We start from the raw sequence: 108,073 nt of genomic DNA on the forward strand, positions 1-108,073 counted from the left end.
CTCAGTGACTGGCGAACCAGTACTTCATTGGGGCAGGTTTTCTACCTTAACCGGCCAGTGGCTCAGAGTCAAACTCCGCATCTTCAGCCGATCTGCCAGGCGCTCCTCGTACAACCTCGTTGTCCCTGGTCCCTCCGGCTCGGCGTTTCCGCCTCGCTCCGGGCCCCTGGTCGGTGTCCGTGTCGCTCTGACTTGGATAAAGTTACGCGGCGGATAACGCTACGTCAAATCGCCACTTCGGCATCATATTTTCGCTGGTCAGAGGCTTGCGATCGGGCGATACGGTGGGCCGGATCGCGAAATTGTGACCCAGCCCACCAAGATCAATTTCCGGTGTCTCGCCGGACGCCTGCGAAATGACGCTTTCCGCGACGGAGCACGAGCCACTTGCCATGCAGGTAGTCACCGGTTTCCGGCATCCACTCCGGGTCCTTCACGCGCTCGTTGTTCACCGATGCCCCACCTTCGTTCACCGCGCGGCGAGCGGCGCCTCGGCTCTCACACAGGCCCGAGGCCACCAGGAGGTCCACGATCGTGTCCTGGCCGGGCACCACCTGCGCGACCTCCCCCTCGCCGGCTGCCTCGCGTAGCGCAGCCGCCAGTGTCGGCTCGTCGAGATCCCGGAGTTCGGCGCGGCCGAAAAGCGCCTGGCTGGCAAGTTGCGCGGCGCGGGTGTTGTCCGCACCGTGCACGAGTGTGGTCATCTCGGCCGCCAGCCGGCGCTGGGCTTCACGGGCGTGCGGGCGTTCGGCCGTCGCCACCTCCAGTTCGGCCAGCTCCTCCTGTTCCAGGAAGGTGAACCAGCGTAGGTAGCGAACGACGTCGGCGTCGGCGGTGTTCACGAAGTACTGGAACCAGGCGTAGGGGCTGGTGAGCTCCGGGTCGAGCCACAGGCTGCCCCCGCCTGTGGACTTACCGAATTTCTTGCCGTCGGCCGAGGTCACCAGCGGAACGGTCAGGGCATGGACCGCTACCCCATCGACGCGCCGGTTCAGTTCGACACCGGCGATGATGTTGCCCCACTGATCCGAGCCGCCCACCTGAAGCACGCAGTCGTGTTGGCGGCGCAACTGCAAGTAGTCGTTGGCCTGCAGCAACATGTAGCTGAACTCGGTGTAAGAGATGCCCTCGCCTTCGAGCCGCCGCTTGACGGTGTCGCGAGCGAGCATCACGTTCACCGAGAAGTGTTTGCCGATATCCCGGAGGAAGTCGACGGCACTCAGCGCGCCGGTCCAGTCCATGTTGTTCACGATGAGGGCGCCGGTCGGTGAATCGTCCAGGTCGACGAACCGTTCGAGCTGGGATCGAATCCGGTCTGCCCAGGCGGCGACGGTATCCGCCGAGTTCATCGTGCGCTCGCCGACGTCGCGGGGGTCGCCGATCAGTCCGGTCGCGCCACCGGCCAGGACGATCGGCCGGTGTCCCGCGCGCTGGAACCGTTTGAGGGCGAGCAGAGGAACGAGATGCCCGGCGTGCAGGCTGGCCGCGGTGGGATCGAAACCGGCATAGAGATTGCGCGGGCCGGCGGCCAGCGCCTCCCGGAGCGCGTCGAGGTCGGTGGACTGCGCGATGAGACCGCGCCAGGTCAATTCGTCGATGATGTCGCTGCTCACGGGGTCCATCTTCGCGTACCAGCGCAAGCCCGTTGCGAGCGGTGCGATCGGATGCCCGGCCTGCCTCAGGCCGATCCCCCGCGACGTGGCGCCCGCGGGCTGCGCCGGTAAGCGGATACCGCGCGGGAGTCGTGCAGCCATAGCCGCCACGGGCGGTCGGCCTCCGTGCTGACCCCTACCCGCGGGCCGGCGGCGATCCGGGACGGATCGGCGAGCGGGCCGAGTTCCAGCCGGATCACCGAATCCGGATCGAAGACATCGGTGCCGTAGTCGTCCATCCGGATTCCGAGAGCACTGCCCAGGTTGCCGGGGCCGCGGGCCAGGTCGTCGGCACCGCGAGCAGCCGGGCGGCGGTCGCGGGCGATGTCGTGACCGGCGATGATCTCCGCGGACCGCAAGAGCACACCGGAGGCCACTCCGTCCGGTCCGCTGACGATATTCGCGCAGGTATGCATTCCGTAGCTGCGATAGACGTACAGCCTGCCCGGCGGGCCGAACATCGCCGCGTTCCGCGGGGTGCGGCCGCGACCGGAGTGGGCCGCCGGATCATGCCAAGGGCCTGCCGGATCACCACCGTAGGCCTCGACTTCGACCAGGTAGGCACCCACCGAGCCCGACCACAGGGTCGCGCCGAGCAGGCGCCGGGCGGCGGTCGATGGATCAACAGCCAGTTCCTCGGCACTCACCCGAGAATTGTCGCAACCGATGTGCGCCGGGCCGGGTACCAGGTCTCATTTCCTTCACACCCGGAAGCAGGCCATCCGGTTCGTCGGCGCCCGGTCGGCGGCCCGCCGCGTCCGTCGCCGGAATCATCACCACCGTGCCCGGTGTATCGGCGGGCGAACGGCCCCGCCTTCGGTGCCGGGCCGAAAGAAGCGCGCTATCGGCACGGCACCGGAGGCCCGGCGTACCGGGCATTCGGCTGCGCCACACCGGGGTGTGTTGACCGGTTGACACGCTTTCCGGCGTCCAGGTCTTGCAACAAGGACCGCGAAGGCGAAGAATTCAACACATGATGAATTCTCGATCGATGAACAGGGGCGGCTCATGTCCGTGACCGGCGAGCGGGACGCGGTGGAGGTCCGCAACCTCACGGTGCGTCGCGGTAGACGAGAAGTACTGCACGATATTTCGCTGACCATTCCCCGCGGCTCGATCACCGGGCTACTGGGGCCCTCGGGCTGCGGGAAGACCACTCTCATGCGCAGCATCGTGGGCACCCAGATCGTGACCGCCGGGCAGATCACGGCCCTCGGGTTGCCGGCGGGCAGTGCGCGGCTGCGGCGGCAGATCGGCTACGTGACCCAGGCACCGAGCATCTACTCCGATATCAGCGTCCACGAGAACGTCGCGTATTTCGCCGCGCTCTACGGTGCCGCCCGCGGGTCGGTCGACGCCGCGCTCGACGCTGTAGGACTGTCCGATCATCGCCACCAGCGTGGCGACGAACTCTCCGGCGGGCAGAGCACCCGGGCGTCGTTGGCGTGCGCGCTGGTGGCCGCACCGGAGCTGCTGGTCCTGGACGAGCCGACAGTCGGGCTGGACCCAGTTCTGCGAGTCGAACTGTGGAAGCAGTTCCGGGAATTGGCTGCCGGCGGTACGACGCTGCTGGTGTCGAGCCATGTGATGGACGAGGCCGAACACTGCGACCGGTTGCTGCTCATGCGAGAAGGCCGGTTGCTGGCGCAGCAGAGCCCCGACGAATTGCGCGAACGCACCGGCGAGCAGAACCTCGAACAGGCTTTCTTGACCCTCATCACGTTGGGAGAACCGGTATGAGCGGATCGAGCCCGGGGGACGCAGGAAAACGTCGCCGAACGGTCCCTTCGACCACAAGCCGTACGGACACCGCACCGGGGCACCCCGGCCCCGCCGCACACATCGTGGACCGCGGCGCCGGGCCGCGGCCGTTCGCGGCCTACACGGCGACCACGACCCGGATCCTGCGGCAACTGCGCAACGATCACCGCACGATCGCGATGATCCTGGTGGTGCCGGCGCTGCTGATGGCCCTGCTGTACTTCATCTATCAGGATGTGCCGGCCACACCGCAGCAGGTGAGCCTGTTCGACCGTGTCGGGATCAGCATGCTCGGGATCCTGCCGTTCATCGTGATGTTCCTGATCACCGCCATCGCCATGCAGCGCGAACGCAGCTCCGGCACACTCGAACGGCTGCTCACCACACCGTTGAGCAAACTCGATCTGCTCGGCGGGTACGGAACGGCGTTCTCGGTGGCCGCGGCCGCGCAGGCGGCCGTGGCGTGCCTGGTCTCGTTCGGCTTGCTGGGTCTGAACGCGGCCGGTAATCCCGGGTGGGTGGTGCTCATCGCGATGATCGATGCGGTGCTGGGGGTCGCACTGGGGTTGCTGTGCAGCGCCTTCGCACGGACCGAGTTCCAGGCGGTGCAGTTCATGCCGGTCGTGGCGGCGCCGCAGATCTTCCTGTGCGGGCTGCTGGTGCCACGCGAACAGCTGCCCGGTTGGCTGGAGGCGATCAGCAACGTGCTACCGCTGAGCTACGCCGTCGACGCGCTGCACGAGGTGTCGGTGCACAGCCAGCCCACCGGGTTGATGTGGCGGGACCTGGCGATCGTTGCCGGATTCGCGGCGGTGGCCCTGTGCCTGGGCGCCGCGACCCTACGCCGGCGCACAGTATGAGTACCGACCCCGAACGCCCGCCCGCCAGACCAGGACGCAGGCCGGGCACCTCCGGCACGCGCGCAGCGATCCTGGATGCGGCCGGGCAGCGATTCGCGAAAAACGGGTTCGACAAGACCTCGATCCGCGCGGTGGCGGCGGACGCCGGCGTCGACCCGGCTCTGATCCACCACTACTTCGGGACGAAGCAGCAGCTGTTCGCGGCTGTCGTGGAACTACCGGTCGACCCGGAGGTTGTGCTCGCGCGAGTGGATACAACCCCGCTGGATCAACTGGGCGAAACCCTGGTGGGCGCGGTGACAGCAGTCTGGGATTCGCCCGCGGGTACCGGTGCTGTTGCCCTGTTCCGCAGCCTCGTCGCAGGTGGTGACACCTCGCCGGCGCGGGACTTCCTGCTCTCGGTGATCTTCGAACGGATCCGCCGGCGTATCGCCACGGATACCGACGACGGCCGGCTCCGGGTGGCGCTGGCCGCGTCCCAGATCATGGGCGTGATCATGTCGCGCAAGATCGTGAAACTGGATCCGGTCACCGAGCTGCCGATCGACCGGCTCGTCGCCGCTGTCGGCCCCACGGTGCAGCGCTACCTCACCGGCGATATCGGTGAAGTAGCGGCGGCGGACGGCGCGGAATGAACGCCCGGTGCTATTCGCCGAACTGCCGCGCGAAATCGGCGTGCTCGGCCTCGTCGACCGCGTGGGCCTCATCGGCGAGCAGTACCGGGATCCCGTTGTCGATCGGATAGGCCACGCGCAACCGAGGGTTGTACAGCACGTCTGCGCCGGCGCCGGTGCGGACCAGGTGCAATTGTCCCTTGTCCTGCGGGCAGGCCAGCAGGCTCAGCAATGTGGGATCCAGAATGGTGTGCTCGGACATGGAATGGAAGCGTACCCGGCCACAGATCGGACCTCGGCGCCCTCCGATATCGCGCTCAGACCGCCGGGCGGCGGAACGAGATGTACTGATGGCCGAAGAAGGTGCCGGCGGCGACCACACCCATGACCACCACCGCGGACAGCGCGCGCGGGAATCCGAACAGGCTCACGGCGACCTCGAGCAGCACCGCGTTGACGGCCAGCCCCCCGCAGTTCACGGCGGCGAACCCGAAAAAATCGCGGAGGACCCGTCCGTGGACCCGGAACACCAGTCGGCGGTGCAGGACGAACGCGACACCGATACCGGTCACATAGGCCGCAACAACCCCCACCGACGGCGGCACCGAATCCCCCAGTAGCGCGAGCCAGGCGACGGTGAGCCCGATACCCATCGCGGTATTCACGCCGCCGACGATCGCGAACGCGATTTCCCGGCGCCTCACCAAGCGAAGAAGTGCGACCGGCCCGTTGCCACGAATCCGTGCCGCGCCACGATCCGCGTGTGCGGGATCCACCGCTTCCCCGGCGGGTTCGCCGCCCGGCGGGTTTCCGCCCCGGCCGTTCGCGACGGCCGGCCCGGCCGGATCACCCGGTCCGAGGGGGCCCGGGAGATCTCCGGATTCGGCGGCGAGCACGGCGCCCCGAACATCTTCGGTCTCGCGCCGACTCTCGGAACGGGTTGTGTCCGATACCGCGTCGGACAGCGATGCGGGGGACGGTTTACGCGAGCGCGGTGCGGCGCCGACCCGTGCATCTGCACACTCGACGGCGTCCCGCGCCGGGAGCTGCTCGCGCGTCATGCCGTTGTGGCCGGCGCCGTGATGCGGCGACGCCGGGTCCGGGGATTCGGTGGGCTCGTTCGTCATGGTCGCGCGGCTACGAGTGCGGGTTGATCGGTATCCGATGCGGCGGGCGGCGGTGGAGGCGGCGGGCCGGTGCGCCTACGGCTGCGCAGGTGGGCGATCTGGAGAAGTACCAGCCCGAGCAGACCGGCGGCGGCCGCCGCGCCGCCGATCTTCCAACCCGGCGGGCGCCAGGTGAGTTCGAGTTCGGCATCGTGGGTGCCCGGTGGGATATCCACCGCGACGAAACTGTTCGCGACCACATCGATCGGCAGCGGACGGCTGTCGAGATGTGCGCGGTAGCCCGGCCAGCCGAGGCGGGCGAAGACGATTCGGCCACCGGTGGCCGAATCGACCCGGACCCGGCTGGTCGTCTCGGACTCCTCCGGTTGTTCGACGGTCACCCCGTCGATATGCGCGATCCGGCCGGTGCGGCCGGATACATCGCCGTCCACCCGCTCGAGGACGGCGATGTAGTCCTCATGGCCCGGATAGTCGACCCATTTCCAGCCCTCGGGTACGGGATGTTCGCGGGCGTCGGGGTAGAGCGCGCGCTGGAGGACGACCCTGTCGACGAGCATCAGATCCACCGGCGGACGGCCGGTTTCGGGTTCAGGGGTGAAGGCCCGGCGGTAGGCATCGGGGCAGACGCTGGTGTCCCAGCGCATACAGATCAGGTGACCGAAGTGGAAGTGGCCGTTCGGGGTGTATCCACCGACGTAGTCCAGTTCGAGGTTCTTGGCGTAGTTGCCGAAAGCGAGGGAACCATAGGCGCCGTCCAGTGTGTGTTCCCCGGCGCCGATCAACGCCCGGTCACCCAATTGCAGGGTGGTCCCGGGGAAATCGGGGAACGCGGCCTTCATCTCCGATCGCTTCTCGGGCAGGTTCCAGCTCATGGGTGTCGGCGCGGCGGCATGCACCTGCAGGTAAGCGATGGGTGCGACCGCGATCAGGGTGAGCAGGCACGCCGCGGCCCGGCCCTGCGACCTCGCCAGTCCGAGAACACCCGCGCCGAGCAGCGCGACACCCGCCGCGGCGACCATATGCCACACCGCCGATTCCGGTGCCGCGCCCAGTGACCGCCCCAGCAGCAGGGCAATCAACAGCCCGGCCGCGATGCCGCGCCGGCGCAGCCCGGAAACCGTGCCGTAGCGGCCGAGCAGCACACATACCAGCACCAGCACGGCCAGTGCCAGCATCGGCAGTACCCGGGCCGGCCAGCGCAGCGGACCCATCGTCCCGGGTCCGGCAGTCCACAACAGCGTCACGACCGCGAACAGCACCGGTCCGCTCAGTTCCCGGGCCGCGCCGACGGCGCGTTTCCAGTCGACGAAGGCCAGCGCCGGGATCACGAACCAGGCGATGTAGACCATCGGTAGCGGTTGCACATAACCCCACCAGGAGGTGAAGGCCGGAAGAGTACTGGGCAGGCTCGCGTTGAGTGACTCCGACCAGGGCACGGTCAGGAACTGGTCGTTGCGGATCTCCGAGGCGCCGCGCCAGGTGACACCCGCCGTCAGCAGACTCGGCAGATAGGTGGCCAGACCGGCCAGCCCGGCACAGCCCGTGACCAGCGCGAGCCGGATCACCGGCCACAGCTGCCGCCGGTAGACGAATTCGCCGATCAGCACCGTGGCGAACAGCACGGCCGCCTCTACTGCGGGAAACACGTACTGCACCGAAATCGTCAGATACAGGAACACGAAAACCGGTATCGGCCCGCCACGTCCCCGCGCGTAACGCACCCCCGACGCCCAAGCGTGCACCAGCCAGGCGGTCCCGGTGAACGCCGTCATCCAGCTGGCGGCGTCGAAGAACAGCAGAAAACCGCTGAACGGCATGGCCACCCCGGCCACCGCCGACCAGGCCGGGCGACCCCCGTAGGCGAGGCAGACCCGGTAGACGCCCAACCCCAGAATCACGGCGAACACCAGTTTGACCACTGTGGCGTACAGCGCGAGATCGTCGACCACGGCCGCCCCCAGGTCGATCAGCAGCTGCGGCGGATTGAGCAGTCCGGCTTCCTCGATCGCGTAATTACCGGCCAGCCAGTGCTCGGGCATCAGCACCGGGAACTTCCCTTCCCACAGGGAACGTCCGGTCATCACCCACAACGGCGCGTACTGGGCCTCGGTGTCATCGGTGTAGAAATGCCGGGGATTCGCCAGCAGCACTGCCAGGTAGGCCGACACCACCCCCGCCGCGCACACCAGACCCCACCGCAACACATCCCGCCGATCATCTGCTCGACCATCCGCCACGGGTCCCAGACCATACCGGCCGAACCCCGGCGATCGACCGTAACGACGCATATCGAATCTGCCCGCGCGGCGGCGGGTACACCTGCTAGAGTTCGCATTTCTCGGGCTCACCAGCGTCATCGAGACCCGGCACGCGTTATCCTCCGTCGAAAGTCGATCTCGCCAATGCCGTTTTCGCCCAGGTCCGTTTCCGCACCGGACACTCGCCGGCCGGCGACAGCCGGCGCCACCACCCGCCCGGCTCCGGGGTCGCCGTGGCCCCCACCGGGCGCGACGTGTACCGGGCCGGATCCCGATTCGCCCGGAGTGTGCGGGGTTTCGGTGGTCGTACCGGTCTATCGTGGTGAACAGACCGTCGCCGGGCTCGTCCGGGAACTGGACGTATTCGCCACGCCCACCGCCACGCCGGGCGGTCTCCGCTTCCGGGTGGCCGAGATCGTGCTGGTGCACGACTGCGGGCCGGACGGGTCGGATCTGGTTCTGCAGCGGCTGGCCCGGGAGAACCCGCTGGTCCGCGTGATCTGGTTGAGCCGCAACTACGGTCAGGACGCCGCCACCATCGCCGGGATGGCCGCAGCGCGCGGCAGCTGGATCGTCACCATGGACGAGGACGGTCAGCACGATCCGGCCTGTATCACCGAATTCCTCGACACCGCCTATCGGCAGCGCGCGGATCTGGTGTATTCCCGGCCCACCAACACACGCCCGCACGGGCTGCTGCGCAACCTCACCTCGCGCGGCGCCAAACTCGTTCTCGCCACCCTTTTCGCGTTCCCCGACTCGACGCGGTTCGAGAGCTTCCGGCTGATCCGGGGCGATATCGGGCGCCGGCTCGCCGAGGTCGCCGCCAACGGCGCCTATCTCGATGTCGCACTGACGTGGGTGGTCGGCCGGGTCGCGACTACGCCGGTGCGGTTACGCAGCGAGGGTCGCCCGGAATCCGGGTACAACTACCGGCGCTTGTTCTCGTTGTTCTGGAAGATGGTGCTGTGCACCGGAACTCGCGGACTTCGCGTGGTGAGCCTGCTCGGCGTCACGCTGGCGGTGGCCGGCGCGATACTGGCCGCGGTGATCATCTGGTCCGCGGTGACCGGCGGCGACAGCAATCCCGAGGGCTGGGCATCGATCATCGTCGTGCTCCTCCTGTGTTCGGGCGCGCTGCTTTTCTCGCTCGGGCTCATCGCCGAATACCTCGGTGTAGTGCTGCACATCCTGGTGGGTAAACCGCTGTACCTCACCATCGACTCCCCGGCACCGAGGCCGCCGGCCGATACCGCACCGGCCCTCGCCCGGCCGCGAGCCGAGGCGGCGGCCGGATGAGCGGGTCGGCCACGGCGACGGCAGCGCCACGTAACCACGCCGCATCCCCGCCGCTGCGCGAAGAACGCAGCGATCGGATCATCTTCAGCCGGCCCTACCGCGCGGCCGCGGAACTGGCCAATGTCACCACGGTGCTCGGATCCGACCACTGCCACGGTGACGGCCCGTTCACCGCAGCCGCCACCGCGAAACTCGCCGAAATCACCGGCGCACCGCATGTTCTGCTCACCACCTCGTGCACGCATGCGCTGGAACTGGGCGCGCTGCTGCTCGAACTGGGTCCCGGCGATGAAGTGATCGTGCCCAGCTTCGCGTTCACCTCCGCCGCCACCGCCTTCGCCGTACACGGCGCGACCTGCGTGTTCGTCGATATCGATGAGACGACCGGCAATATCGACCCCGCGGCCGCCGCGGCAGCGATCACCGAGCACACCAAGGCGATCGTGGTGATGCACTACGGCGGGGTGGCGGCCGATATGGCCGCGCTGGGTGATCTGGCGCGCGGGCACGGGCTGGCGCTCATCGAGGACAATGCGCACGGACTCGGCGGCACCTGGCGAGGTAAGGCCCTCGGCACGCTGGGCACCCTCGGCACGCAGAGTTTTCACGACACCAAGAATGTGCACTGCGGCGAGGGCGGCGCCCTGCTGCTCGCCGACGACATCCTGATGGGTCGCGCCGAGATCATCCGGGAGAAGGGCACCGACCGGGCGCGTTTCCTGCGCGGACAGGTGGACAAGTACTCGTGGCAGGACATCGGGTCCAGCTATCTGCCCAGCGAACTGAATGCCGCGGTGCTCGACGCGCAACTGGCCGAGTTCCAATCGATCCAGCGCGCCCGGCACCGTGTATGGCATACCTACGCGGCCGAGCTGGCATCGTGGGCAGCAAGCCAGGGCGTCGCGCCGATGACCGTGCCGCCGGACCGGCGCCACACTGCCCACCTGTTCTATCTCCGGCTGCCCAGCGAGGACACGCGCGACGCATTCATCCGGCATCTTGCCGCGCGCGCCATCGTCGCTCCGTTCCACTACGTACCGCTCGACTCCAGCGCCGCAGGACTCAAATACGGTCGGGCGCCGGTGCCCTGCACCCGCAGCGCGCGTTTCGCGGCGACGATCGTCCGGCTGCCGTTGTGGCCCATGCTCACCCGCGGCCAACTCGACCGGGTCCTCACCGCCGTTACCGAGTTCCGTTGCTGAGCGACGCGGTCTCGGCCGGAATCAGGTGAGCAGCCCCAGCGACCCCATATCGGTGAGATCCTCGTAGGCCTCGGAATCCGGGTTGTACCACCAGGTGTGGGCGCCGGGCCGGGGCGCGTAGGTTTCCTGCACCGCGTGGGCCGAGGGCCGGAAGGACGGGCTCCGCGGAATATCGGCGACGATGTAGATCAGGTCCGGACGCTGCCTGGGCGGTAGCGACCGCAGCGCTTCGGTCACATCGGCGGCACCGAGTTCGTAACCCGGCCGCACGCTCACCGCGGCCACCGCCAGCACCCGGTCCCGCGCCGGCAGCGCGTAGGCGACCTCCATATCGACCGCGGCGATATCGTTGAGCACATCCACGATCGGCTGGGTGAAAACGGGACCGCGGCGGGTCCGGATCACCGTATCGATCCGGTCGGCCAGCCAGTAATCGCCCTCGCTGTCGCGGCGGAACAGGTTCTCGGTGGGCAGCCAGGAATCCTCCTGTTCGAAAACTCCGCGCAGTCCGCCGCGAGAGAGATCGACATTCGCCCCGGCCGACCCGATCAGCAGCCCCACCTCGTTATCCGCGCAACGCCGGGCGTACCCGTTGTCGTCCACCATGACCTGGCCGGACACCGGGTCGAAGGCCACCAGTTCGACCCGCGCGGTGCCCGGCACCGGGCGGCCCTTACAACCGAATTTCACTCCGGGCACATTCGCCAGCACCACATCGCCCTCGATAGAGGCGTAGAACTCGAGGACCCGGGCCGGCGCGAATTGTTCCGTCGTCCGCCGCCACAAACCGGCGGGCATACCGGAACCGATGAACAACCGGATCGGATGCGGATACCCGGCCGGGAAGACATCGGAGTCGAGGATATCGCGCAGCATCGTCCAGGTGTAGGTGACGACCGTGACCCCGTACCGGTGCACTTCCTCGGCGAACCGCGCCGGATCCAGAGATCTGGCCAGCGCGATCCGGCTCCCGCCGGCGATGGCGCCGCCCAGGCTCACCAGCAGGCCGGACGAATGGTGCAGCGGAGCCAGGCAGTACACCGTGTCCTTGTGGTCCAGATCGGCGGCCGAGGCGGTGCCGAACGCCGACAATGCCCATCGGTGATTGGTGATGTACTTGATATCCAGGCGTTCGGCGGTGCCCGAGACCAGGATGAACGCGAGTTCACGCGCCCGGCCCGGATCGGGCCGGTACCAGCCCGGTATCTGGACCCGCTGCGGGTCGATCTGTTCCAGATCCACGAGATCGGTGCCGGCCGGGACCGCCAGGCCCCGCGAATCACCGCCGCCGAGCACGAGCACCCGCGCCCCGGTCGCCACGGCGTGACGCACATTCTCCGGATCCGATACCAGGATCACCGTCCCGGTCTGTTCCAGTGCGCTGATCAGATCGCTTTCGGGCGCCAGCAGCACCGCGACCGCGCCGATCCGGGACAGTGCCGCCAGGGTCACCAGCGCGCTGGGCCGGGTCTCCATCACCACCCCGACGCGGGTCGCCGGACGGATACCCACTGAGATCAACCCGCGCACGACGTTCTCGATCCGGGCATCGACCGCTGCATGGGTGTGCACCCGGTCGTCGAACAGGAAACACTCCCCGCCGGGTGTCCGCCGAGCCTGTTCGGCCATCAGCCGGCCCACCGAGATGCGGGTGCCGGATTGGATCGTGCCGAGCCGGGTCAGCCGGGGCAGCGTCCGCGCCGCGCCTTCGGCCAGCCCCATCGAGCCGCGGACCGTGTTCGCGGCCACCTGTTCCAGTGCCCGGCCGACCCCCGCGCCGGCCTCCGCCAGCGCCGTAGCGGTGTGCACGGCACGTATCAGCGCGGTCCGCGGGGCGTTCCCGGGAGGCTGGTCGGCCATCGGCACGATCTCCTCCGGCAGCGCCTCGCCGCCCTCGACCCAGCCCACCCAGTCCCGCACCCGCGGCCACGTGCAGCGGGTCGCCATGGACCCCGCGACCAGGCCGAAATGCCCGGACACCACCGACGATTCATAGACTTCGGCGCGTGGCGCCGCACGGACGATCCCGCGCACCGCAGCGGGCTGACCGATGTCGTCGACCTCGCCGACGAACGCCAGGATCGGGCATTTCAGGTCGGCCAGCGAAATCGGCTGATCGCGGATCACGAAACCACCGAGCATCATCCGGTTGTGCACGACGAACTGTTTCAGCAGATCCGCCGCCGCGGGCCCGGCGTAGCCGACCCAGCCCTCGTTGCTCAGGAAACGCCGCTGGCGTTCCTTGGGCAGCAGGGCCTCGCGGTCGTGCAGCTGACGTAGGAAGTCGATCCGTGCCTTCGTAGTTTTCACCGGGTCCAGCAGCTGGAATCCGATCCGCACCATCCGGTCGGTGATCGGCAGCCGGGGCACCACGTGGTCGGCGGCGAAATCCACCAGGTCGGTCACCGCGGCGTGGGGCAACCCCAGTGGCATCCCGGCGACGATATCGACCGGGCTGCCGAAGGTCACGATGCTCGCGATCCCCTTTCCCGAACGGAACGCGGCAGCCTGGTAGGCGAACATCCCACCCTGCGAGTACCCCATGAGGTGCACGGTGCGGCCGGTTTCCGCGCAGACGGTGTCGATGGCGCTGTGCACGGCCAGGACGTGATCGGCCAGATCCCGCTTCCAGCCGCCCTCCTCCGTCGAGGGGGAACCGAAATCGACCACCCAGCAATCGATTCCGCCGCGGTGCAGAATCCCGACGGCACCGTCGTCACCGTTGACATCCCAGATATCGGCGCTCACCATCAGCGGCGGTACGAGCAGCACCACCGGACCGCCGCCGGTTTCCGCGGGGAAGTAGTGCCGCAACCGGTACATGGGCCGGCGCTCGACGATCTCGAACGGTGAGGAGTCGGTATCGCGGCCGAGACCGCCGAAGCGGATCACTTCGAGACCGTTCTGCGCGGTGGCCATCACCCGCTGCGCCGATCCCACCAAACCTCGCACACTCAACTTCACGTTCCACTCCCAGCCCTGCCCGTGGCGTGGTCTACCTCACAAACCACAAGGTATGCACCAAAGCCTGCCATATCGCACTCCGGACCGGCCGTCCGTTGTGACATCTACATCATGTACCCGTCACCTCGGCGGACCTACCTGCCCCGCGCCGATAGGGTGGGAACGTGACCGATACGACCCAGCTGCCGACCGCCCCCACCGACCGGGAATCGCTACCCGTGGAATTGGTGGACACAGCCGGCAACACCGTCGGATCGTGCGCAGTATCGGAGGCCCATCGGGCACCGGGCGCGCCGCATCGGGCCTTCTCGGTGCTCGTTTTCGACAACAGCGGGCGGTTACTGCTGCAACAGCGGGCACTCGGCAAGACCCGGTTCCCCGCGCGATGGTCCAACACGTGCTGCGGTCACCCCGCGCCCGGCCAAGCGGTCGCCGAGGCCGCAGGTATCCGGCTTGGCGAGGAGATGGGATTGCGGGTCCGGCTCACCGAGGTCGGGGTCTACCGGTACCGCGCCGAAGACCCGCGCACCGGGTACGTCGAGCACGAATGGGATCACGTGTTGACCGGAATGCTGGACGGCGCCGCCCCCCACCCCGACCCGGCAGAGGTCGCCGCATACCGCTGGATGACTCCGGACGATCTGCGTCGGCAGATGCAGGAGCAGCCGCACGAGTTCAGCCCATGGTTCGCCGGGGTACTCGAGGTCGCAACCGCCCGGCCACTCACTCCCTGAGATCCCTGCGGTTTTACGGTTTCACGGAACACTTCCGAGATCAATGGTTTGATGCGCATATCTACGTATGGGCAAATAATGGATGGCTCTCAGTGTCCTGACACTGGTCGGCGGCCTCGGTGAGCACGCTCGCGCACCGTCGGAAGGCGCTGAAACTCCGCGCCGGTCAGCTCAGCCAGGCACGAATATCGCCGGCGGCCTGCCGGACCTCGGCGAGCTGTTCACGCACCCGCTCCCCCGCCGTGCCGCCGCGGGCATTCCGGGAAGCCACGGAACCCTCGACGGTCAGAACCGCGCGGACCTCCGGAGTCAGGGCGGGATCGATCGCCGCGAATTCGGCGTCGGTCAGCTCGTCGAGCCCGACCCCCCGCGACTCGGCGGCGCGGACACAGGCGCCTGCCGCTTCGTGCGCGACCCGGAACGGCACACCGCCCCGGACCATCCACTCCGCGATATCGGTCGCGAGGGTGAACCCGGCAGGAGCGAGCTCGGCCATTCGCCCGGTGTGGAAGGTGAGCGTGGCGACCAGTCCGGCGATGGCGGGCAACAAGAGTTCCAGCTGGGCCACCGAATCGAACAGGGGTTCTTTGTCTTCCTGCAGATCACGGTTGTAGGCGAGGGGTTGCGCCTTCAGGGTGGCGAGCAAACCCGTGAGATTACCGATCAGGCGCCCGGCTTTGCCGCGGGTCAGCTCCGAGACATCGGGGTTCTTCTTCTGCGGCATGATCGACGACCCGGTCGACCAGGCATCGGCGAGGGTGACGTAGCCGAACTCGGGTGTGCTCCAGATGATGACCTCTTCGGCCATCCGGCTCAGATCCACGCCGATCATCGCGAGCACGAACGCCGCCTCGGCGGCGAAATCGCGCGACGATGTGGCATCGATGGAATTGGCGGCGGCGGCATCGAAATCCAGATCGGCGGCGATCGCTTCCGGGTCGAGACCGAGCGAGGAACCGGCCAGCGCACCCGACCCGTACGGGGACACGGCAGCCCGTTTGTCGAAATCACGCAACCGGTCGATATCGCGGAGCAGCGGGTGAGCGTGCGCCAGGAGATGGTGTGCCAGCAGTACGGGTTGCGCTGCCTGCAGATGCGTTTTCCCGGGCATCACCGCGTCGGGATGGGCGCCGGCCTGCTCGACCAATGCGTCCACCACGGCGACCAGCCCGGCGGCGATCCGGCGTACAGCGTCGCGCAGCCACATCCGGAAAAGCGTGGCGACCTGGTCGTTACGGGACCGTCCGGCCCGCAACCGGCCGCCGAGTTCGGTGCCGACACGTTCGATGAGCCCGCGTTCGAGCGCTCCGTGGACATCCTCGTCCGATTCGGCCGCCACGAAGACACCCGATTCGACATCCGCAGCCAGCCGATCGAGGCCGGCGAGCATCGAAGTGAGATCGGTTTCCGACAGCAGGCCGGCCTTGTTCAGCACCCGGGCATGCGCCTTGGAGGCCCGGATGTCGTAGGGCGCGAGCGCCCAGTCGAACTGGGTCGATTTACTCAGCGCCGCCATTGCCTCGGCAGGACCGGATGCGAACCGCCCGCCCCACAACGCGCCCTCGTTCGTGCCCACTGTCTCTCCCACGTTTCGGTGTACCGGCCGGGTGGCCGCGGCCTTACGGTATCGGTTCTGCACGCCGTCGTTCGCCGTGCCCGGTGGCTGTAGAGCATGCAGCACACGAGCCCCCGGCGACCCACCCTGCGACCGATCGCGAAGACCGCCCGGCCGCCGCTACCGGCGACCGGGCACGGTTTCTTCCTACTTCTGGTTCAGATCGCGTTTGGCCGCGACCTTCGAAGACAGGCCGTGGAGCTGCACGAACCCCTTGGCCAGCGACTGGTCGAAGGTATCGCCCTCGTCGTAGGTCGCGAGGTTGAAGTCGTAGAGCGACTGTTCGCTGCGCCGGCCGTTGACGGTCACATTGCCACCGTGCAGGACCATGCGGATATCGCCGCTGACATGCTGCTGGGTTTCGGCGACGAACGCGTCGAGGGCGCGTTTGAGCGGGGAGAACCACAGACCGTCGTAGGCCAGCTCGCCCCACCGCTGCTCGACCTGGCGCTTGTACCGGCCCAGTTCCCGCTCGAGGGTGACGCTTTCGAGGGCCCGGTGCGCGGTGATCAGCGCGATGGCGCCCGGCGCCTCGTAGATTTCCCGGCTCTTGATGCCGACGAGCCGGTCTTCCACCATGTCCAGCCGGCCGACGCCCTGGCGGCCCGCCCGGCTGTTCAGTTCCACGATCGCTTCGAGAACGCTGACCTGGCGGCCGTCGATGGCCACCGGGACACCGCGGTCGAAGGTGACGATCAGTTCGTCGGGTGCTTCGAAATTGACGGTGGGGTCGGTGGTGTAGTCGTAGACGTCCTTGGTGGGGGCGTTCCACAGATCCTCGAGGAACCCGGTTTCGACGGCCCGGCCCCAGACGTTCTGGTCGATGGAGAACGGCGATTTCTTGGTGACGTTGATCGGGAGCTTGTTCTCCTCGGCGAAGGCGATGGCCTTCTCCCGGGTCCAGGCGTAGTCGCGAACCGGGGCGATCACGTTCAGGTCGGGGGCCAGCGCGCCGATACCGACCTCGAACCGGACCTGGTCGTTGCCTTTACCGGTGCAGCCGTGCGCGACGGTCGAGGCGCCGTGGAATTTCGCGGCCTCGACCAGATGCTTGACGATGAGCGGCCGGCTGATCGCCGATACCAGCGGGTACTCGTCCTGGTAGAGGGCGTTGGCCTGGATGGTGGGCAGGCAGTACTCGTCGGCGAACTCGTCACGGGCGTCGACCACTACGGCTTCGACGGCGCCGCAGTCCAGGGCGCGCTGGCGCACCACGTTCATATCCTCGCCGCCCTGCCCCAGGTCGATGGCGACGGCCACGACCTCGGCGCCGGTCTCCTTGCCGATCCAGCTGATGGCCACGGAGGTGTCCAGCCCACCGGAGTAGGCGAGTACGACGCGATCGGACATGTTCTGGTGCTCCCTAGGATGTGTTCGTTGGTCTGCTGTTCGTTCTCGGGTGCGCGGCCTCCGAGTTCCGGCGACCACTGTCCAGCAGTATGCTGGTCCGTTGCCGGTCCGGCTCGCGCCGCCGTTGCAAATGATTATGCACGATGGTGCAATCTCATTCATAACTGGGGGCAGCACAGCCGCCTACCTGCAACAACCGCACCACACCCCGCCTCCCAACTCGATAACAGCCCTTGGCCACCCACCCCACAGGTGAGACGCTGGTCACAGCCTGAAGGCGCAACGGCAAGGGAGGTGAAGACCATGCAGACACTGCAACAGTGGGCACAGGACAACTACGAGACCATCGGCTTCGTCGTCGTCACACTGGGAAATGCCGCCCTGGCGCTGAGCGTGATGGGCATCGAACTCGCCACACCGTTCCTGCAGGAACTGGTGAACAACCACTGATCGCGGCTCAGGCCAGGTTCTCGATTTTCGCGGCGAGTTCGGCGCCGGTGAGCGGTTCGCGGGCGATCACGGCAATGGTGTCGTCGCCGGCGATGGTGCCGACGATATAGGGCAGTGCCGCACGGTCGAGGGCGCTGGCCAGGAAGTGGGCCGCGCCCGGTGGGGTCCGCAGAACCGCGATATTTCCGCTGGCATCGGTGGAGACCAGCAGATCGCCGAGGAGTTTCGCCAACCGGCCGGTACCGCCGGTGACCCCGCGGACCGGACTGCCGTCCTCAGGGACCACGTACACACCCGCGCCACCATCGGCCGCGCGGAGTTTCACCGCCCCCAGTTCGTCGAGATCGCGGGAAAGCGTGGCCTGGGTGGTTTCGATGCCCTCGGCGGCGAGCAAGTTGGCCAGTTCGGTCTGGCTGCGGACCGGGTGCGCGGCCAGCAGCGCGATGATTCGCGATTGCCGGCCGGCCCGGGTGGCGGCCGTGATGGGACCGGTGAGATGCGTACGGGCCTCGGTCATCGTCGCTGTGCACCCTCATATTCCAGCAACCAGACGAGCAGGGCCTTCTGCGCGTGCAGGCGGTTCTCCGCCTCATCCCACACCGCGCTCTGCCGGCCGTCGAGCACCTCGCCGGTGACCTCTTCCCCGCGATGCGCGGGCAGGCAGTGCAGGACGATGGCGTCGGCCGCGGCGTAGGCGAGTAGCCCGGCGTTGATCTGGTAGGGACGGAACGGCGCGACCCGATCCAGGCCGTCACTTTCCTGCCCCATCGAGGTCCAGGTGTCGGTCACCAGGACATCTGCCTCGTCTGCCGCGGTATACGGGTCGTCGGTGAGGGTGACGCTGCCACCGGTTTCCGCGGCACGGACGCGGGCCGCGGCGAGTACCTCGGCCGCCGGCTGAAAACCCGCGGGAGCGGCGATCCGCACATGCATTCCGGCGGTCACACCACCGAGCAGCAGCGAATGCGCCATATTGTTCGCACCGTCCCCGAAGTAGGACAGCACCAGCCCGTTCACCTCACCCTTGCGTTCGGTGATGGTCTGCAGATCCGCCAGTACCTGGCACGGGTGGAAATCATCGGACAGCGCGTTGACCACCGGAACAGTCGCCGTTGCGGCCATCTCCTCGAGACGCCGCTGGCCGAAGGTGCGCCAGACTATGGCGTCGACGTAGCGGGAAAGCACCCGGCCGGTGTCGCCGAGGGTTTCGTCGCGGCCGAGCTGGGTGGTCTGCCCGTCGACCACCACCGCGTGCCCGCCGAGTTGAGCAATCCCGAGTTCGAAGGAGAAGCGGGTGCGGGTGGAGTTCTTGTCGAAGATCACCCCGACCCCGCGCGGTCCCTCCAGCGGCCGGCGGGCGAACGGGTTCTTCTTCAATTCGGCGGCCAGGGCGAGGACCTCGGCCTGCTCGGCGGGAGTCAGGTCGTCGTCGCGCAGGAAATGCCGGACGGCGGACGGAGTCATCGGCAAAGTCCTTTCGGCATGATCGGAGGCGCTACGTGGTTGTGCTGCGCTACCTGCTCCGCGCTCGACCCGATCATGCCGGGGCTCCTTTCGTCTCGGCCAGGACCTCGTCGAGGATCACCGGCAGATCCAGCACCAGATTGTCGGCCTGTGTTTCGGTGAGCACCAGTGGCGGCGCCAGCCGGATGACATCGGGTTTGGCGGGGTTCACCAGATACCCGGCGGCGCGGGCACGGGCCTCCACCCGAGGCGCGACCGGATGGGTGAGGCCGATACCGATGAGCAGGCCGGCGCCGCGCACATCGGCGATCAGCGGATGTTCGAGGACCGCGATTCCGTCGCTGAGCCGTTTGCCGACCGATTCGACATGGTCGAGCAGGCCGTCCTCGGCGATGGTGCGCAGGACCGCCAGCGCCGCAGCGGCACTGACCGGGTTACCACCGAAGGTGGTGCCGTGCAATCCGGGGGTGAACAGATCGGCGGCAGGCCCGGTGGCCAGGACCGCACCGATCGGCAGACCCGCGCCCAGCCCTTTGGCCAGGGTCATCACATCGGGGGTGATTCCGAATGCCTGGTGCGCATACATCTTCCCGGTCCGGCCGATACCGGTCTGCACTTCGTCCAGAATCAGCAGGGCACCGTGGCGGGCCGTGATCTCCCGGGCCCGCACCAGGTAGTCCATCGGCGGCACCACCACACCGCTCTCCCCCAGCATCGGTTCCAGGAACACCGCGGCGGTATCGGCATCCACCGCGCGTTCCAGGATCGCCGCATCGCCGTAGGGCACATGCACCACGCCGGGGGGCATCGGTTCGAACGGTGCGCGCTTCGACGGCTGGCCGGTGAGCGCGAGCGCCCCCATGGTGCGGCCGTGGAACGCCTCGTCGCAGGCGATGATCTTGCGGCGACCGGTGAGCCGGGCCAGTTTGAACGCGGCCTCGTTGGCTTCCGCCCCGGAGTTGCAGAAAAACGCGCGACCGTCCCCGTCACCGAAATGGGCCAGCAGCGATTCGGCGAGTTCGATCACCGGCTCGCTGCCGTACAGGTTCGAGACATGGCCGAGCGTCCCGAGCTGGTCCATCACCGCACTCAGAATCGCCTGATGCGCGTGCCCGAGGCTGTTGACCGCGATCCCGCCCACGAAATCGACATAGCGGTTGCCGTCCGCGTCGTACACCACTGCGCCGTTTCCCCTGGTCAGCACGACCTCCGGGGTGGCGTAGTTGCGCATCATCACATTCGACCACCGTTGCCGCAGTTGCGCAGTGTTCATGCTCTGACTCCGTTTTCCTCGTCCGCCGCCGGTGTGACCATCGTGCCTATACCTTCCCCGGTGAACAGTTCCAGCAGTACCGAATGGGGTATACGTCCGTCGATGACATGCGCGCCCGGGACACCGCCGCGCACCGCGCGCAGGCACGCCTCCATTTTGGGGACCATCCCGGAATCCAGCGACGGCAGCAGGGCGGCGAGCGCGTCGGTGTCGATCACGCTGGTCAGTGAGGAACGATCGGGCCAGTCGGTGTAGAGACCCTCGACGTCGGTGAGGACGACCAGTTTCTCCGCGCCGATCCCCTCGGCCAGTGCCGCCGCGGCGGTATCCGCGTTGATGTTGTGCACCACACCGTCGGCGTCGGGTGCGATGGTCGAGACCACCGGGATCCGGCCGGCGCCGATGAGATCCAGCACGGCGTCCGGGTGGACATCGGTGACATCGCCGACCAGGCCGATATCGGTGGCCGCACCGTCGATATCGACGGTGCGGCGGGTCGCGGTGAACAGCCTGGCGTCTTCACCGGAGATACCGACGGCGTACGGCCCGTGCGCGTTGATCAACCCGACCAGTTCCCGCCCGACCTGACCGAACAGCACCATCCGCACCACCTCCATCACCTCGGGTGTGGTGACACGGAAACCACCGCGGAATTCCCCGGCCATCCCGAGCTTTTTCAGCATGGCCGAGATCTGCGGCCCACCGCCGTGCACGACCACCGGGTGCACACCGACGGTGCGCAGGAAGGCCATATCGGCGGCAAACGCGCGTTTGAGGTCATCGTCGATCATGGCGTTACCGCCGTATTTGACCACGACGATCTTGTCGCGGAACTTCTGCAGCCAGGGCAGGGCACCGGCCAGGATATGCGCTTTGTCCAGCGCGGACAGCTGGTGGATCGCTTCGGTCATGAGCTGTAGGCCGAGTTCTCTTCGACGTAGGCGTAGGACAAATCGGTGGTGCGGACGGTCGCAGATCCGTCACCGAGCCGCAGATCGACCACCACGTGGATATCGGCGCCGGACAAGTCGACGTCACGGGCGCCCGGCGCGCCGGTGCCGTCGATACAGACGGGGTAGCCGTTGAACGACACCCGGATCAGGTCCGGATCCAGTTCGAAGGGCACGGTACCGACCGCGGCCAGCACCCGGCCCCAGTTCGGGTCGGAACCGAACAGTGCCGTTTTGACCAGGCTGTCACGGGCGATGATGCGGGCCGCGGTGAGCGCGTCGTCCTCGCTGCGCGAGCCCTGCACGGTGACCAGCACGCGTTTGGTGATGCCCTCCGCGTCGGCCATCAACTGACCGGCCAGATCGTCGCAGACCGTCAGGACCGCCGCATCCAGTTCCTCCTGGCTCGGCGCGACCTCGCTGGCCCCGCTGGCCAGCAGCAGCACGGTGTCGTTGGTGGACACCGAACCGTCCACGTCCAGCCGCTCGAAGGTGCGCCGGGCTGCTTTGCGCAGGGCAGTGTCGAGCTGTTCCGGGGTGGCGACGGCGTCGGTGGTGAGGACCACCAGCATGGTCGCCAGCGACGGCGCGAGCATGCCCGCACCCTTGGCCATTCCGCCCACGTTCCATTTGCCCGGATGGTGCAGGGAGGCTTCCTTGGGCACGGTGTCGGTGGTCATGATGGCGTGTGCGGCGTCGGTACCGCCGGACATGCCGCCGCCCATCTCGTGCACGATCTCCGTGACGGCAGGGATCAGCTTGTCCATCGGCAACCGGTCACCGATCAGGCCGGTGGAGCACACCGCGATCTCCCCCGCCCCGGTTTCGGTGCCCCAATTACTGAGCGCGGTGGCGAGTTCCTCGGCAGTGCGGTGGGTGTCCTGGAAACCCAGCGGGCCGGTGCAGGCGTTGGCGCCGCCGGAGTTCAGGATCACCGCGCGCAGCCGGCCGGATTTCAGCACCTGCTGCGACCACTGCACGGGAGCGGCCTTCACCTGGTTGCTGGTGAAGACACCCGCGGCGGCGTAATCGGGGCCTTCGTTGAAGACGAGGGCAAGGTCGGGTTTACCGCTGGTCTTGAGTCCCGCGGCGATTCCGGCCGCCCGGAAACCCAGCGGCGCGGTGACACCCTGGTTGTGGACGAGGTGTGCGTCGGTGGTCACGGTGCCACTCCTACAGTGGGCAGCCCGGCGGTCTCGTCGAGGCCGAGTGCGATGTTCATGGACTGCACCGCGGCGCCCGCGGTGCCCTTGGTCAGATTGTCGATCGCGCCGATCACCACCAGCCGGCCGGCATCGGGGTCCACGGTCACCTGCAGGGTGACCGTATTCGCGCCGAGCACGGCACCGGTCTGCGGGAGAACACCTTCGGGCAGCAGGTGCACGAAAGGTTCGTCGGCGTAGGCCTTTTCGTAGACAGTGCGGGCCTGTGCCGCGTCGACTCGCACCGGGGCGGTGCAGGTGGCCAGAATGCCGCGCGGCATGGGCGCGAGGATCGGCGTGAAGGACACCCGCACCGGGTTTCCCGCGACGGCCGTCAGGTTCTGGGCGATCTCCGGCGTGTGCCGGTGCGCACCGGCGATCCCGTACGCGCGGGCCGAGCCCATGACTTCGGAGCCGAGCAAGCCCACATCGAGTTTGCGGCCGGCCCCCGAGGTACCGGTGACGGCCACGATATTCACATCCGGGTCGACGATGCCCGCCGCCACTGCGGGTGCCAGCGCGAGGCTGGCAACGGTCGGATAGCACCCCGGCACCGCGATGCGGGTGGCGCCACGCAGCGCCGCCCGCCCGCCCGGTAGCTCCGGGAGACCGTAGGGCCAGCTTCCCGCGTGCGGCCCGCCGTAGTAGCGGTCCCAGGCGGCGGGGTCGGTGAGCCGGAAATCGGCGCCACAGTCGATGATCACCGTGGATTCGGGCAGTTCGGTGGCCAATGCGGCCGACTGGCCGTGCGGCAGGCCGAGGAAGACGATATCGTGCCCGGCCAGTTCGGCCGCCGTGGTCGGGGCGAGGACACGGTCGGCGAGCGGCAGCAGATGTGGCTGGTGCGCGCCGAGCGCGGTTCCGGCGTTGCTGCCCGCGGTGAGCGCCCCGATTTCGAGGCGCCCGGCTCGGTACTCCGGATGCCCCAGCAGCAGGCGCAGCACTTCCCCGCCCGCGTAACCACTGGCACCGGCGACGGCCACCCGCAGGGGTGCGGTCCGGTCGGGCATATCCGTGTGATCAGCCATGTGATGATTATGCACGATCATGCAAGCTCATTCATCGACGGGTTCGGACACTTCTACCATCATCCACAACAACCGCGCGCGCCCCACAAGCACCGAGCTCAGGTGGCGTCGACTACATCAGCAACGCCCCTCGGCCACCCAGGTCTCGGTTGCGATCTTCGCGACCTCGGCCGTCGATTCGGGGAGCCGGTCGGGGAAAACGGTCAGGCAGACCGGATGGTCACCGTCGGCGTTGGTGATCTCGAAGGTGGTGAGTGAGTACTTCAGGCCGTCTTGCACAAAGATCCCGGCCCCCTCCACGAACTCGGCCCGATCTCCGGCCGCGCCACCCACCGACTCGCGGGCCCGCTCCAAGATGGCCAGCTCGTTGTCCTGAATGGGGCCGTCCAGCCCGGCGGCGGCTTGCAGGGCGACGGCCCACACTTCCCGCTGGTCGTAGGCAGAGGCGGCGCGGACCGGGCCGTTCACAACGAATATCCCCGCGACCAGGACGGCTGCCGCGGCCAGCTTCACGACCCGCCATGCGACCAGAGCAGCGTCGGACGGCTCGCACGCCTGCGGGTCCCGATACCGCCAGGCATGCCTCTTCCACCACCGCTTGCGCTGGTCACCGCACGCCGCGACCGCCAGCAGTGCCGCCGACAGCCCGAAGACCACGACCAGAGACGTGAGCAAACGACACCTCCGCAGACGACCTCGGGGTGTCAGATGCCGACCGGCACACGCTTTTTCACCACCCACTCGACCGATATAGAACCTACACGCCATGGGCGAACCCCGACGGCCGACGATGGCAATACGTCAGGCCGCCAGAAGAGGGACTACCCCCGAAAGTTCGACGCGCTAGAATTAGAACATGTGTTCGACCGATGCGTTCCGATCCCAGGTCCGCGCCTTGGAACACGCCGTCGACGCGCTGCTCGATATCGATCTCGGGTCCGTGGCCGCTGCCGAACTGGCCGACGCCCTGCCCCGGATCGCCGCACGCACCCGCAACCTGACCGGATACACGGCCAGGGTCAATTTCCAGTACGAGAACCGGCAGGCCACGGGTGCACATCCGCCGACCGGCACCGAACTACCTTTCCCACCCGAGGACACGGCCACCCCCACCCGATCGCCGGCCGGTGAACCCACCGCAGCGGGACGGCGCCGGCCTCGATCGGGCATTGTTGCCGGAGACAACCGCAGCATCGTGGCCCGAGGAGCAACCGTGACCGCACCCCTGCGCGTGCAGCGCACCGGCGATATCGTCGTCTGGACCATCGACAACCCCGAACAGCGCAACCCGATCTCCGACGAGGCCACCATCGAAGCCCTGGAGGCCGCAGTCGGCGAGGCCAACCGGGATCATTCCCTGCGCGTCGCGATCCTGACCGGCGCAGGCACGGCGTTCAGCGCGGGCGGCAACGTGAAGCACATGCGCGACAAAGCCGGAATGTTCGGCGGTACCCCCGCCGAACTGCGTCAGGGCTACCGGCACGGGATCCAGCGCATTCCGAAGGCGCTGTACCACTGCGAAATCCCCACGATCGCCGCGGTGAACGGGCCCGCGATCGGCGCCGGCTGCGATCTGGCCCTGATGTGCGATATGCGCATCGCCGCCACCACCGCAACCTTCGCCGAAAGTTTCGTCCGCCTCGGCCTCATCCCCGGCGACGGCGGCGCCTGGCTGCTGCCCCGCGCTGTCGGCATGGCGCGTGCCAGCCAGCTGGCGTTCACCGGCGCAGCGATCGATGCGGCCACTGCTCTCGACTGGGGCATGGTCAACGAGGTCGTCGAACCCGATCGATTGATGGAAGCCGCCCACTGCCTGGCCGCCGATATCGCGGTGAATCCGCCGCACGCTCTTCGCATGACCAAACGCCTGCTCCGCGAGGGGCAGCATCAGAGCCTGGAAACCCTGCTCGAGCTTTCCGCGGCCATGCAGGCGATCACGCACCATACTGCCGATCACGACGAGGCCGTCGCGGCGATGCTGGAGCGCCGTACGCCCGGATTCACCGGAAACCGACGTTCACCGTAGCGCTCGCCCGATGCCGTGCCGAGCAGCGTAATCCGTTCTCCGCCGAGACAACTATGGCGGCACTCACGCACCGCTGTGCCCGTCCGGATCGACCGGCGAGTATCGGAATGCCCGGCGAGGCCGCTCGAGCCGGGATCACGCTGCCCCGGGCGGTATTCGAGTGCCGGACCGCATCGGGCCTGGTGCAGACGCATCAGATCGACTGCCGGTAGCCGTAATATTCATGATCCTCGTTGTATCCGCCGTGCCCGCCGCCCACATCGGAGAAGTGGTGGACGAACTCGATCGACGCGACCCATTTCACGTGTTTGAAACCGTGCTGCAGTTCGTTGCGCAGGCGCAGCGGTGCCCCGTGCCCGTAGGTGAGAGGTGCGTCGTTCATATCGTAGGCAAGCATCGAAAGATGGTGGCTCATCTGCTCGATCGCATGGGCGTCGTAGTAGGTTCCGCCGTCGGACCCCTCGGCGAGGGAATAGAAGACCACCCATTTCGCCTCGGGCAGTGGCCGCACGAGGTCGAGGATCGTCTGCATCGACACCCCGCCCCATTTCGCGACCCCCGACCAGCCCTGGATACAGAAGTGCTGGGTCGTCTGCTCGTGGTACGGCATGCTGCGCAGATCATCGAGGGACAGTTCGACGGGGTCGGCCACGAGCCCGAAGATCCGCAGCCGGTAGTCACGGAACCCGCTCTCCGACATCTGCTCGTATTCGGCGCTGTCCGGGAAGGTTCCGTTGTGCCACAGGTACGGCGAGATGTCGCTGTCCGTGTAGGCGCCGGGCCGCGCGTCCGTGTACTCGAACAAGCGCTGGAAGGGCCCGATCAACGCGTAGCCGACCCGCTGCACGATCCGCGGATGACGGAAGGTGAACGGGGTCGCGGCAACCCAGGCGACTACTACGACAATCAACGCGAGGGAGAAGACACCGAAGCCGATCCAGCTGTCGTCGTCCCGGGCGGCGAACATGTGATCGAGGTTCCGCAGGAATTCGGTGGTCACCACGAAGGTCACATGGATCAGGATGAACTGCAGGAACCACAGCATCACCAGGAAATGGATCGAACGCGCCAGCTGGATGTTCAGCGGTTTGCTGATCCAGGAGAACCGCGTCGACAGGGCCGGTGACATACCCAGGCCCGAGAGGATCGCGAGGGGCGCGGCGACGAAGACGGTCACGAAGTAGGTCAGCAGTTGCAGGCTGTTGTAGGCCACCCAGCCGTTCGTGGTGGGCCAGTCCAACGACAGATACCGGATCAGCACCGTAATCGCGTTGGGAAACACATCCCAGCTGGTGGGGACGATATGGCGCCACTGGCCCGTGCTGAAGAGCAGGACGTAGAAAACCGCACCGTTGACCAGCCACAGCACATCGGCACCGAGGTGCCACCAGCGTGCGAGACCGATCGAGTGCCGGATGCCGGGCAGCCCCACCTGACGAGGAAGGCCGACGGAATCTTGCTTCGCGGTCCACAGCGGGTCGGACGGCACCCGATGCTGGACGCGCAGCCATTCCTTGCCCGGAGTGCAGTCCCGACGGAAGTACAGGCGCGGATGATCGACGAAGATCTGAATCCCCGACCTGAAGATGAACATCATCAAGAACAGGTTGAAGAAGTGCTGCCAGCCCACCCAGGCCGGGATACCCGGGTGCGCCTCGACTTCGGGCGACACATGCGTGCCCGGATGCCGGGCCATGAACTCCTGGATCGCAGGCATGTCGTGCAGGCCCTTTGCGACCGCCACCGCCGTGATCAGGAGCACGAAGCCGATCGGCAGCAACCACAGGACGTTGAACCATCTGTCCCGGCCGACACGTAGGCGCGGTGCGATCCCACCCCTATGCGGAATGCGGCCGGCCCAGGTGCCGGGGTCGAGGATATCGTCGCCCGGCTGGAGCCGCGGGCGATGGTCGGACAGTAGCCGGCTACCTGCCCCGGGGTTGTCCGGTCCGGAACCGGTGGGCCGATCAGGGGCAGGGCGATCGACGTTCCCCATGCCGTCGACGTTACGCGCATCGCGGCTTGCTCGCCGGAGGCGAAAGTCCTCACCCGGCAACCGGTTCGCTATCTGCTGCCCCAGCGCCGCCTTGTCCGGTATGCGCGCTCCGGCCGGAGCGGATGTGCGCCCGCCGGAGCCACCGGCCCAGGTCTCGCGCACCGGTTCACGGCGCGCGCAACCGGTGGACGGCGGCGGTGATGGCGGCGGTCGCGCTCTCGGCGGCGAATTCCGGGGTGCCCTCGGCATCGAGGAGTACTGCCTGGGTGAACAGCGGGCTGAGATGTGCGGCAACTGTCCGCCGGAGCCGGTCCGGAGGTGCGCCGGGGCCGCCGGCCGCGTGCCACAGGGTGGCCGTGGTGGTGGCGAACAGGGAATGCAGGGCATGCAGGTGGTCGCGGTAGGCGGCGGCGAGGCGAGGCGGTAGGCGGCGGGCGCGCAGATGCCAGATGACCAGGCCCGCTTCGGCCGCGCGGCGGTGCACGCGGTGGGCGAGATCGTCGAGCCAGCGTTCCCAGTCGGTTCCGTCGTAGGCCGGTATCGCGTCGAAGTAGGCGGCGAAGTTCGCCGCGATGGCGGCTCGGATCAGATCGTCGCGGGTGGCGAAATGGCGGAAAACCGTGCGGCGGCCGACCTGCGCGAGGTCGGCGATTTCCTCGACGGTGACATCGAGACCGTGTTCGCGCATGGCGTGCCGGGCGGCGCCGAGGATGGCGTCGGTGGTGACCCGCACCCGTCGTACCCGTACCGGATCGGCCGGTTCGATGGTCCCGGTCACATCCCTCACCTCTCCCTTGACACGTATGAGTGCCTCTTCGACACTTGAGAGTGTCAAATGACACTCTAGGGTGCCGTCGGAAAAAGCCCGAGGTGAGCACGATGTCAGTTGATATTTCCGAGTCCGATGTCCGGGAATCCCGGCTCGAACGCCGCATCGCGCGCCTGTACGCCACCGATGCACAGTTCTGCGCTGCCCGGCCCGACCCACGTGTCACCGCGAGAACCGAAGATCTGGCTCTCGGGACCGCCGCCGTCGCACACACTGTGATGACGGCCTACGCGACACGGCCGGCGCTCGGGCAGCGCGGGGTCCGATTCGTCACCGACGAACAGACCGGCCGCACCTCGATGCAGGTGCAGCCAGAATTCACGACGATCACCTACCGCGAGTTGTGGAATCGTGCCGAAGCCCTCGCGGCATCCTTGACCGGCACTGTCCTGAACTCCGGCGACCGGGCCTGCATCCTGGGGTTCACCAGCATCGACTACACCACGATCGATCTGGCGCTGACCCGGTTGGCCGCCGTGGCGGTACCGCTGCAGACCAGCGCCACGGCCGCCCAGCTGCGGCCGATCGTCGCCGAAACCGAACCGGCGCTGATCGCGGCGAGTATCGACCGGCTCGCCGATGCTGTGGAACTCGCGCTCACCGGTCACCCGCCCAAGCGACTGCTGGTATTCGATTACCATTCACGCGCCGACGACCAGCGTGCGGCGTTCGAGGCCGCGACCGGGAAATTGGCGGCGGCGGGCAGCGCGGTGATCGTCGAATCCTTGGCCCACGTGATCAACCACGGGGACACGCAACCACCGCTGCCCGCCCCTCCCGGCAACGACCCGGACCGGCCGGCATTGCTGATCTACACCTCCGGCAGCACCGGCGCCCCCAAAGGTGCCGTGATCACCGACCGGCTGCAGGCCGACTACTGGCGGGCATCCACCGCCGAACGATGGGGCCAGCGCGTCACGGAACCGGCGATCGTGCTCAGTTTCATGCCGATGAGCCACATCATGGGGCGGGCCATCCTTTTCATGACACTCGGCCGGGGCGGCACCGTGTTTTTCACCGCCAAGAGTGACCTGTCGACTTTGCTGGAGGACCTGGCCCTGGTCCGGCCCACCCAGCTGACCTTCGTACCCAGAATCTGGGAACTGCTGTACCAGCGGTTCCGCAGCGAAACCCAGCGCCGGCTCACCTCCGGCGCAGACCGGGCCGCGGTCGAGGAACAGGTGCGGTCCGAGCTGCGCGGGCCGCTGCTCGGGGGGCGTTTCCTGGCAGCGGTCACCGGTTCCGCACCGATTTCGGCAGAGTTGCGGGACTGGGTCGAAGATCTGCTCGACCTGCATCTGGTGGACGGGTACGGCGCCACCGAAACCGGCATTATCACCGTGGACGGCCGAGTGCGCCGCCCGCCCGTAACCGGCTACCGGCTCGTCGACGTCCCGGAACTCGGTTATTTCCACACCGACCGGCCGTACCCGCGCGGCGAGCTGGTGGTCGCCTCCGAGACCTTGATCCCCGGTTACTACCGCCGGCCGGATATCACCGCCGAGGTCTTCGACCCCGATGGTAGCTATCGCACCGGCGATATCGTCGCCGAGACCGGCCCGGACCACCTCGTCTACATCGACCGCCGCAGCTTTGTCCTGAAACTGTCCCAGGGCGAATTCGTCACGGTGTCGAAACTCGAGGCGGCGTTTACCGAAAGCCCGCTCGTGCACCAGATCTACGTGTACGGCAACAGCCTTCGCTCGTACCTGCTGGCAGTGGTGGTTCCCACCGAAGCGGCCGTCACCGGAACCGGCGGCGACGCTACAGCGCTGAAACGCCGCATCGGTGCATCGCTGCGGCAGGTCGCGAAATCAGCGGGACTGCAATCGTATGAGATCCCCCGCGACTTCCTGGTCGAAACAACGTCGTTCACGGCCGAGAACGGGCTGCTCACCGGTATTCGCAAATTGGCCCGGCCGAAGCTCGAACAGTATTACGGCCCCCGGCTCGAACAGCTTTACACGGAGCTGTCGGAAGGCGAGGCCGATGAACTACGGGCACTGCGCCGGGACGGCGCACACCACCCGGTACTGGAAACGGTCGGCCGCGCAGCGAGTGCCCTGCTCGGCACCAGCGCCGCGGACCAGCGGCCGGACGTGCATTTCACCGATCTCGGCGGTGATTCGCTTTCGGCACTGACCTTCGCGAACCTGCTGGGCGAGATCTTCGCCGTGGAGGTGCCGGTCGGCGTCATCGTCGGCCCGGCCACCGATCTGCGCGCCCTCGCCGAATACATCGAGACGCGGCAGCGCGGCACGACCCGCCCGTCCTTCGCCACCGTGCACGACGCGGCGAGCGCCGAGATATCGGCCGCCGACCTGACACTGGACAAGTTCCTCGATCCACGAACCCTGGCAGCCGCACCACACCTGCCCGAGCCGGGCAGAGATATCCGCACCGTCCTACTGACCGGCGCGACCGGTTTCCTGGGCCGATACCTCACCCTGGAATGGCTGGAGCGGATGGCCGCGGCCGGCGGCACCCTGATCTGCCTGGTCCGCGCCGACAACGATGCGGCGGCCCGCGAGCGGCTGGACCGCACCTTCGCCGGCGGCGACCCCCGACTGCTCGCCCGATATCGAGCGCCGGCCGCACGGCATCTCCGAGTGCTCGCCGGAGACAAGGCGGAGGCGGACCTGGGACTGGATCGCCCGGTCTGGCAGGACCTGGCCGATACCGTCGATCTGATCGTCGACCCCGCAGCGCTGGTCAACCACGTCCTGCCCTACAGCCAGCTGTTCGGGCCCAACGTGGCGGGCACCGCCGAACTGATCCGGCTCGCACTCACCACGAAACAGAAGCCCTACACGTATGTCTCGACCATCGGGGTCGGCGATCAGATCGCCCCGGCTGCATTCACCGAAGACGCCGATATCCGGGAAATCAGCCCGGTGCGCCGGCTCGGCGACGGCTACGCCAACGGGTACGGAAACAGCAAATGGGCGGGCGAGGTGCTGTTACGCGAGGCCAACGACCTTGCCGGACTCCCGGTTTCGGTATTCCGCTGCGATATGATCCTGGCCGATACCGAGTACTCCGGGCAGCTCAACCTCCCCGATATGTTCACCCGGTTGATTCTCAGCCTGATCGCCACCGGGATGGCACCCGGCTCTTTCTACCGGCTCGACACCGACGACCGGCCCCAGCGCGCGCACTACGACGGGCTACCGGTCGGTTTCATCGCCACCGCGATCGCCACACTGGGCGCGCAGGCGGGTGGCGGGTTCCGGACCTACCACGTCATGAACCCGTACGACGACGGCATCTCCCTGGACACCTACGTCGACTGGCTGAACGACGCCGGTGACCATATCGAACGTATCCCGGACTACGACACCTGGTTACGGCGCTTCGAAACCGCCGTCCGCGCCCTGCCGGAGCGGCAGCGCCGGCACTCACTGCTCCCGCTCCTGCACAGCTACCGGCAGCCGCAGACGCCGATCCGGGGGGCGATCGCACCCACCGAACGGTTCCGCACCGCGGTCCGGAACGCGAAAATCGGTTCGGACGAAGATATTCCACACGTGACCCGGGAGGTTATCGTCAAATACCCCAGCGACCTCCATCTGCTGGGCCTGCTGTAGGGCTCCGGCCTGCATCACCGCGGCACCGCTCTGCCTCCGATGCCGAGAACCACGCCCTGGCCGCCGGAAGCACGGCCCATCGCGGTCGCCGTCGAGGGCGGGCGGCGGGCCTTGCGACAGGAGCACCGCCTGCCCGTTGTGCACTCGGATGGTCGGCGCGGCCCGCAGAAGCGCGGTCAGAAGTTGGGGCGGTTCTGCACCCACCGGAACGGCGCGCTTCGCTGCGGGAAGCTGTCCGGGTCGATCCGGTCGAGTGTGACGTCGACCCGGTGGCCGTCCAGTTCGCCGGTCAGTACGGCAATATCCGGGGCCGGTTGCCGGAAGGTGAGCGTGCCCGAGGGATGCCGAGCGTTCTCCGCTTTCATCATCGGCCTGGGTCGCGGCGCCCCCTCGATCAGCCGGATCAGGTGTGCCGCGGGGTCCACGTCGGTGGGGACTGTCACCAGAGTGTCGTCCATCAGCTGAAAAGTGACGGTATCCGGATAGTCGAACACTACTGTCTTCCATCGGGTTTCGTCAGTTGTCAGCGGTGGCACCGGCAATCCGTCGCGGGTGTACTCCGACACCGACCAGATGCCGTACAGCGCAGGCTTGGGGCGGTCGGGCCCGCTGGAACTCCAGGCATGCAAACCACCTTGCACGAGCGCCACCACAATCCAGATACCGAGCGCGACCTGCATCAACGCCGCGATACGGCGAGATCTCCTGGTGTGAAACGGATACGGCACGGCGGATGGGCCGGAGGCGCGGTTGAGCAGCAGCACCCGCACCAGCCGCCGTGCCTCGGGCGCCAGTAGCAGCAACGACATGAGCAGAAGATGGATGGACGAGATCTTCTCCGGCACATCGAAGGTCATGTTCAGGACGACGATCTGCAGGGTGTCGATCAGGGCAAGCAACGCGCCGAGGAGCGCCGTCCGGGGTATCAACAGCAGGATCGCCGCCGTGACTTCTGCCGTGCCGAGCAGCATTTCGTACGGTCTCGACACACCGACCTGCGACCACAGCACCGCCATCGGCGTGAAATCGCCGTACTCGGTCAGGAGTGTGGTCAGGGACGGCTCGGGCATCTGCGTCGGAATCACCTTGGCGAAGCCGAAACTCAGCAATTGACCGGCCAGCAGTACCCGGATGACGAGAAGATACCAGCCGGCGAGTGTCAGATATTGCGTACACTGCCGGTCCCATACCGACCACACCGCTGTGCCCGCCACAGACACGACCAGGATGCAGAACAACAGCACCCAGAAGATCGCCTGGTCACCGACTCCGGTCGGATACAGCTGTACGGGGGTACCGAATATTTCCCGGCCCACCCAGTTCAGCACCGGTTGCAGTTTCCGGATATGCCAGAACTGTGCGTCGTAGCCCAACTGCCGGCCGAGCGGGCCACTCAGGTCGAACATGATCGGCGGAGTCAATACACAGAACAAGCCGAAGTACAGAAAACAGAACCGGAACGCGATACGGGTGAATGGATTCCACCGCGCCTGTCGCGCAGACTCCGATCGTTCGGTCGCGATGGTTGCGACTGTCGTCACTGCTGCATCCCCTGACCGTGTGCCGGGTCGGGATACATGGCGAAGCAGCCGTACTCGTTCGCCGCGGCGCGCAGCGTTGCGACCAGGTCGGGTGCGAGGTCGGCCACGCCGGGACACTCCTCGGCGAACACTGTGCCGCCGTTCGGCAGGCCACCACCGTCCGGGACGGCCCGACTGCCGCGGTGACCGCGCGAGACATCTCCGACCGGGCGAACCGGCGACCGTACCGACCGATAAACCAGGGTGCCGGTGAGCGCGGCGGGGGGAACCAGCAGGCCGGTCGCCGCCGCCCCGCGGGTCACCGTTGGTCCAGTTCTTCGACGCATGCCGCCAGTCAAGGCACAGCGGTGTTGCCGGACCGTACGCGATTTTCGATATGCCGGCGAAATATTGCAGCTCGTAACATCGAGACCATGCGTGTTCTGGTGGTAGAGGACGAGCCCTACCTGGCAGAAGCCATTCGCGATGGGCTGCGCCTGGAAGCGATCGCGGCCGATACGGCCGGCGACGGCGAGACGGCCATGGAGTTGCTGAGCGTCAACACATACGACATAGCGGTCCTCGACCGCGACATCCCCGGGCCCTCGGGTGACGAGATCGCCGAGCGAATCGTCGCGGCCGGGAGCGGCATGCCGATCCTGATGCTGACCGCTGCCGACCGGCTCGACGACAAGGCCTCCGGTTTCGAGCTCGGCGCCGACGACTACCTCACCAAACCGTTCGCACTCCGTGAACTCGTGCTCAGGCTCCGGGCGCTCGACCGCAGGCGCGCCCACAACCGGCCACCCGTACGGGAGATCGCGGGCCTGCGAGTGGACCCGTTCCGCCGCGAGGTCTACCGCGACGGCCGCTATGTGGCGCTCACCCGCAAGCAGTTCGCCGTGCTCGAAGTTCTCGTCGCCGCCGAAGGTGGTGTCATCAGTGCCGAAGAACTACTGGACCGGGCCTGGGACGAGAACGCCGACCCCTTCACCAACGCCGTGCGCATCACCGTCTCGGCGCTGCGCAAACGACTCGGCGAACCGTGGCTCATCGCCACCGTATCCGGCGTCGGCTACCGCATCGACGTCGGAACGTGAAGGAATCGGCCGTGGACAGGGCGCCGGGGTTGAGCGTTCGCCTCAAACTGACCCTCAGCTACGTCGGGTTCCTCATGCTCGCGGGCGCCTTGCTGCTGGCCGCTGTATGGGTGTTCCTCCTGAGAGGAAGGTCGAACGCCCTCTTCGTTCCCGATCTGTCCGACTTCCGACGCGCCTTCGACCCACGCAGCTTCGGTGCGGCCGTCTTCGTCCCGGCGGCGATCATGATACTGGTGTTCGGTCTCGTGGGCGGGTGGATTCTCGCCGGGCGGATGCTCGCTCCACTCACGCGAATCACCGAGGCCACCCGGACGGCCGCGAGCGGGTCGCTCTCCCAGCGGATCCGGCTGCCGGGCCGCAGCGACGAATTCCGCGAACTCGCCGACAGCTTCGACACCATGCTCGCCCGGCTGGAAGACCATGTAGCCGAACAGCAGCGATTCGCAGCCAACGCCTCCCACGAACTCCGCACGCCGCTGGCGATCACGCAAGCACTTCTCGACGTGGCCCGCAACGACCCGGACGGCCACACCGGTGAGCTCGTCGAACGACTTCATACCGTCAACACCCGAGCGATCGACCTCACCGAGGCGTTACTCCTGCTCGGCCGCGCCGATCAGCGATCCTTCACCCGAGCACACGTCGACCTGTCCCTCCTGGCCGAAGAAGCCGCCGAAACACTTCTCCCCCTCGCCGAAAAACGCGGTATCACCATCGAAACCTCCGGCGACATCACCCCGGCCATCGGCTCACCTGCCCTCCTGCTGCAGTTGACCACGAACCTGGTTCACAACGCGATCGTGCACAACCTGCCCGGCAACGGCACCGTATGGGTCACGACCGGCGCGCACCCCGGCGCGGTGGTGCTCACTGTCGAGAACACCGGCGAGGAACTCTCGCCGGAGTTGGTATCCACGCTGGTGGAACCGTTTCGCCGCGGCACCGAACGCCTCCACGCCGATCACGCAGGCGCCGGGCTCGGCCTGGCAATCGTCCACAGCATCACCCGAGCCCACGACGGAACCCTCGCCCTCGCTCCCCGGCCCTCCGGCGGGCTCCGGTGCACCGTGCAGCTGCCGGTTGCAGCTTGTCACAGGTTGCCGCCGGCGTAGCTGGACGCGGTCTGCAGCAGCGTCACCAGCTGGTTCGCGGATCCGGTGGCACCTCCGGTCCTCGAGTCGGTATCGGTAACCGGTGCCGCTGGGTCAACTGCGCCGGCCGGTGTGTGTACTATCGCCACATGCGTTCCTGACGAGCATCGGTCCCCGCGTGCGCGGCATGCAGCCCCGCGGGTGAAAACTGTCTCTGATCAGGGCGTTGATGTTCGTTTTCTGCTTCCCCACTTCTCGCGCGCGATCATTGCCGCCTCGTCTCCGGTATGCGCTGCCGGTTCCTGCCCGTGGACCTCCTCCAGCGTTCGTGCTCGCCGTCCACGAAACCGGCAGACCCGAACCACTACCGAGGAGACTCGATGATCAACACTCGCCTGGCCGGCAGGACCGTCCTGGTCACCGGCGGTTCCGGCAATATCGGTGCAGCGATCAGCCGCGCGTTCGCCGCCCAAGGGGCACGCGTAGCGATCCACCATCTCGACCAGGATCCGCCGGCCCCGCCCGGCGCCGAATGGGCGCACATCACTCCCGCCGCGGAGGAAGCGGACAAACTCGCGAAGGAACTGGGCAACGACTCCTTCGTCATCAGCGCCGACCTGTCCGAACCGGACGGCGCAACCCGGCTGGTGCATGCGGTCGCCGCCCGCACCGGCACGATCAATGTCCTGGTCAACAACGCCGCCCACTGCGAAACCCCGGACACCGTCGACACGTTGACCCATGCATCGATGGAGCGCCACTACCGGGTAAACGCCGTCGCCCCCGCAGTCCTCACCGCCGAGGCGGCCCGACTCCACCACGGAGACGACCCGCTGAGCATCGTCAACATCACCACCGACGCCGCACGCGCTTTCCCCGGCCAGACCGGCTACGGAACATCCAAGGCGGCGCTGGAAGCAATCACCCGCTCCACGGCACTGGACCTGGCACCGCGCGGAATCCGCGTGAACGCCGTCGCCCCGGGCCCTGTCCAGACCGGCTGGATGGACGAGGACATCCTCGCGCAAGCGAGGAAAATAGTGCCGATGGGCCGGGTGGGCGAACCGGAAGATATCGCCGACGCCGTGGTGTACCTCGCCTCCCACCAGGCCCGCTGGGTCACCGGACAGGTACTACAGGTCGCCGGCGGACACGCTCTCTGACAGCGTCGGCCACCGCCCCCGCCATCGCACCCTGCGCCGCGTCTGTGCCGCCACTGACTCCGCCGACGTCGCCGAGGAACCAGACTCCCGCGGCCGCCGACCGCAACCTGGCCCGCCGGCGCCCACGGCGATATCGAAACCGGCTGGCGACAGCGACCATCAACAGCAGCACGGACACCCCGAGCAGGCCCAGGCTCGCGGTGTGTCCGAAGGTATCTCGTACCGCGAGCCCCAGCAGCGCAGCGGCCCCGGCCATCAGGCCGAGCACGGTACCTCCCCGAATTCACGGCGTATTGCAGTCGATTCTACGGAAAAGGTCGGTCGCCAGGCTGTGCTGTGCGGAGGCTGTGGGATGGCTGGAACATCAACGAATCGGCGGACGGGTGCCGCGGCTGTCAGAAAGATCTCCACCACGGGATCCGGGTTTGGCGCTCGAAGGACGAAAGGGGAAAGGTCCACGTCGAACGGGTTGAAGCGCGGCCAAACGGGATGAAAACGGGACGCGGATTCGATCTGGTCTTTCGGCAGACGCCCGAGTGGGTTCCGGATCGCCGCGAGACAGCCCGAGTTGAACTCTTTCAGCTGCTGCTGAACCCGTTCGACGTCAACACCTTCAACTTGCACGTCGACAATGCTCACACCCATCGTCGACAGCACGTACCGCCAAGTCAGTTGTCTCATCACCAAGGTTTCGAGACACTCGGCTCGCTATGCCGGTGAAAGGCCCGCCCAGAATTCGGTCGCCAGCGCCGCGAACTCGTCGGCGCGTTCGATCTGTGGCATATGCCCGGTATCGCGGAACAGGTGGATGTGGGCGTGCGGAAGGCGCTTCCGAGCAGCGTCGAGGTGCGCAAAGGGCAGAATACGGTCTTTGTCGCCCCAGACGATAAGCGTCGGCACCCCGCTGGCGGCCATAACTTCGAGTAGGGCCGTGCGCCACCCCTCGTGGACACCTCTCGGGCCACCCAGTGCGGTCAGGGTCTCGATGAGAACCCGCGCCCCGTCCGGTCGGCGGGCCAGGCGGTACCCGAGTTGGATCCGTTCGTCGGTCACCATCGTGACGTTGCAGAACAGTGACTTTTCCATGCGCCTCGAGGTCTTCGGACTCCACGTGCGTACCGCCAGGCGGCCCACCGGGGGGATCGACAGGATCCGTAGTGAAAGGGCGACTTCTCGGCCGAATCCGGCTGGGGCGAGGAGGATCAGCGAGCGAACCCGACCGGGGGCCTGCGCGGCCAGCTGCATGGCAACGGCCCCGCCCAGTGAGTTGCCCACCACGTGGGCCGGCTCCGCGATTCCCAAGGCGCCGAGGAAGTCTTCGAGGAACGTCGCCAGCGCGGGCAGGCTGTATCGCTCGCTCAGTGGCTCGGATTCGCCATAGCCGGCCAGATCCACGCTGATGACCCGCAGCCCGCGGTCGGCGAGTAACCGATGCTGTTCGATCCAGTCTTCGAGGCTGCGCGCCGTCCCGTGGATCAGCAACGTGGGGACCCCAGTCCCTTCATCGAGATAGCGAGCCCGCCGGCCGCGCACGGTGATCTCCCGTGTCCCGGTCGCCCGCATGCCTCCGTACGGAACGGAGTCGGGTCCCATCAGACCCGCACCTCTGCACCTCCGACTTCGTTCACAATTACCATTATCCCAGGTAAGGCAAGGGCAACCTTCGGCTGAGCGCAGCTTCGTACGCATCCGGCCGCTGTTCGAAAGTGGACCTCGGGGGTCCCTACCGCTCGGGAGGTTGCGGCGTGCAGGCGAAGAGTTTGTCGAGGTAGTAATCGATGGCGGTCAGCGCGGCATCGGGATCGATGACGTCGAAGTCGAGAAGCGGGGTGAAGCCGGTCAGCGCAAGCAGGAGGTTTGTCTCGATGGCCGGTTCACGATCCGCGGGGATATGGCCATCGGTGATTGCTTGCCTGATCAGGCGTTCGGTCAGTGCTCTGCCGTCGTGTAGTCCGAGGCGGGCCTGTTCGTGTAACTGCGGGTCGTGCAAGGCCTCGAGGGTGTAGGCGGCGCTCATACGGCTGGTGGCGCGGGCGTCCGGGTGGAGAGGGAGCATCTCCATGAGCGTCACTCGCAGTACGTCGCGCGGGTGTGGAGGTGAGCCGAGGCGGTCGAGGTTCCGGGTGACGCGCTGTGAGGTCTGTTCGGAAGCGAACTCCATAGCGAATACGAGCATCGCTGTCCGGGAGCTGAAATAGTGCTGGACCTGCCCGAGGGAGGCGTCCGCCTCGCGGGCGATCTCACGCATCGTCGCTCGGGTCCAACCTTGTTGTTCCACTACCCGCCACAGGGCGCGCGCGATGGTTTCGCGACGTTCTCGGTGATCGACCTGTTTGGGCACGCGACCCCCTTCCATCCGACTCCATACGCCTGACACAATACAGCTGACTTGAAAAAGGGAGTGGTGAGGATGACTGACCGAAGTCCCCGGCCGAGGACGGTTGAAGCACCCATGGCGGACCGTTACCAGTCGAGTACAGGGATTTACGCTGCACCGTATCCCCTGCTCCTACTGGGTGAGCACCGGCGATTCGAGTTGGAGAGTGCGCGATGAGCGCATTCGCCGCACCCGAGCTGGAGGCAGCATATTTCGGGGCCTACGACGCGGTGATGGCACATTGGCCGGTACCGGTCGAGACGACAGATCTTCCGGGGCGGTACGGAACGACACGGGTCACTTCCGCCGGCCCGTCCGCAGCACAGTCGCTGGTCCTGCTCCACGGATACAGTGGCACATCCGGGATGTGGTATCCGGTTGTCGGTTCACTGGCCGAGGAGCATCGTGTGCGGGCCGTGGACATCATGGGTGAGCCGGGCCGCAGTCGACACACCGGCGCAGCCTTGACCAGCATGGACGATCTCGTGGACTGGCTGGCGGAAACGTTCGACCTGCTCGGGCTATCCAGGGCCGACCTGTGCGGCCAGTCCCTGGGCGGTCACCTCGCGCTCCGGTTCACGCTCGCCCATCCCGAACGGGTGCGACGGCTGGTCCTGCTCGATCCGCCCCTGGTCTTCGCCGGACTCAGTCCCGAATTCGAGGAGCTGGGCCGGAACCGCGACCCACACCCGACATTCGAGAACGCCCGCGCGGCGCTGGCACCGGGCACGCCCGGCAGCGGGCCGGCACACCTGGAGGCCTACTTCGACCTGCTCGCTCACGGAGCCGCGCACTTCCCGGCCTCGCCGATCGTCTATCCCCACCTGCCGGACGGGCTGACCCGCCTGCCGGTCTCGACCCTCGTCGCACTGGCCGGGGCGAGCGAGGTGCACGATTCGGAGGCGGCCGCGGAGGTCGCGCGGCGCGCCGGGGCCCACACGGTGATCCTCCCTGGTGCCGGACACAGCCTCCTGGCCGACATCGAACCCGTCCGCAGCCTCGTCCTCGAACACCTCCGGCGAACGGATTCGCCGGCCTGACGCCGCATCAGCGAATTTCGAGAAGGCCCCTTGCCGTGGACGTACTCTCACGCTCATTCCGACCGGCTCGCCACGGCCGATGTTGTCCGAGCCGGCTGGGCTGGACACCGCGGGGCGGCTCTGCGATCGACCGGTCCTCGATCGCCACGACAAGCGATCAGGGGTCACGAACGCGGCTTCGCCTGCTTGAACAGCTCGTAGACGGCGAGGTAGTTCCGTCCGCCGTAACCTTCCGCGATGGCGTGTTCGGCTATCTCTTTCATCAGCCGCGGCGAGCCGGAGTGGACGCCCTGCTCTTCGCTGGTGCGGGTGATGTGTTCCAGCGCATTCAGATTCATTTCCAGAGTGCCCAGGGCGCCCGGGTAGTCGCCGGCGTCCAGGGCCGGCGCCAGCTCGGCCAGTGACGCGTAGTCGACCACGCTCGGCATGAACCAGCCGAGAGCCAATTCGGCGAACTTCTCCGCCGGCACATTCGCGGAATCGAGCAGAGCGGTCGCGTGCAGCCAGCCGTTCATGGTCGCGTACATCATGTCGAGCAAAGCGGTGTTGTACAGCACCGCCAGTCCTACATCGGCTCCGAGGTAGCGCGGGTCTCCCACGCTCGCCAACGTGGCGCGGTGCCGATCGAAAACGCCTTGGTCACCGCTGTACAGAAATACCGCGTCGGGTTGGCCCACCATCGGCGGCGGCACCATGATCGCACCGTCGAGGTAGTCGATCCCGTGCTCGGCGGACCACGTGAGAGCCGCGCGCGCCTCGCTCGGCGTCCCGGAGCTGAGGTTGACAAGGACATGGCCGTCGAGTTCCGCGGTAGCGGGTTCGAAGACCCGATACATGGTCTCGTAGTCGTTCAGGCACACGATCGTGATCGGGCTCGCGGCGACCACCTCGGACACGGTCTGCGCGCGCCCGGCGCCCTGTGCGACCAGGCCGTCGGCTTTGCCCGGGGTGCGGTTCCAGACGGTGAGGGAATGTCCCTGATTCAACAGTGCGTCGGCCAGCGCCAGGCCCATGGGCCCGAGGCCCACGAGGCCGACCTGGTTGTCATGCTGTTCGATTGCGTGCTTCGGTGTCATGCGGGCTACGCTAAACTCTCACATCAATGTGAGAGTCAACTCGAATCCGTATGGGGGTCGGCACATGCGCATAGGAGCCCTGTCTCAGCGAACCGGCGTCAGCGTGCGCCTTCTGCGCTACTACGAGGAGCAAGGCCTATTACGGCCTGTGCGGCGCCCCAGTGGATATCGCGAGTACCGCGAAGACGATGTCCGGACAGTGCAGAACATCCGTACGCTACTGGCGGCCGGACTCAACACCCAGACGATCGCCACGCTGTTGCCCTGCATGATCGACGACGACCAAGGCTTGGCGCCCGCGTGCCCCGAGATGCTTTCCGACCTGCACCGGGAGCAGGAGCGAATCGACAAGGCGGTGGCCGATCTGCTGGCCGCGCGTTCCGTCCTGGACGTCATCGTGGCCGCAACGCCGTCTCCCGCAGCCGCCGAGAGTGTTGCCTGCCACGCGGTCGACGGCACCGCTTCGGCCGGCATCGACGCATCGCTGAACAACGCACTCCCCAGCCCCACCCGCCGACGATGACCACACCAGGTTCGGTGGTCGGTGGCTCGTTCATCAAGTGATCGCTTTTTGAACAGCCGGGCCGAAACGCGCTCCGGCAAACGAAAGCCCCGGTGTGACTCGCAGCGTTTGTGGCGGTGTTCTCGCACCGTCGGGTGGCGCCGATGAGACCGGATATGGGCGGGAATCGCAGGGGTTTGCACTTCCCATCATGCCGACTATCGAGCGGAATTCGCTGATCGAACTCGGTATCGTGAAGCACTCGGTGGTGAGTGCCCAAAAGGAGGAGGGCGTGCATGCCCACGGTGCGACGGTTCTGGATCGAATTCGATCCAGACCACGGATCAGTTCTCTGGTGGACCAGGCCGTACGCCGGTGTGACCGGCTTCGATGAGCGGGATTGCCTGGCGATGGTGGCCGATCTTCTCCCCTCCTACGAGGAGCTGCCACCTGTGCGTCGCATCACGGCCGACATCTCACTGGCCCAGGAGCTTCCGGTGAACCCGCTGGCTCTTGGAGTTCCGGTGTGGCGAGGCGTTTGGTACCCGCCGGTGCACCTGAGGATCGGGCCGACGTGGCACCCCAGTGGCGCCGGCCGAGCGATCACCCCTTCCTACGAGCCGACGACGGCCAGCGAGCTCCTGCACACGAACGGGTCGAACCATTCGGTCGGCGTCGGGTGCCGCGCGATCATGTAGTCGAGAACTTCGCGCATCATGTCCCCGTAGGCCGAATCCGTGGCGACGCATCCGCGTACTATCGGGCAAGTCGCCGCATCTGGTCGGCCAAGCCCGCGAGCGCAGGGTCACCGGCCTTGATCCCTCCGCAGTAGGAGCAGATTGTCCATCAACCGATGCATTCCTGGACACTGTCGGGGTTCATCATCGCTGTTCAACGATGATTCGGGCTCCGGAATGCCCGCAAATACCACTTTGATGAACAGCGGCTGTGGCACTCGGGTGCAGCCGCAGCACCGGTGGCTGCCGGTCCGGCACTCGAGGATGCGAACGGGCCGCTGATTTCGGTCTACTTAGTGCACTCGCTCCAGCACGACTACCGGAATCTGCCGGCCGGCGGCTGCTTCGAACTCGGCGAACTTCGGGACGAGCGCTATCTGTTCGGCCCAGATCAGCGCGCGCTCCGTGCCTTCCGCGAGCCGGGCTACGGCCGGCACTGTTTCCGTGCCCGCCTCGACGGTGACCCTCGGGTTCGCCATGAGATTGCGATACCACGCCGGATGGTGCGGGCTGCCGCCATGGGTGCCGAAGACGGCCCAGTTGTCGCCGACCGGTAGGTAGAACAAGGGGCTGATCCGTGCACGACCGGTCTTGGCCCCGATGTGGTGTACCAGGATGAGCGGCATGCCCTCGCCCGAGCCAGGGACGCGGGGCGGGACGGGTCGGCCTGCAGCGAATTCCGCCTCGCTGCTCCATGCCGCATATCCGGCGTTCGCCCGGACCTCGGCGATGATCCGGGCGTTCCAGCTGTTGATGTCGGGGTTCTCGGCCTCGTAGGCGGCGGTCATGGACGGATCGGACACGGCATCCCTCTTCACTATCCGGAGCATTTGCTCCTCTAAGTTAGCACGAAACGGAGCGCATGCTCCGCATAATGGCCTATGCTGGGCCGCATGGCAGTAGCCGAACCGGAAAGCGTCAGTCGGCGCCGTGCGCCCCGGGCGGATGCGATCCGCAACCGCGCAGCGATCATCGAGGCCGCCTCGACCGTGCTGGCCGAGCAGGGCACCGCGGTCGATGTCCGTGAGATCGCCCGCCGCAGCGGTGTGGGCATGGGCACGCTGTACCGGCATTTTCCGGCGAAGGAAGATCTCGTGCAGACGGTCCTGCGCAGGGACTTCACTGAGTGGGCGGAATCCGCGCGTGCGGCGGCTGCCGACGCCGAGGATCCCTGGGCCGCATTGATCGACTTCTATCAGCAGGCCCTGACCGGCTACGCACACCACCGCGCGATCATGGAGCACTTCGCGTTGACCTTGCCGACGCCCGACCCCGACGGTCTCGGGCAGCTTCGCCTGGTCCTCGCGGAACTGTGCGATCGGGCCACGAGCCTGCTGCGCCCCGGAGTGACCGCTGACGACTTGCTGCTCCTGCTGGTCTCGCTGGGCCACGCTGTCCAGGTCACCGACGAGTGTCGCCCGCACATGTGGCACCGGCTGCTGCGGATCTCCCTCGACGGCCTGCGCGCCGACCACCGCGAACCACTTCCCGCCGATGCCACACCGGACATCGCCCGACCTCAGGCCGGAACCTCCGAGAAAAGCAAGCCGTCGCACCCTGCGCCCAGTGCATGACACCGGAGACAGGCTGATCCCATATCGCACCTCCGAGCCCACAGTCGAATCCCCAGAACTGCACCTCGATTCAGTGGTGTAGATGCAGCGGCGATTCACCGAGATCGGTGATAAATTCAAACCCGGCCCAACTCGGCACTGGGCGCAGCGAGCACGGGGACGACGCCGGCTACCGCATCTGTTCATGAAATCATCGTTTCTTGAACACTCGACTCGAAACGGACTCCGGCGACCGATTGCCCAGGTCGGCCGAAAACGGCAACTGTCCAAAAAACATGTCGTAAAGTCCCGCCCAGGGCCAGATCAATACCGACACTCTCGACACCATCCTCGCGATGCCCATCGACCTCCTCTTCGACTACACCGGCGTCCACGTGATCGGTGAAGCCGCCGCACAATCCGACATCTCCATCGACTTCACGTTCACCGACTCCGGCGGCGACTGGGCCATGTGGATCCGCCACGGCGTCCTCAACGCCCGCCCACCCACGCCGACCACGCCCAGCTGGCCATAGCCGGACCCAAACCCCTACTCGCCGGCCTCATCCTGGAACCGAACCGGGCAGAAGATACCCCGTCCGGATAGCTACTCGGATTCGCCGGACAGCAAGGAGAACTGTCCGGATTTCAAGAGACCGGCAACGGCGTTCACTTTCGTGTCGGGGCAGGCATAGTCCGGATGAACGCGGAGCACCGCCGCAGCGTCGTGTAGCGCGATCATCTGCTGTTCGGCTTCCGCGGCACTACGGCCTCCGTCGGCGATGGGGTGGGTAGCCAGTTCCGGCCGCTGCTGATCTATCCGCCCGGTCGACACAGCATGGGCGATACGCCGCGAACACCGACACCGGGCCTGCTCGTTCGCGTGGCCACAGGTCGAGGTCAAGGAGGCGCGTAGCCGCTTCCTGGCCCGCTCGAGGCGTTTTCGGTAGGTGGCGGGGGTGAGGTCCAGAATCCATGCGGCATCGGCGGATCCGACACCGAACACGTCGTCGAGAACGAACGCGATCCGTTCCTCACGGGTCAGGCACTGCAACATCGCTTGGCTGCATTGGAGGCGGACTTCGGTGGCGAGTAACTCCGCATCGGGTCCCCGGCGGTCAGCTGCCAATCCCTCGGCCAGCGCGTCACCGAAGGCGTCGAGACTGAGCTGCGCCGCCTCCTGTATCGACTGCCTTCGTCGATTGAGCAGGTGGTTGACGCCGATGCGGTAGGCCCAGGTGAGCAGTTTCGCCTCGCCTCGCCACGTGGCGAGGCGGGTGAACGCCCGCAGCAGGATCTCCTGTGTGGCGTCCTCGGCGTCGGCGGGCCGCCCTGTCATCCGAAGCGCCAGCCGGTAGATCGGATCCTGCAGTCTGCGCATCACCTCGGCGGCCGCGACGGCGTCGCCGTCGATGGCTTCGGCCACGAGCGCGACCTCGCTCGGGTCGACTGAGCTGAGGCCGGTTGGCGCGTCGTCGGTCATCAATAGATCGTCTACCTGCGGCGGAGTAGGCGCAATGATGTTCACCGGTTCTGCGTTCCGGTGAGGGCGTGACGCTGTAGCCATTGGGCGATTGCGGTGCCGATCTCGTCGGGGCGGTCCTCGGCGGCGTGATGTCCGGCCCGGCCACAAGCGACGACATCCAGTGCCGCGATGTGGTGTCGGCACCAGTCGGCCACCGCTTCGTCGATGAGCAGCGTGGGGGACCCTTCGAATGTCATCAGCAGCTTCGGCGTGCCGGTGCTGGTCGCCAGCCACCGGTCGTAGGCCTCGATGCGAGCGACGAGCTCGGCGGGATCACCGCCGAGCGGTATCTGGCGCGCCCAGGCGAGGATGGGCCGGCGACTGTCCCGGGTCGGATAGGGCGCGAGGTATGCCTGTAGATCCGCCTCGTCAACGGGCTCGAGGACACCCCCGGTGAAGGCTTGGCGAATGAACAGGTCCTGCTCGAGCACCATCTCCTCGCCGATACCCGGGGTCCGGATGGATTCGGACCGGGTGCGTGCTTGCGGGGAAAGTTCTGCCCATGCCATCGGTTTGATAATGCTTTCGAAGAAGGCCAGTCCGCTCACCCTTTCCGGGTGACGGGCGGCCCAGTCGCAGGCGAGCGCGCCACCCCAGTCGTGGCCGACGAGGACGACACGGTCCAGGTCGAGAGCGTCGAACCAGGCGTCGAGATAGCGGGCGTGGTCGGCGAAGGTGTAGCCGATATCGGGTTTGCCGGATGTGCCCATGCCGACAAGGTCCGGCGCCAGCAGCCTCCCGCCAGCGATGTGGGGCAAGATTTTGCGCCACATATGCGAGGAGCTCGGGTTGCCGTGCAGGAACACGAACGGGTTGCCGGCGCCGATTTCGGTGTAGGACATGTGCGAGTCGAGAACTTCTGCGGTATCCACTCTTTGGCCTTTGTTATCGGGCGATCCGCATCCGCAGGAGGCGATGGCGATCCCTGCAGCGATACCCCGGAGCAGTGCCCGTCGAGATACCGGCCGACCGGGATGGGGTGTGGCCGAGCGAAGGTGCCTGCGCATACTGATCCCCTTCGCGCCCTTTGCGGTGGGCGGGTGTCGATGACTGATACACCTCTCTCGACACCGGAAGTCGACGGCCGTGACACAACCAGATAGTGATCTGCCTCACCTAGCTTGGACAGCATGGGGCGGCTCTGCGTTCGACCGGTCCTCGATCGCCACGACAAGCGATAAGCGGGTCACGAACGCGACCTCGCCTTCTTGACCGTTCGCCTGCCGAGGCCGTTCTTGGGGGCCGGTCAAGATAGCATCGGGGCCGGTACTAGGTCAGGACTGGAGATGCCTCGCAACAGACGTCCGCAGGATCGGGAAGAAAAGCGCGCGGAGATCGTGGTGGCTGCCCGGCGGTTGTTCGTCGAGCAGGGATACGACGCGGCGTCGATGACGCGGATCGCCCGCGACGCCGGAGTGGTGTCGAACACGCTGTACTGGTACTTCCAAGACAAGGACGCGGTATTGATCGCGGTCCTGGATGCGGTCCTGGCCGACTCGATGGCCTCCTATAGCGAAGTGCTGGGCTCGGGGCTGGCTGATCGACTGTTGTGGCTGGTCGAGGAATTGGAGCAACTCGGTCGATTGGTGAGCACGGTGCACACGCGCGCCGAGGAGTCCGCGTCCATCAAGGAATGGCACGAGCAGTTCCATGCACTGGCCGAGGGATTGTTCCGGGCAGAGCTGATCGAGCTCGCCGTGCCCGCTGACGATGTGGATCCGCTGGTCACGATCGGCGTTTTCGTTGTCGAGGGCTTGCTGACGCATCCGACGGACCAGGCTCAGCGGCGCGCGGTGATCGAGACGTTGCTGAACAGCGCTCGCGGTCTTGCCGCGGCCGCCGACTGAGTGCGTGGTCCACGCACGTCCACGAGCCAGGGCGACCTACTGCGTGGCGCGTTCGGTGTAGTCGAATTGTGTTGCCAGGAAACGGAGTTGGTCACGCACGGCGCGTTCGAAGTGCTCGCCCAGGTAGATGCCGAAGTGGTCACACGGGTAGTTCTGGACGTGCACGTGCGCCAGGCCCTGCGCGCGACGCTTCGTGGTTTTCGCGGGCGCGGCCGCGTCGTTGTCGCAGACACACAGCAGCGTCGGGGTGCGCGAGCGAGCCAGCGCGCGACCGGGCCGATCGAGCGGAAGGCGCAGCACCAGCCGTGCGGCCAGGGCGTTGGCGGCATCGAATTCACCGTCCGGGCCGCGCAGTACACCCCACATGCTGTCGCGACCGACACCGGTCACAGGTTCTTCTCCACCGCCGATCTCGGTGAGCTCGATGTTCTTCGACACCTGAGCCCGCACCGAGGGCAGCTGTTTCAACAACGCGCTGGTGCGCCGCGAGAGCCGGGTCCCCGCAGGCAGGAGTGCGGAAGCGCCGGCGAGGGCGTCGGGCGAGGCGACGAACGCGGGCATCCAGGACGTCCCCGCCATCGGCAACAAGATCGGCTTCGCGCCGATCCAGGAACCTATCGTGTCGAGGATGCCGGCCACTGTCAGCGCTACTGCGCTCAGCGGGCCGGTCCGGATGCGCGAGCGCAACGACGCCGGTCCGTCTGTGAAGGGGCACTGAGCCACGACCGCCGCGATTCGGGCGTCTTCGGAGGCGACCTGAAGGACATGCCCGCCGCCGAACGAGCTGCCCCACACAGCGATCCGGTCGATATCGACCTCCGGCAGTGTGCGTACGAAGGCCAGGGCGGCATGCCAATCGGCGCGTTGGCGGCCGATATCGAGGAGCTGGCGGGGCACTCCGCCGCTGGCCCCGAGGTGACGGTAGTCGAACACCAGCACCGACCACCCCGCGTCGGCGAACCGTTCCGCGTAGGCATCCAGGCGCATCTCCCGCACCGCCCCGAGCCCGTGCCCCATGATCACCATCGGACGCGGGCCGTTCAGCTCGGGTGCGGTGTACAGCCATGCCACGCACTCGTCCCGGCCCGAGGTGAACGAGACCTCACGCCGTTGCACCGCTACCGCCTCGCGCCGATCGGCAGGCCCATTGATTTCCATGCCTCGCGTCCTCCTGCTCCACCACCACTCTTCTTGGACGTCGCCCAAGAAGCAGGTCGCGGTTACGGTAAACGCTTCTTGAACGTCAGTCAAGAAGGTGGCGGCGGGGTCACGGGTCTGCGTTGTCCGCGGTTGCGGCCACGTTTGCCTACGTCGACGAGCACGGTTTTCGGGCTATCCCACAGGGTTCGGTATCGGTCGATCGGCTGTCGGGTGGACGTCCCGATCTCCGCCGGCTCGAAACACGGGCGAGTGGGAAGGAGTGGGACGAACTAGGCTCGGCGAGATCACCTCCCCGGCCTTCGTCATCCGAATCCATGATGAGGTGGTCGCTGCCGCCGGATACCGCACCTGGCCGAGCCGGTGTCCAACTACTGATGCATTATTGAACGCGGGAGCGTGCATTAATCGCTGGTCAGCGATGTAGTCAGCCGGTTATTTGTCCAATAACAGCCCTCTTGCGGACGCCCGTTGAGTGCCCGTTGTCGGTGTCGGCGATGGCCGTTTTGAACCGGGGGCATTCGACCAAGGGTTCATGGGTGCAGATCGCCGCGTGGTGCAGACTGTCGCGCATGCGGGTCAGCCGGGCGATGTCGTGGTCGAGTTGGCTCGCCCGTTGCGCGAGGTGTGCGCGTAATTCTGTGTCGTCCGGTGTCGCGGTCAGGAACCGCTGGATCTGGGCCAAGGTGAAACCTGCTCCACGCGCACAGTCTATGAGCGTCAGCCGATCGAGTACATCCGGCTCGTAGGTGCGGCGCAGTCCGTTGCGGCCGGCCGAGTCGATGAGGCCGCGCCGTTCGTAGAACCGCAGGGCCGACGGCGCCAACCCGGACCGGTCGGCCACCTCGGCGATATCGAGTAGTTCCACGCCTGTTCTCCTTGACTTGAACCGTGCTTCAAGTTGAAGGATAGCTGCATGAGCACAGCGAACACGCCCACCTCGGGATTGCATCCTCAGGTGCAGGCATATCTGGAACGGATCTCGCGCGCGGGCTTCGCGGAACTACACACCTTCACACCCGAGCAGGCACGCGAGGGACTGCGACGCCAGATCCCGATGCTCGGTGAACCGGAACCGGTCGCCGCGATCGAGGACCGTCTCATCTCGCTGGCGGGCCACCAGGTCCCGATTCGGATCTACACACCGGCCGGTGTGGCGCCCCGGCCCGTGGTGGTGTTCTTCCATGGGGGCGGGTTCGTTGTCGGTGACCTCGATACCCATGACGGCCTGTGCCGGAACCTCGCCAACGGCGCCGCCGCCGTCGTCGTCTCGGTCGGCTATCCCTTGGCGCCGGAACACAAATTTCCCGCAGCACCGAATGTGTGTTTCGCCGCTACGCAGTGGGTCGCGGCACACGCCGATAGTTTCGGCGCCGACAGCCGCAGGATCGCGGTCGCCGGTGACAGTGCCGGGGGCAATCTCGCCGCGGTCGTTACGCATATGGCACGCGATCTCGGGGGCCCGCCGCTGGCCTTCCAGTTGCTCATCTATCCCGATACCGATTTCCGGCGCAGCAATGTCAGTATCCGGGAGTTCGCCGGGAGGTACGGAAACATCACGCGCGCGGGTCAGCACTGGTTCATGGACAACTATCTGCGCGGCGACGAGGAACAGCTCGATCCCGGTGTCTCACCGCTGCTGGCGACCGACCATTCCGGCTTGCCGCCGGCGCTGGTCATCACCGCCGAATACGACGCGCTACGGGACGAGGGCGAAGAGTACGCCGCCGCGCTGGCCCGCGCCGGGGTGCCGGTCGAGGTCAGCCGCTACCCGGGAATGATCCACGAGTTCGCGCGCCATCCGTTCGAAGTCAGCGCCACGGCGCGATCCGAAGCCGCCGCCGCACTACGCCGGGCGTTCGCCGAGGCTTCCGAAAAGTAGGGCCATATCATCGCTGGTCAACGATGGTTCTCTCGGACTGATTGTCCATCGACCATCCATTTGTGGACACCGCGCGGGTCGGTGGTTCAGCGCATCGTGGTGGTGAGGTAGTCGTGCCCGCCGACGAGGAAGGTGTGCCCGTTGACGGCGGGGGCGTCGATTGCAGCGACGATGGCCGCAGCGAAATCGTCGACAGTGGGCAAGGGTCCATGAGTTCGGCGGGCCGCGACCGCGCCGGGATCCCGGCGTTCCAGCAGCCGGATGACGATCGTCCCGTCGACCATGTCACCGGAGACCACGACGAACCCGACACCGCGGTCGGTGAATTCGGGGATGAGGGCGCGCAAGGCGTCCTCGCCGGCACGTTTGCTCGCGGCGATCGGCTCGTACCCGTCGGGCAACGGGCCACCGTCGGCATGAAAGTGTGCCTGGTGGCTGGTGACGAACACAATCCGCCCGCCGGGCGGTATGAGCGGCAGGACGAGGGTGGCGAGCCGGACCTGGGCGTCGCGGTTGAGGCGCAGGGCGTAGCCGGGGTCGGCGCCACGTTCGAGTCCGCCCGAAGCATTGAGCACGAGCGCATCGAGCCGGCCGTACCGGTCTCGGATGTGGTCGATCATCTCGGTGACCGCGGTGTCGTCGGACAGGTCCGCCCCGACCACCGAGGCGCTGCCGCCGGCACGAGTGATCGCATCGACCACCGCCTGTGCTCGTTTGAGCTTCTCGCGGTAGTTGACCAGGACGTGGGTGTCCGGGCCGGCCAGCTGCTGGGCGGTGGTGGCGCCGATACCGCGTGAGGCGCCTGTCACCAGCACGATTCGTCGCGGGTATGGGTCCGCTCGGTCCATCGGGTGTTCTCCTCACTCGGCCCGGATGCTTCTGATCGAGAAGCAACTATGGTGCTTCGAAATGAGAAGCGCAAATGATCGCGAGCCTGCCGAATCGGCCGATGAGTCCAGCAATGCACCGGTTCTGGCGGCGATCGACCTGCTGGGTCAGCGATGGATGCTCCGGGTCGTGTGGGAGCTCGAACCCGGGCCGCTGGGGTTCCTGGAACTGCGCCGGCGGATGGGCAACTGTTCGTCGAGCATGTTGTCGAACCGGCTCCAGCAACTTCAGGCAGCCGGGCTGCTGGAGAAGCTCGGCCCGAAAGGTTCGTACGAACTGACCATCGCCGGGATCCGCCTCGGGGAAGCCCTGCAACCGCTGTGGGATTGGTCGGAAATCTGGACCGATCGGCCTCACGATTTCCGCTGGCCCTGAACCACCTCGGCACGGCCGGTTGTTGCGGTCAGAGACCTGGCCCGACCGCGTAAACGGTTGGGCCGCCGATCTCGATCCGGTAGATCGCAAGCATCGGCATAGCCTGTTGAAAAGCCCAGCTCACGCCAGAGCATCCGAGCCCGATCAGCGCTCGTGCGATGAACGTGCCGTGGCTGCCCACGATGGCGGGTCGCCTCTGAAGACCGGCAACGATATCGGTCAGGGTGTGCACCGCCCGCTCGGTCGGTTCGCACAGACTTTCGGCACCCGGGCGCGCCCACTGCGGGTGGGCCCAGCTCTGCGCATAATGGCGCACATAATCGGGAGTTGGTTCGATTCCCGAATTCCACTCTCGTAGCCGCGGGTCGGTGTGGATCGGTAGGTTCCATTGCCGGGCAGCAGGTTCGAGGGTTTGGACCGCGCGCAGGTCAGGGCTCGATACGATCGCGCTGGGGTCGAGATCGGCGAGGAAATCAGCGAGCTGGTTCGCTTGGGCCCTGCCTGTCTCGGTCAGCGGCCGCTGATACTCGTTGGGTCCATTCAGCGTGGGCGGGACGGACCGAGCGCGCCGCACCAGGAAGATCGAGGACCTCATAGGTGAAATGTTGCAGCATTCTGCGTGCGGCGTATAAGTCGAGCGCTCCGTCGAATCTCACCCTTGGCGCTCGTTGCAGGCCGCCGACACTGTCCAGCAACTGATGCATTCTTGAACGCTTTTGCTGACCATCATCGCTGGTCGGTGATAATTAGAGCGTGGGCATGTTCAGAAATGCACCTTTGATGAACAGGTGCGATCCTGGGCACCCGGGGCTCCGGCGGCCAGGGGCGCAGTAGACCAGGACGGGGCAGGCCCCGGGGGAACTTCGACGGCGGACAGCGCTTTCGGCGTCAGCGGACAGTCCCCACGACGAGTCCGGCCGACATCGGAATCTGTTTGGTGGCAGTCTGTTCCGTGTGGGTGATATGAGTGGCGGCATCTTCCGTCTGCTGGGGGCGCTGGCCAATCCGCTGATGGTGCTGTATCGGTGGTGGCGGCCGGTGACGGACAGGGCGTCGATCGCGATCCTGTCCGATGAGTTGAGTGCCGCAGTACAGCGGAGTGAGAAGCGTTTGCAACAAGAATTGCGGGCGATTGCTCACGAGTTCATGCCGGTCGAGTTCACCACTACGGCCCGGCGGTCCCGGGGTGCAGGGCCGGTCAAGGTAAAGCACATCGCTACCTTCCTCGAACAGCTGGGACATCCGGACCTCCACCGGCAACGTGTTGTCGTGCTCGGTGCCCCAGGAAGCGGAAAGACGGTGGCCGCGACGTATTTGGTGCTGGGTTTGCTGAAAACTCGGCAGGAGCTCGATGACTCGCCCCGCGCGAACGAACCGGTCCCAGTGCGTATCAATGCCGCGGGATGGGATGGGCAGCAGGACTTCACTCGCTGGTTGATCGTCCGGCTCGGCTATGACTACCAGGTACGTCCCAACGTGGCCCGAGAGGTGGTGGAACGCGGACTGATCCTGCCCGTGATCGACGGCCTCGACGAAATGGACACCGACAGTGCAGGAACCCGGGCTTGCGCGTTGCTGGACCGGCTCAACCGAGCCCCGTGGCGTGGCCGTCCGGTCATCGTGATGTGCCGCACCACCGAATTTACCGAACTCACCCGCCAGCGCGGCGACAACGGCCTCCACGGTGGCACTACCCTCACCCTGCAACCACTGGCCGTTGGCACGGTCACCGAATATCTCAAGGCGCAGCGAGGCGAGACCAGTCCCAGCGGCCCCGGCCATCCTGGCTGGACACAGGTCATCACCCACATCACCGACCATCCCGATGGGACCTTGGCCACCTGTGTGCACAACCCGTGGATGCTCGGACTCACCGCCTCTACCCTGGGCCGCACACCCCATATCGCAGAACAACTGATCTCCTGCTCCACCGAAACCGCTGTCCGTGACCTGCTGTTCGCCGCTCAGATCCCCGCCGCTGTCGCCGCCACCGACGAGGGCGACGAAACATATCGCGACTACACCGCCGCCAACGTCGAGAAGTGGATGCGTTCACTGGCGGTCTGCCTGCAGCGACGCCGCGACGGCGGACGCAACGGCACCGCGATACGACTCGACGAGATATGGGAGATCGCCGGCACTCACCGCATCCGCATCCTTCACGCGCTCATACTCGCAGTCATCTTCGGTGCCGCGGTCGGAGTCGGGTCTGGGGTCGTGTTCGTGGCCATGGTCGGAGTCGGAGCTGGGGTCGTATTCGGGGCCATAGTCGGAGTCGCGGTCGGGCTCATCCGGTTTCCCCTGCCTCAACGGATGGTATGGAATGCGCCTGGGCCCTCCCGGTGGAGACGCGGGATCAAGGCCGGGGCATTGGCCGGGTCCCTAGTCGGGGTCGTGTTCGGGGCCGCAGCCATGGTCGTACTCGTCGTCGAGGATGTGATCGGGACCGCAATCGAGGTCGGGCTCAATGTCGGCGACGCTGTCGGGGAGGACAGGTTGCACTTAGTCGTGTTCGATGCTCTGATCCTGGCCGGAGTCGCGTTCGTGATCTTGATCGGGGTCGTGACCGGGGTCGTGGTCGGACTCCAGGTGGATCCGAACCAGGAACTAGCTCTTGTAACTGACGAGCGGCGGATCATTCACGACAACATCCAAGCCACGGCAGGTATGACCGTCGTTGTCTGGCTCGTTTCCGGGATGGCGGGAGGTCTCGGGTTCGGGCTTCTGGGCGGTTTCGAGGACACCCGAATCAATGTCGCTATAGTAACTACTTACCTGCTCATACCCGGTAGTGCAGTCGGAGCCATGACCGGAGCTGTAGCCGGGCTCGCGGCCGAGCGGTTCGGCCTCGCGACACTCGTTTTCCGATTCACGAAGGTGATGCCCAGCCATCCCGCCGTATTTCTCGACTGGGCTCGCCGCAGCGGCCTGCTCCGCGTGAACGGCACCGCCTATCAGTTCCGCCACGACACCTACCAGCAATGGATCCAGCAACCACGTTCCAGCGTTCCAGGCCAATCCCTGCTCACCGGCCATAACGAGCAAGTGGAGGAGCCGGTGTCGTAAAGCGATCGTTTTACGACACTGCCGTTACCGTGCCCAGCGGCGCCTCACCGGCCGCTACCCAGCGCCACTTTTCGCCGAGCTCATCCCAGTCGGCATCCATCTTTTTGTTGAGCTCTCCGTCGCCATCGGGCTTAAAATCGAACCTCTAGCGCTTCCCACGGTCGCTCATGGCGTTTATCTGCTTCCAAAGCGTGTTGGCGATATCGGCGTACAGATCCGGATCGAGCTCGGTGTTGAACGCGATAGCGAGATTCTTCGTCACTGCGGCAACGCCTTTCGTGGTTGAGAGCGAGGTCACGGGGATGATCCGCAGCTGTGCAGACTGCGGTGCAGGTCCGCAGCTAGCAGGCAGGGCATTGGAAACCTTGGTTACGGCAGGAGGGGGCCAACGCCCCCGATTCTCGCGGTAAACCCGCTACCGCAGATAATTCGCGGAGTCGGCACCACCTGGCGGAAACGTTTGCCCAGGTCGGCACAAGTTCCATAGCGCCGGATCCTGTTTGTATGTGCACTCCAGTGCCGATACCCCCAGCTCGCCGAGGCTCGCCGGGACATCACAATATTAGCGCCGGATCCCGGCCGGGCTATACCACTACCCCCGGTTACGGCATCTGACGGCCAGTCCGGTGGCTGCCGCCGAGTTCTGCCCTGGCGCTTTCGGGATGACCGATCACCATGTGGAGTTCGACGGGTTCGACAACGAAAACACCATGACGGGCTGGAACTTGATCGTCACCGTCGACTCCGGCGCGAGGTTGGACGACGGGCTGCCGGGTTGTCCAGCGGAAGTTGCCGAGTGCATGCTACGGACGGTCGGAGCGTAGTCGCTGAGCTCACTGGACCAGATGGCCTCACCTTCTCCGTCGAGAGGCCCTCTCGCTTTCCCTGATGGTCCAGAGTTCCTGGGACCGAGCCGACGGCTGTGCCCGGCAATCCAGCTGCCAGGCCGCCCAATCTCAGACTCAGCCGTGAACTGCCCGCTGACCGGGCGTTTACGCGGACAGGTCGAATTCTTTCAATTGCAGCGTCTCGTCATAGCTTCCCGTGACTCGGATTTGCCGACCGTCGGGAGTAAAGGACACCGAGGCTGTCGTGTCGCCGGTGAGGCCTGTGGCAATCTGCTGAATTAGACGGTGGGATGCAGGATCCCACACATCGACCGCTCCGGCACCCACTGCGGCTAGCCGAGTACCGTCTGGACCGAAGGCAATCGCCGACAACCGGATCTGCTCCGAGAGCAACGGTTCGCCGATTGGTCTTCTCGACCTCACATCCCAGAGCTGAATGGTGTCGTCAGCAGACAGGGTTGCCAGAGTTCGTCCGTTGGGGCTGTAGGACAGCGACCAAATCGCATCCGTGTGATCCACAAGATCATATGCTCTTTCGAGAGTGGCGACGTCCCAGACTCGGACGAGTCCGTCAACGGAGGCGGATGCCACAGTCGTGCCATCTGGGCTGAAAGCCAGAGAGGTCAACTCGCTGGGATACGGAGCGTCGTCCAGCATTCTTATTGTTTGCGCATCCCATAGCTGCAATCCCTCAGCGGTGGAAATCGCGATTATCCTCCCATCAGGGCTCAGGGCCACCGCGCCCACAGAACGGGCACCGGTGCTGATGATGTAGCTTGCTTCGTGCCCGCCCATGTCCCAGAGCCGGGCCCTGCCCTCAGGGCCGATACCAACAACCAACCCGTGGCCAAACGCTGCGTGCGTCGTCTCCGCGGCGGGCCCCAGGGCGACCGCCTTCGGCATCTGGGCCTGGCTCGACAGCAGCAGGAGAATGGCAGCAACCGTAATTGCTGTGACGGCAGCGCCCCCCGCGGCGAGGACTCCTACCCCTCTGCCGAACGCGGATCCCATCGTCGACCAGATCTTCCCGGCAATGGCCCATACGCATTGCCGAGTAGTCCAACCGCCGTGTGAAGTCCTGGTGAAGTCTTGAGCTACTGCCTGCCCCGGCCTGAGCATGCGCAGCCGAGTCCGCCATGTCAGGGCCTGGTCCTCGGTGGTCACCAAGCCGCCGCCACTGCGGTATTCATCGGCGGAATACAATCCAGGTGTGAACGCCGGGGTGGAGCCGGCCAATGCCGACAAATACCGGTGGGCCCCACCATCTTGAGGCTCCTTACCCGCAGCGATGAACGCAGGGGTGGTGCCGGACAGAGCCGAGAGATACCGGCGGAGACAGCGGTGGCGGCTCATGATTCCGGCCCTTTGACCTGATCGGCGTCTCCGGGCAGCACCGACTGGACATAGGTGCTGAGCTTTTTCACCACTACCGGAGTTGCTGTACCGATTACGAATGCCACCAGCACGTTCCCCGCAATCACATCACTGCCGACCACCGCTGCCGCCGTTGCCGCCCCCACTCCGAGCTGGGTCAGCACCGCCGCAGCGTATGGTCCGCCGCCAGGACCATACGGGCACGTCCATGGCCATCCCTTGACTCTGGTGGTGGCCTCAACAAATATCAAGCCGCAGTTCACGGCTGCGCCGATGCAACCCCATACGGCATACAGCCACATAGTGTCACTATAGGCCGCGGTCGGCGACCCTTCAGCGCCAAACAGGAAAAATACCAACATGTTTGACCGAACTGCCGAAAGTGCATCGTTGCCGCCCGCGGCAAAGGCCCTCATCGCGCCAAGTTCTCGCCGTCTCAACACCTGGCTTGCCCAGCTCAGTACAACCCTGCCGCGCCGCCCGCTTAGCGTGACTTTCCTCCCGGCTGAGCCTCACGCCCTGAGACCGGCCTGGAGCAAGGGGGCGGGCGTGTTCACAAATAGGTGATTGTTTGACGAAATTGACCCCGATAATCATCGTTTCACAGCGATAATTGCCACATTCACTGTTCAGGGATGCATGGCGATCTCAAAGAGTCAGTGCATGAGCATCCCATGGCCAGACCCCGCGAGATCTCCTCGCGCTCGGTGAGTGTCAAATGCCGATTTTGCAGAGCTCGGGGTGGTCTTCGGACTCCTCCGGTCTGCGCCAGGAACCGGCGCACGTGCTGCAGCGGAATCTCTAGCGACCGCGACATCGAACTGAGCGACTCACCTGCACACCACCGTCTCCACAACTCATCCTGACCAGCAGGTGACAACCCGTAATCCAGCACCGAACCCTCCACGCCGACATGATTATCCACGCGTTGATGCACTAACCGATTGAGCCCAAGATCGTTTCTTGAACAGTCGGGCCGAAACGGACCCCGGCGGACGAACGCCCAGGTCAGCGAAAGCGGGGCCCGTTCAAACAAACGTCTCGTGCGGCGGCGTATGGGCAAGTGTTCGTTCGAGCATGTTGTGGAGCCGGCTCCAGCAGCTCCAGGCAGCCGGTCTACCTGGAGAAGCACGGCTCGAAAGGCTCCTACGAACTGACCATCGCCGGAGTCCGTCTCGGGGAAGCCCTGCAACCGTCTGAGATCTGGATCGATCAGCCCGACGACTTCCGCTGGCCCTGAACCAACGCGCGAGCTCATTCGCCAGGGCCGAAGCGCAGTAGTTCATGTGCCGATGCGTGACCGCTCGCGCCGCTGGTCATGAGGGCAAGGCCGGCGATCTTGTAGGGTTTCCGACCAACAGTCTGATGTGTGGCATGGGGGTTGCGTTGAAGCGCATGAAGTTACGACGGACCGGGCTCGTATTGGCTGCTGTCCTGGCTGCCTTCACCGGTAGTGCCGGTGTGGCGCATACCGATCCGGCGGCGCCCGCTACAGCGGTGGCACTCACCCTTCCAGCTCCCACCGGGCCGCATTCAGTGGGAGTCACCGAAGTACATCTGATCGATTCCGGCCGAACTGATCCGTGGCATCCGGATCAGCGCCGGGAGTTGATGGTCGAAGTTTGGTACCCCGCCACCGTGGACCGCGGGGCGACGGCGGCACCGTGGATGCCGCCCGGCGGCCGACAGGCGCAGAACACCTATCTCGACGAACTCGGCGCGCCGCCGGGAAGCTGGGCTCTGGCGCCCAGCCACAGCCACCAGGACGCACCCGCCCTGCCCGATCACGGCCGGTTTCCGGTCGTGCTGAATTCCCCGGGGATGACCGACACCACCGGTTGGAGCACCGCCCAAGCCGAGGACCTCGCCAGCCACGGCTACGCGGTGGTGGCCATCAACCACACCCACGAAGCGTTCTCCGTCCACTTCCCCGACGGACGGGAAACAGTGACCGAGGTGCCGCTGGACTCTCCGCAGGAAGTGCTGCGCGACCTGCTGCTGCCGACCCGGGTAGCCGATGCCCGGTTCGTACTGGACCGGCTCGCCGAGATCGCCGGCGGGCCTGACCCGCAACAGGTGCTTCCGCCTGCCCTGGCCGCGCACCTGGATCTGTCGAAGGTCGGAATGTTCGGCCATTCACTCGGTGGATCGACCACCGCCCAAGCGATCCACGACGACCCCAGGATCCGCGCCGGAGTCAACCTCGATGGCCCGATCCTCGGCTCGGTCGCTACCGACGGGCTCGACCGCCCGCTGCTGATGCTGGCCAGCGGCAACTATCCGTGGTCCGAGGATCCGGGCTGGCAGCCGGGTTGGCCGAACAACACCGGGCTGAAGGTCCCGCTGCGGGTGGAAGGCACCGAGCACATGTCCTTCTGTGACCAGCAAGTGATCCTGCCGCAACTCGCCGCGGCCGGCCTCATACCCGCGGGCACCACGACCCGGACCGTGGGCAGTATCGACCCGATCCGCTCGATCGATCTGCAACGCGACTACCTGCGTGCCTACTTCGACGCCGTATTCGGGCGAATCGGAACAGGCATCATCGAAACCATCACAAGCCTGGCTCGACCCGAAATGCTTCCCCGCCCGTGACCTGATCGGTCGCGCAGCGAACTGCACTCGCATCAGGTGGTCCGGCCGAACGTTGAGGTTGGAGGGTGCCTATTCGTACCTCTGGGTCAGCAGTCGAGCCAGCCGTGGTTTGCCCGGCCCGCTCAGATCGTCAAGGGCTGCCGGCCGTCCGGCCATAGCCATCAACAGGGATTCGCCGGGGCCAGTGACGATCGGCCCGGTCCCGTGGGCCCATGCGAGATCGGATGCCTCCAAGCGCACTCCGCGTGTGCCCCATGCACCGCGGATCAGCGGCGCGTACCGGGTGAAACTCAAAGCCACGTGCAACCGCCGCGGAGGAATAGACCGCGGAAGCCCGAGCGGCCGCCGAATATCTTGCTGGTGGATCATCGCCTCCACCAGCGCCACCCGCCCGCCGAATCCAGCTGTCAATCCGATCGGCTGGAGATTCAGGCGTATGAGGCCGGCCAGCCGTTCGGGGGTGCTGCTCGAGTACTTGGCAACCCCCGTCGCATTGATCGCTTCGAGGAATTGCCCTTGGGCGAGCTGCGCGGCAGCACGCCTCGGCGTCAGCTGCCCGTACGCGAGCACATGTGCCACAACCTCGCGCACTCTCCAGGATGCACACAAGCTCGGTTGGTTCCACTCCCCTACGGACAGGGTTGCGACCAAGTCAGCGAGCTCTTCCCGCTCGTCCCTCGCCAGCGCTCTGACATCCACTACCCGAGTGAAACACTACGGTCGGCCGTCGACAATGATCTGGAACGGGTCGTCGTAGACGATGCGGCCGGGCCTGTCCGAGGCAAGCCGGATCCATTCGATGCCGTGCGCGTCCAGAATCGCGAGGTAGCCCTCCACGCGGGAGAGGAATTGAACGGCCGAGGATTTGAACCATGCTTCGGCCCGCGGGTAACGGGTCCTGTCGTAGGGCGAGGGATCCAGTTGTCCCGGATCGACGAGGTTTTCTTGGAACCAGTTGTTCTCCCGATGCCGGAACCGCTGCTGCTCGTCGGTGAGAGAGCCCGACCACGCCAATCCGTTGACCAGAGCGAACACGCCCGGGTAGCGGCCGTGCCGGTTCGGTGCCGCTGCTCGATATCGGACGAACAGCGTCTCGGCCCCTCGGGTTCGGTGGTTCCACCGAACCCGGAGGTCGTGGTTTGCGGGGTCAGGGGCGGTCGAAGTCGCCGCCCTTGGCACCGGCGAGGAAAGCGTCCCATTCACCAGGGGTGAAGACCAGTGCCGGACCGGAAGAGTTCTTGGAGTCGCGGACGCCGACATGCCCGCCGTCCAGGTGAGAAGCCTCGACGCAATCATTACCACCCGCACTACGGCTGCTCTTGAACCACTTCGCTCGAGACAGGTCGACCATTTGTCACTCCTCCGAAATCCGCAGCATCAAGTCCTTGGATGCCGACGGCGACAACGCTACATGCCGGATACGCTCTGCTTCGCGCGAGTATTCGGCAACCTCGATGTCACGTTCCACGAACAGGTTGCCCGTGAATCCCTCCATGTAGGCCACGGGCGGCTCCTGCAGTTTGGACGCGTGCAGTGGCGGGAAGCTGAAGAGCACGAAAGACCTGGATAGGAGCCCAACCGGGCTGGTCTCAGTGTTCGGCACAATCCGAACCTCCACTCCTGGCATGTCCGATCGATCCAGGAGGTGTTTTACCTGATCGGCCATCACGGATGAGCTACCGACGTTGTATCGGAGAACCGCCTCGGTGAGCATGGCCTCGAACTTGAAATCCGGACGGTCCAGCAGATTTTGACGCCGCTGCGCAAGGTCCAACGTCCGGTTGACATCGTCTGACGATTGATTCGGATTCAGCGCCCAAGTGAGTGCCTGGCGGTAGTCACGGGTCTGAAGCAAGCCCGGAACCACGGTCGTCTGCCATGAGGTCACCCAGTTCGCCGCCTCCTCCAAAGCAAGGTAGTGATCGAATCCAGACACCATCGCATCGGCGTAGGCTCGCCACCATCCTCCACCGGAGGCCGTTGCCTCTCGGATCTCACGTGCCAGATCGAGTAGGAGCCGCCGCTCCCCGTCGGTGGCCTCGTAAGCGTTGGCGAGCGCATTGAGTCCCAAATCGGTGACTTTTGTCTGCCAGCCGTCTTCGATGCGCCCATATGACTGGGGAGAAATCTCGGCTACTCGCGAGGCCGCCGACTGCGTGTAACCGGCCCGTTCGCGGAGTTTGCGTAGTTGCCGGCCCAGTGCCCGCCTCGGCAGCGTGGACGCGTTCGTGCGTGTCGATCCTTTTACCATGTCGTTGCCTTTGCTAACAGGAAGTGTGAATTCTGGAAGGCCGCACAGGGAAGCCGGTACATGGAAACCTCAGCCCCGCAACAATCATGGAGGAATTCCGGAGATTTGTCTTGGAATTTCCGGTTTCCGGCTTCCCAATACGACTGGGCCAGAGCTCTACTGAGGACGCGCCCGGTGCGGGCCACCTCGAATCGCAGTCGAGGACACCGGTTCGACGCCAGGAGAGCCGAGAATCGGTGGTCTGTCACGAACACAACCAGGGGAGCCGAAACAGGCCGCTGGCGCCACGTGCCCGACCCCGCACCGGGTGCACGCCAAAGACTATGTCATGAGCGGGGTTTCATCATGTGCGCAAAAGAGTCATTGCCGGTGCGGGTCCGCGGCGAAGCCGTGCATCGTCTACCCACCGCGTGGGCGTTGCCCACTCTCGCCCATCTGGAACTGATCCGCGACGCCATGCGGCAATGGGCCGAGGACGGTGAGCATGCCTGACCGGGCACCGGCAGCGGTCGGCCTCATCCGGCTGGATATCCCCACCCCCGATATCGACCTGCGAGCCGTCGCCGAACGCAACGGATGCCGGCTGCTGCACACGGTGCGAACGAACGCCCGGCCGTTCGTCACCGCGCACGCACTGGCCCGGTACGCCGCCGAGTACGACGCGCGGGCTGTGATCGTTCCCGGGCTCGCGCACGCCGCCGATATCCGCCGGATCATCACCGAGAACGCCGCGCTCATCACGCCGAGCCGGGTCTATCCGCGCGGTTACCGCTGGCGCAGCGTGGACACCGCATGAGGTGGGGAGAGGTAGCGCTCAGCGTGGTGACCCTCGGCATGCTCGGCTCGATCGGATACACGATCCTCCTCGCCCGATCGATCGAACGGGACGAGCGTCTGCGCCGGATACCGTCCGTGTTCGAACGGCTGTTACAGCACTTCCCCGTGCGGTCAACGGAATCGAGGACTCGCAGGTGATCGCCCCGGCAGGCCAGTGCTGAACCGGCGAACTCGGATGATCGCGCGGAATGATCCACAGTGTCGCCGGCCACCGCAGGCCGGAGTGCGGCTCGTTCGTCGATTACTGCGAGGCCTACTCCGAGCGCCGGTGGTCTGCCCCGTCCACCGGGTCCGGGCGGCGGGGCGTCGCGGCAGGGCTGCCATCCCCCAATGCCGCGCACGCCGCGTCCACCGCCGCGGTGCGCAGTTCGTCCACCGGAACGTCGGCCAGCAGGACAAGGCAGTCGCCGAGACCACCGAGCGCGACGATGGCGCGGGCCCGGTCCGCGACCCCGGCATCCGGACCCACCAGCAGGGTGGTGAGCCGACGGCGCCAGTTCACCACATTCTGCAGAAAGCCCAGTTCGCCCAGGGGCGCGATATCCCGGAGCAGCAACGCGGTGACCGCACGGTGCTCGTATGAGACATCGAAATAGCGGGTGAGCAATTCGCGTGCGTCCACCGGTTCGTCGGCGGACCGCGCTTCGTCCGCGGCTATCACGGCGTCGATCTCGTCCACGAGCGGCTGCACCAAGCTGCGCAGTAGGTCCTCGCGCGAGGCGAAGTGGTAGTAGAGCGCGGGTTTTGTGATTCCCAGGCGTTCCGCGATCTGCCGCAGGCTGGTCTCCCGGATCCCGTGGGCGGCGAACAGTTCCAGCGCGGCGGCCTGGATGCGGTCACGCGTCTCGGTGGATCGGGCTCTGGGCATCGATCCACCCTAGCGCGTTGACCGCCCGGTAAGTAAACTTGTTTACCGACCGTTAAGTAAACGAATGAGGTGCAGTGGTGGACATCTTGATCTCCGGCGGCAGCGTCGCCGGCCCCGTGCTCGCGTACTGGCTCCAGCGCTACGGCTTCAGTCCGGTGGTGGTGGAACGCACCCCCCGGCCCCGGCTCGGGCTGGGCGGGCACGCGGTGGACCTCTTCGCACCCGCGAGCGAGGTGATGGACCGGATGGGCCTACTCCCCCGGCTCCGGGCGGCCCGCGTCGAGACCTCCGCGTTGCGCTACGAACTCCCGGACGGCTCTTCTGTCGATATCGACCTGCGCGATATCTCGGACGCCTTCGCCGACGACCGCCACCTGGAGATCATGCGCGGCGAACTGGCGGCAATCCTGCAAGAGGCCACCGCGGACCGCGTCGAATACCGGTTCGGCGATTCGATCACCACGCTCGCCGAGGACGACACCGGTATCGATGTCACCTTCGACAGCGGGCGCACCGGCCGGTTCGATCTCGTCATCGGCGCCGACGGCCTCCACTCCGCGGTTCGCCGGCTGGTATTCGGCCCGGAAGCCGAAGTGAGCCACCACCTCGGTGGATACCTCGCAGTGGGCACCCTGCCCAACTATCGCGAGCTCTCGACACACACCGTCCTCTACAACGCGGTGGACCGGATCGCCGCCATGTACCCCGTGGCGCAGACAGCGCAGGCCCGCGCAGTGTTCCTGTTCCGCGCCACCGAACTGGACTTCGACCACCGCGATATCGAAGCCCAGCGCCGGCTGCTCCGCGCCGAGTATCGAAACGAAGGCCGGGAAATCCCCCGCCTGCTCGACGAGATGGACCGCGCGGACGATTTCTACCTCGACGCGATCAGCCAGATCCGGCTGGACTCGTGGTCGCGGGGCCGGGTAACCCTGGTCGGCGACGCCGGATATGCGCCCGGACCCGCAGTAGGTGGCGGCACCACCTTGGCAGTCGTCGGCGGCTACCTCTTGGCTCGGGCCCTCGCCGAAGCCGGCGGCGCGCACGCACAGGCGTTCTCCGCCTACGAACGCCAACTGGGCGACTACGTACGACGCTGCCGGGAGGCGGCGCCCGGCGTACTGCGCCGCGGCATTCCCCGCTCCCGGGCACAGCTGCACGTCAACGCCATGGCCACGCGTCTGCTGACCCGGCTGCCGGCGGCACTGAGCAAACGGCTTCTCGCCGGTGGCGCGAGCAGCGCCCTTTCGTCGTTCGACCTCCCGGACGAGGCGGCTCCACCGGATATCGAAGCGCTGGGATACGCCCGGTGATCACCGGTTGGCGAGCGGCTACCGCTTCTCGACCACCTGCTCCCCCTCACCCGGCTTCCAGATCGTGATCTTCAGGGTGTCGTCACCGACCTCCACCGACGATGCGGAGGTGAGGTCGGCGACGAAGAAATGGTCGAACGCCCGGCCGCGCAGGTCCATCCCGCTGTCCTCGTACAGGTACTGGGCGAAACGGGCGTGCAGCGCGGTATCCGGATCGTCGACCACGACGCCGAAGAGTTTCGCATCGCCGTCGGAAACCATGGTGTCGACGGTGGCCGTGTGCAGGCAGAACCGTGGATCACGCGTGAGATCCCGGAATTTGGTGGTGCGCGGCATGCCGGCGATCACCAGTTTCTCCTCGAAGATCATCGGTTCCACCGGACTGATACGGGGGAATCCGTCCGATCGCAGAGTGGCGAGCATGCACAGGTTGCCCGTCGCGAGATGGCGGCGGCGGAAAATCTCACTGATATGCGGCGCTTCCGCAGTGAATTCGCTCCATGTCGTCATACCGCCGACGGTACGACGCGGAGACGGCATACCGGGGCACGACGGGCCGTCCACCGGCCGCCGCGCTCACCCGGAGTTCCGCAGCGCTGTCGCCAGGCCGTTCATGGTGAGCAGAATCCCCCGCTTGACCAGTTCGGAATCGTCCCCGCCGCGCCACCGGCGCAGCAGTTCGACCTGCATCTGGTTCAACGGCTCCAGGTAGGGGAACCGGTTGTGGATGGATTCCGACAGTGACGGGTTGTCGGCCAGGAGGTGATCGTTCCCGGTGATCGCCGCGTGCATGGCGACCGTCCGGGCATGCTCGCGTTCGATCATCCCGAAGATCCGCTCACGCAGTTCGCTGTCCTCGACGAGTTCGGCATAGCGGGCAGCGATCGCGAGATCGCTTTTGGCCATCACCTGGGCGAGGTTCGACAGCACGGTGCGGAAGAACGGCCACCTCCGGTACAGGTCCGCCAGACGGGTGAGCCGCTCCGGGTCGCCGCCCACCCATTCCTCGAGCGCGGTCCCGGTTCCGTACCAGCCGGGCAGCATCACCCGGGCCTGGCTCCAGGACATCACCCACGGAATGGCGCGGAGATCGCCCACGGATTTCGTGGGTTTACGGGACGACGGGCGGCTACCGATATTGAGATCGCCGACCTCGGCGACAGGTGTCGATTGCCGGAAGTAGTCGACGAAACCGGGGGTGTCGTGCACGAGCCGGGCGTAGGCGGCGCGGGCGCGGGCGGCGAGATCGTCCATGAGGGCGTAGGCCGATTCGGCGTCGGGCCCCAGACCCTCGACGTCGAGCAGCGTCGATTCGAGCGTGCCCGCGATCAGCGATTCCAGGTTGCGATACGCCGAACCGGGTTCAGCGTACTTCGCCGCGATCACCTCCCCTTGTTCGGTGAGTCGCAGCGCCCCGCGCACCGCTCCGGCGGGCTGGGCCAGGATCGCGTCGTAGCTGCGCCCGCCGCCCCGGCCCACGGTGCCACCACGACCGTGGAATAGCCGCAACCGGATTCCCTGCTCGCGGGCCAGTTCCACCAGATCCAGCTCGGCGCGGTACAGCGCCCAGTTGGCGGCCAGATATCCGCCGTCCTTGTTCGAATCGGAGTACCCCAGCATCACCTCCTGCCGCATACCGCGCGCGACCAGCAGTTCCCGATACTCCGGAACCCGCAGCGCCGCAGCGAGTGTGGCGGCACCGGCCGCGAGATCCTCGATGGTTTCGAACAGCGGCACGATCCCGGTCGGGCAGAACGGGGCGCCACCGGCCGCACCGGGATCGAGCAGGCCCCCCTCCTTCAGCAGCAGGGCCGCCTCGAGCAGATCGCTGACCGAGGTGCACATGGAGATGATGTAGTTGGGGACCGCTTCGGGCCCGAGCGCACCCACCACTTCGGCTGCGGCCCGGATGATGCCCAGTTCCTTGGCTGCCAGCTCGCTCAGCCGCGCATGCGGGCCCAGCAGCGGACGACGGGTACGCAGTTCGCGGGTGAGCAGGTCCACCCGATCGGCCTCGGGCAGGCTCGCGTAGTCCTGGTGTACGCCCGCCCAGGCCAGCAGTTCGGCGACAACCTCTTCGTGGGTTTCGGAGTTCTGCCGCATATCCAGGCCCTGCAGATGGAACCCGAAGGTTTCCACGGTATGCCGCAGGGTGCCCAGTCGGTCGTCGGCGAGCAAACCGTCACCACTCGCCCGCAGAGAGGCATCCACGGCGTCCAGATCGTCCAGCAGTTCCTGCGGTGACGCATAGGGGCGGATACCGGACACCACCGAACCCCGGCCGGTGAAGTCCCGCAGTGGGCTGTCACTCGCGGCGACCGAATCCGGAAGGGTCGCCGCGGCATCGGTATCGCCTGCTCCCACGGTGCGCAGCGCCTCCCGTGCGGTTACTGTAAGCCGCGCCCGGATACCGTAGAGCGCCCGGCGATACGGTTCGTCGGCATGGATGTCCGGGTCCGGATAGCCCGCATCCGACAGCGTCCGCACGGCGGGGGTCACCGGCACCAGCCGCGCCGACAATGCCAGCGTTTTCTCCAGCTGCACCAGGTCGCGCAGGTACCGGCCGAAGGCGACCCCCGCAGCGTGCGCCGCGGCGGTCCGCACCACCTCGGCGGTCACATACGGGTTACCGTCCCGGTCGCCCCCGATCCACGACCCGGTGCGCAGGATCGGTTTCGGCAGCAGCCGCTGCTCGGGCCAGCGCGCCCACAGCGCCGCCCGGACATCGGCGTTGATCGCCGGGATCACATCGAGCAGCGTCAGCTCGTAATACCGCAGTCCGACCGCGATCTCGTCCTGGATTCGCAACCGGGACAACCGGATCAGCGCCGTCCGCCACAGGGTGAGCACCTGGCGGCGGATCTCGCGATCGAGGGCGGGCTGTTCGGCCGCCGCGGCGCGCAACCGCTGCCGCATGAGATCGGTGATCCGGGTCTGGGTGTCGAATACGGTGCGCCGGCGGGTCTCGGTGGGATGAGCGGTGATCACCGGCGACACCAGGGCATCGGCGAGCAATTCGGCCACCCGCTCCCCACGCACCCCCGCCGCGTCCAGCTTCCGGTAGGTGGCGGCCAGCGAAGAGTCCTGGGGCGGCTCCCCCGCCGCCTCGTGCACGGCGCGACGGCGGTCACGCTGGATATCCTCGGCCAGATTCGCCAGCAGCACGAAATAACTGAACGCCCGGATCAACGGCAGCGCCACGGCGGTATCCACGCCGGTCAGCATCTCGGCGACCGCGCTGCGCCGCACCTCCTCCCGGCGCACCCGGAATGCCTCCACCCGGACCTTCTCCACGAGGTCGAATACCTCCGGCCCCTCGTGATCGCGGATGGTATCCCCGAGTACTCCACCGAGGAACCGGATATCCTCGCGGAGCGGCCGGGTCGCGTCGTTTCCACTGCCGGTCTGCGCGTCTCCCATGGTCGGACAGTATGGTCGCCCGACCCGCCCCGGTCTGTGACGACGCACACGGCCGCGCCGAAACCGTCAATCGATCGCCCGGCGCTGCCCCGGCGGCACCGGTACCCGCCCGGGACCCGACAACCACATCGCGGTTGCGACGAATCCCCATGCGAAGACGAGTTCGGCGACGTTGGTCAGCAGCATCGGCAGCATGGCCGCGGAGACCACCGCCATCGTCGCGGTTGTCACCGTCCACAGCCGGTATCCGCGCACCCGCCAGACCGCCACGGCCGCGACCAGCACCACCAGCACCGTGATCACCGGCGGCAGGATCCCTGCCAGGGACGAGTGTTCAGTTGTATAGCGGATCGTCCCGGCCCATTCGGCCGGTCGCAGGCTCAGCCGGGTCAGTTCGCCGAACACACCCAGCGCTGTCACCGACAGCATCCCGGCGTAGACGGCCGCCCGAACCCACAGCCGGCGCATCCACACCACACCCGCCAGACCGGCCGCGGCGCACGCCCACGGCATCAGCAGCGGAGTGAGCACGATATGCGCGACGAACCGGAAGACCGACAACGTCTCCAGAAATGCGCCGACGCCGATCCAGCGGCCCGCCGCCAGAATGGCGTTGTCGTACACCAGAGCCGCACACACCAGAGCGGGCACAACAAGCATGCGGTCACCGGTACGGCGGTACCGCATACCGCACCAGCCGACCAACGCCAGTTGCCCAGCGGCGAGTATCGCGAAAAGAATCGATGCCGGCACGGCTACCCTTTCCGGCCCGCTCGACCGCCGACCCGCGGCCCACCCTACTTCCGGGGCCGCGGCCGGCCGGGACGGTCCGCTGTCGAACAGTGTGGCTCACCGGCAAACAGCGAACGAGCCCTTACCAACACGGTCGCTACACCCGCCCCGCCGGCCGGTCGTCACGCTGTCACGGCCGACCGGTCGTCACGCTGTCAGGGCCGCCTCGGCTGGACGCCCGCCGAGGACGGCGCGGCAACACGAGGCCACCAGCAGCGCGATCGCAACGAGTACACCGCTGCTCACGACCGGCCCCAGCGACCCCAACCGCGTTCCCAGGGCGATTGCGGCCACAACCGGTCCCACCGCGGCCCCGATATTGAGCGCGGTGGTCGCATAGGACCCGGCCATGGCCGGCGCCGCCGCGGCCTCGTACAGGACGCGGGTGATCAAGGTGCCACCGATCGCGAAGGACAGCGCGCCCTGGACGAAGACGAGGACGAGCAACACCGTGGGCCGGTCCGCGCAGACCGCCGTTGCGAACCATCCCGCGCACAGCAGCGGACCCCCGACCGCAACCACGGCCCCGGGACGGGCGTCGGACAGCCGGCCTGCGACGGTGACTCCGGCGAAGGACCCGATACCGAAGAGCACCAGCGCCGCCGGCACCCACAGCTCGCCCAGTCCGGCCCGGTCCGTCACCAGCGGAGCAAGAAAGGTGAACGCGGCGAAGGTCGCGGCATTCACCAGGGCGCCGAGCAGCATGACGGCCATCAGCCGGGGCCGGGCCAGCACTGCGAGTTCGGCAGCCAGGCCCGGTCCACGGTTCTCCGCTTCCCGCACCCGCGCGGGGATACCGGTGAGCACGCCGATCGCGGCGGGCACGCAGAGCAGCGCGACCGCCCAGAAGGTGACGCGCCAGCCGAATACCGCACCCAGCAGCGCGCCACCGGGCACACCCGCGATAGTGGCCATGGTGGTTCCCGACAGCAGTACCGCCAGTGCGCGACCTCGCCGATCCGCCGGGACCAGTCCGGTGGCGGCGGTCAGGGCGACGGCGAGAAATCCGGCGTTGGCGAGGGCGGCGACCACCCGGGTCGCCACGAGCACAGTGAACTCGCCGGTGACGGCGCCGGCGATATGCGCCGCCAGGAACACGGCCACGAAGACCAGCAGGCTCGACCGCACCGGCCGATTCCGCGCCAGCACCGCCATCACCGGTGCGCCGACGGCCATGCCGATAGCGAACGCCGAGGTCAGCAGTCCCGTACTGGCCAGATCGACGCCGAGATCGGCAGCGATGTCCGGGACGAGCCCGGCGAGCATGAATTCCGAGGTACCCATGGCGAAAACCGCCATGGCGAGCAGATAGAGGGCAAAAGGCATCGCAAGCTCCGAGGTGGGAGAGACAGGGCATAACGTCTCGCCACCCCGGTCAGCTACCCGGAGGTCGACTGCGGGCGGTTACCGCCGACCGGACGGCACCGCTGTGGAACGAGGGATCAGGGGCTGACGGGGGTGACCGGCAGCCCTGCTCTGGATGCCTCTGGACTCGACATGCCAGGCAGGTTACCCAGTGACCCGCCCGCGGCGCATCGCCTTTTCCGTCACCGGTTATCGGTCAGGCGGTGGAATCCGGCCGGACCCGCACCGTCACCCGGCCTTTCTCGTCGCGCCGTGCCGTCGCATGCCCGCGCAGCTGCCCCTCCCGGAAATGCAGCAGTATCGGGCTGCCCTCGCCGAGAAAATTGCGCCACCACTTTTTCTTATCGGGCATCGCCACGCGGATGACGTATTCGTCACCTTTCTTCACGAAGTTGACCGGAGTACGGAAAACCCGACCCGACCGCCGGCCCACATACTCGACCTCCGCGAAAGTCTTGCCCATCAGCGGCCCCAGCACCGGAACGCCCAGCAAGGCCACCATTGCGCTGTTGAACCCTCGCACCGCACGGCCCATCGGTGTTGATGCCACGGAATCCTCCTGGTAGATAGCGATATGCCCGGTAATTCCCGACCCTAGCGGCTCCCCGGGGCCTGTGCCGGTCGCGACCAGCGGCCGGGCCCGCCCCTCGAGCACCGAGATCGCCGGGTTCCGAGGTGCCGGGCACCCGTGCGGCGTGGAACGGACCGTCCGCCCGCACCGGGAGGACGGTTTGCGCGCCGTCTGCTGGGCTGCCACTATCACCTGCCGTATGGTGCCGGACCTGGGACGGTCACCGCGATCGATCTGCCGGCCGGGGCCCCGCCCGGCGGTGTACAGCAGCGTTTCGATACGGAGTTGGGTGGATGTTCAAGGGTTTCAAAGACTTTCTGATGCGCGGCAACGTCATCGACCTCGCCGTCGCGGTGGTGATGGGCACCGCGTTCACCGCGATCGTCACCTCGGTGACCAAAGGTGTGCTGGAACCCCTGCTGGCCGTGCTGGGTGGCAGCAGCCAGCTCGGTTTCGGCGTCACCCTGGTCGCGGGTAAACCCGCGACCTTCATCGCGCTGGGCCCGATCATCAGCGCCGCCATCAATTTCGTCATGGTCGCGGCGGTGCTGTACTTCGCGTTGATCCTGCCGATGAAAACCGTGCAGAAGCGGTACCTGGCGCGCAAGGGCGCCGATACGGAGAAGCCGGTCCCGACCGATACCGAACTGCTGATCGAGATCCGCGATCTATTGGCCGAACGCGCCGCCGCGGAACGAACCGGGTCCGAGGGCAACGGTTCGGGGAAAGAGCCGGCGCGGATGTAGTCGCCGGCGTCCCGGGTAGACCGAACCGGGAAGGGCACGGCGCCGATGCCTGTTCGGTCCGCAGTGGCGAGGTGGTCGGCCGATCCGGCGTTATACCGCGGGCGTGAGGATCGTCAAGACCTCATCCGAGTAGTAGAACGGCGCCAAGCGTTCCCTGAGGAGCCGTGCCAGTATGCCGTCGCGATTCGCGGCCTCCACCACGGCGGGGCCGTAGCGCAGGATCTCGGTGACGATGTCGTCACCGGTCAAACCCAGCTCCCCGAGTACGGCGGCCAGGGTGTGGTCGCGATATTTCTCGTGGAACACCTGCACGCATTCGCCGACCAGCAGGCCGAAGTACTCCTTCTCCCGGGTGGTCACAGCAATCCGGTAGCACAGCCGGACCAGATCGTTCAGGTCCTGTTTGGTGAGGTATTCGCGCAGGCCGCTGATCGGTTCGTCGGCGTGCAGATCCCAGAACTCCATCGTGGCGTCGTGTACGGGGGCGTCGCGCAGCATCTCGCGGATCGCGTTGTTGGTGCGTTTGAGCGCATACATGGCGCCCTTACCTGCGATATCCCCCAGGATGGTGTTGCTCTCGGCGGCCTTACGGGCACGGTCGGCGGCGGACTGGCCGAGCGACATCAACGTGCCCATACCGGGGATCTTCTCGGCACGCTGCCGGTTGACCTCCACGAAGTCGCCGACCAATTTGTCCACGAATTTGGAGGCGACGGTGGCCACGAGCGGGCTGTCGGTGAGCCGTTCCAGTACCCGTTCCTGGGTCTGGTGCATATCGACGATCTTCTGCAGCAATGCCTCGACCGGTTCGCGTTCGACGAGTTCGCCGAGGGTGTGGTCTTCATTTGCGGCGATGCTGTCGTAGATCGCGTCGGCGAACACACCGACCGTATCGGCGAGCACGGCACTACCGCCCACCTTGTCGACGACCGTGGCGACCGTGGTTTCGAGCTGCTCCACCCCGACCACGTCACCGGCGGGCACGGCGGCCGCCACCTCCAGGACGGCCGCCACATCGCGGGCGACGACCTCGGCGAACCGGTCGCCGCTCACCTCGTCGAGCAGCCACCGCACCTGCGCGTCGAGAAGCCGGTCGGCAAGCGCACGAGCGGTCGGGTCGGCGGTTTCGGTCATCGGATCATCCCTTTTCGACGGTGGTACCGGCCCGCCGCGAGCCGGAAATGGCCGTGGGGGCGCTGTAGCCAGACGACCCTATACCGGGTCCGGCACCGGCGGCACGCTTGTCTGAGACAGACCCCGCGGCTCGCGGAGCTCGCCCCGAGCCACCCCGGAGACACACTGTCGCGCAGGAGACGACTTGCGGAAACCACTGGGCCGACCGGTCCGGCGATAGCCCACCGGCGCTCGGGTGCGCAGGATCACAGCCCGCCCGTACCTACCGGCGGTCGCCCTCGTGCAGGGAGGTCCTGATCTGTTCGAGGCGCTCGCGCGCCGCCTGTTCCCGTGCTTCCCACTGTTCTTCGACACCGCGCCCGGCCGCGGAGTTCCGATCGAGCTCCCGGTGGCCGAACGCTGTTCCGATCCGCCGCTGCACCTTGTCACGGACAGAGTCGAATGTCGGCATTCCAGCACCGGTATAACCGGCCGTAGCGGTGCCACTTCCGGCCAGGGTGCCGATACCTCCGGGCTGCGACACCGACCCCACCTCACCGCCGGTGGGAATCCCCGCCGGCGCGGGCGGCGCGATCACGGCCGGATCAGCGCGGCCGGTTTCCGATAGCAACCGGGTCGCGACCTCGTACAGAGAAGCCAGTTCTTCCCGGCCCGCCGTGGCGACGACCAGCACGGCCAGCAACTGCTCGTCGGGCAGGGCCGCCAACCGCGCGGCGAGCGCGCCCGGATCGCCTGCGTTCGGTTCACTCATGCGACCACCCTACGACTTCCGGCCCGCCCGTTCGGACGGACCGGAAGCCTGGTGCACAGTGAGCACAGCCGCGTGTTGCCCGGCGGCAGACCGCGCACGGCCGGAGCGTAGGTGGAGTTACCGCTCAGGAACGGATCACGGCGCCCACCGCGTCCGTGGCGGCGGCCACCGCGGCATCGCGGGCGGCACTGGCTTCGTCCTCGGTGAGAGTGCGGTCGGCGGCGCGGAACCGCAGCGCGTAGGTGAACGATTTACGGCCTTCACCGGCCTGCGCGCCCTCGTAGACATCGAACAACGCGATATCTTCGAGCAGTTCTCCGCCGCCGGACCGCAACGCCGTCTCGACCGCCGCCGCCGGAACTTCTGCCGGCACACTCACCGAAACATCCTGCAGCACAGCCGGGAACGGTGAAATGGCCGGCGCCGGCCGGGATTCGATCAGCGGCAGTGCATCCAGGTCGAGTTCCACGGCGCAGGTACGCGGCGGCAGACCCGACCGTTCCAGCACACCGGGATGCAATTCACCCGCATACCCGACGACCGTATCGCCGACCACGAGTTCGGCGCAGCGACCGGGATGCCAGGGCAGGTGCCTGCCGGGCCGCCGCTCGATCCGGACACCGGCGGCCTCGGCGATCACATCGGCGAGAGCGAAGGCATCGGCGGCCTCGGCGGCCCGGCCCGGCCCCCAGGGGCCGCGCGGTTCGCGGCGGCCGGTCAGGACCAGCGCCACATGTTGCGGCTGCGCGGGCAGCGAGTCCAGTAGTTCGGTGAGCTGCGCATCGGTGGGACGGCGGTCCACCGGCAGCGGTGCCACCGGTTTGGTCTCCGGACCCGGCAACACCACCTGCGCGATCCCGTAGAGCGCGAGATCGCGGGCGCCGCGCGAGATATTGCGGGTGGCGATCTCGAGCAGGCCCGGCAACAGGGTCGTCGCCAGTTCGGCGCGTTCGACGTCGAGCGGGTTCAGCACTCGGGTGGTCGTGCGGCGCGGATCATCGGCCGCCAGGCCCCAGGTGTCGAAAACACCTGCGGGCAGGAACACCGGCGGCGGCACCTCGACGCAGCCGGCGAAGGCCAGCGCGCGGCTCACCGCCCGGCGGCGCCGCTGCACCGCGGTCAGGCCGCGACCGGCCGGCGCCTGCGGCAGCACCAGCGGAATCTGCTCGAGACCCTCCAGCCGCAGGACCTCTTCCACCAGATCGGCGGGCTGGACCAGATCCGGCCGCCAGGACGGCGGGGTCACCACCAGCTGGCCGTGGCCGCTGCTCTCGTCCACGGCGACTTCCACATGGCAGCCGATCTGAGTGAGCCGCCGCGCGGAGGTCCCCGGGGGGTAGTGGACACCGGCCACCCGGTCGGGCAGATCGATATCGATCCGGATCGGGTCCACCGGATCGAGCTGGGTGCGGATATCGGTGAGTGTGGGTTCGACCGTGCCGCCGGCGATTTCGGCGAGCAGTGTCGCGGCGCGGTCCAGCGCGGCCAGATTCAGTTCCGGATCCACCACCCGCTCGTAGCGTTTACTCGCCTCGGACACCAGTTTGTGCCGGCGCGCGGTGCGGTAGATGAGCAGCGGATCCCAGGTGGCGGCCTCCAGCACCACATCGGTGGTGTCGGCGTTCACCTCGGTGGACGCCCCACCCATCACACCGGCCAGCGACACCACTCCGGTGCTGTCGGCGATCACCACGTCCTCGGCGTCGAGTTCGCGTTCGGCGTCGTCGAGGGTGCGCAGGGTTTCGCCGGTCCGGGCGCGCCGGACCACCAGGCCACCGCTGAGTTTCGCGGCGTCGAACGCATGCAGCGGCTGCCCCAGTTCGAGCATCACGTAATTGGTCACATCGACCGCGGGCGAGATCGGCCGCACACCGGACAGCAGCAGCCGCCGCTGCAACCACCACGGACTCACCGCCTGCGGGTCGATCCCGGTCACCCGGCGGACCCCGAACCGGGTGCAGCGCGATTCCGGTTCCACCCGCACCGGCCACGCCTCCGGTCCCTCGGGCAGGGTACGAACGGCAGGGTCGGCGTACTCGAGATCGAAACCGCAGGCCAGCTCCCGTGCCAGGCCACGCACCGAGAAACAGTAGCCGCGGTCGGGAGTGATATTCAGTTCGATCACGGTATCGCCGAGGCCGAGTAGATCGTTGGCGTCGGTACCGGGCTCGGCGGTACCGGGTTCCAGTACGAGGATCCCGGAGTGGTCCTTACCGATACCGAGCTCGGCGACCGAGCAGATCATGCCGTTGGAGGTGTGCCCGTAGGTTTTGCGCGAGGAGATGGCGAACCCGCCCGGCAGCACACCGCCCGGCAATACCACGACCACCAGATCGCCGACCGCGAAGTTGGTCGCTCCGCAGACGATCTCCTGGAGCTCGGGCGCCCCGATATCGACCTTGCAGAAACGGATGGGTTTCTTGAACTCGGTGAGTTCGGTGATCTCGGCCACCCGCCCGACCACCAGCGGATGCTCGATCTCGCCGCCCACCGGTTCGAGCCGGTCGACCTCTTCGACCTCGAGCCCGACCCGGACGAAACCGGCGTCGAGTTCCGCCGGTGTGACCTCCCAGCCGGGGACGGTGCGGCGGATCGTTTCGGTCAGCCAGGACTGCGCTACTCGCACTGTGGGTGTTCGCTCTCTCGCTCGGGAATCAGGACCGGATACCGAAGGGCAGGGTGAACCGCACATCCCCCTCGACGATGTCGCGCATATCGGGGATGCCGTTGCGGAATTGCAGCGTGCGTTCCAAGCCCATTCCGAACGCGAAACCGCTGTACTCGTCGGGATCGATACCGCTGGCGATCAGCACCTTGGGGTTGACCATCCCGCAGCCGCCCCATTCGACCCAGCCCGCGCCGCCCTTCTTGTCCGGGAACCACACATCCACCTCGGCGGACGGCTCGGTGAACGGGAAGTAGTTGGGCCGGATCCTGGTGGTGGTGTCCGGACCGAACAGCGCCCGCGCGAACGCGTCCAGCGTGCCGCGCAGATGCGCCATCGTCAGGCCCTTGTCGATGGCCAGACCTTCGATCTGGGAGAACACCGGTGTGTGGGTGGCGTCCAGTTCGTCGGTGCGGAAGGTCCGGCCCGGGCACACCACATAGATCGGCAGATCGCGTTCGAGCATCGAACGCACCTGTACCGGCGATGTATGGGTGCGCAGCACCTGTCGCGACCCGGCGGGCGCGATATGGAAGGTGTCCTGCATGGTGCGCGCGGGATGGTCCGGGAGGAAGTTCAGCGCATCGAAGTTGAAATGTTCGGTTTCCACCTCGGGGCCTTCGGCGATCTCCCAGCCCATCCCGACGAATACATCGGCGACCTGTTCGGAGATGACTGTGATCGGATGCCGGGCACCGACCGGCCCCCGGTTCGCCGGGAGGGTGACATCGATCGCCTCGGCCACCAGCACCGCCGCGTCGCGCTCGGCCACCAGCACCTGCTGACGCTCCTCGAACGCCCGCGAAACCCGTCCGCGCGCGACGTTGACCCGCTTGCCGGCGTCGGCCTTCTCGGTCTTCGGCAGGCTGCCCAGCGACCGCTGCGCCAGCGAGATCGGCGATTTACCACCCATATGCTCGGTTTTCGCGGCAGCGAGGGCGTCCAGGTCGGCGGCGGCCGCGAAGGCTTTTTCGGCGGCCGCGGCCGCTGCGGCCAGGGCTTCCTCGGTGAGCGCGGATTGCTGCCCGCCGGTCGCTGCGCCTGCGTCGGTGTCGTCGGCCACGGTCTACTCGTCTCTCCCCTAGGCTTCTGTGAGCGGACCCCGGTAGGCTCCGGCGCCCGTATTGCTGCTGGTGGAATCGTATTCGATGACCGGTGGCCGGTTCACGCCGATATCCCCCGGCGATCACTGCCCGAGTGCGACGACACCTCGAACCGGTAAAGTCCCTCACGATGACGAACGCCCCGACCCGCACCGAGACGCTCGCCGGACGTGCCCGCCAGCAGGCGATCTGGCTGCTACCGCTACTGGCGATGGCCGTGACATGGGTACTGATGTCGCGATCGGTCCATCCGTTCCGCGCGATCAGCGGCGAGTACATCGATCTCGAGGTGTACCGGCTGGGGGTCGAGGAGTGGCGTTCCGGCGGTGATCTCTACGGGCAGTTGCCGGAGACGGCCGCCGATATCAGCCTGCCGTTCATCTACCCGCCGTTCGCCGCGCTGGCGCTGGGGATCTATGCCCTGCTGCCGTGGGTGGCCGCGGTGGTCGCCTATCTCGCGGTTTCGGTGGGTGCGCTGGCGATCACGCTCTACCTGGTGGCCCGGCAGCTGTGGCCCACTCAGGACCAGCGCAAGCTCGCCCTGCTGGTGTGCGCGACGGCAACGCCGCTGGCGCTGCTGCTGGAACCCATCTGGTCGACGCTGGACTTCGGCCAGGTCAATCTGATCCTGATGGGCCTGGTGGCGGCCGATTGCCTGACCCGCGCCCCCCGCTGGCCGCGCGGCATGCTGCTGGGCCTTGCCGCCGCGATCAAACTCACTCCGGCCGCGTTCGTGTTGTTCTTCCTGATCCGCAAGGATTACAAGGCCGCAGCGACGGCCGCGGCGAGCGGTGCGGTGGCCACGGTGATCGGTTTCGCGGTCATGCCGGACGAATCGGTGCGGTACTGGTTCGGTGGGTTCGGCAATGTCGGCGGGCTGAGCGGGTCGGAGTATCAAACCAATCAGTCCGTTCAGGCTGTACTGGCCCGTTTCGGAATCACCGGCACACCGGCCACGGCGCTGTGGCTGCTGGCCGCCGCCGCCCTGGTCGCCCTGGCCGTGGTCGCCATCCGGCGGGCCGGGGCACCGCCGATGATCGCGCTCGCCGTGAACGCGGTGGTCGCGCTGCTCGTCTCACCGATCTCCTGGTCACACCACTGGGTGTGGGTGGCGCCGGCCCTGCTCGCGATGGCCGGTTTCGCGACCACGCTGCCGTGGCCGCGGGCCGGCGGCTGGTATGCCGCAGTGGTGGCCACCGCCGTGGTGTTCATCCTCGCCGAGCACAGCGCCCTGCCCGGCAACGACGGCCGAGAGCTGGACTGGTCGGTGTGGGAGCAGGTGATCGGCAACGGCTACGTCTGGTTCAGCGTGCTGCTCGTCGTGCTGTACGCCACCGCCGCCGGGCGCCGCTCGCACAGCCCACCCCTGCCCACCCCGACTGCTTCCGCCGACGGATCCCTGGTCACGGTCCACAAAGGCTGATCGGCCGCCGTTCCGGCGCATTGTCGCCGATACCCCGGCCGCGATCGTGGCCGCCGACGCGGAAGCCCACGCCGGCGACTCACCTGTCACGCCTTCATTCGGCCCGAATCCGCCCGGTGAGCAAGGTCGCGGCCATCACGAAGGTGGGGGAAGTAAGCACTTCGGCCATGTCGAACCCTAGTTGTAATCGACTGATACCTGTCGGCTACAGCGGTATGCATCGACTGATAACCTGTCACCGGCCCGAGCGACCCGAGGAGGACCATGCCGGAATCGAGCAGGACCAGGATGACCGCCGAAGAACGCGGCGCCCAGGTCTTGGACGCCGCGGTGGCCGCCTTCGCCGAAAGCGGCTATGCGGCCACCCGCACCGACGAGATCGCACGGCGCGCGGGCGTCTCCCAGCCCTATGTCATCCGCCTTTTCGGCTCCAAACAGCGCCTGTTCCTCGCCGCGGTGGGCCAGGTCTGCGACCGTATCGAGCAAGTTTTCACCGAAGCCGCCACGGCCGCCGGCCCGGGCGCACCCCTCGACGCGCTCTCCGAGGCCTACGACCGGTTCCTTGCCGACCGCAGCCTGCTGCTGGTCCTCCTGCACGCCTTCGCCGCGGCGGGCGACCCCGATATCGGCCCGGTCATCCGTGATCGCTATGGCCGCATCTACCACCTGATCCGCGAACTCGCCGGCGCTCCGGTCGCCGAAACCCGGCGCTTCCTCGCGACGGGCATGCTGCTCACCGTGCTCGCCGCGCTCCGGGTGACCGGACCGGAAGCCATCTCCGCCGACTGGGCCGAAGACATGCTGTCCGACCTCTACGAATTCGGTATGTGAAGCGGTCCGGGAAGCAGATATCGCGGCTCACCTGTCCGAACCTCTCGGATTTCGCTGCGGCACTGTGGAATTCCGAACGAATCCGGGTTGCGGGCAGCGGTCGCCGGTAGGCTCTGCTGCCATGGGGATATGGGTGAAGTCACCACAACTGGCCGCATCGGAAACAGTTACCTGGAAACGCTCGGCCAATCGAACGCAGTCGGCGAACCGAGCGGTCGGCGGAGGGCTGTATCTCACCGGTGAGCGTCTACTGTTCGAGCCCAACCATATCGATGCCTTGATCGGCGGCCGCTCGTGGTACAGCGCACTTTCCGATATCGCCGAAATCGGCACACAGGCGCCCACCGGAGGGAAGTTCAACGGCGGTATGCGCGCCCGGCTCCGGATCGAACTGCGCGACGGCACAACGGAATTGTTCGTCGTCAACGGCCTGGACCGGGTCGTCGAACTCCTGCGGAGCGCGGCAGCGGACAGTTCCCGCTGAGTCCACGACCTCGGCGTCGCCGACCGGCCCGCGCCGCCGCCACCGAGGTCTAGGTCTGCGATCCCGGAGCGTGCCGTACCCGGGAATTCGCATAGAGGCAGATTGCGGCGGCCGCAGCGATATTGAGGCTTTCGGCTCGACCGTGGATCGGGATCCGGACCCGGTGCCGCGCCCGCCGCGCCACCTCGGGGTCGAGGCCGTGCGCCTCGTTGCCGAACAGCCACGCCACCGGACCGGTGAACAGTTCCCCGGCGGCCTCGAGGTCGAGTTCGCCGTCGGCCGCGGTGGCCACGGTGGCGATACCTGCCGCTTCGATCCGGTCCAGCACCGAATATGTCTCACGATCACGCGCGATCGGCACATGGAACAGGCTGCCCGCACACGATCGGACACATTTCCCGTTGTGCGGGTCGACACTGTCACCGGCCAGCACCACCGCATCCGCCCCCACCGCGTCGGCCACCCGAATGAGTGTCCCCGCGTTACCCGGATCGGCCATGGCCACCGGCACCGCCAGTATCCGGGGCGTATCCGCGCCGGGCTCCGCCGGCAAGATCCGGTCGAGCGGCACATCCACCAGATCGCAGACGGCCACCAGACCGGGCGGTGTGACCGTCTCCCCCAGTGCCGCCGCGGCTCGATCGGTGACGAGCGTGGTCCGCGCACCGGCCGCCGCCGCACCGGCGATCAGCGCATGCTCACGGGTGGCACCGTCGGCCGAGTAGAAGAGTTCCCGCACTCGCCCGGTATCGAGCGCCGCCCCTACCGAGTTGGCACCTTCGGCGAGAAACCTCCCCGCCCGCTTACGCGCCGCACCGCGGTGCAGCTTCACTGCCGCGACCACCCGCGAGTTCCGTAGGTCTATCGGTTCTTGTCGGTCACCCACCAGGAGATCGTAGAACCCGCCCCGGACCGCCCCCCATTGCCGGGTCCGCCAGGAAGTCGCTGATGGCCGCCGCCATCGCGCGTGGAGCATCGTCGTGGACCCAGTGTCCGGCACCTGCGATATCGACGAGACGGGTACCCGGCCGCTGCGCGGCCATCCGCGTCGCAAGCCGCGCCGGCAGCATGCTGCTGTGTTCCCCGCGCAGGACCAGCGCCGGACATGCCGAGCCGAGCCAATCCGCCCACCAGTCACCGACGCCGCTGAGCTGCACCGCCATCATGTCTTCCCAGTCGAAGAGGAATCGGCACCGCCCATCCGCTGCCAGGACGGCGCTCTGCAGGAAATAGCTCGCATCCGGGATTCCCCGCGCCTGTAACGCGGCCGCCAGATCTGCCTCGGTCGGCGCCGCCGCAGGCCAGCCCCGCACCGGCAGCACGGGATCGGCGATCTCCGGCTGCCGCATCACCGGGCCGACATCCTCGATGATCAGCCCCGCAACGAGTTCCGGATGCCGCGCGGCGAGCTGATAGGCGGTGATTCCACCGCGGGAATGGCCGAGAACCACCACCGGTGCGAGCCGGAGCCGCTCCACCACCGCGGCAGCATCCGCGACGAAATCGTCGCAGGTGTAGCTTTCTCGCCGATCGGTACGACCGTGCCCACGCTGATCCAGTGCGATGATGCGGACCACACCGGCAAGCTCACGCGCCAGCCCGGCGAAAATCCGTCCCCGGCCGAATGTCCCGTGCAGAGCCAGCACCGGGATCCCGGAGCCGCCGAAATCCGTGTAGCAGACCCGCAGCCCGCTCGGCGCCGGCAACCACTGTTCACGCATCCCGCAAGGCTGCCAGTCGGCGCAGGCGGGAAGCGAATGAATTTCCCGTGGTTACGTGGCCGCCTCGTTCTCGACCAGCGCCGCAAGCTGAGCGGTGACCGTCCCCCACCCGTATTCGAAGCCGAGTTCCTGGTGCCGGGTGCGGGCGGCCGGATCACCGTGCCGGACCAGAACGTGGTAGTCCGTGCCCTCGGGATGATCGCGCAGGCTGATCTCGGCAGTCATCAGAATTTCCCCGGCCGCCGGGCGCAGCCCGCTGTCGAGCGCGGTGGTGAAGATGAGGCGTTCGTGCTCGTCGGCGATCAGGAAGCAGCCATCCAGGTGCGGAACGAAATCGGCACCTGGCTCGCTCATACTGGTCACGAAGGCCCCGGCCGGGCGGACTTCCAACCGCTCGACGCGGCACCGGGCAGGGGCCGGCAGCCACCATCGGGCCAAGCTGCCGGGATCGGTCCAGGCGTTCCACACCTGGGCACGCGGTGCGCGGATCACGCGGTGCAGCGTGAGATCGAGGTCAGGATTCATCGGTGGGCTCCGGAGGTTCGAGGAGGAATTGTTCGAGGCGGTCCGTGCGGCCTTCCCAGGTACGACGCTGTTCGGCAAGCCAGCCGTCGATCAACGCGAACCGTTGGCGGTCGAGCGTGCACCGGCGCACCCGCCCGGTCTTGACCGTCCGGATCAGTCCGCTGTCCTCGAGCACACGAATATGTTTCATGAACGACGGCAGGGTGATCGGCAGGTCACGGGACAGTTCGCCGACGCTGGCGGGCCCCGCGCCGAGTCGCTGGACCACCGCCCGCCGGGACGGGTCCGCCAGGGCGGCGAACACGCCGTCCAGCGACTCGTAATACTTAGCCATATGGCAAAGTATTACGCAGAACCATTGACGACGCAAGCATGGCGGCACCCCTCGAACAGCACAAAGGCCCCTTCCCGAAGGAAGGGGCCTTTTGTTCAGCCTGCCGGACAGTACGACCGGAACCGAACTACAACTCAGGCGGCCGGGGCGTTGACATCGGCCGGCAGCGCAGCCTTGGCGACGGCGACCAGGCCGGCGAACGCTTCGGCGTCGGAGACGGCCAGCTCGGCGAGGTTCTTGCGGTCGACCTCCACACCGGCGGCCTTCAGGCCCTGCACGAAGCGGTTGTAGGTGATGTCGTTGGCGCGGGCCGCGGCGTTGATACGCGCGATCCACAGCTTGCGGAAATCGCCCTTACGCGCCCGGCGGTCCCGGTAGGCGTAGGTGAGCGAATGCAGCTGCTGTTCCTTGGCCTTGCGGTACAGGCGCGAGCGCTGCCCACGGTAGCCCTTGGAGGCCTCGAGGATCGAACGGCGCTTCTTCTGAGCGTTGACGGCCCTTTTGACGCGTGCCACTGGTCAGTCCTAATCGATCTTGGGGGTGCTGCTCTAGCGCACCCGAGTGGGTCGGTTCATCGGCGTCCGGTCGCGTAGGCGGTACCGGACGGTATCTGCCCCGTGCGGGAAATCAGATACCCAGCAGCTTCTTCACCCGGCGCACGTCGGCGGGAGCGACGGCCTCCGTGCCTTCCAGGCGACGGGTCCGGCGGGAGGACTTGTACTCGAACAGGTGCCGGCGGTTGGCCTGCTGACGGCGCAGCTTGCCCTTACCGGTCACCTTGAAACGCTTCGAAGCGCCGCTGTGGCTCTTCATCTTCGGCATGGCAACCTCAATCTGTGTCGTGCCCGCGCAGGGGCGGACCAGGTGTACTGATCAGCGTTATTGCGGGCTCGACGCAATATCGCTGCGGCGTACGCCGCGGGTGCGGCGGTGCGCCGCAGTGTTCACGGCTACGCCGTTGTTATTGCGCGACCGGCCGACCGGAGCTCGGAGCCGCGCTGCCGGGCTGCGACCGGACCGAATCCTCCGCAGCCTTGGCCCGCGTCTTCGCACCCTTGTGCGGGGCGAGGACCATCGTCATGTTGCGGCCGTCCTGCTTGGCCGAGGTCTCGACGAAACCCAAATCCGCCACATCGGAGGCCAGCCGCTGCAGCAGCCGGAAACCGAGTTCGGGCCGGGACTGTTCGCGTCCCCGGAACATGATGGTGACCTTGACCTTCGACCCGGCTTCCAGGAAGCGCACGACATTGCGCTTCTTGGTCTCGTAGTCGTGATCGTCGATCTTGGGCCGCAGCTTCTGTTCCTTGATCACGGTCTGGACCTGGTTCTTCCGGGACTCGCGCGCTTTCTGCGCGGTCTCGTACTTGAACTTGCCGTAATCCATGATCTTGCAGACCGGTGGACGTGCGTCCGGCGCGACCTCTACGAGGTCCAGGTCTGCCTCCAGGGCGACGCGGAGTGCATCTTCAACACGCACGATCCCAACCTGTTCACCGCCGGGTCCGATGAGCCGGACCTCGGGAACACGGATGCGATCGTTGATGCGGGTCTCAGTGCTGATGGGGCCTCCTAGGTCTAGCGGTGTCATCCGACGACCGCTCGCAATGAACCCCTTGTTCAACACGAAAGCCCCGCCACGGTATTTCACCGCTGACGGGGCCCGATGTCGACCGATCCACGCAGGTGCGAAACCTGCGCCACACTCCCGGTTCATCCGGGACCGTGGTCCCGCCGCGAGGGGCGGGTGACCGGACCGTTTCACCAGGCGATCACTCGCCGGCAACGGTGGGAGTCGGGCTCCACTTGTCTGCCCCGGACAGGACCGGGGCGGTCGTCGCCGAAGAGCTTAGCAGTTCTGCGCCGGATGAACGAATCGCCCGGTCGGCACCCGGTTCGGAAACCGGTTGCCCTCCCCCTGCGGGCCTGCCAGGCTCGGCCCCCGTGAGCAACCGACGTGATCTACTCCGCTGGCAGTTCGATCTGATCTGGTCGTTGTCCCGGCTGCATTTCGACGCCCTGACCGACGACGATACCCACTGGGCACCTGCCGAGGTGATCTGGACGGTCCACCGCGGGGCCGACGGGAGATGGCGCCCGGATTTCGCAGAAACGGAGCCCGATCCGGTCCCCGTGACCACCATCGCCTGGCTGACCTGGCATATCGACTGGTGGTGGAGTTCGGCGATCGCGCACGCCGAGAAACGACCGGTGCCCGACCGCACCGAGGTCTACTGGCCGGGCGATACGGCGGCAGCACTCGCCCGGCTCGACGAACTGCGCGCGCAGTGGCTCCGAGTTCTCGACGGATGCGATGACACGGCGCTCGACCAGGCCGCCTCCTACCCGTGGCCGGCCGAAGCGGGGCTCACCGTCGGCCATCTGGCGGCTTGGGTCAATGTGGAACTGCTGAAGAACGCGGCCGAGATCGGCCAGTTGCGGATGCTGCGCGCGGCCGGACCAGCGGGCCGGTAGAAACGAGTCGCGGCGCACATCCGTTCCCGGCCCCGGCACGGGTACCGGTGCGGCGCGCTTAGGCTGAACGGCATGACCGAACAGCCCGAGGGCGATGTGCGTGAACTGGCCGAAATCCCCGCTGTGGAGGTGATCAGCCGGGCAGCGGTGATGCTGATGAGTTCGGCCGCGGAGAAGCTGGGGCTCAGCGACGACGATCCCGACAACAGTCCGCGCCGGGATATGGACGAGGCGCGGCGCGTCATCACCGCGCTGGCAGGTCTGATCACCGCATCGGTGGAGTACCTCGGACCGCACGCCGGTCCGCTACGGGAGGGCCTGCAATCGCTGCAGAAGGCCTTCCGGGAGAGTTCCGCCGTACCCGACGCTCCGGGGGCCGGGCCCGGCGAGAAGTACACCGGCCCGGTCCACTGACGGGCCGCATTCGCCACACTCTGCAGGCACGGGTAAAGGCCGGCTCCCCGGCGTCCGGGAGTCCCCGCCGACCTCGCGTCCCCGATACCCGGGTCCGGCGCTACCGGTCCTGCACACCGCGGCCGCGGACATCGCCGGCGACCCGATAGGCGAGGCGCAGCGGCGACAGCACCGATCGGGACCATCAGCGCAAGATCGCTAGGTTCTCCGGCCCGGAGCGGCGGGCCCGGGACCGAAACCGCCGGGACTCCGCCGCGTCGAGGCGCGCTGCGCTCAGCGCAGCGCGGCCGCCTTACGAGCCAGTCGTTTGGCCTTCTGCGCGTCCGGCGACTTCGCTGCCTTGTCGGAAGATGCCGCCGCCTCGGCCGTCTTCTTCGCCGGGGACGCCTTCTTCGCCGCGGACTTACGCGCCGGTGCGGTATCCGGTTTCACCGCACCGGTATCCGGCGCCGGACCCGTGGCAGCGGGCTGCGCCAGGATCTCCTTCAGGAACTCGCCCGTATAGCTGCCGCGCGTGGCGGCGATATCCTCGGGCGTTCCCTCACCGACCACTGTTCCGCCGCCGGACCCGCCCTCCGGACCCATATCGATCACCCAGTCCGCGGTTTTCACGACGTCCAGGTTGTGTTCGATGACGATCACGGTGTTGCCCTTGTCGACCAGGCCGTTGATCACCGCGAGCAGTTTGCGGATGTCCTCGAAATGTAGGCCGGTGGTGGGCTCGTCGAGGATGTAGACCGTGCGGCCGTTGGAGCGTTTCTGCAGTTCGGCCGCCAATTTCACGCGCTGTGCCTCACCACCGGACAGGGTGGTGGCGCTCTGGCCCAGGCGCACGTACCCCAGGCCCACGTCGACGAGGGTGGCCAGATAGCGGTGGATCGAGGTCACCGGTTCGAAGAACTCGGCGGCCTCCTCGATCGGCATATCCAGGACCTCGGCGATCGTTCTGCCCTTGTAGTGCACCTCGAGAGTTTCGCGGTTGTAGCGGGCACCCTGGCAGACCTCGCACGGCACGTACACATCCGGCAGGAAGTTCATCTCGATCTTGAGGGTGCCGTCACCGGAGCAGGCCTCGCAGCGGCCGCCCTTCACATTGAACGAGAACCGCCCCGGCTGATACCCGCGCACCTTGGCCTCGGTGGTGGCGGCGAACAGGGTGCGGATCTTGTCGAACACGCCGGTGTAGGTGGCCGGATTGGACCGCGGGGTGCGGCCGATCGGCGACTGGTCCACACGCACGAGCTTGTCCAGTTGATCCAGCCCGTTGACCCGGGTGTGCCGGCCCGGCACCTGGCGCGCGCCGTTCAGTTTGTTGGCCATCACGGTCGCCAGGATGTCGTTGACCAGTGTGGATTTACCGGATCCGGAGACCCCGGTGACGGCGGTGAGCACGCCCAGCGGGAACGCGACATCGATACCGCGCAGGTTGTTCTCGGTGGCGCCGACCACGGTGACACGCCGCTTCTTGTTCACCGGCCGCCGAATCATCGGGATCTCGATGCGCTCCCGGCCGGAGAGGTACGCGCCGGTGAGCGAGGCAGGATCGGCGAGCAGTTCCGAATAGGGTCCGCTGTGCACCACCTGACCGCCGTGTTCACCGGCGAAGGGGCCGATATCGACGACCCAGTCCGAGGCGCGGATGGTGTCCTCGTCGTGCTCGACCACGATCAGGGTGTTGCCCAGTTCCTTCAGCCTGGTCAGTGTTTCGATCAACCGGCGGTTGTCCCGCTGGTGCAACCCGATCGACGGTTCGTCCAGTACGTACAGCACCCCGACCAGACCGGACCCGATCTGGGTGGCGAGCCGGATCCGCTGCGCCTCCCCACCCGAGAGCGTGGCCGCGGCGCGGGACAGGGTCAGATAGTCAAGGCCCACATCGAGCAGGAACCCCAGCCGGGCCTGTACCTCCTTGAGGACCTGACCGGCGATGGCCGCCTGCCGCTCCCCCAAAGTCAGCGCGTTCAGGAACTGTGCGCAGTCGCGGATCGAGAGCTCACTGACCTCGGCGATGGATTTCCGTTGCGCGCCCGCGGAAAGCGTTACGGCCAAGATCGCCGGCCGCAGCCGCGCGCCGTTGCACACCGGGCACGGGACATCCCGCATATAGCCCTCGTAGTGCTCCTTCATCTGCTCGGACTCGGTATTGTCCAGCCGCCGCTGCAGGAACGGCATCACACCCTCGAAATCGGCGTAATAGGAGCGTTTCCGGCCGTACCGGTTGGTGTAGACGATATGGACCTGATCCGAACTGCCCTCCAGCACAGCCTTCCGCGCCCGCGCCGATAGCTCGCGCCACGGGGTATCCAGATCGAAGCCCTGGGCGGCGGCCAGCCCGGACAGCAGGCGCACGAAATACTCCGCGCTCTGCCCGCGCGACCACGGCGCGATCGCCCCCTCGGCCAGGCTCAGCTCCGGGTCGGGTACGACGAGTTCGGGGTCGACTTCTTTGCGGATACCGAGACCGGTGCAGTCGGGGCAGGCTCCGTAGGGCGAGTTGAAAGAGAACGACCGCGGTTCCAGATCCTCGATATCGAGGGCGTGGCCGTTCGGGCAGGCCAATTTCTCGGAGAAGCGGCGTTCGCGATCGTGGGCGTGTTCGTCGCGGTCCACGAAATCGAGGACGACGATCCCGTCGGCCAGGCGCAGCGCGGTCTCGATGGAATCGGTGAGCCGCTGTTTGGCCGCCGGTTTGACGGCGAGGCGGTCCACCACCACCTCGACATCGTGTTTCTCCTGTTTCTTCAGCTTCGGTGGATCGGTGAGCGGATACACCACCCCGTCCACCCGGACCCGGGCATAACCCTGCGAGTTCAGCTGGTCGAACAGGTCGACGAACTCACCTTTGCGGGTACGTACCACCGGTGCGAGCACCTGGAAGCGGACCCCGGGCTCCATGGCGAGCACCTGATCGACGATCTGCTGCGGGGTCTGCTTGGCGATGAGTTCGGAGCACACCGGGCAGTGCGGGACACCGGCGCGGGCATAGAGCAGACGTAGGTAGTCGTGTACCTCGGTGATGGTGCCGACGGTGGAGCGGGGGTTGCGGTTGGTGGATTTCTGGTCGATCGAGACCGCGGGTGAGAGGCCTTCGATGAAGTCCACATCGGGTTTGTCCATCTGGCCCAGGAACTGCCGGGCGTAGGCGGACAGCGATTCCACGTACCGGCGTTGCCCCTCGGCGAAAATCGTATCGAAGGCCAGGCTGGACTTCCCCGACCCCGACAGGCCGGTGAAGACGATCAGACTGTCGCGGGGCAGGTCGATGTCGACCCCTTTGAGGTTGTGCTCCCGCGCACCGCGGACAGTCAGGCGTTCCGCCACCAGGTGGGTCCCTTCTCGTATCTGCTTCGTCGTCGCGCCTCCAGGCGCGCCGGGATGTCGTTCCGCTGGAGCCCGCTGCCACCGGCCCGGTACGGGTGGCGGCGCGGAGGACGGCCACTACTATCCGGTCGTCTTTCGGCTCGGGCCGCGGATCGGCCCGCGGTGATGCTAGGACGGACCACCGACAAGTTTCGCCGAACGGCCGCGCCGCGCCGGATACGGTGCGACTCCGCGGACTGCACGGCGTATGCCGGCACACTGTCCGCGCGCTCCGGCAGGACGACGGGCGGGCCGGACAACTCCCATTCCAGGGTAGGTCAACCGGGCCTGTCGCCGGGGCGTGTCACCGATCACGCCGGGCCGGCGGGGCGCGCCGCCCGCACCGCTGCGTGGGCCCGCTCGACGCGTCTCATGGCACGAGCTGTGGCCGGTGACCGCACGGATCCCGATGATCGACATAAGATCGATGGTGAAGTCCGGTGTCTTGCACAGCATTTCCCTGCCCGGTCCCTGGTCACCCGGCGCACCGCGGGGAACACGGTGTGACGTGATCATCGGAGGCATGTTGCCCACGGGAAGAGTTCTCTGTGTGTGGATGCCGCAGCAGTGCCGTGTTTGAATGTCCGGGTCAACCGACGATGGGGGTTGGTATGGGAGATCGCAGGGCCTCCGCCGCCGAGCAACTCGCGCACCGGTACCGCTCCCTGGTCGAACACTCCCCGGACGGAATCTTCGTCCACGAACGCGGCATCGTGGTCTATGCGAACCCGGCGTGCCTGCGGCTCCTCGGCGCGAAGAATCTCGCCGAGGTCCTGGGGCAGCGCATCGCCCGTTTCATCCACCCGGACTCCCGCGAGCCCATGTACGAGCGGCTCGCCGGCCTCACCGCGGCCGGGGTCGCCACCGAACCCACCGAAATGACTCTGCTGGCGCTGGACGGCCGCGAGGTTCCGGCGGAAACGGTCTCCGTGCTCACCGCCTGGCACGATCGCCTGGCCTACCAGGTGGTCCTGCACGACCTGTCCGCGCAGCGCCGCGCCGAACGCGCCCAGCGCCGCGCCGAACAGCACTTCACCACGGTGGTGGCGCAGCTCGAGGAGGGGGTGGCCGTCATCTACCAGGACGGCATCATCGGCTCCGCGAATCCGGCGGCCCGGCGCATTCTCGGCATCGACGAACAGATGCCGGTAGTCGGCACCAGGATCGCCCAGCTGCCGGTGGAGTGGCTCGACGCCAACGGCGCACCGTTACCCCCCGCTCGGCATCCGGTCGCCCGGACCCTCGCGACCGGCGAAATGGTCACCGCCTTCGTCTTCGCGATCGGACGGCCGGACGGCCGGCGCCGCTGGCTCAGTGTTTCGAGCCGCCTGCTGGCCTCCGACGAGCCCGGTGCGGCGGCGGTCTGCTCGTTCACCGATATCACCGAGTACCTGGCCGGCCGCCGCCAGCTCGAATACCAGGCCACCCACGACCCGCTCACCGGCCTGGCCAACCGCTCGCTGATCCTGTCGCAGCTGTCGGGGGCGCTGGCCGCCAGCGGGGCGCACCGCCGGGTGTCCACTGTGATGTTCATCGATCTGGACGGCTTCAAATCGATCAACGACACCATGGGTCACGCCATCGGCGATACGGTGCTGCGGATCGTGGCCCACCGGTTGCTGCGCGCGCTGCGTGCCGAGGACCTCGTAGGCCGGCTCGGCGGCGACGAATTCCTCGTCCTGCTGGCCGGGCGCCCGGGTGACGAAGAGCTCGAACCGCTGGTGCAGCGCCTGCGTGCGGCCATGGCCGAACCGATCGTCGCGCGCGGGCACCGGATCGCGGTCAATGCCTCCATCGGGGTCACCGCGCTCGAACCGGGCGATACCCGCACCCCGGAAGCGGTACTGCACGACGCCGATATCGCGATGTACGAGGCCAAACCACCGGGCCACCGCGACGCCACCGGTGGGCGCGGGCTCCGCAGCGACAACAGCAACGTCTCCTGAAAACAGGCCACCGACCTGGGGAAAACGCTATGTCCCCGGAGCCCGCAGTAGACTCGACAACTCTGTGCATGCCCGACCGCAACGCATGCGCACCCCAGTTTCGTGTCCGCCGAGCTTGTCCCGCCGTGGGTGAGAAGGAGCCAGAACTTGCCCGACAACCGCACCCAGGAACGTATAGGCGCCCTGGACTCCACCGAGTCACCGCCGCCGGATGCGGCGACCCGCGATATCGATCAGGAGCAGGCGCACCTGTCGGTGCTGTACGACCGGCTGGACGAGATGCGCGCCTACGCCGACCAGCGGCTGCGCACAGTGCTGCTGGAGACCGGCGGCACCCCGCAGGCGCGCACCGAACGAGAATCGTTCAGCCAGCTCTACACCGAGGATCTGGCCAAATACGACGCCGCCGAGCACGGCCTGTGCTTCGGCCGGATCGATATCACCGACGGCGACGAAGGTCCCGAACAACGCTATATCGGCCGCCTCGGCATCCTCGACGAGGACAACGACTACGAAACCCTGCTCCTGGACTGGCGCGCTCCGCTGGCCCGGCCGTTCTACCTGGCCACCACCGCCGCCCCCGACGGGGTGGCCCGCCGGCGTCATATCCGCTCCCGCAACCGCCGGGTGACCGCGGTCAACGACGAGTATCTCGATCTCGACGCCGCCCGCCGCGCCGGCGCCACGGCCTCCGACGGCGGGGTCGGCAGTGAGAGCGCGCTGCTCGCGGCCCTGAACGCGGCGCGCACCGGGCATATGTCCGACATCGTGGAAACCATCCAGACCGAACAGGACGCGATCATTCGCGCCGAGCACAAGAGCGTTCTGGTGGTCCAGGGCGGGCCGGGGACCGGTAAGACCGCGGTCGCGCTGCACCGTGCCGCATACCTGCTCTATACCTATCGCCAGCAGCTGGCGAAGAGCGGTGTGCTGATCATCGGCCCCAATGCCACCTTCCTCGACTACATCGGCCAGGTTCTGCCGTCCCTCGGTGAGACCGGGGTACTGCTGTCCACCATCGGCGATCTGTATCCGGGTGTGAAGGCGACCCTGGAAGATACGCTGCGGGCCGGTGAGCTCAAGGGATCGCTGCAGGTTCTGGACGTTCTGAAGAACGCTGTCCGCGACCGTCAGGAGGTGCCCCGCGAACCCATCACCCTGACCTTCGACGGCTATCCGGTGACCCTGGACCGCAAGATCGTGACCCGGGCCCGAGGCCGGGCCCGCTCCTCGCGCCGCCCCCACAATCTGGCCCGGCCGATCTTCGTATCGATGGTGATCGAAGCGCTCACCGACCAGTTGGCGCAGACCATGGGCGCCGACCCCCTGGGTGGTGGCCGCAGCCTGCTCAGCGCCGCCGATCTCAGCGAGATCAGCGATGAACTGCGCGCCGATGCCACGGTCACCCGGGTGCTGACCGAACTGTGGCCGCTCCTCACCCCGCAGCAGGTCCTCGGCGACCTTCTCGCCGACCCCGGGCGGCTCGACCGGGCCGCCGGCAAAATCCTCGACCCGGCCGACCGCGCCGAACTCCTGCGCACCGGAACAGGCGAGTTCAGTGCCGCCGACGCGCCACTGCTGGACGAGCTGGCCGAACTCCTGGGCACCGACGACGCGGAGGAACGTGAACGCGCACGGCGGCGCTGGCGCGCCCAGCTGGCCGAGGCGCAGGACGCCCTGGACATCCTGACGGGTTCGGCCCCGCAGGACCTCGAGGACGAACTCGACCCGGAAATCCTGATGGCCTACGACCTGATCGATGCGAGCCAGCTCGCCGAGCGCCAGCAGGTCCGCAACCGGCAGACCACTGCCGAACGCGCGGCAGGCGACCGCAGCTGGACCTACGGGCATGTGATCGTGGACGAGGCGCAGGAACTGTCGGAAATGGCCTGGCGCATGGTGATGCGCCGGATCCCGAACCGGTGGGTCACCGTGGTGGGGGATATCGCGCAGACCGGCGACCCGGCGGGTGCGCATTCGTGGGCGCAGATGCTGGAACCGTATGTGGCCAAACGCTGGAAACGGACCGAGCTCACGGTGAACTACCGAACACCGGCCGAGATCATGGCGATCGCGGCGGATGTACTGTCCGCCATAGACCCCACCGCCCAGATGCCGCGCTCTGTCCGGGAGACGGGTCGCGCACCGCGGGCGCATCGGGTGGCCGCGGCGGAGATCGCAGACACTCTGGCCGGCCTGCTCGCCGAGCAGCAGGGGCCGGGTACCACGGCAGTACTGGCCCCGGCCGCGAACATCGGCGAGCTCGCCCATCTGGCCGGCGAATCGGTACGGGTACTCACGGTGACCGAGGCCAAGGGCCTGGAATTCGATGCGGTGTATCTGGTGGAACCGAGCGCGGTGATCGCTGATTCACCACGCGGCCGCAATGATCTGTACGTCGCCTTGACTCGCGCGACCCAGCAGCTCACCGTGGTGCACAGCACCGATCTCCCACCCGAGCTGCACCGCCTCGCACGCTGATCCGGGTCCCCGGCCGATCGGGTTCGGCCGTGCCGGGCCGGGTACTCGGCCGGCCGGCCCCGATATGCGAACGCCCCGCCCGGAGGATGTTCCGGGCGGGGCGAATCGCGACCGATGCGCGGCTCAGCGCACCGTATGCACGATCAGGACATCGGATTTCGATTTACGCGCCACATCGGATGGCACCGAACCCAGCAACCGCCCGGCCAGCGTGTTCAGGCCCCGATTGCCGACCACGAGCAGATCGGCCTGCGTTTCCTTGACCAGGTCCAGCAGGGATTCGACCGGTTCGCCGACGATCGGCTTCTCGACGATCTCCTTGGCACCCGCCGCCACGGCCCGATCCCGCGCGGTACGCAGGATCTCGTTGGTGGGCGCCGAACCACGAACCTGGTACGCCTCGTCCTTGAGCATATCGCTCGCGGCGGCGACGTCACGGTCGTCGGTCGGGTAGTAGGCGCAGGCCAGGATCAGTGTCGAACCCGCGGCTCCCGCCAATGCGGCGGCCTTTTCCACGGCGACATACGACGAGTCCGAGCCGTCGGTACCGACGACAATGGTCCGGTAGGCGGTCATTCTCTCCTCCAACTGTGCGGGGTATAAACGCGGCTGCGCCGAACGCTGCCGGAAAGTCGGCAACGGCGCAGCGACTGCGTAGACCATAGCCGTATCCGAGGCCCGAGTAACCTGATTCGTTCGACATCACAGTGCGTCGTAGCGGCATCAGCGTTTCACATTTCCGCTCCCCGGAGCGGCGGCGGCCGCGTCTACCTGGATGTTCCCGCCACCACACGGTCGAACATGTGACAGGTCACAAGAAGAGCGAACACCATTGGCGCCGTGGGATTTTCCTCACAGCCCGTCCGGCGCAACCGGCACCGGACGACCGAATTACCGAATACGGACCTCTACTAGAACAGTGGACCGGTAATCGTCAGCCCCAATTCCTCGGTGTGCGCGAAAAAACCGAACAGCATCACGAGGGCACCCGCGAGGGCGAGATCCTTGTTGAACTGAATGGTCTCCGACTGCGTTGCCTCCGGATCGGTTTCCTTCCAGAAACTGTGCATCATGATCATCGTGGGCACGATCATCACCAGCAACAGCAACGCTCCCAAGTCCGCCCAGATACCCAGCAGAATGCTGATACTCCCGAGCAACATGAGCGCACCCGAGACCCGCACCGCCATCTCCGGCATGGGCACCCCCTTGGCCTGCGCGTAGCCGGCCATGGCTTTCGTCTGGGTGAAATGCCCCAGCGCCGAGCTCAGAAACAGGATGACGAACATCACCCGGCCGATCAATACCACGACATCCATGTGCAGCTCCTCGCTTTCGCCGACGGGTACCGCTTACATGTCGAATCCGGAATTCGATTATGAGGCAGGCAGCACCTTGGAAGTCACCTCATCGCGTGAGCGTAACGAATTCTTGGCATATTCCAGCGGCGCCATTCCGACCTCCGCGGTGAACTCGCGGGTGAAATGCGCCTGATCGAAATATCCGAGGTCGGCGGCGAGCGCGGCGAGATCGGCGATGCGGCCGCGGGCCAGTAGATCCGCGCCGTCCTGGAGCCGGTACCGGCGCAACACCCATTTCGGCCCCGCACCGATATACCGGCGGAACAGCCGCTGCAAGGTCCGCGCCGAAATACCGAACCGCTCGGTGACCTGATCGACCCGGGTGAGTTCCGGATCCTGCGCCATCGCCGCCGCGATCCGCAGCACGAGCCGGTAGGTCGGATCGTCGCGCCGCGTGCGGGTGCGCAGATAACCCTCTACCAACCGGCGCCGCTCGGCATCGGCGGGCGCGGCCAGCACCCGATCGGCAAGATCACCGATATCGGGCAGTACCTCGGCCGCGGGCACGGCCCGGTCCCGCAGCCCCCCGACATCGAGACCGGTGAACGCCCCGAACCCACCGGGCCGGAACCGCACCCCGAAGGTCTCCCCGCGACCGGCGAGCTCCCGAACGTATTTCCGGGTACACACACCGTTGACGAATCCCCCGAAACGATCGCCGTCCCGTTCGAAGGTGAGATGCACACACGGAAACGGAAGCACCTCGGCGAAGTAGGGCACGCGCCCGCGCAAATCCCAGCGCACGGCCCAATACCACTCGACGTACTCGTCCACCGCCGGGCCGACCGCCAACCGTTCGAGCGTGCGATAGCGCTCCTGCTCATGAGGATGCAGAATCGCCTTCCGGTCGTCCGCCCCGGGCGCCGCGCGCACAGCGGGTTCCGGGCCGCTCACGACGCGGTCCTCGCACGCCCTCGCCCAGGAGCGGCCGGGCGCCACCCGGCCGGCATGCCCGCCCGCGGTGAGCAGGGTGCCGGCGCACAGGGGCCTGTAGTACTGGAGTGCGGTGGGCCAGGCGCCGCCGGGCCGGGGGCGCCCGGACCCGGGGCGGCCGCGCCCGACCTCCGTGCCGGGCCGAAGCCGCAGTGCGGCGATTCCGTACGGATGCCGCCTCTCGCGATGGGGGTCGTGGCCGGGCCCTGGCGAAGCAGGTTGTGGTGACGGCACCGGAAACATCGGGCACGCTGCACCTCTGTCCCCGGCACCGGCCGGCACCGGGGCACCGGGTCCATGGGTTCGCCCTCATGGGCGCACGTGGCCGGGGTCGCGGCGGCGCGGAGTGTCGCGGACAGGCTCGAGTGCTGGGGCCGGCGCCGAAGGTAGGCGGGCAACCGCAGGATATCCCGGTTGTCGTGGACAGCGTCCCCACCGCAGACACCGGGCGCGACCTCTCCATATGCCGCCGGCACCGTGCCCGCGGCATATCCGCTGCACCGGCTCGGCAAGGCTCCACCCCCCGCTTCGGTGAGCTGTCGCTTTCTTACAAGAACCCCTCGGCGCACCCCGGCAGACTCGAACTCATGAGCGAAACAGTGAATCCGATTCCCGAGGGCTACCACTCGATTACCGTGTTCATCGCGGTCCCCGACGGGAATGCCGCCATCGACTTCTACCGCACCGTCTTCGGTGCCGAGGTGATCTCCCGCAACGATATGCCCGACGGGCAGCCGGCCCATGCCGAACTGAAGATCGGCGATTCCACGATCCAGCTGGGTATGCCGGTTCCGGAGCAGAATGTGCTGGCCCCCACCGGTGAATGGGTGCACACCTCGCTGGTGCACTACTGCCCGGATGTCGATGCCGTGATCGCCCGCGCCCGCGACCACGGCGCGAAGGTCGCCGAAGATCCGGCCACCTTCGTCACCGGCGACCGCTATGGGGCCCTGCTGGACCCGTTCGGCCACCGCTGGGTGGTGATGACCCGCGTGGAAGATGTCTCCCGCGAGGAGGCCGAGCGCCGGATCGACGAATGGATGGCCACCCAGGGCTGACCGTCCGCGGCAACGCGACCGGGTCACTTCAATCCGGCCGCATCCATACCGCGCAGCTCCTTCTTCAGGTCGGCGATTTCGTCGCGGAGCCGGCCCGCGAGCTCGAACTGCAGTTCGCGGGCCGCGTTCATCATCTGATCGGTGAGCTCGGCCACCAGATCGGCCAGTTCGGCCCGCGGCATCGACTTGATATCGCGGCCCTCCACGATGCCCGCGCTCACCGCCCGTCCCGGTTCCCCCTGCGCCCGCCGGCCGCGGCTGGCGTTACGACCGGATCCGCCCACCGCGACCTCGTCGTCGGCTTCGGAATAGACCTGATCGAGGATATCGGCGATCTTCTTTCGCAGCGGTTGCGGATCAATTCCCATTTCCGCGTTGTAGGCGAGCTGTTTGGCCCGGCGGCGTTCGGTTTCGTCGATCGCGTTCCGCATCGAATCGGTGATCTTGTCCGCGTACATGTGTACCTCGCCCGAGACGTTGCGGGCTGCACGGCCGATGGTCTGGATAAGGCTTTTGGTGCTGCGCAGGAACCCTTCCTTATCGGCATCGAGAATGGCCACCAGCGAAACCTCCGGCAGGTCCAGGCCCTCACGCAGCAAGTTGATACCGACCAGCACGTCGTACTCGCCGAGCCGCAGCTGACGCAGCAACTCGACACGGCGCAGGGTGTCGATCTCGGAATGCAGGTATCGCACGCGCAGGCCCAGCCCGAGCAGGTAGTCGGTGAGATCCTCGGCCATCTTCTTGGTGAGCGTGGTGACCAGTACTCGCTCGTCCCGTTCGATCCGCTGCCGGACCTCGTGCACCAGATCGTCGATCTGACCCTTGGTGGGTTTGACCACCACCTGCGGATCGACCAGGCCGGTCGGGCGGATGACCTGTTCGACCACCTCACCACCGACGCGGCCGAGCTCGTAATCGCCCGGGGTGGCCGACAGGTACACGGCCTGACCGATACGTTCGGCGAACTCCTCCCACGTCAACGGCCGGTTGTCCACTGCCGAGGGCAGCCGGAACCCGTATTCGACGAGATTGCGCTTGCGCGACATATCCCCTTCGTACATCCCGCCGATCTGCGGCACCGTGACATGGGATTCGTCGATGACCAGCAGAAAATCGTCGGGGAAATAATCGAGCAGAGTGGCCGGCGCCGAACCCGCGGGCCGCCCGTCGATATGGCGTGAATAATTCTCGATCCCCGAGCAGAAGCCGACCTGCCGGATCATTTCCAGGTCGTATTGGGTGCGCATCCGCAACCGCTGCGCTTCGAGCAGTTTGCCTTTGCCTTCCAGTTCGGCCAGGCGTTGTTCGAGCTCGGCCTCGATATCGGTGACCGCCCGCGCCATCCGGTCCGGACCGGCCACATAGTGGGTGGCCGGGAAGATCCGCACCATATCGACCTTGCGCACCACATCCCCGGTGAGCGGGTGCAGGTAATAGAGTTCTTCGATTTCGTCGCCGAAGAACTCGATCCGCACCGCCAGTTCCTCATAGGACGGGATGATCTCGACGGTATCGCCGCGCACCCGGAACGACCCCCTGGTGAAGGCCATATCGTTGCGCGTGTACTGGACGTCGACCAGCATGCGCAGAAAGGCGTCGCGGTCGACCTCCGCGCCCACCTCCAGCAGCACCGAGCGATCCAGATACGACTGCGGGGTGCCCAGGCCGTAGATACACGACACCGAGGCCACCACCACCACATCGCGCCGGGACAGCAGCGCGGAGGTGGCCGAATGGCGCAGCCGCTCCACGTCGTCGTTGATCGAGCTGTCCTTCTCGATATAGGTATCGGTCTGCGCGATATACGCCTCGGGCTGGTAGTAGTCGTAATAGGAGACGAAATACTCCACCGCGTTGTGCGGGAACATTTCGCGGAGCTCGTTGGCCAGCTGCGCCGCGAGGGTTTTGTTCGGGGCCATCACCAGCGTGGGCCGCTGCAACCGCTCGATGAGCCAGGCCGTGGTGGCCGATTTACCGGTACCGGTGGCGCCCAGCAGCACCACATCGGGTTCCCCGGCAGTGATGCGGCGTTCCAGCTCCTCGATCGCGGCCGGCTGATCGCCGGCGGGCCGATGTGGACTGACGACCTCGAACTGCCCGCCTGTCCGTTCGATCTCCCCGACCGGGCGGAATTCCGATTTCGCCAGGGGAGTTTGCCCGTCGGCCTCGGTTCCGCTGACGCCGGCCGCACGGAGTTCGGTTGCGAATGCCATGACCCCACACTATGCCCGCCCACCGACACGATTCCGGTCTCCACCACGGCGGCAGGCACGCCGCCCGGCAACCGGCGGTCCCGCCGGGCACGGCACCGAGCACATCACCGGCGTCCTGGGTAGATTCGGCAACTGTGACCAAGGCAGCCAGTGTGCACGTCCACCGGCCGAAGGTGGAGTACTTCGATATCGCGGAACTGACCAATACCGATCCGAAGGGGTTCATCCGCACGGTCGAGCGCTATCACCTCGAACCGTGGGGCCTGTACATGGCCCGCAGCGCCGACCACCCCCAGTTCCACTACCTCGAATCCTGGCTGCTGCCCGCGCTCGGTATACGTGCGACGGTGTTCCACTTCCATCCCGCACATATGCGCGACCAGGACTATTACATCGATATCGGAGAGTTCGGCGAGTTCGAACCGAAACGCTGGCGATCGGTCGACCACTATCTGGATCTGGTGGTCCGGACGGGCCGCGAAACCCAACTGCTGGACGTCGACGAACTCCTGGCAGCCCACGCAACCCACCTGATCGACGCGGCTATCGCCGAGCAGGCCGTGGCGACTGCCACCCGCGCCATCGACGGTATCGCAGCCCACGGTCATGACTTCCTGGCCTGGACTGCGTCCCTGGACATGCCGCTCACCTGGATGTGACGCTCCCTTTCCGGCACCGGCCGATAAGCCGAGGTGTCCGCGAGAACGGCCGCCCGGCGGTTCCCGGACGGCGGGGGCTGGACGACGCCTCGTCACCGCGGTGCTCGGCACACCGGTCGGTCCATCACTCCGGTTGCTCTGGCTTCCGGTGGGCCAGCCGCCGGGACACTCCGGTCAGCCACGGCTCACACACCGCGGCGTAGGCCGCCCACGCCTCGTCGCCGCCGAGGCGCGCGGCTTCGTTCGCTGCCGTACGGATCACCTCGGTGTACTCGGCGCGGGCTTGCTCATCGGCGCGCAACCAGTCGCGAAATGCCATGGCGAACTCCTGGTCCGGGCTGCCCGCCACACTCAGCTGCACGAATGCGGGACGGCCGGGATCGGCGCTGCCGTGCCTCCGAGGCTCGGTGAGCCCCGCACCGGGCGCAGGTTCGTGGGCCGATGCCGAAAGCTCCGGGAATCCGGCACCGGCCAGAGCGTCCCGGATACCCTCGGCGCCGGCCCGGTCGGCGACCGTGATCTGTACCTCGAGCACATCCGGCGCGGGCAGATCCGGCACCGCGGTGGCGCCGATATGATCCACCCGGACGGCGGCCGCGCCCGCCGCAACCTGTAACCGCGCGATCAGCCGCTGGGCCTGCGCGGCCCACTCCGGCCTGGCTTCCACGATGCCGAACTCGGGTCGCACCGCGGTACCCGCGCGCATATTCGCTTCGAACGGCACCAGCCGCTGCTCCCACAGCCGCGCGACCTCGGCTTCGACCGCACCCTCGGCACCGTTGTTGTCCAGCAGCACATCGGCGGCGGCGTAACGCTGTTCGTCGGTGGCCTGCGCCGCGATCCGGGCGCGGGCGTCGGCCTCGTCCACGCCGCGGAATTCGACCAGACGCCGCAGCCGGGTTTCGGTGGCCGCGTCCACGACCAGCACCAAGTTCACAAACGGTGCCATATTGTTTTCCACCAGCAATGGAACATCCTGCACCACAATGGCATCCGGTGCGGCAGCGGCGAGCAACTCGGCGGTGCGCTGCCCCACCAGGGGGTGGGTGATGGAATTCAGGGTCGCGCGGGATTCGTCGTCGCGGAACGCCTTGGCAGCAAGCGCCGGCCGGTCGAGACTTCCGTCGGCAGCCAGGATATCCGCACCGAATGCCTCGACGAGGGCGGCCAGTCCGGGAGTTCCGGGGGCCACTACCTCCCGTGCGATCACGTCGGAGTCGATGATCACCGCCCCACGCTCGGCGAGTGCCCGCGCGACGGTCGATTTGCCCGCGCCCATACCTCCGGTGAGGCCGATTCGTAACATTGGCTCAGTTTCGCATCCGCGGCACGAACCGTGCCGAACAGGTCGTGCCCCGGCCGCTGCCCGACACGCCCGCGGGCGCCCGATCCGGAAATGTCCGGACCATGAGATTCACTCGGATAATCTGCGCTTGCCGCAATATCGATGGGAATTGCCTTTTTCCGATAGCACTTGTTACGACAAGCAAAGGAAAGAGTATGCGCACCAGAGAAAACCGTACAGGCCGCCACCGGCTGGGTTCGGCGGGTCGCGTGCATTGCATTATTATTCCGGCTGTCGCGAGATATCTGCGCGAACACCAGCGTTCGTGGTTCACCGTATTCACGGTTCCGGCGCAACACAGTTTCGCCGCCAAACGCCACCGCCCCTTCGTACCCCGGGTACGCATGCGCTGGGTTCCCGTGCCCGCCGGTTGATACCACCCCGGACAAACGGCCCGGCACCTGGTGCCGGGCCGTTTGTCGATAAGTGACCGCGGGAGTCGAACTACCGCTACGCACCCCGTCGATCGTTCACCATGGCACCGATAGCGAAGACCCCCGGTTCGCAGTGAACCGGGGGTCTTCGTTTGTCTCTTCGAGGCTACCCGAGGGCGCCTCAGGCGTTACCGGAGAGCTTCTCCCGCAGGGCCGCGAGCTGCGCATCGCTGGCCAGCGAACCACCCGACTCCGCGGGAGCGCTGGACTGCGCGCCGCTCTCGGAGGAGTAGTTCGACGAACCGCTGCCGTTGACGGCCTCGGCCGCGGCGTCGGCCGCCATTTTCTCCATCTGAGCGGTGTGCATCTTGTGCCGGCGCTCCGCCTCGGCGTAGCGGCCTTCCCACTCTTCGCGCTGCTTGTCGAAGCCCTCGAGCCATTCGTTGGTCTCGGGATCGAAGCCCTCGGGGAAGATGTAGTTGCCCTGCTCGTCGTAGCTGTCGGCCATGCCGTACTTCGACGGATCGAACTCGGAGCTGTAGTCCTCGTTGGCCTGCTTGAGGCTCAGCGAGATCCGGCGACGCTCCAGGTCGATATCGATGACCTTGACCATCGCGTCGTCGCCCACGACCACGACCTGGTCCGGGACCTCCACGTGGCGCTCGGCCAGCTCGGAGATGTGCACCAGGCCCTCGATGCCCTCCTCGACGCGGACGAACGCGCCGAACGGGACGAGCTTGGTGACCTTGCCCGGCACGATCTGGCCGATGGCGTGGGTGCGGGCGAACTGCCGCCACGGATCTTCCTGGGTGGCCTTCAGCGACAGCGAGACACGCTCGCGGTCCAGGTCGACATCGAGGACCTCGACGGTGACCTCGTTGCCCACCTCGACCACCTCGGACGGGTGATCGATGTGCTTCCAGGACAGCTCGGAGACGTGCACCAGACCGTCGACACCGCCGAGATCGACGAAGGCGCCGAAGTTGACGATGGAGGAGACCACACCCTTGCGGACCTGGCCCTTCTGCAGCTGGTGCAGGAATTCGCTGCGTACCTCGGACTGGGTCTGCTCCAGCCAGGCGCGCCGCGACAGAACCACGTTGTTGCGGTTCTTGTCCAGCTCGATGATCTTGGCCTCGATCTCCTTGCCGACGTACGGCTGTAGATCGCGGACGCGGCGCATCTCGACCAGCGATGCGGGCAGGAAGCCGCGCAGACCGATATCGAGAATCAGACCGCCCTTGACGACCTCGATCACGGTGCCGCGAACGGCCTCGTCCTTCTCCTTGAGCTCCTCGATCGTGCCCCAGGCGCGCTCGTACTGAGCCCGCTTCTTGGACAGGATCAGGCGACCCTCTTTGTCCTCCTTGGTGAGGACAAGAGCCTCCACCTCATCGCCCACGGAAACGACCTCGTTCGGGTCGACATCGTGCTTGATGGAGAGCTCGCGAGACGGGATGACGCCTTCGGTCTTGTAACCGATGTCGAGCAGGACCTCGTCGCGGTCGACTTTGACGATGGTTCCTTCGACGATATCGCCGTCGTTGAAGTACTTGATCGTGGCGTCGATGGCGGCGAGGAAATCCTCGGCGGAGCCGATATCGTTGACGGCTACCTGCGGCGAGGTGACGGTGGTGGGCATGTGGCGGTTTGCTCCGGACGGATTGTGATCGGTTGCGGACATTGAGACTTTCGGTACGCTGCGATACACCCAGCTGCTCCGGGTGTGATCACTTGCGGGTTCAGCGTACGCGACCCGTATCCGGCCGGGCAAACGACCCCCCGCTGCGGATCTATAAGCTTCGCGTCGTGTCCGACGACCTTGCTCGAGATCGCCACGCTCAGGCCAACGCACTACTGGGAACCACGGGTGCCGCACGCTCACGAGTCGATTCGAGAGAAAGTGAACGAGCGAGCCGGCGCTGGTGGGATGCCGACGCCGGCCAGTACCACGATACCCATGGAGAGTTCCTGGGCACCGCTAGTCCGGGGGGTGAGTTCGTGTGGTGCCCGGAGGGCCTGCACGAGGGCGATATGCGGCTGCTCGGCGAGATCGCCGGGAAGCGGATCCTCGAACTCGGCTGCGGTTCGGCACCGTGCGCACGCTGGCTTGCCGGCCAGGGCGCCCATCCGGTCGGCCTGGATCTATCGATGGGGATGTTGTCGCGGGGGCTTGCCGCCATGGAGCAGGGCGGCCCCGGGGTCCCGCTGATCCAGGCGGGTGCAGAGGATTTGCCGTTCGCGGACGAATGCTTCGATCTGGCGTGTTCGGCCTTCGGTGCCGTGCCGTTCGTCGCCGATTCCGCGCGGGTCATGCGCGAGGTCGCCCGGGTGCTGCGGCCCGGCGGCCGCTGGGTTTTCGCGGTGAACCATCCGATGCGCTGGATCTTCCGCGACGACCCGGGACCGGACGGCCTCGAGGCCGTACTCCCGTATTTCGACCGCACCCCGTACACCGAATTCGACGGCGACGGCCGCTGCACCTATGTGGAGCACCATCGGACAATCGGCGATCGCGTCCGGGAAATCGTGGGCGCGGGATTGGTGCTCGACGATATCGTCGAGCCCGATTGGCCGGAATGGCTCGACCGGGAATGGGGGCAGTGGAGCCCGTTGCGGGGACAACTATTCCCGGGTACGGCCATATTCGTCAGTCATAAACCGGAATAGCCGGCCGGCCGCACAGAAAAGCATCCCCCGGGCCGCGGTGACCGCGGACCCGGAGGATGGGAGGAACTGTTCAGGAGTCGTCGCTGCGGGAAGCCCGCGGTGAACGGCCGGCCTGGTCGAGAGCGCGCCGGAGCGCGAACTCGATCTGCGCGTTGACGCTGCGCAGATCGTCGGCCGCCCATTTCGCCACCGCGTCGTATACCGCCGGGTCGAGCCGGAGCAGGACCTTCTTGCGTTCGGCCATCAGCTGTACAGCGATCCCGAATTGACCACGGGCTGCACCGGCCGGTCCCCGCACAGCACCACCAGCAGGTTCGACACCATGGTGGCCTTACGCTCCTCGTCCAGCTCGACCATTCCCTCGGCGGTGAGACGTTCCAGTGCCAGCCCGACCATGCCCACCGCACCCTCCACGATCCGGGTACGCGCGGCGACCACCTGGTTCGCCTGCTGGCGAACCAGCATCGCCTGCGCAATCTCGGGCGCGTAGGCGAGGTGGGTGATCCGCGCCTCGATGACCTCGATGCCGGCGGTTCCGGTGCGATCACGTAGTTCGACGGTGAGCTCCTCGGCGACCTCGGCACCGTCGCGCAGGCTGGTGCGGTCGTCGTCGTGGGCGTCGTAGGGATGAGTGGTGGCCAGATGCCGGACCGCGGCCTCGGACTGCGTCTCCACATATTCTTCGTAGTCGTCCACGGCGAACGCGGCCTTGAAGCTGTCGACCACCTTGTAGACCACCACCGCGGCGATCTCCACCGGGTTACCGTCGGCGTCGTTGACTTTCAACTTCTGCGTTTCGAAGTTGCGGACCCGCAGGGAGATACTGCGCCGGTCGGTCAGCGGGAGGACCGAGAAGAAACCGGGATCGCTCACCGACCCGATATAGCGGCCGAAGAACTGGACGACCTTGGCCTCGTTGGGGTTCACCACTGTCAGCCCGGTGATCCCGAGAAATAGCAGTACAGCGACCACGCAGGCGATGATCGCCCCGGCCAGCGCGGCGGCGTTCTGGTTCTGCCCGAAGGCGATGAAACCGGCCACTGCCACGGCCGCCAGCGCGATCGTGAGAACCAGCCAGATCAGCAACACCACGAACCCGTTGACCCGTGCGGCGTCCCGGAACTTCATGACATCCTCCCTCTATCAAAGTGATATCACTAAGATAGCAACAAGCCATCCGATCGACAAGCAAGCGGCGCGCGGGACCGGTACCCGAGAACCGGCACAACACCGGATCGACCACTCGCCCGAACCTCGACACCACCACCTGGCGCGTCGACAGCGGGGCGCTTTCGCCGGCGCGGGACGGCACCACCCCGGCGGGCCGACACCCACCGGCCGGTCCGAGCCCGGATGACGCATTCCTGCGACGATGGCCGCATGGACGGGACGGTATCGGGGCAGCGGCTGCGACTGGGCCTCGTCTACGGCGACGGCATCGGACCGGAAGTGGTGGGTTCGGCGCGGCAGGTGGCGAACGAGGCGCTGGCGGCCGCCGGATGCCCCGCCACGGAATGGGTCACGCTGCCGATGGGCCGGCGGGCGATCGACGAATTCGGCACGGCGCTACCGGAATCCACTCTCGAAGGCTTGGCCGACACCGACGGATGGATCCTCGGACCGCACGACAACGCGTCCTATCCCCCGCAGCACCGCATCGCCCCGGGCGGCGCGATCCGCCGCCATTTCGGCCTGTACGCCAATATCCGTCCGGCGCAGGCGTTTCCCGGAATTCGTGCGGTCACGCCGGATATCGATCTGGTGATCGTGCGGGAGAACAGCGAAGGGTTCTACGCAGACCGGAACATGGCCGTAGGGTCCGGCGAGTTCTGTCCCACCCCGGATATCGCGCTGTCGGTCGGCCTCGTGACCCGCACGGCGAGCGAGCGGATCGCGCATGAGGCATTCCGGCTCGCCGCCACCCGGCGTGGCCGGGTGACAATCGTGCACAAGGCGAATGTGCTGCCGCTGACGATGGGCCTGTTCCGGGATTCCTGTTACACGGTGGCGGGCGAGTACCCCGGGGTCACGGTGGACGACGAACACGTCGACGCGACGGCCGCCCATCTGGTCCGCGCCCCCGGCGATTACGACGTCATCGTCACCGAGAACCTGTTCGGCGATATCCTCTCCGACCTCGCCGCCCAGCTGGGCGGATCGCTGGGTACGGCGGCCTCGCTGAACTGCTCGGGCACTCGCGCAATGGCGCAGGCGGTCCACGGCGCGGCACCGGAGCTGGCGGGCCGCAACCGGGCGAACCCGGTAGCCCTGCACCGCTCCACGGCCATGCTCCTGCGCTGGCTCGCGCAACGCCGCGAACAATCGTGCCTGGCGTACGCGGCGGACCGGATAGATCGCGCGGTGGCCGCGACATTCGCCGCCGGTATCGCCACCGCCGATCTCGGCGGACTGGCCTCCACCGCCGAATTCACCGAACAGGTCACCGCACGCATCCATCGCCGCTGACTGTGAACTCATCCCGGAAGCGCTGACGTGCCGTGCCACGAATGTCAAAATGGCTCGACGGCCCACTCGAGCGGCCGGACCGATGACCGCACAACGATTGCGCCTACCACCATGCTTCACCAGAACCCGGCACCGACCTCGGTCGCGATCTACGAATTGGTGGGCAGCCGGTACCAGCGGGTCGCGGAATTCCATCTCACCTGCGCGGATTCCGTGGAATTGACCCTCAGCAGACCGGACGGATGCCCGATGGCGCGACGCTGGTTCCGGCAGGGCATCCGGGTCCCCGGCACCGCGGAACCGGTGTCGGCAGACGACGGTCGCGCATTCATGCGCGCCCTGCTGTCGCCGCGCAGGCTGAGCTATTGCCGGATCGTCGACGAGAGCCCGCACAGGGTCGAGTCCGGTGACCCCGGCAACCCCGGAGCCGCAGAGAACGCACTACCGTGAATCCACTGAGCCCGTGGACCGGGGTCATCGACGACACTCTGCTGCGCTTGACCAATGTCGCCGGGGTTGTGGGGCGGTACCGGGCCGGACTCGTGCGCAACTACGGTGGCACCCTCGACCAGGTCGCCTACGACCTCACCACCGCCGATCGCGATTTCGTGCTCCCGTTCGAATGGCGCTCCGAAGCGCGCGCCGACGCGCTCGGCGCGGTGCCGCCCACCGGTCGTTTCCCGCCGTATTCACCGAGCCCGGCCGAGCAGTACCTGTCCACACGCCGTCTGGTGATCGACGAGGAGCTCTCGAATACCCTGCCCTCCAGCGCCAACGGCGTATTCATCGCACGCGACGACGACGGTCTCTTCTATGTCTACAAACCCGGCGACATGGAAATGTACGGCGGTTTGAACTGGATTCCACACGTCCCCGGGCAATTGGCTCGGCGGGAAGTCGCCGGATACCGCATATTCGACGCTCTCGGGGCAGGCGCGCGCGTACCGCCCACGGCGCTGGTCACCGGGCCGCACGGCCCGGGTATGGCTCAGCTCTTCGTACCTTTGAAGGCGAGCAAGAACTGGCACGAATACCCGAAGGTCCACCAGCAGCAAACTGCGGTAGGACATTTCGTACTGGGCAATCTGGACGAGAACGAGGCAAACATCCGGCCCGAATACGACGGGCGCAACGAAGAACACGACGCCGACGACAATATGGTGGTCTTCGATCTCGGCCACTCCATACCGGAGACAGCCGATCCGCGCCGCGGCGGCGAGGACTTT

101 protein-coding genes and 2 pseudogenes are annotated in these 108,073 nt (G+C 66.8%); 39 read left to right on the forward strand and 64 right to left on the reverse strand.

Features of this window, described 5'->3' with window-relative positions; all coding sequences use genetic code 11:
- Window positions 1-323 precede the first annotated feature (323 nt).
- Together tyrS and NS6_RS06770 are read right to left on the reverse strand one after the other, a co-directional pair.
- Window positions 324-1,622, reverse strand: coding sequence for a tyrosine--tRNA ligase (gene tyrS, locus NS6_RS06765; RefSeq protein WP_210747339.1), 1,299 nt, complete (start codon window positions 1,620-1,622; stop codon window positions 324-326).
- Between the two features lie 56 nt (window positions 1,623-1,678).
- Window positions 1,679-2,299 (reverse strand): DNA-3-methyladenine glycosylase, encoded by a 621-nt coding sequence (locus NS6_RS06770; protein WP_068038227.1) that lies wholly within the window; start codon window positions 2,297-2,299, stop codon window positions 1,679-1,681.
- Window positions 2,300-2,660: 361 nt separating this feature from the next.
- Here NS6_RS06770 and NS6_RS06775 point away from each other — a divergent pair, with 361 nt between their 5' ends.
- From NS6_RS06775 to NS6_RS06785, 3 genes are read left to right on the forward strand one after another with little or no spacing between them, the layout of a single operon-like run.
- Complete coding sequence (locus NS6_RS06775; RefSeq protein ID WP_068038230.1) at window positions 2,661-3,392, forward strand: ABC transporter ATP-binding protein; 732 nt, start codon at window positions 2,661-2,663, stop codon at window positions 3,390-3,392.
- Window positions 3,389-4,273: an ABC transporter permease gene (locus tag NS6_RS06780; protein WP_084470781.1), complete on the forward strand. Its 885-nt coding sequence runs from the start codon at window positions 3,389-3,391 to the stop codon at window positions 4,271-4,273. The genes NS6_RS06775 and NS6_RS06780 overlap by 4 nt, the downstream gene beginning before the upstream one ends.
- A complete protein-coding gene (locus NS6_RS06785) occupies window positions 4,270-4,908 on the forward strand; it encodes a TetR/AcrR family transcriptional regulator (RefSeq protein WP_068038236.1) in 639 nt (212 codons plus the stop codon). Before NS6_RS06780 ends, NS6_RS06785 begins: the two co-directional genes overlap by 4 nt.
- Window positions 4,909-4,918: 10 nt before the next feature.
- Here NS6_RS06785 and NS6_RS06790 read toward each other — a convergent pair whose 3' ends face one another.
- Genes NS6_RS06790 through NS6_RS06800 form a run of 3 tightly spaced genes read right to left on the reverse strand, consistent with a single transcriptional unit; the run spans window position 4,919 to window position 8,251 of the window.
- The gene (locus NS6_RS06790) at window positions 4,919-5,149 is read right to left on the reverse strand and encodes a Trm112 family protein (RefSeq protein WP_068038239.1); all 231 of its coding nucleotides are present in this window, start codon (window positions 5,147-5,149) and stop codon (window positions 4,919-4,921) included.
- 55 nt (window positions 5,150-5,204) lie between these two features.
- Window positions 5,205-6,014, reverse strand: coding sequence for a GtrA family protein (locus NS6_RS33685; protein ID WP_245669166.1), 810 nt, complete (start codon window positions 6,012-6,014; stop codon window positions 5,205-5,207).
- Window positions 6,011-8,251, reverse strand: coding sequence for a hypothetical protein (locus NS6_RS06800; protein ID WP_068038242.1), 2,241 nt, complete (start codon window positions 8,249-8,251; stop codon window positions 6,011-6,013). The genes NS6_RS33685 and NS6_RS06800 overlap by 4 nt, the downstream gene beginning before the upstream one ends.
- A 306-nt stretch (window positions 8,252-8,557) precedes the next feature.
- On the opposite strand from NS6_RS06800, the gene NS6_RS06805 reads away from it, so the two are divergent.
- Window positions 8,558-9,571, forward strand: a complete 1,014-nt coding sequence (locus tag NS6_RS06805; protein ID WP_068038245.1) for a glycosyltransferase — start codon at window positions 8,558-8,560, stop codon at window positions 9,569-9,571.
- Window positions 9,568-10,773 (forward strand): dTDP-4-amino-4,6-dideoxygalactose transaminase, encoded by a 1,206-nt coding sequence (gene rffA, locus NS6_RS06810; protein WP_084470785.1) that lies wholly within the window; start codon window positions 9,568-9,570, stop codon window positions 10,771-10,773. The genes NS6_RS06805 and rffA overlap by 4 nt, the downstream gene beginning before the upstream one ends.
- 21 nt (window positions 10,774-10,794) lie before the next feature.
- Here rffA and NS6_RS06815 read toward each other — a convergent pair whose 3' ends face one another.
- A complete protein-coding gene (locus tag NS6_RS06815; protein ID WP_084470787.1) occupies window positions 10,795-13,737 on the reverse strand; it encodes an AMP-binding protein in 2,943 nt (980 codons plus the stop codon).
- A 164-nt stretch (window positions 13,738-13,901) separates the two neighbouring features.
- On the opposite strand from NS6_RS06815, the gene idi reads away from it, so the two are divergent.
- Window positions 13,902-14,471 carry an isopentenyl-diphosphate Delta-isomerase gene (gene idi, locus NS6_RS06820; protein WP_068038249.1) on the forward strand — a complete coding sequence of 190 codons (570 nt, stop codon included), beginning with the start codon at window positions 13,902-13,904 and terminating at the stop codon, window positions 14,469-14,471.
- A gap of 166 nt (window positions 14,472-14,637) precedes the next feature.
- Here idi and argH read toward each other — a convergent pair whose 3' ends face one another.
- Window positions 14,638-16,047, reverse strand: a complete 1,410-nt coding sequence (argH, locus tag NS6_RS06825) for an argininosuccinate lyase (RefSeq protein WP_371859307.1) — start codon at window positions 16,045-16,047, stop codon at window positions 14,638-14,640.
- 186 nt (window positions 16,048-16,233) lie between these two features.
- Window positions 16,234-17,436 (reverse strand): argininosuccinate synthase, encoded by a 1,203-nt coding sequence (locus NS6_RS06830; protein ID WP_068038252.1) that lies wholly within the window; start codon window positions 17,434-17,436, stop codon window positions 16,234-16,236.
- A gap of 303 nt (window positions 17,437-17,739) precedes the next feature.
- Here NS6_RS06830 and NS6_RS35135 point away from each other — a divergent pair, with 303 nt between their 5' ends.
- Window positions 17,740-17,886 carry a hypothetical protein gene (locus NS6_RS35135; protein WP_168443505.1) on the forward strand — a complete coding sequence of 49 codons (147 nt, stop codon included), beginning with the start codon at window positions 17,740-17,742 and terminating at the stop codon, window positions 17,884-17,886.
- A 7-nt stretch (window positions 17,887-17,893) separates the two neighbouring features.
- Here the strand turns inward: NS6_RS35135 and NS6_RS06835 are convergent, their stop codons facing one another.
- The 7 genes from NS6_RS06835 to NS6_RS06865 all read right to left on the reverse strand — a co-directional run bounded on the left by NS6_RS06835 (window position 17,894) and on the right by NS6_RS06865 (window position 24,478).
- Window positions 17,894-18,403, reverse strand: a complete 510-nt coding sequence (locus tag NS6_RS06835) for an arginine repressor (RefSeq protein ID WP_068038254.1) — start codon at window positions 18,401-18,403, stop codon at window positions 17,894-17,896.
- Window positions 18,400-19,350 (reverse strand): ornithine carbamoyltransferase, encoded by a 951-nt coding sequence (gene argF, locus NS6_RS06840; RefSeq protein WP_068038256.1) that lies wholly within the window; start codon window positions 19,348-19,350, stop codon window positions 18,400-18,402. Before argF ends, NS6_RS06835 begins: the two co-directional genes overlap by 4 nt.
- Before the next feature lie 73 nt (window positions 19,351-19,423).
- Window positions 19,424-20,623 carry an acetylornithine transaminase gene (locus NS6_RS06845; protein WP_068038260.1) on the reverse strand — a complete coding sequence of 400 codons (1,200 nt, stop codon included), beginning with the start codon at window positions 20,621-20,623 and terminating at the stop codon, window positions 19,424-19,426.
- Window positions 20,620-21,534, reverse strand: coding sequence for an acetylglutamate kinase (argB, locus tag NS6_RS06850; protein ID WP_068038262.1), 915 nt, complete (start codon window positions 21,532-21,534; stop codon window positions 20,620-20,622). The genes NS6_RS06845 and argB overlap by 4 nt, the downstream gene beginning before the upstream one ends.
- The gene (argJ, locus tag NS6_RS06855; protein ID WP_068038265.1) at window positions 21,531-22,736 is read right to left on the reverse strand and encodes a bifunctional glutamate N-acetyltransferase/amino-acid acetyltransferase ArgJ; all 1,206 of its coding nucleotides are present in this window, start codon (window positions 22,734-22,736) and stop codon (window positions 21,531-21,533) included. Before argJ ends, argB begins: the two co-directional genes overlap by 4 nt.
- A complete protein-coding gene (argC, locus tag NS6_RS06860) occupies window positions 22,733-23,803 on the reverse strand; it encodes an N-acetyl-gamma-glutamyl-phosphate reductase (protein WP_245669167.1) in 1,071 nt (356 codons plus the stop codon). Before argC ends, argJ begins: the two co-directional genes overlap by 4 nt.
- Window positions 23,804-23,920: 117 nt before the next feature.
- The gene (locus NS6_RS06865; protein WP_157112641.1) at window positions 23,921-24,478 is read right to left on the reverse strand and encodes a hypothetical protein; all 558 of its coding nucleotides are present in this window, start codon (window positions 24,476-24,478) and stop codon (window positions 23,921-23,923) included.
- Between the two features lie 538 nt (window positions 24,479-25,016).
- Between NS6_RS06865 and NS6_RS06870 the strand changes: the two genes are divergently transcribed.
- A complete protein-coding gene (locus NS6_RS06870; protein WP_068038438.1) occupies window positions 25,017-25,829 on the forward strand; it encodes a crotonase/enoyl-CoA hydratase family protein in 813 nt (270 codons plus the stop codon).
- A gap of 193 nt (window positions 25,830-26,022) precedes the next feature.
- Here the strand turns inward: NS6_RS06870 and NS6_RS06875 are convergent, their stop codons facing one another.
- Complete coding sequence (locus NS6_RS06875) at window positions 26,023-27,825, reverse strand: molybdopterin-dependent oxidoreductase (RefSeq protein ID WP_084470789.1); 1,803 nt, start codon at window positions 27,823-27,825, stop codon at window positions 26,023-26,025.
- A 166-nt stretch (window positions 27,826-27,991) separates the two neighbouring features.
- Window positions 27,992-28,603 carry a TetR/AcrR family transcriptional regulator gene (locus tag NS6_RS35390; RefSeq protein ID WP_210747314.1) on the reverse strand — a complete coding sequence of 204 codons (612 nt, stop codon included), beginning with the start codon at window positions 28,601-28,603 and terminating at the stop codon, window positions 27,992-27,994.
- Between the two features lie 101 nt (window positions 28,604-28,704).
- On the opposite strand from NS6_RS35390, the gene car reads away from it, so the two are divergent.
- Window positions 28,705-32,241, forward strand: coding sequence for a carboxylic acid reductase (car, locus tag NS6_RS06885; RefSeq protein WP_068038273.1), 3,537 nt, complete (start codon window positions 28,705-28,707; stop codon window positions 32,239-32,241).
- 176 nt (window positions 32,242-32,417) lie between these two features.
- Here the strand turns inward: car and NS6_RS06890 are convergent, their stop codons facing one another.
- Window positions 32,418-33,782, reverse strand: coding sequence for a DoxX family protein (locus NS6_RS06890; RefSeq protein ID WP_157112643.1), 1,365 nt, complete (start codon window positions 33,780-33,782; stop codon window positions 32,418-32,420).
- Complete coding sequence (locus NS6_RS06895) at window positions 33,779-34,084, reverse strand: hypothetical protein (protein ID WP_068038275.1); 306 nt, start codon at window positions 34,082-34,084, stop codon at window positions 33,779-33,781. Before NS6_RS06895 ends, NS6_RS06890 begins: the two co-directional genes overlap by 4 nt.
- A 111-nt stretch (window positions 34,085-34,195) precedes the next feature.
- Here NS6_RS06895 and NS6_RS06900 point away from each other — a divergent pair, with 111 nt between their 5' ends.
- The 3 genes from NS6_RS06900 (at window position 34,196) to NS6_RS06910 (ending at window position 37,115) form a co-directional block, all read left to right on the forward strand.
- On the forward strand, window positions 34,196-34,861 hold the full coding sequence (locus NS6_RS06900; protein ID WP_068038278.1) for a response regulator transcription factor: 666 nt from the start codon (window positions 34,196-34,198) through the stop codon (window positions 34,859-34,861).
- An 11-nt stretch (window positions 34,862-34,872) separates the two neighbouring features.
- Window positions 34,873-35,973, forward strand: coding sequence for a sensor histidine kinase (locus NS6_RS06905; protein ID WP_068038446.1), 1,101 nt, complete (start codon window positions 34,873-34,875; stop codon window positions 35,971-35,973).
- A gap of 359 nt (window positions 35,974-36,332) precedes the next feature.
- Entirely contained in the window at window positions 36,333-37,115 is a 783-nt protein-coding gene (locus tag NS6_RS06910; protein ID WP_068038281.1) for an SDR family NAD(P)-dependent oxidoreductase, read from the forward strand.
- A gap of 255 nt (window positions 37,116-37,370) precedes the next feature.
- Here NS6_RS06910 and NS6_RS06920 read toward each other — a convergent pair whose 3' ends face one another.
- The 3 genes from NS6_RS06920 to NS6_RS06930 form a co-directional block, all read right to left on the reverse strand.
- Entirely contained in the window at window positions 37,371-37,796 is a 426-nt protein-coding gene (locus tag NS6_RS06920) for a hypothetical protein (RefSeq protein WP_157112644.1), read from the reverse strand.
- Window positions 37,797-37,823: 27 nt separating this feature from the next.
- Window positions 37,824-38,708: an alpha/beta fold hydrolase gene (locus tag NS6_RS06925; RefSeq protein ID WP_210747315.1), complete on the reverse strand. Its 885-nt coding sequence runs from the start codon at window positions 38,706-38,708 to the stop codon at window positions 37,824-37,826.
- 130 nt (window positions 38,709-38,838) lie between these two features.
- A complete protein-coding gene (locus NS6_RS06930) occupies window positions 38,839-39,456 on the reverse strand; it encodes a TetR/AcrR family transcriptional regulator (protein ID WP_068038289.1) in 618 nt (205 codons plus the stop codon).
- Window positions 39,457-39,665: 209 nt separating this feature from the next.
- On the opposite strand from NS6_RS06930, the gene NS6_RS06935 reads away from it, so the two are divergent.
- Window positions 39,666-40,532, forward strand: coding sequence for an alpha/beta fold hydrolase (locus tag NS6_RS06935; RefSeq protein WP_068038292.1), 867 nt, complete (start codon window positions 39,666-39,668; stop codon window positions 40,530-40,532).
- 164 nt (window positions 40,533-40,696) lie between these two features.
- Here the strand turns inward: NS6_RS06935 and NS6_RS06940 are convergent, their stop codons facing one another.
- A complete protein-coding gene (locus NS6_RS06940; protein WP_068038294.1) occupies window positions 40,697-41,608 on the reverse strand; it encodes an NAD(P)-dependent oxidoreductase in 912 nt (303 codons plus the stop codon).
- A gap of 64 nt (window positions 41,609-41,672) precedes the next feature.
- Between NS6_RS06940 and NS6_RS06945 the strand changes: the two genes are divergently transcribed.
- Window positions 41,673-42,131, forward strand: coding sequence for a MerR family transcriptional regulator (locus NS6_RS06945; protein WP_068038297.1), 459 nt, complete (start codon window positions 41,673-41,675; stop codon window positions 42,129-42,131).
- A gap of 1,009 nt (window positions 42,132-43,140) precedes the next feature.
- Here NS6_RS06945 and NS6_RS06955 read toward each other — a convergent pair.
- On the reverse strand, window positions 43,141-43,650 hold the full coding sequence (locus NS6_RS06955; protein WP_245669168.1) for a nitroreductase/quinone reductase family protein: 510 nt from the start codon (window positions 43,648-43,650) through the stop codon (window positions 43,141-43,143).
- 90 nt (window positions 43,651-43,740) lie between these two features.
- On the opposite strand from NS6_RS06955, the gene NS6_RS06960 reads away from it, so the two are divergent.
- Together NS6_RS06960 and NS6_RS06965 are read left to right on the forward strand one after the other, a co-directional pair.
- On the forward strand, window positions 43,741-44,421 hold the full coding sequence (locus NS6_RS06960) for a TetR/AcrR family transcriptional regulator (protein ID WP_084470804.1): 681 nt from the start codon (window positions 43,741-43,743) through the stop codon (window positions 44,419-44,421).
- A gap of 335 nt (window positions 44,422-44,756) precedes the next feature.
- Complete coding sequence (locus tag NS6_RS06965) at window positions 44,757-44,936, forward strand: alkyl sulfatase C-terminal domain-containing protein (RefSeq protein ID WP_068038306.1); 180 nt, start codon at window positions 44,757-44,759, stop codon at window positions 44,934-44,936.
- A gap of 71 nt (window positions 44,937-45,007) precedes the next feature.
- On the opposite strand, the gene NS6_RS06970 is transcribed toward NS6_RS06965, so the two are convergent.
- Together NS6_RS06970 and NS6_RS06975 are read right to left on the reverse strand one after the other, a co-directional pair.
- Window positions 45,008-45,883, reverse strand: a complete 876-nt coding sequence (locus tag NS6_RS06970; RefSeq protein WP_068038452.1) for an RNA polymerase sigma factor — start codon at window positions 45,881-45,883, stop codon at window positions 45,008-45,010.
- A gap of 41 nt (window positions 45,884-45,924) precedes the next feature.
- Entirely contained in the window at window positions 45,925-46,797 is an 873-nt protein-coding gene (locus NS6_RS06975) for a haloalkane dehalogenase (RefSeq protein ID WP_218024250.1), read from the reverse strand.
- A gap of 414 nt (window positions 46,798-47,211) precedes the next feature.
- On the opposite strand from NS6_RS06975, the gene NS6_RS06980 reads away from it, so the two are divergent.
- Entirely contained in the window at window positions 47,212-47,772 is a 561-nt protein-coding gene (locus tag NS6_RS06980; RefSeq protein WP_068038309.1) for a TetR/AcrR family transcriptional regulator, read from the forward strand.
- 36 nt (window positions 47,773-47,808) lie between these two features.
- Here the strand turns inward: NS6_RS06980 and NS6_RS06985 are convergent, their stop codons facing one another.
- Window positions 47,809-48,930, reverse strand: a complete 1,122-nt coding sequence (locus tag NS6_RS06985) for an alpha/beta hydrolase (RefSeq protein ID WP_068038312.1) — start codon at window positions 48,928-48,930, stop codon at window positions 47,809-47,811.
- A 427-nt stretch (window positions 48,931-49,357) separates the two neighbouring features.
- Window positions 49,358-49,798 (reverse strand): MerR family transcriptional regulator, encoded by a 441-nt coding sequence (locus NS6_RS06990; protein WP_068038315.1) that lies wholly within the window; start codon window positions 49,796-49,798, stop codon window positions 49,358-49,360.
- Window positions 49,799-49,846: 48 nt separating this feature from the next.
- Between NS6_RS06990 and lipP1 the strand changes: the two genes are divergently transcribed.
- On the forward strand, window positions 49,847-50,812 hold the full coding sequence (gene lipP1, locus NS6_RS06995) for a LipP1 family hormone-sensitive lipase (RefSeq protein WP_068038318.1): 966 nt from the start codon (window positions 49,847-49,849) through the stop codon (window positions 50,810-50,812).
- An 86-nt stretch (window positions 50,813-50,898) separates the two neighbouring features.
- On the opposite strand, the gene NS6_RS07000 is transcribed toward lipP1, so the two are convergent.
- Entirely contained in the window at window positions 50,899-51,660 is a 762-nt protein-coding gene (locus NS6_RS07000) for an SDR family oxidoreductase (protein WP_068038321.1), read from the reverse strand.
- 61 nt (window positions 51,661-51,721) lie between these two features.
- Here NS6_RS07000 and NS6_RS07005 point away from each other — a divergent pair, with 61 nt between their 5' ends.
- Window positions 51,722-52,075, forward strand: coding sequence for a winged helix-turn-helix transcriptional regulator (locus NS6_RS07005; RefSeq protein WP_068038457.1), 354 nt, complete (start codon window positions 51,722-51,724; stop codon window positions 52,073-52,075).
- A 28-nt stretch (window positions 52,076-52,103) separates the two neighbouring features.
- Here the strand turns inward: NS6_RS07005 and NS6_RS07010 are convergent, their stop codons facing one another.
- Complete coding sequence (locus tag NS6_RS07010; protein WP_068038324.1) at window positions 52,104-52,670, reverse strand: histidine phosphatase family protein; 567 nt, start codon at window positions 52,668-52,670, stop codon at window positions 52,104-52,106.
- A gap of 359 nt (window positions 52,671-53,029) precedes the next feature.
- Here NS6_RS07010 and NS6_RS07015 point away from each other — a divergent pair, with 359 nt between their 5' ends.
- Window positions 53,030-55,141: an NACHT domain-containing protein gene (locus tag NS6_RS07015; RefSeq protein WP_068038327.1), complete on the forward strand. Its 2,112-nt coding sequence runs from the start codon at window positions 53,030-53,032 to the stop codon at window positions 55,139-55,141.
- Window positions 55,142-55,286: 145 nt separating this feature from the next.
- Here the strand turns inward: NS6_RS07015 and NS6_RS34545 are convergent, their stop codons facing one another.
- The 4 genes and pseudogenes from NS6_RS34545 to NS6_RS36535 all read right to left on the reverse strand — a co-directional run.
- Window positions 55,287-55,439 (reverse strand): hypothetical protein, encoded by a 153-nt coding sequence (locus NS6_RS34545; protein ID WP_157112645.1) that lies wholly within the window; start codon window positions 55,437-55,439, stop codon window positions 55,287-55,289.
- Window positions 55,440-56,133: 694 nt separating this feature from the next.
- The gene (locus tag NS6_RS07020) at window positions 56,134-57,000 is read right to left on the reverse strand and encodes a WD40 repeat domain-containing protein (protein ID WP_168443507.1); all 867 of its coding nucleotides are present in this window, start codon (window positions 56,998-57,000) and stop codon (window positions 56,134-56,136) included.
- A 338-nt stretch (window positions 57,001-57,338) separates the two neighbouring features.
- Window positions 57,339-57,527 carry a hypothetical protein gene (locus NS6_RS07025; RefSeq protein WP_068038332.1) on the reverse strand — a complete coding sequence of 63 codons (189 nt, stop codon included), beginning with the start codon at window positions 57,525-57,527 and terminating at the stop codon, window positions 57,339-57,341.
- A 500-nt stretch (window positions 57,528-58,027) separates the two neighbouring features.
- Window positions 58,028-58,258 (reverse strand): annotated as a pseudogene (locus tag NS6_RS36535) (IS30 family transposase); the annotation flags it as partial.
- 500 nt (window positions 58,259-58,758) lie between these two features.
- Here NS6_RS36535 and NS6_RS07030 point away from each other — a divergent pair.
- Entirely contained in the window at window positions 58,759-59,958 is a 1,200-nt protein-coding gene (locus NS6_RS07030) for an alpha/beta hydrolase family protein (RefSeq protein WP_168443508.1), read from the forward strand.
- Between the two features lie 69 nt (window positions 59,959-60,027).
- On the opposite strand, the gene NS6_RS07035 is transcribed toward NS6_RS07030, so the two are convergent.
- From NS6_RS07035 to NS6_RS07050, 4 genes are all read right to left on the reverse strand, one after another.
- Window positions 60,028-60,657, reverse strand: a complete 630-nt coding sequence (locus NS6_RS07035; protein WP_068038334.1) for a maleylpyruvate isomerase family mycothiol-dependent enzyme — start codon at window positions 60,655-60,657, stop codon at window positions 60,028-60,030.
- Window positions 60,658-60,672: 15 nt separating this feature from the next.
- A complete protein-coding gene (locus NS6_RS07040; protein ID WP_210747317.1) occupies window positions 60,673-60,993 on the reverse strand; it encodes a hypothetical protein in 321 nt (106 codons plus the stop codon).
- Window positions 60,994-61,105: 112 nt separating this feature from the next.
- Complete coding sequence (locus NS6_RS07045) at window positions 61,106-61,309, reverse strand: DUF397 domain-containing protein (protein WP_068038336.1); 204 nt, start codon at window positions 61,307-61,309, stop codon at window positions 61,106-61,108.
- A gap of 3 nt (window positions 61,310-61,312) precedes the next feature.
- Window positions 61,313-62,209, reverse strand: coding sequence for a helix-turn-helix domain-containing protein (locus NS6_RS07050; RefSeq protein ID WP_084470794.1), 897 nt, complete (start codon window positions 62,207-62,209; stop codon window positions 61,313-61,315).
- 345 nt (window positions 62,210-62,554) lie between these two features.
- On the opposite strand from NS6_RS07050, the gene NS6_RS34550 reads away from it, so the two are divergent.
- Together NS6_RS34550 and NS6_RS07055 are read left to right on the forward strand one after the other, a co-directional pair.
- Window positions 62,555-62,701, forward strand: coding sequence for a hypothetical protein (locus tag NS6_RS34550; RefSeq protein WP_157112646.1), 147 nt, complete (start codon window positions 62,555-62,557; stop codon window positions 62,699-62,701).
- Window positions 62,694-63,005: a hypothetical protein gene (locus NS6_RS07055; protein ID WP_068038342.1), complete on the forward strand. Its 312-nt coding sequence runs from the start codon at window positions 62,694-62,696 to the stop codon at window positions 63,003-63,005. Before NS6_RS34550 ends, NS6_RS07055 begins: the two co-directional genes overlap by 8 nt.
- A 294-nt stretch (window positions 63,006-63,299) precedes the next feature.
- Here the strand turns inward: NS6_RS07055 and NS6_RS07065 are convergent, their stop codons facing one another.
- Entirely contained in the window at window positions 63,300-63,914 is a 615-nt protein-coding gene (locus tag NS6_RS07065) for a TetR/AcrR family transcriptional regulator (protein WP_068038348.1), read from the reverse strand.
- Window positions 63,915-63,988: 74 nt separating this feature from the next.
- Here NS6_RS07065 and NS6_RS07070 point away from each other — a divergent pair, with 74 nt between their 5' ends.
- The gene (locus tag NS6_RS07070) at window positions 63,989-65,227 is read left to right on the forward strand and encodes an FAD-dependent monooxygenase (protein WP_210747318.1); all 1,239 of its coding nucleotides are present in this window, start codon (window positions 63,989-63,991) and stop codon (window positions 65,225-65,227) included.
- A gap of 18 nt (window positions 65,228-65,245) precedes the next feature.
- Here NS6_RS07070 and NS6_RS07075 read toward each other — a convergent pair whose 3' ends face one another.
- The 5 genes from NS6_RS07075 to NS6_RS07095 all read right to left on the reverse strand — a co-directional run bounded on the left by NS6_RS07075 (window position 65,246) and on the right by NS6_RS07095 (window position 71,354).
- A complete protein-coding gene (locus tag NS6_RS07075; RefSeq protein ID WP_068038351.1) occupies window positions 65,246-65,737 on the reverse strand; it encodes a pyridoxamine 5'-phosphate oxidase family protein in 492 nt (163 codons plus the stop codon).
- A 66-nt stretch (window positions 65,738-65,803) separates the two neighbouring features.
- Window positions 65,804-68,647 (reverse strand): phosphoenolpyruvate carboxylase, encoded by a 2,844-nt coding sequence (ppc, locus tag NS6_RS07080; protein ID WP_068038354.1) that lies wholly within the window; start codon window positions 68,645-68,647, stop codon window positions 65,804-65,806.
- 66 nt (window positions 68,648-68,713) lie between these two features.
- Window positions 68,714-69,400 carry a hypothetical protein gene (locus NS6_RS07085; RefSeq protein WP_068038357.1) on the reverse strand — a complete coding sequence of 229 codons (687 nt, stop codon included), beginning with the start codon at window positions 69,398-69,400 and terminating at the stop codon, window positions 68,714-68,716.
- Window positions 69,401-69,586: 186 nt separating this feature from the next.
- A complete protein-coding gene (locus NS6_RS07090; RefSeq protein ID WP_068038360.1) occupies window positions 69,587-70,765 on the reverse strand; it encodes a Cmx/CmrA family chloramphenicol efflux MFS transporter in 1,179 nt (392 codons plus the stop codon).
- 235 nt (window positions 70,766-71,000) lie between these two features.
- The gene (locus NS6_RS07095) at window positions 71,001-71,354 is read right to left on the reverse strand and encodes a nitroreductase/quinone reductase family protein (RefSeq protein ID WP_245669169.1); all 354 of its coding nucleotides are present in this window, start codon (window positions 71,352-71,354) and stop codon (window positions 71,001-71,003) included.
- 314 nt (window positions 71,355-71,668) lie between these two features.
- Between NS6_RS07095 and mscL the strand changes: the two genes are divergently transcribed.
- Window positions 71,669-72,121 (forward strand): large conductance mechanosensitive channel protein MscL, encoded by a 453-nt coding sequence (gene mscL / locus NS6_RS07100; RefSeq protein WP_068038363.1) that lies wholly within the window; start codon window positions 71,669-71,671, stop codon window positions 72,119-72,121.
- Between the two features lie 90 nt (window positions 72,122-72,211).
- On the opposite strand, the gene NS6_RS07105 is transcribed toward mscL, so the two are convergent.
- From NS6_RS07105 to pheS, 4 genes are all read right to left on the reverse strand, one after another.
- The gene (locus NS6_RS07105; protein WP_068038364.1) at window positions 72,212-73,255 is read right to left on the reverse strand and encodes a hypothetical protein; all 1,044 of its coding nucleotides are present in this window, start codon (window positions 73,253-73,255) and stop codon (window positions 72,212-72,214) included.
- A gap of 262 nt (window positions 73,256-73,517) precedes the next feature.
- Complete coding sequence (locus NS6_RS07110) at window positions 73,518-74,006, reverse strand: hypothetical protein (protein WP_068038368.1); 489 nt, start codon at window positions 74,004-74,006, stop codon at window positions 73,518-73,520.
- Between the two features lie 124 nt (window positions 74,007-74,130).
- The gene (gene pheT, locus NS6_RS07115) at window positions 74,131-76,632 is read right to left on the reverse strand and encodes a phenylalanine--tRNA ligase subunit beta (RefSeq protein ID WP_068038371.1); all 2,502 of its coding nucleotides are present in this window, start codon (window positions 76,630-76,632) and stop codon (window positions 74,131-74,133) included.
- A gap of 28 nt (window positions 76,633-76,660) precedes the next feature.
- Entirely contained in the window at window positions 76,661-77,734 is a 1,074-nt protein-coding gene (gene pheS / locus NS6_RS07120; RefSeq protein ID WP_068038373.1) for a phenylalanine--tRNA ligase subunit alpha, read from the reverse strand.
- Between the two features lie 170 nt (window positions 77,735-77,904).
- Between pheS and NS6_RS07125 the strand changes: the two genes are divergently transcribed.
- From NS6_RS07125 to NS6_RS07135, 3 genes are all read left to right on the forward strand, one after another.
- Window positions 77,905-79,197, forward strand: coding sequence for a glycosyltransferase 87 family protein (locus tag NS6_RS07125; RefSeq protein ID WP_084470795.1), 1,293 nt, complete (start codon window positions 77,905-77,907; stop codon window positions 79,195-79,197).
- Window positions 79,198-79,485: 288 nt separating this feature from the next.
- Entirely contained in the window at window positions 79,486-80,028 is a 543-nt protein-coding gene (locus tag NS6_RS07130) for a TetR/AcrR family transcriptional regulator (protein ID WP_245669170.1), read from the forward strand.
- 133 nt (window positions 80,029-80,161) lie between these two features.
- The gene (locus NS6_RS07135) at window positions 80,162-80,512 is read left to right on the forward strand and encodes a hypothetical protein (protein ID WP_157112647.1); all 351 of its coding nucleotides are present in this window, start codon (window positions 80,162-80,164) and stop codon (window positions 80,510-80,512) included.
- Between the two features lie 49 nt (window positions 80,513-80,561).
- On the opposite strand, the gene NS6_RS07140 is transcribed toward NS6_RS07135, so the two are convergent.
- The 7 genes from NS6_RS07140 to infC form a co-directional block, all read right to left on the reverse strand.
- Window positions 80,562-81,398, reverse strand: a complete 837-nt coding sequence (locus NS6_RS07140) for a TrmH family RNA methyltransferase (RefSeq protein WP_068038381.1) — start codon at window positions 81,396-81,398, stop codon at window positions 80,562-80,564.
- Complete coding sequence (locus NS6_RS07145; RefSeq protein WP_068038383.1) at window positions 81,391-82,233, reverse strand: alpha/beta fold hydrolase; 843 nt, start codon at window positions 82,231-82,233, stop codon at window positions 81,391-81,393. The genes NS6_RS07140 and NS6_RS07145 overlap by 8 nt, the downstream gene beginning before the upstream one ends.
- A gap of 51 nt (window positions 82,234-82,284) precedes the next feature.
- Entirely contained in the window at window positions 82,285-82,758 is a 474-nt protein-coding gene (locus NS6_RS07150) for an SRPBCC domain-containing protein (RefSeq protein ID WP_068038386.1), read from the reverse strand.
- The gene (locus tag NS6_RS07155; RefSeq protein WP_068038389.1) at window positions 82,748-83,092 is read right to left on the reverse strand and encodes an ArsR/SmtB family transcription factor; all 345 of its coding nucleotides are present in this window, start codon (window positions 83,090-83,092) and stop codon (window positions 82,748-82,750) included. The genes NS6_RS07150 and NS6_RS07155 overlap by 11 nt, the downstream gene beginning before the upstream one ends.
- Window positions 83,093-83,226: 134 nt before the next feature.
- Window positions 83,227-83,607 (reverse strand): 50S ribosomal protein L20, encoded by a 381-nt coding sequence (gene rplT, locus NS6_RS07160; RefSeq protein ID WP_033245214.1) that lies wholly within the window; start codon window positions 83,605-83,607, stop codon window positions 83,227-83,229.
- A 112-nt stretch (window positions 83,608-83,719) separates the two neighbouring features.
- Window positions 83,720-83,914 (reverse strand): 50S ribosomal protein L35, encoded by a 195-nt coding sequence (rpmI, locus tag NS6_RS07165; protein WP_033245213.1) that lies wholly within the window; start codon window positions 83,912-83,914, stop codon window positions 83,720-83,722.
- Between the two features lie 139 nt (window positions 83,915-84,053).
- Entirely contained in the window at window positions 84,054-84,680 is a 627-nt protein-coding gene (gene infC / locus NS6_RS07170; RefSeq protein WP_068038473.1) for a translation initiation factor IF-3, read from the reverse strand.
- A gap of 353 nt (window positions 84,681-85,033) precedes the next feature.
- Between infC and NS6_RS07175 the strand changes: the two genes are divergently transcribed.
- Complete coding sequence (locus tag NS6_RS07175; RefSeq protein WP_068038392.1) at window positions 85,034-85,564, forward strand: DinB family protein; 531 nt, start codon at window positions 85,034-85,036, stop codon at window positions 85,562-85,564.
- Between the two features lie 72 nt (window positions 85,565-85,636).
- Window positions 85,637-85,978: a DUF1844 domain-containing protein gene (locus NS6_RS07180; RefSeq protein WP_068038395.1), complete on the forward strand. Its 342-nt coding sequence runs from the start codon at window positions 85,637-85,639 to the stop codon at window positions 85,976-85,978.
- 273 nt (window positions 85,979-86,251) lie between these two features.
- Here the strand turns inward: NS6_RS07180 and uvrA are convergent, their stop codons facing one another.
- The gene (uvrA, locus tag NS6_RS07185) at window positions 86,252-89,299 is read right to left on the reverse strand and encodes an excinuclease ABC subunit UvrA (RefSeq protein WP_068038398.1); all 3,048 of its coding nucleotides are present in this window, start codon (window positions 89,297-89,299) and stop codon (window positions 86,252-86,254) included.
- A 650-nt stretch (window positions 89,300-89,949) separates the two neighbouring features.
- Between uvrA and NS6_RS07190 the strand changes: the two genes are divergently transcribed.
- Both NS6_RS07190 and NS6_RS07195 read left to right on the forward strand, forming a co-directional pair.
- Entirely contained in the window at window positions 89,950-91,284 is a 1,335-nt protein-coding gene (locus NS6_RS07190) for a sensor domain-containing diguanylate cyclase (RefSeq protein ID WP_068038401.1), read from the forward strand.
- Window positions 91,285-91,431: 147 nt separating this feature from the next.
- The gene (locus tag NS6_RS07195; protein WP_084470797.1) at window positions 91,432-93,765 is read left to right on the forward strand and encodes a HelD family protein; all 2,334 of its coding nucleotides are present in this window, start codon (window positions 91,432-91,434) and stop codon (window positions 93,763-93,765) included.
- A 123-nt stretch (window positions 93,766-93,888) separates the two neighbouring features.
- Here the strand turns inward: NS6_RS07195 and NS6_RS07200 are convergent, their stop codons facing one another.
- The 3 genes from NS6_RS07200 to NS6_RS07210 form a co-directional block, all read right to left on the reverse strand.
- Window positions 93,889-94,341 (reverse strand): universal stress protein, encoded by a 453-nt coding sequence (locus NS6_RS07200; protein WP_068038478.1) that lies wholly within the window; start codon window positions 94,339-94,341, stop codon window positions 93,889-93,891.
- Between the two features lie 335 nt (window positions 94,342-94,676).
- A complete protein-coding gene (locus NS6_RS07205; protein ID WP_068038403.1) occupies window positions 94,677-95,084 on the reverse strand; it encodes a DoxX family protein in 408 nt (135 codons plus the stop codon).
- A 57-nt stretch (window positions 95,085-95,141) separates the two neighbouring features.
- Window positions 95,142-96,020, reverse strand: a complete 879-nt coding sequence (locus NS6_RS07210; protein ID WP_245669171.1) for a helix-turn-helix domain-containing protein — start codon at window positions 96,018-96,020, stop codon at window positions 95,142-95,144.
- A gap of 626 nt (window positions 96,021-96,646) precedes the next feature.
- Between NS6_RS07210 and NS6_RS07215 the strand changes: the two genes are divergently transcribed.
- Complete coding sequence (locus tag NS6_RS07215; protein ID WP_068038407.1) at window positions 96,647-97,117, forward strand: VOC family protein; 471 nt, start codon at window positions 96,647-96,649, stop codon at window positions 97,115-97,117.
- 23 nt (window positions 97,118-97,140) lie between these two features.
- On the opposite strand, the gene uvrB is transcribed toward NS6_RS07215, so the two are convergent.
- Window positions 97,141-99,333, reverse strand: a complete 2,193-nt coding sequence (gene uvrB, locus NS6_RS07220; protein WP_247610791.1) for an excinuclease ABC subunit UvrB — start codon at window positions 99,331-99,333, stop codon at window positions 97,141-97,143.
- A gap of 134 nt (window positions 99,334-99,467) precedes the next feature.
- On the opposite strand from uvrB, the gene NS6_RS07225 reads away from it, so the two are divergent.
- Window positions 99,468-99,992, forward strand: coding sequence for a ribonuclease FAU-1 family protein (locus tag NS6_RS07225; RefSeq protein ID WP_068038486.1), 525 nt, complete (start codon window positions 99,468-99,470; stop codon window positions 99,990-99,992).
- Window positions 99,993-100,116: 124 nt separating this feature from the next.
- On the opposite strand, the gene coaE is transcribed toward NS6_RS07225, so the two are convergent.
- Window positions 100,117-101,298, reverse strand: a complete 1,182-nt coding sequence (gene coaE, locus NS6_RS07230; RefSeq protein WP_084470800.1) for a dephospho-CoA kinase — start codon at window positions 101,296-101,298, stop codon at window positions 100,117-100,119.
- Window positions 101,299-101,492: 194 nt separating this feature from the next.
- Here coaE and NS6_RS33700 point away from each other — a divergent pair, with 194 nt between their 5' ends.
- Window positions 101,493-101,711 carry a hypothetical protein gene (locus tag NS6_RS33700; RefSeq protein WP_084470801.1) on the forward strand — a complete coding sequence of 73 codons (219 nt, stop codon included), beginning with the start codon at window positions 101,493-101,495 and terminating at the stop codon, window positions 101,709-101,711.
- Window positions 101,712-101,892: 181 nt separating this feature from the next.
- On the opposite strand, the gene rpsA is transcribed toward NS6_RS33700, so the two are convergent.
- On the reverse strand, window positions 101,893-103,353 hold the full coding sequence (gene rpsA / locus NS6_RS07235) for a 30S ribosomal protein S1 (RefSeq protein ID WP_068038411.1): 1,461 nt from the start codon (window positions 103,351-103,353) through the stop codon (window positions 101,893-101,895).
- A 167-nt stretch (window positions 103,354-103,520) separates the two neighbouring features.
- On the opposite strand from rpsA, the gene NS6_RS07240 reads away from it, so the two are divergent.
- Entirely contained in the window at window positions 103,521-104,381 is an 861-nt protein-coding gene (locus NS6_RS07240; protein ID WP_068038416.1) for a class I SAM-dependent methyltransferase, read from the forward strand.
- A 70-nt stretch (window positions 104,382-104,451) separates the two neighbouring features.
- Here the strand turns inward: NS6_RS07240 and NS6_RS35140 are convergent, their stop codons facing one another.
- Window positions 104,452-104,625 carry a type II toxin-antitoxin system antitoxin gene (locus NS6_RS35140; protein ID WP_168443509.1) on the reverse strand — a complete coding sequence of 58 codons (174 nt, stop codon included), beginning with the start codon at window positions 104,623-104,625 and terminating at the stop codon, window positions 104,452-104,454.
- Window positions 104,625-105,509, reverse strand: coding sequence for an SPFH domain-containing protein (locus tag NS6_RS07245; protein WP_068038419.1), 885 nt, complete (start codon window positions 105,507-105,509; stop codon window positions 104,625-104,627). Before NS6_RS07245 ends, NS6_RS35140 begins: the two co-directional genes overlap by 1 nt.
- Before the next feature lie 252 nt (window positions 105,510-105,761).
- Here NS6_RS07245 and NS6_RS07250 point away from each other — a divergent pair, with 252 nt between their 5' ends.
- From NS6_RS07250 to NS6_RS07260, 3 genes and pseudogenes are all read left to right on the forward strand, one after another.
- Entirely contained in the window at window positions 105,762-106,847 is a 1,086-nt protein-coding gene (locus NS6_RS07250; RefSeq protein ID WP_068038494.1) for an isocitrate/isopropylmalate dehydrogenase family protein, read from the forward strand.
- Window positions 106,848-106,958: 111 nt separating this feature from the next.
- Window positions 106,959-107,297 carry a hypothetical protein gene (locus tag NS6_RS07255; protein WP_068038421.1) on the forward strand — a complete coding sequence of 113 codons (339 nt, stop codon included), beginning with the start codon at window positions 106,959-106,961 and terminating at the stop codon, window positions 107,295-107,297.
- Window positions 107,294-108,073 (forward strand): annotated as a pseudogene (locus NS6_RS07260) (hypothetical protein); the annotation flags it as partial. The gene NS6_RS07255 and the pseudogene NS6_RS07260, both read left to right, overlap by 4 nt.

The sequence above is a fragment of the Nocardia speluncae NBRC 108251 genome (assembly GCF_001613245.1).
In the GTDB taxonomy this organism is placed as follows: Bacteria; Actinomycetota; Actinomycetes; order Mycobacteriales; family Mycobacteriaceae; genus Nocardia; species Nocardia speluncae.

What these genes read in the sequence shown, in the direction of transcription:
- NS6_RS07180 (WP_068038395.1), top strand. Translation starts at nt 85,637, where the DNA reads ATGACCGAACAGCCCGAGGGCGATGTGCGTGAACTGGCCGAAATCCCC.
- NS6_RS35140 (WP_168443509.1), bottom strand. Translation starts at nt 104,625, where the DNA reads ATGGCCGAACGCAAGAAGGTCCTGCTCCGGCTCGACCCGGCGGTATAC.
- NS6_RS07010 (WP_068038324.1), bottom strand. Translation starts at nt 52,670, where the DNA reads ATGAGGTCCTCGATCTTCCTGGTGCGGCGCGCTCGGTCCGTCCCGCCC.
- NS6_RS06945 (WP_068038297.1), top strand. Translation starts at nt 41,673, where the DNA reads ATGCGCATAGGAGCCCTGTCTCAGCGAACCGGCGTCAGCGTGCGCCTT.
- NS6_RS34550 (WP_157112646.1), top strand. Translation starts at nt 62,555, where the DNA reads ATGTGCGCAAAAGAGTCATTGCCGGTGCGGGTCCGCGGCGAAGCCGTG.
- NS6_RS07090 (WP_068038360.1), bottom strand. Translation starts at nt 70,765, where the DNA reads ATGCCTTTTGCCCTCTATCTGCTCGCCATGGCGGTTTTCGCCATGGGT.
- NS6_RS06775 (WP_068038230.1), top strand. Translation starts at nt 2,661, where the DNA reads ATGTCCGTGACCGGCGAGCGGGACGCGGTGGAGGTCCGCAACCTCACG.
- ppc (WP_068038354.1), bottom strand. Translation starts at nt 68,647, where the DNA reads ATGGGAGACGCGCAGACCGGCAGTGGAAACGACGCGACCCGGCCGCTC.
- NS6_RS07055 (WP_068038342.1), top strand. Translation starts at nt 62,694, where the DNA reads ATGCCTGACCGGGCACCGGCAGCGGTCGGCCTCATCCGGCTGGATATC.
- NS6_RS07245 (WP_068038419.1), bottom strand. Translation starts at nt 105,509, where the DNA reads ATGAAGTTCCGGGACGCCGCACGGGTCAACGGGTTCGTGGTGTTGCTG.
- NS6_RS06785 (WP_068038236.1), top strand. Translation starts at nt 4,270, where the DNA reads ATGAGTACCGACCCCGAACGCCCGCCCGCCAGACCAGGACGCAGGCCG.
- NS6_RS06935 (WP_068038292.1), top strand. Translation starts at nt 39,666, where the DNA reads ATGAGCGCATTCGCCGCACCCGAGCTGGAGGCAGCATATTTCGGGGCC.
- mscL (WP_068038363.1), top strand. Translation starts at nt 71,669, where the DNA reads ATGTTCAAGGGTTTCAAAGACTTTCTGATGCGCGGCAACGTCATCGAC.
- NS6_RS07110 (WP_068038368.1), bottom strand. Translation starts at nt 74,006, where the DNA reads ATGAGTGAACCGAACGCAGGCGATCCGGGCGCGCTCGCCGCGCGGTTG.
- NS6_RS06980 (WP_068038309.1), top strand. Translation starts at nt 47,212, where the DNA reads ATGCCTCGCAACAGACGTCCGCAGGATCGGGAAGAAAAGCGCGCGGAG.
- NS6_RS07130 (WP_245669170.1), top strand. Translation starts at nt 79,486, where the DNA reads ATGACCGCCGAAGAACGCGGCGCCCAGGTCTTGGACGCCGCGGTGGCC.
- NS6_RS33700 (WP_084470801.1), top strand. Translation starts at nt 101,493, where the DNA reads ATGCGCACCAGAGAAAACCGTACAGGCCGCCACCGGCTGGGTTCGGCG.
- NS6_RS07205 (WP_068038403.1), bottom strand. Translation starts at nt 95,084, where the DNA reads ATGGATGTCGTGGTATTGATCGGCCGGGTGATGTTCGTCATCCTGTTT.
- NS6_RS06965 (WP_068038306.1), top strand. Translation starts at nt 44,757, where the DNA reads ATGCCCATCGACCTCCTCTTCGACTACACCGGCGTCCACGTGATCGGT.
- coaE (WP_084470800.1), bottom strand. Translation starts at nt 101,298, where the DNA reads ATGTTACGAATCGGCCTCACCGGAGGTATGGGCGCGGGCAAATCGACC.
- rpsA (WP_068038411.1), bottom strand. Translation starts at nt 103,353, where the DNA reads ATGCCCACCACCGTCACCTCGCCGCAGGTAGCCGTCAACGATATCGGC.
- NS6_RS07150 (WP_068038386.1), bottom strand. Translation starts at nt 82,758, where the DNA reads ATGAATCCTGACCTCGATCTCACGCTGCACCGCGTGATCCGCGCACCG.
- NS6_RS06845 (WP_068038260.1), bottom strand. Translation starts at nt 20,623, where the DNA reads ATGAACACTGCGCAACTGCGGCAACGGTGGTCGAATGTGATGATGCGC.
- NS6_RS06940 (WP_068038294.1), bottom strand. Translation starts at nt 41,608, where the DNA reads ATGACACCGAAGCACGCAATCGAACAGCATGACAACCAGGTCGGCCTC.
- tyrS (WP_210747339.1), bottom strand. Translation starts at nt 1,622, where the DNA reads ATGGACCCCGTGAGCAGCGACATCATCGACGAATTGACCTGGCGCGGT.
- NS6_RS07200 (WP_068038478.1), bottom strand. Translation starts at nt 94,341, where the DNA reads ATGACCGCCTACCGGACCATTGTCGTCGGTACCGACGGCTCGGACTCG.
- NS6_RS07215 (WP_068038407.1), top strand. Translation starts at nt 96,647, where the DNA reads ATGAGCGAAACAGTGAATCCGATTCCCGAGGGCTACCACTCGATTACC.
- argC (WP_245669167.1), bottom strand. Translation starts at nt 23,803, where the DNA reads ATGGCTGATCACACGGATATGCCCGACCGGACCGCACCCCTGCGGGTG.
- NS6_RS07255 (WP_068038421.1), top strand. Translation starts at nt 106,959, where the DNA reads ATGCTTCACCAGAACCCGGCACCGACCTCGGTCGCGATCTACGAATTG.
- argB (WP_068038262.1), bottom strand. Translation starts at nt 21,534, where the DNA reads ATGACCGAAGCGATCCACCAGCTGTCCGCGCTGGACAAAGCGCATATC.
- NS6_RS06910 (WP_068038281.1), top strand. Translation starts at nt 36,333, where the DNA reads ATGATCAACACTCGCCTGGCCGGCAGGACCGTCCTGGTCACCGGCGGT.
- NS6_RS06875 (WP_084470789.1), bottom strand. Translation starts at nt 27,825, where the DNA reads ATGGGGAACGTCGATCGCCCTGCCCCTGATCGGCCCACCGGTTCCGGA.
- NS6_RS07125 (WP_084470795.1), top strand. Translation starts at nt 77,905, where the DNA reads ATGACGAACGCCCCGACCCGCACCGAGACGCTCGCCGGACGTGCCCGC.
- argF (WP_068038256.1), bottom strand. Translation starts at nt 19,350, where the DNA reads ATGACTCCGTCCGCCGTCCGGCATTTCCTGCGCGACGACGACCTGACT.
- uvrB (WP_247610791.1), bottom strand. Translation starts at nt 99,333, where the DNA reads ATGGCATTCGCAACCGAACTCCGTGCGGCCGGCGTCAGCGGAACCGAG.
- NS6_RS07155 (WP_068038389.1), bottom strand. Translation starts at nt 83,092, where the DNA reads ATGGCTAAGTATTACGAGTCGCTGGACGGCGTGTTCGCCGCCCTGGCG.
- NS6_RS07145 (WP_068038383.1), bottom strand. Translation starts at nt 82,233, where the DNA reads ATGCGTGAACAGTGGTTGCCGGCGCCGAGCGGGCTGCGGGTCTGCTAC.
- rpmI (WP_033245213.1), bottom strand. Translation starts at nt 83,914, where the DNA reads ATGCCGAAGATGAAGAGCCACAGCGGCGCTTCGAAGCGTTTCAAGGTG.
- lipP1 (WP_068038318.1), top strand. Translation starts at nt 49,847, where the DNA reads ATGAGCACAGCGAACACGCCCACCTCGGGATTGCATCCTCAGGTGCAG.
- NS6_RS06985 (WP_068038312.1), bottom strand. Translation starts at nt 48,930, where the DNA reads ATGGAAATCAATGGGCCTGCCGATCGGCGCGAGGCGGTAGCGGTGCAA.
- NS6_RS06780 (WP_084470781.1), top strand. Translation starts at nt 3,389, where the DNA reads ATGAGCGGATCGAGCCCGGGGGACGCAGGAAAACGTCGCCGAACGGTC.
- NS6_RS06960 (WP_084470804.1), top strand. Translation starts at nt 43,741, where the DNA reads ATGGCAGTAGCCGAACCGGAAAGCGTCAGTCGGCGCCGTGCGCCCCGG.
- NS6_RS07045 (WP_068038336.1), bottom strand. Translation starts at nt 61,309, where the DNA reads ATGGTCGACCTGTCTCGAGCGAAGTGGTTCAAGAGCAGCCGTAGTGCG.
- NS6_RS07105 (WP_068038364.1), bottom strand. Translation starts at nt 73,255, where the DNA reads ATGACCGAAACCGCCGACCCGACCGCTCGTGCGCTTGCCGACCGGCTT.
- car (WP_068038273.1), top strand. Translation starts at nt 28,705, where the DNA reads ATGTCAGTTGATATTTCCGAGTCCGATGTCCGGGAATCCCGGCTCGAA.
- NS6_RS06790 (WP_068038239.1), bottom strand. Translation starts at nt 5,149, where the DNA reads ATGTCCGAGCACACCATTCTGGATCCCACATTGCTGAGCCTGCTGGCC.
- NS6_RS07005 (WP_068038457.1), top strand. Translation starts at nt 51,722, where the DNA reads ATGAGAAGCGCAAATGATCGCGAGCCTGCCGAATCGGCCGATGAGTCC.
- NS6_RS07250 (WP_068038494.1), top strand. Translation starts at nt 105,762, where the DNA reads ATGGACGGGACGGTATCGGGGCAGCGGCTGCGACTGGGCCTCGTCTAC.
- NS6_RS35135 (WP_168443505.1), top strand. Translation starts at nt 17,740, where the DNA reads ATGCAGACACTGCAACAGTGGGCACAGGACAACTACGAGACCATCGGC.
- NS6_RS06970 (WP_068038452.1), bottom strand. Translation starts at nt 45,883, where the DNA reads ATGACCGACGACGCGCCAACCGGCCTCAGCTCAGTCGACCCGAGCGAG.
- NS6_RS07000 (WP_068038321.1), bottom strand. Translation starts at nt 51,660, where the DNA reads ATGGACCGAGCGGACCCATACCCGCGACGAATCGTGCTGGTGACAGGC.
- NS6_RS06925 (WP_210747315.1), bottom strand. Translation starts at nt 38,708, where the DNA reads ATGGGACCCGACTCCGTTCCGTACGGAGGCATGCGGGCGACCGGGACA.
- NS6_RS06835 (WP_068038254.1), bottom strand. Translation starts at nt 18,403, where the DNA reads ATGACCGAGGCCCGTACGCATCTCACCGGTCCCATCACGGCCGCCACC.
- NS6_RS07050 (WP_084470794.1), bottom strand. Translation starts at nt 62,209, where the DNA reads ATGGTAAAAGGATCGACACGCACGAACGCGTCCACGCTGCCGAGGCGG.
- infC (WP_068038473.1), bottom strand. Translation starts at nt 84,680, where the DNA reads ATGACACCGCTAGACCTAGGAGGCCCCATCAGCACTGAGACCCGCATC.
- NS6_RS07020 (WP_168443507.1), bottom strand. Translation starts at nt 57,000, where the DNA reads ATGGGATCCGCGTTCGGCAGAGGGGTAGGAGTCCTCGCCGCGGGGGGC.
- NS6_RS06920 (WP_157112644.1), bottom strand. Translation starts at nt 37,796, where the DNA reads ATGAGACAACTGACTTGGCGGTACGTGCTGTCGACGATGGGTGTGAGC.
- NS6_RS06830 (WP_068038252.1), bottom strand. Translation starts at nt 17,436, where the DNA reads ATGTCCGATCGCGTCGTACTCGCCTACTCCGGTGGGCTGGACACCTCC.
- NS6_RS07075 (WP_068038351.1), bottom strand. Translation starts at nt 65,737, where the DNA reads ATGACGACATGGAGCGAATTCACTGCGGAAGCGCCGCATATCAGTGAG.
- rffA (WP_084470785.1), top strand. Translation starts at nt 9,568, where the DNA reads ATGAGCGGGTCGGCCACGGCGACGGCAGCGCCACGTAACCACGCCGCA.
- NS6_RS07030 (WP_168443508.1), top strand. Translation starts at nt 58,759, where the DNA reads ATGAAGTTACGACGGACCGGGCTCGTATTGGCTGCTGTCCTGGCTGCC.
- NS6_RS07065 (WP_068038348.1), bottom strand. Translation starts at nt 63,914, where the DNA reads ATGCCCAGAGCCCGATCCACCGAGACGCGTGACCGCATCCAGGCCGCC.
- NS6_RS33685 (WP_245669166.1), bottom strand. Translation starts at nt 6,014, where the DNA reads ATGACGAACGAGCCCACCGAATCCCCGGACCCGGCGTCGCCGCATCAC.
- NS6_RS06900 (WP_068038278.1), top strand. Translation starts at nt 34,196, where the DNA reads ATGCGTGTTCTGGTGGTAGAGGACGAGCCCTACCTGGCAGAAGCCATT.
- NS6_RS07190 (WP_068038401.1), top strand. Translation starts at nt 89,950, where the DNA reads ATGGGAGATCGCAGGGCCTCCGCCGCCGAGCAACTCGCGCACCGGTAC.